General features: G+C 66.8%; 110 protein-coding genes and 2 tRNA genes (1 of these 112 cut by a window edge). 40 read left to right on the forward strand and 72 right to left on the reverse strand.

Annotated features, from left to right (window positions below; genetic code table 11):
* A partial coding sequence (locus tag CEK29_RS00005) for an IS3 family transposase (RefSeq protein WP_141218280.1) occupies positions 1-94 on the forward strand: 94 nt, incomplete at its 5' end.
* 136 nt (positions 95-230) lie between these two features.
* Here CEK29_RS00005 and leuA read toward each other — a convergent pair.
* Both leuA and CEK29_RS00015 read right to left on the reverse strand, forming a co-directional pair.
* Positions 231-1,940: a 2-isopropylmalate synthase gene (leuA, locus tag CEK29_RS00010; RefSeq protein ID WP_094798174.1), complete on the reverse strand. Its 1,710-nt coding sequence runs from the start codon at positions 1,938-1,940 to the stop codon at positions 231-233.
* A 497-nt stretch (positions 1,941-2,437) separates the two neighbouring features.
* On the reverse strand, positions 2,438-3,064 hold the full coding sequence (locus CEK29_RS00015; RefSeq protein WP_170948357.1) for a hypothetical protein: 627 nt from the start codon (positions 3,062-3,064) through the stop codon (positions 2,438-2,440).
* 16 nt (positions 3,065-3,080) lie between these two features.
* Here CEK29_RS00015 and rpoN point away from each other — a divergent pair, with 16 nt between their 5' ends.
* Positions 3,081-4,505, forward strand: coding sequence for an RNA polymerase factor sigma-54 (gene rpoN, locus CEK29_RS00020; RefSeq protein WP_440588294.1), 1,425 nt, complete (start codon positions 3,081-3,083; stop codon positions 4,503-4,505).
* A 219-nt stretch (positions 4,506-4,724) separates the two neighbouring features.
* Positions 4,725-5,048, forward strand: a complete 324-nt coding sequence (locus CEK29_RS00025; RefSeq protein WP_094798176.1) for a (2Fe-2S)-binding protein — start codon at positions 4,725-4,727, stop codon at positions 5,046-5,048.
* A 163-nt stretch (positions 5,049-5,211) separates the two neighbouring features.
* Here the strand turns inward: CEK29_RS00025 and CEK29_RS00030 are convergent, their stop codons facing one another.
* Positions 5,212-6,078: a LysR family transcriptional regulator gene (locus CEK29_RS00030; protein ID WP_094798177.1), complete on the reverse strand. Its 867-nt coding sequence runs from the start codon at positions 6,076-6,078 to the stop codon at positions 5,212-5,214.
* 140 nt (positions 6,079-6,218) lie between these two features.
* On the opposite strand from CEK29_RS00030, the gene CEK29_RS00035 reads away from it, so the two are divergent.
* Positions 6,219-7,127 carry a DMT family transporter gene (locus tag CEK29_RS00035; protein ID WP_094798178.1) on the forward strand — a complete coding sequence of 303 codons (909 nt, stop codon included), beginning with the start codon at positions 6,219-6,221 and terminating at the stop codon, positions 7,125-7,127.
* A 367-nt stretch (positions 7,128-7,494) separates the two neighbouring features.
* Positions 7,495-7,971 (forward strand): bacterioferritin, encoded by a 477-nt coding sequence (gene bfr / locus CEK29_RS00040; protein WP_094798179.1) that lies wholly within the window; start codon positions 7,495-7,497, stop codon positions 7,969-7,971.
* A gap of 233 nt (positions 7,972-8,204) precedes the next feature.
* Here the strand turns inward: bfr and CEK29_RS00045 are convergent, their stop codons facing one another.
* The 4 genes from CEK29_RS00045 to CEK29_RS00060 are packed head-to-tail and all read right to left on the reverse strand — an operon-like array spanning position 8,205 to position 12,758.
* On the reverse strand, positions 8,205-8,885 hold the full coding sequence (locus CEK29_RS00045; protein WP_094798180.1) for a hypothetical protein: 681 nt from the start codon (positions 8,883-8,885) through the stop codon (positions 8,205-8,207).
* 32 nt (positions 8,886-8,917) lie between these two features.
* Positions 8,918-10,525: a peptide chain release factor 3 gene (locus CEK29_RS00050; RefSeq protein ID WP_094798181.1), complete on the reverse strand. Its 1,608-nt coding sequence runs from the start codon at positions 10,523-10,525 to the stop codon at positions 8,918-8,920.
* Positions 10,526-10,577: 52 nt separating this feature from the next.
* Complete coding sequence (locus tag CEK29_RS00055) at positions 10,578-11,207, reverse strand: LysE family translocator (protein WP_094798182.1); 630 nt, start codon at positions 11,205-11,207, stop codon at positions 10,578-10,580.
* A 36-nt stretch (positions 11,208-11,243) separates the two neighbouring features.
* On the reverse strand, positions 11,244-12,758 hold the full coding sequence (locus CEK29_RS00060; RefSeq protein WP_141218281.1) for a DEAD/DEAH box helicase: 1,515 nt from the start codon (positions 12,756-12,758) through the stop codon (positions 11,244-11,246).
* Positions 12,759-13,151: 393 nt separating this feature from the next.
* Here CEK29_RS00060 and CEK29_RS00065 point away from each other — a divergent pair, with 393 nt between their 5' ends.
* Positions 13,152-13,808: an N-acetylmuramoyl-L-alanine amidase family protein gene (locus CEK29_RS00065; RefSeq protein ID WP_255176059.1), complete on the forward strand. Its 657-nt coding sequence runs from the start codon at positions 13,152-13,154 to the stop codon at positions 13,806-13,808.
* 9 nt (positions 13,809-13,817) lie between these two features.
* Here the strand turns inward: CEK29_RS00065 and CEK29_RS00070 are convergent, their stop codons facing one another.
* The 7 genes from CEK29_RS00070 to CEK29_RS00100 form a co-directional block, all read right to left on the reverse strand.
* Positions 13,818-15,545, reverse strand: coding sequence for a dipeptide ABC transporter ATP-binding protein (locus CEK29_RS00070; RefSeq protein WP_094798184.1), 1,728 nt, complete (start codon positions 15,543-15,545; stop codon positions 13,818-13,820).
* 19 nt (positions 15,546-15,564) lie between these two features.
* A complete protein-coding gene (locus tag CEK29_RS00075; protein ID WP_094798185.1) occupies positions 15,565-16,509 on the reverse strand; it encodes an ABC transporter permease in 945 nt (314 codons plus the stop codon).
* 9 nt (positions 16,510-16,518) lie between these two features.
* Positions 16,519-17,490, reverse strand: coding sequence for an ABC transporter permease (locus CEK29_RS00080; protein ID WP_094798186.1), 972 nt, complete (start codon positions 17,488-17,490; stop codon positions 16,519-16,521).
* 71 nt (positions 17,491-17,561) lie between these two features.
* Positions 17,562-19,169, reverse strand: a complete 1,608-nt coding sequence (locus CEK29_RS00085) for an ABC transporter substrate-binding protein (protein ID WP_094857019.1) — start codon at positions 19,167-19,169, stop codon at positions 17,562-17,564.
* 347 nt (positions 19,170-19,516) lie between these two features.
* Positions 19,517-21,016, reverse strand: a complete 1,500-nt coding sequence (locus CEK29_RS00090) for a GTPase/DUF3482 domain-containing protein (protein ID WP_094857020.1) — start codon at positions 21,014-21,016, stop codon at positions 19,517-19,519.
* Entirely contained in the window at positions 21,009-22,463 is a 1,455-nt protein-coding gene (locus tag CEK29_RS00095) for a DUF2868 domain-containing protein (protein ID WP_094857021.1), read from the reverse strand. Before CEK29_RS00095 ends, CEK29_RS00090 begins: the two co-directional genes overlap by 8 nt.
* The gene (locus CEK29_RS00100; RefSeq protein ID WP_094798190.1) at positions 22,453-22,821 is read right to left on the reverse strand and encodes a YkvA family protein; all 369 of its coding nucleotides are present in this window, start codon (positions 22,819-22,821) and stop codon (positions 22,453-22,455) included. Before CEK29_RS00100 ends, CEK29_RS00095 begins: the two co-directional genes overlap by 11 nt.
* A 233-nt stretch (positions 22,822-23,054) precedes the next feature.
* Between CEK29_RS00100 and CEK29_RS00105 the strand changes: the two genes are divergently transcribed.
* Entirely contained in the window at positions 23,055-24,005 is a 951-nt protein-coding gene (locus CEK29_RS00105) for a hypothetical protein (protein ID WP_094857022.1), read from the forward strand.
* A gap of 30 nt (positions 24,006-24,035) precedes the next feature.
* Here the strand turns inward: CEK29_RS00105 and CEK29_RS00110 are convergent, their stop codons facing one another.
* The gene (locus CEK29_RS00110) at positions 24,036-24,821 is read right to left on the reverse strand and encodes an AraC family transcriptional regulator (RefSeq protein ID WP_283162754.1); all 786 of its coding nucleotides are present in this window, start codon (positions 24,819-24,821) and stop codon (positions 24,036-24,038) included.
* A 266-nt stretch (positions 24,822-25,087) separates the two neighbouring features.
* Between CEK29_RS00110 and CEK29_RS00115 the strand changes: the two genes are divergently transcribed.
* Positions 25,088-25,981, forward strand: coding sequence for a DMT family transporter (locus CEK29_RS00115; protein ID WP_094798193.1), 894 nt, complete (start codon positions 25,088-25,090; stop codon positions 25,979-25,981).
* 161 nt (positions 25,982-26,142) lie between these two features.
* On the opposite strand, the gene CEK29_RS00120 is transcribed toward CEK29_RS00115, so the two are convergent.
* From CEK29_RS00120 to petA, 7 genes are all read right to left on the reverse strand, one after another.
* Positions 26,143-26,218 (reverse strand) — tRNA-Asn (locus tag CEK29_RS00120).
* Positions 26,219-26,418: 200 nt separating this feature from the next.
* Positions 26,419-26,494, reverse strand: a tRNA-Thr gene (locus CEK29_RS00125).
* Positions 26,495-26,575: 81 nt separating this feature from the next.
* A complete protein-coding gene (locus CEK29_RS00130; protein ID WP_094798194.1) occupies positions 26,576-27,019 on the reverse strand; it encodes a ClpXP protease specificity-enhancing factor in 444 nt (147 codons plus the stop codon).
* Between the two features lie 9 nt (positions 27,020-27,028).
* On the reverse strand, positions 27,029-27,640 hold the full coding sequence (locus CEK29_RS00135; RefSeq protein WP_094798195.1) for a glutathione S-transferase N-terminal domain-containing protein: 612 nt from the start codon (positions 27,638-27,640) through the stop codon (positions 27,029-27,031).
* 162 nt (positions 27,641-27,802) lie between these two features.
* The gene (locus CEK29_RS00140; RefSeq protein ID WP_094798196.1) at positions 27,803-28,651 is read right to left on the reverse strand and encodes a cytochrome c1; all 849 of its coding nucleotides are present in this window, start codon (positions 28,649-28,651) and stop codon (positions 27,803-27,805) included.
* A 25-nt stretch (positions 28,652-28,676) separates the two neighbouring features.
* Positions 28,677-30,065, reverse strand: a complete 1,389-nt coding sequence (locus CEK29_RS00145) for a cytochrome b (RefSeq protein WP_094798197.1) — start codon at positions 30,063-30,065, stop codon at positions 28,677-28,679.
* An 86-nt stretch (positions 30,066-30,151) separates the two neighbouring features.
* Positions 30,152-30,793, reverse strand: coding sequence for a ubiquinol-cytochrome c reductase iron-sulfur subunit (gene petA, locus CEK29_RS00150; RefSeq protein ID WP_094798198.1), 642 nt, complete (start codon positions 30,791-30,793; stop codon positions 30,152-30,154).
* Between the two features lie 139 nt (positions 30,794-30,932).
* Between petA and mscL the strand changes: the two genes are divergently transcribed.
* Complete coding sequence (gene mscL, locus CEK29_RS00155; protein WP_094798199.1) at positions 30,933-31,442, forward strand: large conductance mechanosensitive channel protein MscL; 510 nt, start codon at positions 30,933-30,935, stop codon at positions 31,440-31,442.
* Positions 31,443-31,570: 128 nt separating this feature from the next.
* On the opposite strand, the gene CEK29_RS00160 is transcribed toward mscL, so the two are convergent.
* Positions 31,571-32,347 (reverse strand): Nif3-like dinuclear metal center hexameric protein, encoded by a 777-nt coding sequence (locus CEK29_RS00160; protein ID WP_094857023.1) that lies wholly within the window; start codon positions 32,345-32,347, stop codon positions 31,571-31,573.
* Positions 32,348-32,367: 20 nt separating this feature from the next.
* Between CEK29_RS00160 and CEK29_RS00165 the strand changes: the two genes are divergently transcribed.
* Positions 32,368-33,516 carry a trypsin-like peptidase domain-containing protein gene (locus tag CEK29_RS00165; RefSeq protein ID WP_094857024.1) on the forward strand — a complete coding sequence of 383 codons (1,149 nt, stop codon included), beginning with the start codon at positions 32,368-32,370 and terminating at the stop codon, positions 33,514-33,516.
* Here CEK29_RS00165 and CEK29_RS00170 read toward each other — a convergent pair.
* The 28 genes from CEK29_RS00170 to CEK29_RS00305 all read right to left on the reverse strand — a co-directional run bounded on the left by CEK29_RS00170 (position 33,513) and on the right by CEK29_RS00305 (position 60,133).
* Positions 33,513-33,908: a helix-turn-helix domain-containing protein gene (locus tag CEK29_RS00170; RefSeq protein WP_094798202.1), complete on the reverse strand. Its 396-nt coding sequence runs from the start codon at positions 33,906-33,908 to the stop codon at positions 33,513-33,515. The two genes, CEK29_RS00165 and CEK29_RS00170, sit on opposite strands and share 4 nt — an antisense overlap.
* Positions 33,909-34,159: 251 nt before the next feature.
* Positions 34,160-34,954, reverse strand: a complete 795-nt coding sequence (gene tatC / locus CEK29_RS00175) for a twin-arginine translocase subunit TatC (protein ID WP_094798203.1) — start codon at positions 34,952-34,954, stop codon at positions 34,160-34,162.
* Positions 34,951-35,553: a Sec-independent protein translocase protein TatB gene (gene tatB, locus CEK29_RS00180; protein ID WP_094857025.1), complete on the reverse strand. Its 603-nt coding sequence runs from the start codon at positions 35,551-35,553 to the stop codon at positions 34,951-34,953. Before tatB ends, tatC begins: the two co-directional genes overlap by 4 nt.
* Positions 35,554-35,646: 93 nt before the next feature.
* The gene (gene tatA, locus CEK29_RS00185) at positions 35,647-35,880 is read right to left on the reverse strand and encodes a Sec-independent protein translocase subunit TatA (protein ID WP_094798205.1); all 234 of its coding nucleotides are present in this window, start codon (positions 35,878-35,880) and stop codon (positions 35,647-35,649) included.
* A gap of 15 nt (positions 35,881-35,895) precedes the next feature.
* Entirely contained in the window at positions 35,896-36,264 is a 369-nt protein-coding gene (locus CEK29_RS00190) for a histidine triad nucleotide-binding protein (RefSeq protein ID WP_094798709.1), read from the reverse strand.
* Positions 36,265-36,278: 14 nt separating this feature from the next.
* A complete protein-coding gene (locus CEK29_RS00195) occupies positions 36,279-36,629 on the reverse strand; it encodes a phosphoribosyl-ATP diphosphatase (protein WP_094798206.1) in 351 nt (116 codons plus the stop codon).
* Entirely contained in the window at positions 36,626-37,030 is a 405-nt protein-coding gene (gene hisI / locus CEK29_RS00200) for a phosphoribosyl-AMP cyclohydrolase (protein WP_094857026.1), read from the reverse strand. The genes CEK29_RS00195 and hisI overlap by 4 nt, the downstream gene beginning before the upstream one ends.
* A gap of 7 nt (positions 37,031-37,037) precedes the next feature.
* Positions 37,038-37,841: an imidazole glycerol phosphate synthase subunit HisF gene (hisF, locus tag CEK29_RS00205; RefSeq protein WP_094798208.1), complete on the reverse strand. Its 804-nt coding sequence runs from the start codon at positions 37,839-37,841 to the stop codon at positions 37,038-37,040.
* Positions 37,838-38,578 carry a 1-(5-phosphoribosyl)-5-[(5-phosphoribosylamino)methylideneamino]imidazole-4-carboxamide isomerase gene (hisA, locus tag CEK29_RS00210; RefSeq protein WP_094798209.1) on the reverse strand — a complete coding sequence of 247 codons (741 nt, stop codon included), beginning with the start codon at positions 38,576-38,578 and terminating at the stop codon, positions 37,838-37,840. Before hisA ends, hisF begins: the two co-directional genes overlap by 4 nt.
* Positions 38,579-38,769: 191 nt before the next feature.
* Positions 38,770-39,456 carry an imidazole glycerol phosphate synthase subunit HisH gene (hisH, locus tag CEK29_RS00215; RefSeq protein ID WP_094857027.1) on the reverse strand — a complete coding sequence of 229 codons (687 nt, stop codon included), beginning with the start codon at positions 39,454-39,456 and terminating at the stop codon, positions 38,770-38,772.
* Between the two features lie 88 nt (positions 39,457-39,544).
* A complete protein-coding gene (gene hisB, locus CEK29_RS00220) occupies positions 39,545-40,132 on the reverse strand; it encodes an imidazoleglycerol-phosphate dehydratase HisB (protein WP_094798211.1) in 588 nt (195 codons plus the stop codon).
* Between the two features lies 1 nt (position 40,133).
* A complete protein-coding gene (hisC, locus tag CEK29_RS00225) occupies positions 40,134-41,237 on the reverse strand; it encodes a histidinol-phosphate transaminase (protein ID WP_094857028.1) in 1,104 nt (367 codons plus the stop codon).
* A 66-nt stretch (positions 41,238-41,303) separates the two neighbouring features.
* Entirely contained in the window at positions 41,304-42,608 is a 1,305-nt protein-coding gene (gene hisD, locus CEK29_RS00230) for a histidinol dehydrogenase (protein WP_094857029.1), read from the reverse strand.
* A 51-nt stretch (positions 42,609-42,659) separates the two neighbouring features.
* Positions 42,660-43,334, reverse strand: a complete 675-nt coding sequence (gene hisG, locus CEK29_RS00235) for an ATP phosphoribosyltransferase (protein ID WP_094798214.1) — start codon at positions 43,332-43,334, stop codon at positions 42,660-42,662.
* Entirely contained in the window at positions 43,331-44,599 is a 1,269-nt protein-coding gene (murA, locus tag CEK29_RS00240; RefSeq protein WP_094798215.1) for a UDP-N-acetylglucosamine 1-carboxyvinyltransferase, read from the reverse strand. The genes hisG and murA overlap by 4 nt, the downstream gene beginning before the upstream one ends.
* Positions 44,599-44,844: a BolA family protein gene (locus CEK29_RS00245; protein ID WP_094798216.1), complete on the reverse strand. Its 246-nt coding sequence runs from the start codon at positions 44,842-44,844 to the stop codon at positions 44,599-44,601. The genes murA and CEK29_RS00245 overlap by 1 nt, the downstream gene beginning before the upstream one ends.
* Positions 44,845-44,847: 3 nt before the next feature.
* Positions 44,848-45,651, reverse strand: coding sequence for an ABC transporter permease (locus tag CEK29_RS00250; RefSeq protein ID WP_094798217.1), 804 nt, complete (start codon positions 45,649-45,651; stop codon positions 44,848-44,850).
* Entirely contained in the window at positions 45,648-46,460 is an 813-nt protein-coding gene (locus tag CEK29_RS00255; protein ID WP_094857030.1) for an ABC transporter ATP-binding protein, read from the reverse strand. Before CEK29_RS00255 ends, CEK29_RS00250 begins: the two co-directional genes overlap by 4 nt.
* 199 nt (positions 46,461-46,659) lie before the next feature.
* Entirely contained in the window at positions 46,660-47,289 is a 630-nt protein-coding gene (locus CEK29_RS00260; protein WP_094798219.1) for an MlaC/ttg2D family ABC transporter substrate-binding protein, read from the reverse strand.
* Positions 47,290-47,316: 27 nt separating this feature from the next.
* Positions 47,317-48,105, reverse strand: a complete 789-nt coding sequence (locus tag CEK29_RS00265; RefSeq protein ID WP_094798220.1) for an MlaA family lipoprotein — start codon at positions 48,103-48,105, stop codon at positions 47,317-47,319.
* 86 nt (positions 48,106-48,191) lie between these two features.
* Positions 48,192-48,737: an outer membrane lipid asymmetry maintenance protein MlaD gene (gene mlaD, locus CEK29_RS00270; protein ID WP_094798221.1), complete on the reverse strand. Its 546-nt coding sequence runs from the start codon at positions 48,735-48,737 to the stop codon at positions 48,192-48,194.
* 12 nt (positions 48,738-48,749) lie between these two features.
* Positions 48,750-49,538, reverse strand: coding sequence for a lipid asymmetry maintenance ABC transporter permease subunit MlaE (gene mlaE / locus CEK29_RS00275; RefSeq protein ID WP_094798222.1), 789 nt, complete (start codon positions 49,536-49,538; stop codon positions 48,750-48,752).
* Positions 49,535-50,371 (reverse strand): ABC transporter ATP-binding protein, encoded by an 837-nt coding sequence (locus CEK29_RS00280; protein WP_094798223.1) that lies wholly within the window; start codon positions 50,369-50,371, stop codon positions 49,535-49,537. Before CEK29_RS00280 ends, mlaE begins: the two co-directional genes overlap by 4 nt.
* A gap of 409 nt (positions 50,372-50,780) precedes the next feature.
* The gene (locus CEK29_RS00285; RefSeq protein WP_094857031.1) at positions 50,781-51,764 is read right to left on the reverse strand and encodes a Bug family tripartite tricarboxylate transporter substrate binding protein; all 984 of its coding nucleotides are present in this window, start codon (positions 51,762-51,764) and stop codon (positions 50,781-50,783) included.
* Between the two features lie 92 nt (positions 51,765-51,856).
* On the reverse strand, positions 51,857-52,501 hold the full coding sequence (locus CEK29_RS00290) for an OmpW/AlkL family protein (RefSeq protein WP_094857032.1): 645 nt from the start codon (positions 52,499-52,501) through the stop codon (positions 51,857-51,859).
* Between the two features lie 242 nt (positions 52,502-52,743).
* Positions 52,744-54,210 carry a glutamate synthase subunit beta gene (locus CEK29_RS00295; RefSeq protein WP_094798226.1) on the reverse strand — a complete coding sequence of 489 codons (1,467 nt, stop codon included), beginning with the start codon at positions 54,208-54,210 and terminating at the stop codon, positions 52,744-52,746.
* A 9-nt stretch (positions 54,211-54,219) separates the two neighbouring features.
* Positions 54,220-58,959 (reverse strand): glutamate synthase-related protein, encoded by a 4,740-nt coding sequence (locus tag CEK29_RS00300; protein WP_094798227.1) that lies wholly within the window; start codon positions 58,957-58,959, stop codon positions 54,220-54,222.
* A 346-nt stretch (positions 58,960-59,305) separates the two neighbouring features.
* Positions 59,306-60,133 carry a hypothetical protein gene (locus tag CEK29_RS00305; protein ID WP_255176028.1) on the reverse strand — a complete coding sequence of 276 codons (828 nt, stop codon included), beginning with the start codon at positions 60,131-60,133 and terminating at the stop codon, positions 59,306-59,308.
* Between the two features lie 177 nt (positions 60,134-60,310).
* Here CEK29_RS00305 and fghA point away from each other — a divergent pair, with 177 nt between their 5' ends.
* Entirely contained in the window at positions 60,311-61,165 is an 855-nt protein-coding gene (gene fghA / locus CEK29_RS00310) for an S-formylglutathione hydrolase (protein ID WP_094857033.1), read from the forward strand.
* Between the two features lie 85 nt (positions 61,166-61,250).
* Here the strand turns inward: fghA and CEK29_RS00315 are convergent, their stop codons facing one another.
* Together CEK29_RS00315 and CEK29_RS00320 are read right to left on the reverse strand one after the other, a co-directional pair.
* Positions 61,251-61,859 (reverse strand): FMN-dependent NADH-azoreductase, encoded by a 609-nt coding sequence (locus tag CEK29_RS00315; RefSeq protein WP_094798229.1) that lies wholly within the window; start codon positions 61,857-61,859, stop codon positions 61,251-61,253.
* Between the two features lie 14 nt (positions 61,860-61,873).
* Positions 61,874-62,308: a GNAT family N-acetyltransferase gene (locus CEK29_RS00320; RefSeq protein WP_094857034.1), complete on the reverse strand. Its 435-nt coding sequence runs from the start codon at positions 62,306-62,308 to the stop codon at positions 61,874-61,876.
* Positions 62,309-62,464: 156 nt separating this feature from the next.
* Between CEK29_RS00320 and pdxR (CEK29_RS00325) the strand changes: the two genes are divergently transcribed.
* The gene (gene pdxR / locus CEK29_RS00325; RefSeq protein ID WP_176456811.1) at positions 62,465-63,955 is read left to right on the forward strand and encodes a MocR-like pyridoxine biosynthesis transcription factor PdxR; all 1,491 of its coding nucleotides are present in this window, start codon (positions 62,465-62,467) and stop codon (positions 63,953-63,955) included.
* 30 nt (positions 63,956-63,985) lie between these two features.
* On the opposite strand, the gene CEK29_RS00330 is transcribed toward pdxR (CEK29_RS00325), so the two are convergent.
* A complete protein-coding gene (locus tag CEK29_RS00330) occupies positions 63,986-64,465 on the reverse strand; it encodes a carboxymuconolactone decarboxylase family protein (protein ID WP_094798232.1) in 480 nt (159 codons plus the stop codon).
* A gap of 249 nt (positions 64,466-64,714) precedes the next feature.
* On the opposite strand from CEK29_RS00330, the gene CEK29_RS00335 reads away from it, so the two are divergent.
* Both CEK29_RS00335 and rpoH read left to right on the forward strand, forming a co-directional pair.
* Entirely contained in the window at positions 64,715-65,404 is a 690-nt protein-coding gene (locus tag CEK29_RS00335) for a hypothetical protein (RefSeq protein ID WP_094857036.1), read from the forward strand.
* A gap of 234 nt (positions 65,405-65,638) precedes the next feature.
* Positions 65,639-66,523: an RNA polymerase sigma factor RpoH gene (gene rpoH, locus CEK29_RS00340; protein WP_094857037.1), complete on the forward strand. Its 885-nt coding sequence runs from the start codon at positions 65,639-65,641 to the stop codon at positions 66,521-66,523.
* A gap of 420 nt (positions 66,524-66,943) precedes the next feature.
* Here the strand turns inward: rpoH and CEK29_RS00345 are convergent, their stop codons facing one another.
* Positions 66,944-67,795 carry a phosphodiesterase gene (locus CEK29_RS00345; protein ID WP_249278909.1) on the reverse strand — a complete coding sequence of 284 codons (852 nt, stop codon included), beginning with the start codon at positions 67,793-67,795 and terminating at the stop codon, positions 66,944-66,946.
* A gap of 174 nt (positions 67,796-67,969) precedes the next feature.
* On the opposite strand from CEK29_RS00345, the gene CEK29_RS00350 reads away from it, so the two are divergent.
* The gene (locus tag CEK29_RS00350; protein ID WP_094857038.1) at positions 67,970-70,654 is read left to right on the forward strand and encodes a cation:proton antiporter; all 2,685 of its coding nucleotides are present in this window, start codon (positions 67,970-67,972) and stop codon (positions 70,652-70,654) included.
* Positions 70,655-70,668: 14 nt separating this feature from the next.
* Here the strand turns inward: CEK29_RS00350 and CEK29_RS00355 are convergent, their stop codons facing one another.
* Positions 70,669-71,697: a substrate-binding domain-containing protein gene (locus CEK29_RS00355; protein ID WP_094798237.1), complete on the reverse strand. Its 1,029-nt coding sequence runs from the start codon at positions 71,695-71,697 to the stop codon at positions 70,669-70,671.
* Positions 71,698-71,840: 143 nt separating this feature from the next.
* On the opposite strand from CEK29_RS00355, the gene CEK29_RS00360 reads away from it, so the two are divergent.
* From CEK29_RS00360 to CEK29_RS00375, 4 genes are all read left to right on the forward strand, one after another.
* Positions 71,841-72,392, forward strand: coding sequence for a TRAP transporter small permease (locus CEK29_RS00360; protein ID WP_249278910.1), 552 nt, complete (start codon positions 71,841-71,843; stop codon positions 72,390-72,392).
* A 31-nt stretch (positions 72,393-72,423) separates the two neighbouring features.
* Positions 72,424-73,701, forward strand: a complete 1,278-nt coding sequence (locus CEK29_RS00365; protein ID WP_094857039.1) for a TRAP transporter large permease — start codon at positions 72,424-72,426, stop codon at positions 73,699-73,701.
* Positions 73,702-73,747: 46 nt separating this feature from the next.
* Entirely contained in the window at positions 73,748-74,764 is a 1,017-nt protein-coding gene (locus CEK29_RS00370; protein ID WP_094857040.1) for a TRAP transporter substrate-binding protein, read from the forward strand.
* Between the two features lie 66 nt (positions 74,765-74,830).
* A complete protein-coding gene (locus tag CEK29_RS00375) occupies positions 74,831-76,618 on the forward strand; it encodes an IlvD/Edd family dehydratase (RefSeq protein ID WP_094857041.1) in 1,788 nt (595 codons plus the stop codon).
* A gap of 6 nt (positions 76,619-76,624) precedes the next feature.
* On the opposite strand, the gene CEK29_RS00380 is transcribed toward CEK29_RS00375, so the two are convergent.
* Positions 76,625-77,455 carry an NUDIX hydrolase gene (locus CEK29_RS00380; RefSeq protein WP_094857042.1) on the reverse strand — a complete coding sequence of 277 codons (831 nt, stop codon included), beginning with the start codon at positions 77,453-77,455 and terminating at the stop codon, positions 76,625-76,627.
* A 279-nt stretch (positions 77,456-77,734) separates the two neighbouring features.
* On the opposite strand from CEK29_RS00380, the gene coxB reads away from it, so the two are divergent.
* The 5 genes from coxB (at position 77,735) to CEK29_RS00400 (ending at position 81,891) form a co-directional block, all read left to right on the forward strand.
* Positions 77,735-78,892: a cytochrome c oxidase subunit II gene (gene coxB, locus CEK29_RS00385; protein ID WP_094798242.1), complete on the forward strand. Its 1,158-nt coding sequence runs from the start codon at positions 77,735-77,737 to the stop codon at positions 78,890-78,892.
* 95 nt (positions 78,893-78,987) lie between these two features.
* Complete coding sequence (gene ctaD / locus CEK29_RS00390; protein WP_094798243.1) at positions 78,988-80,595, forward strand: cytochrome c oxidase subunit I; 1,608 nt, start codon at positions 78,988-78,990, stop codon at positions 80,593-80,595.
* 17 nt (positions 80,596-80,612) lie between these two features.
* The gene (locus CEK29_RS23765; protein WP_212590865.1) at positions 80,613-80,738 is read left to right on the forward strand and encodes a cytochrome oxidase small assembly protein; all 126 of its coding nucleotides are present in this window, start codon (positions 80,613-80,615) and stop codon (positions 80,736-80,738) included.
* A 1-nt stretch (position 80,739) separates the two neighbouring features.
* The gene (locus CEK29_RS00395) at positions 80,740-80,964 is read left to right on the forward strand and encodes a DUF2970 domain-containing protein (RefSeq protein WP_094798244.1); all 225 of its coding nucleotides are present in this window, start codon (positions 80,740-80,742) and stop codon (positions 80,962-80,964) included.
* A gap of 51 nt (positions 80,965-81,015) precedes the next feature.
* Positions 81,016-81,891 carry a cytochrome c oxidase subunit 3 gene (locus tag CEK29_RS00400; protein ID WP_094798245.1) on the forward strand — a complete coding sequence of 292 codons (876 nt, stop codon included), beginning with the start codon at positions 81,016-81,018 and terminating at the stop codon, positions 81,889-81,891.
* Between the two features lie 36 nt (positions 81,892-81,927).
* Here the strand turns inward: CEK29_RS00400 and CEK29_RS00405 are convergent, their stop codons facing one another.
* Positions 81,928-82,128: a twin transmembrane helix small protein gene (locus CEK29_RS00405; RefSeq protein WP_094798246.1), complete on the reverse strand. Its 201-nt coding sequence runs from the start codon at positions 82,126-82,128 to the stop codon at positions 81,928-81,930.
* Positions 82,129-82,162: 34 nt separating this feature from the next.
* Between CEK29_RS00405 and CEK29_RS00410 the strand changes: the two genes are divergently transcribed.
* The 5 genes from CEK29_RS00410 (at position 82,163) to CEK29_RS00430 (ending at position 86,260) form a co-directional block, all read left to right on the forward strand.
* A complete protein-coding gene (locus tag CEK29_RS00410) occupies positions 82,163-82,948 on the forward strand; it encodes an SURF1 family protein (protein WP_094798247.1) in 786 nt (261 codons plus the stop codon).
* Positions 82,949-83,038: 90 nt separating this feature from the next.
* Positions 83,039-83,668 carry an SCO family protein gene (locus CEK29_RS00415; RefSeq protein WP_094857043.1) on the forward strand — a complete coding sequence of 210 codons (630 nt, stop codon included), beginning with the start codon at positions 83,039-83,041 and terminating at the stop codon, positions 83,666-83,668.
* 3 nt (positions 83,669-83,671) lie between these two features.
* A complete protein-coding gene (locus CEK29_RS00420; protein ID WP_094798249.1) occupies positions 83,672-84,700 on the forward strand; it encodes a COX15/CtaA family protein in 1,029 nt (342 codons plus the stop codon).
* Between the two features lie 25 nt (positions 84,701-84,725).
* Positions 84,726-85,622, forward strand: a complete 897-nt coding sequence (cyoE, locus tag CEK29_RS00425; RefSeq protein WP_094798250.1) for a heme o synthase — start codon at positions 84,726-84,728, stop codon at positions 85,620-85,622.
* A gap of 26 nt (positions 85,623-85,648) precedes the next feature.
* Positions 85,649-86,260, forward strand: a complete 612-nt coding sequence (locus CEK29_RS00430) for an SCO family protein (RefSeq protein ID WP_094857044.1) — start codon at positions 85,649-85,651, stop codon at positions 86,258-86,260.
* 49 nt (positions 86,261-86,309) lie between these two features.
* Here the strand turns inward: CEK29_RS00430 and CEK29_RS00435 are convergent, their stop codons facing one another.
* Positions 86,310-86,552, reverse strand: coding sequence for a DUF3717 domain-containing protein (locus CEK29_RS00435; protein ID WP_094798252.1), 243 nt, complete (start codon positions 86,550-86,552; stop codon positions 86,310-86,312).
* Positions 86,553-86,719: 167 nt separating this feature from the next.
* Between CEK29_RS00435 and CEK29_RS00440 the strand changes: the two genes are divergently transcribed.
* The 6 genes from CEK29_RS00440 (at position 86,720) to CEK29_RS00465 (ending at position 93,733) form a co-directional block, all read left to right on the forward strand.
* On the forward strand, positions 86,720-87,412 hold the full coding sequence (locus tag CEK29_RS00440) for a glycine zipper 2TM domain-containing protein (RefSeq protein WP_094798253.1): 693 nt from the start codon (positions 86,720-86,722) through the stop codon (positions 87,410-87,412).
* A 30-nt stretch (positions 87,413-87,442) separates the two neighbouring features.
* A complete protein-coding gene (locus tag CEK29_RS00445; RefSeq protein ID WP_176456812.1) occupies positions 87,443-88,345 on the forward strand; it encodes a PhaM family polyhydroxyalkanoate granule multifunctional regulatory protein in 903 nt (300 codons plus the stop codon).
* Positions 88,346-88,415: 70 nt separating this feature from the next.
* Positions 88,416-89,789 (forward strand): bifunctional UDP-N-acetylglucosamine diphosphorylase/glucosamine-1-phosphate N-acetyltransferase GlmU, encoded by a 1,374-nt coding sequence (glmU, locus tag CEK29_RS00450; protein WP_094857045.1) that lies wholly within the window; start codon positions 88,416-88,418, stop codon positions 89,787-89,789.
* Positions 89,786-91,165 carry an MFS transporter gene (locus CEK29_RS00455; RefSeq protein WP_249278912.1) on the forward strand — a complete coding sequence of 460 codons (1,380 nt, stop codon included), beginning with the start codon at positions 89,786-89,788 and terminating at the stop codon, positions 91,163-91,165. The genes glmU and CEK29_RS00455 overlap by 4 nt, the downstream gene beginning before the upstream one ends.
* Positions 91,166-91,343: 178 nt before the next feature.
* Positions 91,344-92,663 (forward strand): UDP-glucose dehydrogenase family protein, encoded by a 1,320-nt coding sequence (locus tag CEK29_RS00460; protein WP_094857046.1) that lies wholly within the window; start codon positions 91,344-91,346, stop codon positions 92,661-92,663.
* Positions 92,663-93,733, forward strand: coding sequence for a glycosyltransferase family 4 protein (locus CEK29_RS00465; RefSeq protein WP_094857047.1), 1,071 nt, complete (start codon positions 92,663-92,665; stop codon positions 93,731-93,733). The genes CEK29_RS00460 and CEK29_RS00465 overlap by 1 nt, the downstream gene beginning before the upstream one ends.
* 21 nt (positions 93,734-93,754) lie before the next feature.
* On the opposite strand, the gene CEK29_RS00470 is transcribed toward CEK29_RS00465, so the two are convergent.
* Positions 93,755-94,264, reverse strand: coding sequence for an Lrp/AsnC family transcriptional regulator (locus tag CEK29_RS00470; protein ID WP_094857048.1), 510 nt, complete (start codon positions 94,262-94,264; stop codon positions 93,755-93,757).
* Positions 94,265-94,416: 152 nt separating this feature from the next.
* Between CEK29_RS00470 and glmS the strand changes: the two genes are divergently transcribed.
* The gene (gene glmS, locus CEK29_RS00475; protein ID WP_094798258.1) at positions 94,417-96,249 is read left to right on the forward strand and encodes a glutamine--fructose-6-phosphate transaminase (isomerizing); all 1,833 of its coding nucleotides are present in this window, start codon (positions 94,417-94,419) and stop codon (positions 96,247-96,249) included.
* Between the two features lie 949 nt (positions 96,250-97,198).
* Here the strand turns inward: glmS and CEK29_RS00485 are convergent.
* The 6 genes from CEK29_RS00485 to CEK29_RS00515 form a co-directional block, all read right to left on the reverse strand.
* Positions 97,199-97,858 carry a GntR family transcriptional regulator gene (locus CEK29_RS00485; protein WP_094798265.1) on the reverse strand — a complete coding sequence of 220 codons (660 nt, stop codon included), beginning with the start codon at positions 97,856-97,858 and terminating at the stop codon, positions 97,199-97,201.
* A gap of 35 nt (positions 97,859-97,893) precedes the next feature.
* Positions 97,894-98,964, reverse strand: a complete 1,071-nt coding sequence (locus CEK29_RS00490; protein WP_094857049.1) for a hydroxyacid dehydrogenase — start codon at positions 98,962-98,964, stop codon at positions 97,894-97,896.
* A 2-nt stretch (positions 98,965-98,966) separates the two neighbouring features.
* The gene (locus CEK29_RS00495) at positions 98,967-99,638 is read right to left on the reverse strand and encodes an RraA family protein (RefSeq protein WP_094798267.1); all 672 of its coding nucleotides are present in this window, start codon (positions 99,636-99,638) and stop codon (positions 98,967-98,969) included.
* Between the two features lie 36 nt (positions 99,639-99,674).
* Positions 99,675-100,640: a Bug family tripartite tricarboxylate transporter substrate binding protein gene (locus CEK29_RS00500; protein WP_094857050.1), complete on the reverse strand. Its 966-nt coding sequence runs from the start codon at positions 100,638-100,640 to the stop codon at positions 99,675-99,677.
* Positions 100,641-100,699: 59 nt separating this feature from the next.
* Positions 100,700-101,575, reverse strand: coding sequence for an NAD(P)-dependent oxidoreductase (locus tag CEK29_RS00505; protein ID WP_094857051.1), 876 nt, complete (start codon positions 101,573-101,575; stop codon positions 100,700-100,702).
* Between the two features lie 553 nt (positions 101,576-102,128).
* On the reverse strand, positions 102,129-102,596 hold the full coding sequence (locus CEK29_RS00515; protein ID WP_094798271.1) for a nuclear transport factor 2 family protein: 468 nt from the start codon (positions 102,594-102,596) through the stop codon (positions 102,129-102,131).
* Between the two features lie 120 nt (positions 102,597-102,716).
* On the opposite strand from CEK29_RS00515, the gene CEK29_RS00520 reads away from it, so the two are divergent.
* Complete coding sequence (locus CEK29_RS00520; protein WP_141217875.1) at positions 102,717-103,286, forward strand: TetR/AcrR family transcriptional regulator; 570 nt, start codon at positions 102,717-102,719, stop codon at positions 103,284-103,286.
* 17 nt (positions 103,287-103,303) lie between these two features.
* Here the strand turns inward: CEK29_RS00520 and CEK29_RS00525 are convergent, their stop codons facing one another.
* A complete protein-coding gene (locus CEK29_RS00525; protein ID WP_094857053.1) occupies positions 103,304-104,551 on the reverse strand; it encodes a benzoate/H(+) symporter BenE family transporter in 1,248 nt (415 codons plus the stop codon).
* Positions 104,552-104,865: 314 nt separating this feature from the next.
* Here CEK29_RS00525 and pdxR (CEK29_RS00530) point away from each other — a divergent pair, with 314 nt between their 5' ends.
* Complete coding sequence (gene pdxR / locus CEK29_RS00530) at positions 104,866-106,353, forward strand: MocR-like pyridoxine biosynthesis transcription factor PdxR (protein ID WP_094857054.1); 1,488 nt, start codon at positions 104,866-104,868, stop codon at positions 106,351-106,353.
* A gap of 23 nt (positions 106,354-106,376) precedes the next feature.
* On the opposite strand, the gene CEK29_RS00535 is transcribed toward pdxR (CEK29_RS00530), so the two are convergent.
* Entirely contained in the window at positions 106,377-106,715 is a 339-nt protein-coding gene (locus CEK29_RS00535; protein WP_141218283.1) for a hypothetical protein, read from the reverse strand.
* Between the two features lie 13 nt (positions 106,716-106,728).
* Positions 106,729-107,196, reverse strand: a complete 468-nt coding sequence (locus CEK29_RS00540) for a hypothetical protein (protein ID WP_094857056.1) — start codon at positions 107,194-107,196, stop codon at positions 106,729-106,731.
* A 264-nt stretch (positions 107,197-107,460) separates the two neighbouring features.
* Between CEK29_RS00540 and CEK29_RS00545 the strand changes: the two genes are divergently transcribed.
* Entirely contained in the window at positions 107,461-108,669 is a 1,209-nt protein-coding gene (locus CEK29_RS00545; protein WP_094857057.1) for an MFS transporter, read from the forward strand.
* Positions 108,670-108,708: 39 nt separating this feature from the next.
* Here the strand turns inward: CEK29_RS00545 and CEK29_RS00550 are convergent, their stop codons facing one another.
* Positions 108,709-109,605, reverse strand: a complete 897-nt coding sequence (locus CEK29_RS00550) for an oxidoreductase (RefSeq protein ID WP_094857058.1) — start codon at positions 109,603-109,605, stop codon at positions 108,709-108,711.
* A 172-nt stretch (positions 109,606-109,777) separates the two neighbouring features.
* Between CEK29_RS00550 and CEK29_RS00555 the strand changes: the two genes are divergently transcribed.
* Positions 109,778-110,755, forward strand: a complete 978-nt coding sequence (locus CEK29_RS00555; RefSeq protein ID WP_094857059.1) for a hypothetical protein — start codon at positions 109,778-109,780, stop codon at positions 110,753-110,755.
* Positions 110,756-110,794: 39 nt separating this feature from the next.
* Here the strand turns inward: CEK29_RS00555 and CEK29_RS00560 are convergent, their stop codons facing one another.
* Positions 110,795-111,217: a hypothetical protein gene (locus CEK29_RS00560; RefSeq protein WP_094857060.1), complete on the reverse strand. Its 423-nt coding sequence runs from the start codon at positions 111,215-111,217 to the stop codon at positions 110,795-110,797.
* A gap of 52 nt (positions 111,218-111,269) precedes the next feature.
* Positions 111,270-112,177 carry the 3' portion of a LysR family transcriptional regulator gene (locus CEK29_RS00565; protein ID WP_094857061.1) on the reverse strand. Its footprint extends 16 nt past the window's final position, so 908 of the gene's 924 nt are visible here — the last part of the coding sequence; its start codon lies off the right edge, out of view — the gene reads right to left on this strand; it ends in the stop codon at positions 111,270-111,272.

A 112,177-nucleotide genomic window follows, 5' to 3' on the forward strand; every position in this document is an offset into this window, starting at 1 on the left:
GCAGTACATCCGTTACTACAATCACGACCGCATCAAGCTCAAGCTAAAAGGCCTGAGCCCGGTGCAATACCGAGCTCAGGCCTTCGGGCTTTAGCTTCTGACCATCCAACTTCTGGGGGTCAGTTCATCCGCCGGGTTTGTCTCTTGGGTGCTGCACCACCGGCCTTGTGGGACGGGGCTTGCCGCTGCCGCGCGCGCGATACGCCGCGCGCGGCCCTCGTGCCAGGTACTCAGGCGGCCTCGGCCTCCTGCGCCACGGGCATTTCGCCCTGGCTGGTGATGTGGCGGTTCACGGCGCTCAGGACAGCCTGGAACGACGCCGTCACGATGTCGCGATCGATGCCCACGCCGAAGCCGGTGGACGAGTCGCCTACGCGCAGCTCCACATAGCTCGCCGCGCGCGTATCCGTGCCGGTGCCGATGGCATGCTCGTGGTAATCCATGATGCGTACCGGTGCGCCCAGCGCGGCCACGAAAGCCGAGATGGCGCCGTCGCCGGTACCCGTGACGATGCGACGCTCGCCGTTGTATTCGAGTTCGGCCTGGATGCTGAAGTGCTTGCCTTCGCCCGCGCTGGGATCGCCGTCGATGCGATGGCGAATCAGCTTCCAGGGCGTGCGCTGGTCCAGGTACTCGGACTTGAAGATCGTGTAGACGTCGGCGCTGTTGACCTCGCGGCCGGTTTCGTCGGTGACGCGCTGGATGGCGCGGCTGAATTCGATCTGCAGACGGCGCGGCAACACCAGGCCGTGCTCTTGTTCGAGCAGGTACGACACGCCGCCCTTGCCCGACTGGCTGTTCACGCGAATCACCGCGTCGTAGCTGCGGCCCAGGTCGGCGGGGTCGATCGGGAGGTACGGCACTTCCCAGACCGCATCGGCCTTCTGCAGCGCGAAGCCCTTCTTGATGGCGTCCTGGTGCGAACCGGAGAACGCCGTGAAGACCAGGTCGCCGGCATAGGGGTGACGCGGGTGCACGGGCAACTGATTGCAGTATTCGGCGCAACGGCGAACTTCGTCGATGTCGGAGAAGTCCAGGCCGGGATGCACGCCCTGCGTGTAGAGGTTGAGCGCGAGCGTGACCAGGTCGACGTTGCCGGTGCGCTCGCCGCTACCGAACAGGCATCCTTCGATGCGGTCGGCGCCCGCCATCACGGCGAACTCGGCGGCGGCCACGGCCGTGCCGCGGTCGTTGTGCGGGTGCACGCTCAGGATGATGCTGTCGCGGCGCTCGAGATTGTTGTGCATCCACTCGATCTGGTCCGCGTACATGTTGGGCGTGGTCGCCTCGATGGTGGCGGGCAGGTTGAGCGTGAGCTTGCGGGTGGGCGTGGCGTCCCATTCGCGGGCCACGGCGTTGGCCACTTCGAGTGCGAACTCGGGTTCGGTGGTCGAGAACACCTCGGGCGAGTACTCGTAGCTCCATTGGGTCTGGGGATGACGCGTCATGTGCTGCTTGATCAGCCGCGTGCCGGTCACGGCGATGTTCTTGATCTCGTCTTTCGACATCGCGAACACCACCTTGCGGAACGCGGGCGCCACGGCGTTGTACAGGTGGATCATGGCCTGCTTGGCGCCGGCTGCCGCGTCGGCGGTGCGCGAGATCAGGTCTTCGCGGGCCTGCGTCAGCACGATGATTTTCACGTCATCGGGAATGCGGTTTTCTTCGATGAGCTTGCGCACGAAGTCGAAGTCGGTCTGCGAGGCGGAGGGGAAACCCACCTCGATCTCCTTGAAGCCGATCTTCACGAGCTGCTCGAAGAAGCGCAGCTTGCGCTCCACGCTCATCGGCTCGATCAAAGCCTGGTTGCCGTCGCGCAGGTCGGTGCTCATCCAGATCGGCGGCTGCTCGATGCGGCGGCTGGGCCAGGTGCGCTCGGAAAAATCACGGGCGAACGGCTTGAACGGTACGTACTTGGTGGCGGGGTTGGCGAGCATCATCGGTACACCTCGGTCGGTATCTTGTGAATCCCGGGAACTTCCCTGCGCGACAGACCAGGATGGCGGTCCGTGTGCGGTGGCCAGGATGGCGGCCGGATTCGGTTTTAACGCGGATTCAAGTGGGTCGGCGTTGCGCTTTTGGGCGCGGCGCGGTCGGAATGCTTGTGTGTGGCGAACACGAGACGAACGTAGAAGGACGAACGTCGGGTTGCCGAGCTACCACTGGGGCACTAGGCCCGGCAACCGATCGGTAGGCGTAGCGATAGCGATAGCGCGCCGGCAGCGGGCACGAAGGCGGCGCGGGCGAGCTGTGCGAGAGGGGCGTGAGCAGGACGCAGGCCGCCGACCGAAGCACGGAAGGCTCCGGTGGTGTGCGCGAAAGAGGTGCGTTGAGCGGCCATAGACGCTAGTCAAACATATTTTTTCGGCCCGTGCAATCCTGTCGTGCCGGATCGGGATACCGGCCTCTGCACTGGGATTGCGGATCGCGGCGACGCTCAGCGATCGGGATCGTCGTTCAGGCGCGGCTCGACATAGCGGCCCGAGGGGCGGACCCGGTCGGCCTCGGGGCGGCCGCGGCTGGCGTCGGCCACGGCGGGGGTATCGAGAATGACGGACTGCTCGGCCACGGCGGCGAGCTTGCCGATGCGGTTATGACGCAGCTCGGTACGGGCGCGCTGCAGGTCGCCGACCGTGAAGGGTTCGTCGCGATCGCCCCAGGTCCAGCGCAGCACGGCGACGGTCTCGTCGCTGAGCTGCGGGCGCAATTGCGCCAGCACGCCGGTGGGCAGCATGCGGGCGCGGGCGGCGGCCATATCGGCCATGAGCCAGGCACGCACCGCGAAGAACACGATCAGCGTCCAGATGCCGACCACGATCCACCAGAAGATCGGGTTGTAGCGGGTCAGCATGTCGACGGCCTGCTGGCCCATCGAATGCAGGCCCTCGAACGACAGATTGCGGCCGAAGGCCAGCAACCAGGAGGCGGCGAGCAGCCAGATCACGACCGCCACGGCGATGACGATCGCCCGGACGGTGAGGCGGGGGGCCGCTAATTTCAGCAAGGTTTGGCCGATCAACCGGCTGTCCTGGCGAATGCGTTCGGGCGAAGTGGGATTCATCATGCAAAATATTGTACCTATGACTCGTCCCGCACTAGAACTGCGTCCTGGTCAGCATCTGACGCTGACCCCCCAACTGCAACAGTCCATCCGGCTGCTGCAGTTGTCGTCGCTCGAGCTCGAGGCGGAGATCTCCCAGGTCCTCGCCGACAATCCGTTGCTTGAACGCGACGAAGACACGAGCGCTCAGGCCGAAAACGCCGATCCGCAACGCGAAGCCAGCGTCGAAAGCGACGATGCGCCCGACACCGAGCTGCGGATCGACGAGATGCCCGGCTCGGGCGGGGTGTATCCCGACGACGACAGCGAGACGCCGCAGCAGGCGCGCGACGACACGCTGCGCGAGCATCTGATCGCACAGCTCGCCCTCACCCGCGCCGCGCCGCGCGACCTGGCGCTGGTGTCGCTGCTGATCGACGAGCTCGATGACAACGGCTATCTGGGCTCGCCGCTCGACGAAATCCTGAGCTGGCTGCCCGCCGAGCTCGAGGTCGACGAAGACGAACTGCGCGCGGCGCTGACACTGCTGCAATCGTTCGACCCCCCCGGTATCGGCGCCCGAGACATGGCCGAATGTCTGCTGTTGCAATTGCGCCACCCCGACCCGGTGCGCCTGCCCGAGGCGGTCAACCCCGCCGTGCTGGCCTGTGCTCGCGAGATCTGCGCGCGCCACCTGGCCCTGCTCGCCACCGGCAACCCCGCCCGGCTGCGGGAGGCGCTCTCGACCGATGACGCGACCCTGCGTGGCGCCCACGCGCTCATCCTGCGGCTCGAGCCGCGTCCCGGCCGCGCCTGGACGGTGCCCGCCGCCGACTACGCCATTCCCGACGTGATCGTGCGCAAGGGGCGTCATGGCTGGCAGGCGGTGCTCAACAGTGCCGTGGTGCCCCGGCTGCAGATCAACGGGCTGTATGCGCAGATGCTGGGCAACCAGCGCGAATCCAGCCATGCGGGCCTGCAGTCGCAGCTGCAGCAGGCGCGCTGGATGATCCGCAACGTGGAGCAGCGCTTCGACACCATCCTGCGCGTGTCGCAGGCCATCGTGGTGCACCAGGACGCGTTCTTCAGCCAGGGGCCGTCGGCCATGCGTCCGCTCATCCTCAAGGACATCGCGAGCGAGCTCGGCCTGCACGAGTCCACCATCTCGCGCGCCACGACCCAGAAGTACATGCTGACGCCGTTCGGCACGCTGGAGCTCAAACGCTTCTTCGGCACGGGGCTGGCCACCGAGAGCGGTGATTCCGCCTCCGCCACCGCCGTGCAGGCCCACATCCGCCAGATGGTCGCCGAAGAAAACCGCGCCAAGCCTCTGTCGGACAGCCAGATCATGGAGCGCCTGGCCGACCGCGGCATCGTGATCGCGCGCCGCACCGTGGCCAAGTACCGCGAAGCGCTGCGCATCGCGCCCGCGGCCGTTCGCAAGGCCCAGGCCTCGGCGCGCTGAGCGGGCCGGGCGGGGCGCGGTTTGGCCCGGATCCCGGGCCAAAAAGTGACGGATTAGACGCCTGCAATGCTGCGCTGCGGGGTAAGCCTGGGGATCGCCGTCCGGGCACGCGCCCCGCACTTTTGTCCCTTATTTCAAAGACATAGCCTCGAAACGCGTTGCAAATATTTCCTGCGGAAAGGCTTGCGTCCGACTGATTTATTTTCGATAATCATTCGCATGTACGTTTGTATCTGCAATGCGGTCACCGAACGCCAGATCCGCGCCTGCGTGGATTCCGGGGCCGCTACTCTGGGCGACTTGCAATTCGAGCTGGGTGTCGCATCCTGCTGCGGACGTTGCGCCTCCACGGCTACGGAATACCTGCCCGGTGGACGCAGCTCCAGCGTGTGCGATGTCCGTTCGCTCGCGGTGCCGGTCAATGCGCCGCCCGCGATGCTCGAGGCCGACGCGCTGGCCGCCAACGCCGGCGTCGATACCGAAGCCGCCGCGGCCAATTCGCCGTTGCGCGCGTTCCCGATCCCGCTGGTCGCCGCCGCCTGATTCCGCGCGCTCGCGGCGGGCCCCGGGCACTCAGGCCCCTCGCTCGCCGACCCCCGAATCCCTGGCCCTCGCCGTCATGCATGCCGCCTGACGCCCGAGGGCCTTTTGCTGCCCGTTCGCCTGTGAGTGGGGTGCGTCGCCAGGCGCCTTGGCCGCGCCGCGCTCAGGCCACCTGACGCAGCGGCGCCCTGCCGGCTCCCTGATTGCAGAATGCCTGGATGCGCGCCGCCAGCCCGTGCGCGGCAGGCCCGGCATCGGGCGCCACGCGCAAGGCCAGCTCGCTCGGGGCGGGCGCCGGCAGGCGCTCGTCGTGGCGCAGTCCGGCGGCCTGACAGCGGGCCTCCAGCAGCGCCACCCCCAGCCCGCCCGCCAGCGCGGCCTGCAGGCCGTGCAGATTGGGGCTTTCGTAGCTGATGCGCCAGCGCAGGCCGGCGGATTCGAGCGCATGGATCGCGCGGTTGCGGTACAGGCAGCCTTGCGGAAACACGACCAGCGGCACGGGGTCGGGTAGAGGCAGCAGCACGCTGGCGTCGCTGCCCAGCCACAGCAGTTGTTCGGGCCAGGCGGCGATGCACGAGCCGCCTTCGGGTTCGCGCTTGTGGAGCACCACATCCAGCTCGCCACGGCTCATCGCGCGGACCAGCGCCACGCTCAGATCGCAGCGGACGGCGAGCCGCGCCTGCGGTTGCGTGCGGGCATAGTCGGCCACGAGCTCGGTGAGCGGCGCCACCGCAAAATCATCCGGAATGCCCAGCCGCACCACCTCCACCCGCTCCTGTCCGCCCACGGCCACCCGCAGCTCGGTCGAGAGCGCCAGCATGCGCCGCGCATAGCCGAGCAGGCGTTCGCCGTCTTCGGTGAGGCGCACCTGCCTGCCTTCGCGCACGAAAAGCGCGCAGCCCAGGTCGGCCTCGAGCTTGCGAATCTGCTGGCTGACGGTGGATTGCGTGCGATGCACGCGTTCGCCGGCACGGGTGAAGCCGCCCGCGTCGACGACGGAGACGAAACTGTGGAGCAGGTCGAGGTCCATGGTGGGGGGGATCACCCATCGATTTTTCAAATACTTTTGATCGGAATAAAGCGTTTGTCAATGGATTAGGGCAGGCACAGAATGCGCCTGACGCCTTGCCCGCCGGGCTGGCCCCCGCGGCAGGTTGCCCGCTTCCCGTCATGAACTCGACCCCGATCTCCGCTCCGACCGCCTCCCCCGACGAGGGCCGCACGGCCTGGGGCATGATCGCGCTGTTCTGTGTGCTGTGGAGCTCGGCGTTCGCGGCGGCCAAGATCGCGCTGCGCGACTGTCCGCCGCTCACGCTGCTGAGCATCCGCTTCGCCATCGCCGGCGTGCTCATGCTGGGCGTGGCCATGCTGACGCGGGCGTGGCGCCTGCCGGGCGCGCGCGACCTGGCGGTGCTGGCCGGTCTCGGTGCGCTCAACAACGGCATTTATCTCGGGTTGAGCTGGAGCGGCATGGCAACGGTGTCGTCGGCCTTCGCGGCCGTGCTGATCAGCACCAATCCCCTTCTCATCGGCATTCTCGCCGGCCCGATGCTGGGAGAGCGCCTGACGATGCGCAAGCTGGCGGGCCTGTGCCTCGGCCTGGTCGGCGTGATGATCGTGCTGCGCTCACGCCTGCAAGGCGGGCACGAAGCGTTGGAAGGCACCCTGATGGTCTGCGGCGGACTGCTGGCGCTGGTGCTGGGCACGCTCTGCTACAAGCGCGCCCGTCCCAGCGCGGATCTCTGGACCGCGACGGGCGTGCAGTCGCTCGCCGGCTGCCTGGTGGTGCTGCCCTTTGCGCTCGCCACGGAGTCGATCGGCGACGCCCATCTCACGCTGTCGCTGGTGCTGAGCATGCTCTATACCATCGTCGCCGTGTCGATGGGCAGCTATTACCTCTGGTTCCGCATTCTGAGCCGCACCAGCGCCACCTCGGCCAGCGCGCTGCATTTTCTGATGCCGCCGTTGGGCTTGTTGTTTGGCTGGGCGATATTGCGCGAGCCGGTATCGTGGATCGATCTGCTGGGCATCGTGCCGATCGCGCTGGGTATCTGGCTTGCCACGCGTGCGCGCACCTGACGTGCAATTGCCTTATTTGTTGGCCTGAGCCAACGCCGCGCGTTTGCCAAAAAAGGGCGCACATATTTGCACTGCGCGGCGTGAGTCTGGAAGCGCTTGCGGCATTATCGGCGCGCGTTTTTCATCAAGCTCATGCCGTAGACCACCACATGGCGTGATTAGGTGTCCAACGCATCCAGCATGCAGACTCATTCTCATTTTCTTATCGCTTTCTTGTTGCGCTCGTAAAACGGTTTACCAAATGCAGAGCAAGGCTAGGCGCGGCCTGCCGGGCAGTGTTAGTCTGCCGGGGTTGCGCATGTCGCAAGCCGCATGCGTAGTGGTACCGCGCGGCCTAGCGCGCGCCAGACCGCATAAGGAGTCCATCATGAAAGGCGATAAAACCGTCATCCAGTATCTCAACAAGCAACTCACCAACGAGTTGACGGCCATCAACCAATACTTCCTGCATGCGCGCATGCTGAATCATTGGGGCCTGAAGAAACTGGGCAAGAAAGAATACGAAGAGTCGATCGGCGAAATGAAGCACGCCGACCGCCTGATCGAGCGCATTTTCATGCTCGATGGTCTGCCCAACCTGCAAGACCTGCACAAGCTGATGATCGGCGAAGACGTGCCCGAGCTGCTCGCCTGTGACCTGAAGCTGGAGCAAGGCGCCCAGCAAACGGTCAAGGACGGCATCGCTCACTGTGAGTCCGTGCGTGACTACGTCTCGCGCGATCTGCTGCAGGACATCCTCGACGACACCGAAGAGCACATCGACTATCTCGAGACCCAGATCGGCCTGATCGATCAGGTCGGCCTGCAAAACTACCTGCAGAGCCAGATGGAAGTCGAAGGCTGATCGCCGCGGGTGCGGCTTCGTTTCGCACCCCGCACCTGTCTTGCCCAAACCCCCGGTCCTCGCGCGAGGCCGGGGGTTTGTGTTTGGCCCACGCCGCACGGCGCGGCGTCATGGTCGCCAAGCTGATCGAAGGTGCCGCCGCGGGGCGACCGCGACCGGCGACTCGCGACCGGTGACCGGCGCGGGCAATAAAAAACCCCGCCGAGGCGGGGTTTGGCGCGATGCCGACGTGCTCAGGGGCGCGACGGGCATTCGGCGATGGTGCCCCAGGCGCGGTTGGGCGCGCAGTATTTATTGCGGGCGTTCCAGGAGCAGCTCGGGCGATCGAAGAAGCCCTGCTTCGCGCACTCGGCCAGTTCCTGGCGCAGCGCGCCCTGCCAGCCGGCTGCGGGAGCCGCGCCGCGGTTGGACACCGACCCCGGCACATTCTGGAGGGCGACCGGCGGATTCTGCTGGACCTGATTGCCGTTGCTGGGAATCTGCGGCACCGGGATGCCGAGCTGATTCTGCGATTGCACATCCAGCGTGGTGACGTCGGACGCACCGGACGGCAGCGGCACATCGGAATTGGCCGCGATCTCGCGCGCGCGATCCATCGAAATGGTGTCGCGCGAAATCTGCACGTTGGGATCGCTGTTCGAGTCGAACAGCGACACCGTGTTGACCTGCCATTCACGCGGCGGACCCTGTTCGGGCACGCCGAGCGTGCCGTCGACACGCGGCTGCGGTGGTTGCGCGGTATAGGGCCTGCCGTTGGCATCGAGGACAGGCTGCTGCGAGCCATCGCCGTCCTGGCCAGGGGCCGGGGCGGCCACAGGGGCGTGCGCCACCAGCCAGTCACCAAGTTGCAGGCCGCCCCAGGCGGCTGCGCCCAGAGCGATCAAAAGCGTTGCGATCAATAAACGCCAGGACATTGCTACCCTCTTCACTTCACGGTACGACCGGGTCAGGCCTTGTCTCCGAATACCTTACCGCCATGCTCGCGCATGGCGTGGAACTTCACATCCGGATACAGCTCTTCAGCGACCCGCAATTGCGCGGGCGACCCGATCAGGAATGCCGCGGCATCGACCACATCATAGGCGATATGGGCAGCATTGGCATCCATGAACTTACGCAGCGCGCGGGGATCTTCGGAGGTGATCCAGCGCGCCATGGTGTAGCGCGAAGGCATCATGCGCGCCTCCACGCCGTATTCGGTTTTGAGGCGATGCGCGACCACTTCGAACTGCAGTTGGCCCACCGCGCCGAGCAGCAGCGAACCGCCGGCGGCCTCGGGTCGGAAGACCTGAATCGCGCCTTCTTCGCCCAGCTGGGTCAGGCCGATGCGCAGCTGTTTGGTGCGCAGCGGATCCTTCACTTCGACGGCCTGGAACAGCTCGGGCGCGAAGAACGGCAGACCCGTGAAATGCAGGCTCTCGCCTTCCGTCAGCACGTCGCCCAGTTGCAGGACGCCGTGGTTGGGAATGCCGATCACGTCGCCGGCATAGGCCTCGTCGAGCAGCTCGCGCCGCTGCGACAGGAACGACACCACGTTGTTGGGACGGGTTTCTTTGTTGGTGCGCACGACCTTCAGGCGCATGCCGCGTTCGAAGCGGCCCGAACTCACGCGCACGAACGCCACGCGGTCGCGGTGCGCCGGGTCCATATTGGCCTGCACCTTGAAGACCAGGCCCGTGAACTTGGGCTCTTCGGGCTTGACCTCGCGCTCCATGGCCATGCGCGCGCCGGGCGGCGGCGCCAGCTCGACCAGCGCGTCCAGGACTTCCTGGACGCCGAAGTTGTTGATGGCCGAGCCGAAGAAAACCGGCGTCTGCCTGCCCGCGAGGAAGGCCTCGTGGTCGAAGGCCGGCGCGGCTTCGTTGATCAGCTCGATCTCGCCCGAGGCTTGTTCGAACGACGAGCCGAAGCGCTCGGCGATCGCCGGATTGCTCAGCCCTTCGATGAATTCGTCGTCGTCGTTGCGGCGCTCCTGACCGGCGCGGAACAGGCGCATGCGGTCGCGGCGGATGTCGAACACGCCGCCAAACGCCTTGCCCATGCCCACCGGCCACGAGAACGGCACCGCGTCCATGCCCAGATGCGCTTCGATCTCGGAGAGCAGTTCGAGCGGCTCGCGCACTTCACGGTCCATCTTGTTGATGAACGTGATGATGGGCGTGTTACGCGCCCGACAGACCTGCAGCAGGCGAATGGTCTGCGGCTCGACGCCGTTCGCGGCGTCGATCACCATCAGCGCCGCGTCGACGGCCGTGAGCACGCGATAGGTGTCTTCGGAGAAGTCCTGGTGACCCGGCGTGTCGAGCAGGTTGATGACGCAGTCGCGATATTCCATCTGCATCACCGACGAGGCCACCGAAATGCCGCGCTGCTTTTCGATCTCCATCCAGTCGGACGAGGCGTGGCGCGACGCCTTGCGCGCCTTGACGCTGCCGGCGATCTGGATCGCGCCTGCGAACAGCAGGAGCTTTTCGGTCAGCGTGGTCTTGCCCGCGTCCGGGTGGGAGATGATGGCGAAGGTACGTCGCCGCGCGACTTCGTTGGGTATGGTCATGGTCGAAGGATTGTACAGAGGCGCACACCGCGCCCCGGCGTGCGATGCAGGCTCAGGAATGGCGCCGGAACGTCGCGAGGAACACGCCGGCCAGGATGAACAGCGAGCCGAACACGCGATTCATCCAGCGGATGTGGCGCGCCTCGCGCAGCATGCGCAGCACCTTGGCCGCGAGCAGCGTGTACACGCCCATCGCGACCAGATCGGTGAACGCCAGGGTGCCGGCGAGCGTCACGTATTGCATGCTCAGCGGTTGCGCCGGATCCACGAACTGCGGCACCACGGCCAGCAGAAACACCGTGCCCTTGGGGTTCATGGTGTTGATCAGGAAACCGCGCATGACGAGCTCGCGGATCGACGCGCGCTGCGGATCGCCCGCATCGACGGCCACCGGGGCGGCGTCGGTGCGGATCTGGCGCCAGCCCAGATAGATCAGGTACGCCACGCCAAGATACTTGACGAGCGTGAAGGCCAGCTCGGAGGTGGCGAGCACGGCACCGAGGCCGACCGCCACGATCAGGAACTGGAACAGGATGCCCAGAATGAGGCCGGCCGTGTTCCAGTAACCGCGCGCAAAACCGTACTTCAATCCGGACGACATGGCCGAGATGGCCCCGGCCCCGGGCGAAAACGAGATCGCCCAGGAGGCGACGAAAAAGGTCAGCCAGGTGGATAGCGTCATGATGATCTCTGGTCTTGCGCGGTCGCGGTCGGGTCCTTACTTGCCGAGCAGCACGCCGCCGCGGCCGTTGCCGCTGGGCGCACGGCCACCGCGGGGCGCGGCCGGACGGCTGCGCGCGGCGTCGTTGCCACCGGCAGCGTGGCGCGGCGCCGAGGCGCGGCCACCGTCGCCGCGCGGCGCGGCACCCGAGGCGTCGTTGCGGCGTTCGCCGCCCTGACCGGCCGGACGGCCCGCGGGCTTGGCGCCCTGGCGCGGTTGCGCCGGGCGGCCTTCGCCACGTGCGGGGGCGCTGCTGCGCTGCCCCCGGCCGCCGTCGCGGCCACCGCGGCCACCAGGGCGGCCACGGCCGAAGCCGCGCTCTTCGTCTTCCTCGTCGCGCTCGCGCTCGGCCGAGACGCCCACGGGCGGGACCCAGCCTTCGACGGTCTTGCGCTCGATGGTCTTCTTGATCAGGCGTTCGATGGCCTTGAGCAGTTTGACTTCGCTCTCATCGACCAGCGAGACCGCCGCGCCGGTGGCGCCGGCACGGCCGGTACGGCCGATACGGTGCACGTAATCTTCGGGCACGTTGGGCAGTTCGAAGTTGACGACTTGCGGCAGTTGATCGATGTCCAGGCCCCGCGCGGCGATGTCGGTGGCGACCAGCACGGTGACGGTGCTGTCCTTGAAGCCGGCCAGCGCGCGCGTGCGGGCCGATTGGCTCTTGTTGCCGTGGATCGCGGCGGCGGTCAGGCCGTCCTTGACGAGCTTTTCGGCCAGGCGATTGGCGCCGTGCTTGGTACGCGTGAACACCAGTACCTGGTGCCAGCCGCTTTCGCGGATCAGGTGGCTGACCAGGTCGCGCTTGTGATGCTGGGCGACCATGTGCACGGTCTGCGTCACGAGTTCGGTCGCGGTGTTGCGCGGGGTGACCGAGACTTCGCCCGGGTTCTTGAGCACGCCGTGCGCCAGCGCACGGATCTCGTCGGAGAACGTGGCCGAGAACAGCAGGTTCTGGCGCGTCTTGGGCAGCAGCGCGAGGACCTTGCGGATATCGCGGATGAAGCCCATGTCGAGCATGCGGTCGGCTTCGTCGAGCACGAGGATCTCGACGCCCGACAGATCGACCGTCTTCTGGCCCGCGTGATCGAGCAGGCGGCCGGGGGTGGCGACCAGGATGTCGAGCGGCTTGCGCAGCGCGGAGATCTGGGGATTGATGTTCACACCGCCGAACATGACCATCGAGGTCAGGTTGGTGTGCTTGCCGTACACCTGGACCGACTCGGCCACCTGGGCGGTCAGTTCGCGGGTGGGCGTGAGAATGAGGCAGCGCGGGCGTCCCGGCTTGCGCAGCTCGGGCTTGCTTGTGGACAGCAGATGCAGGATCGGCAGCGTGAAGCCAGCCGTTTTGCCGGTGCCGGTCTGGGCGGCGGCCAACAGGTCGCCTCCCTGCAGCACCAGCGGAATCGCCTGAGCCTGGATCGGGGTGGGTGCGGTATAGCCCGTGTCGGCGATTGCGCGCAAAAGCGAATCAGCCAGCCCGAGGTCGGCGAAAGTGGAAGAGGTAGTCAAAAAACAACTCCAGCGGCAGCCTGTCGCTCAAGTTGAGTGACTCCAATCCAGGCAACGTGTGAGGAGATAAAGGGATGAGCCGGCGGTTGTGCCGGACGGGGCGGCGTGCGCCCCGAATGACGTGTGCCGATTGGCACTGCACACGGGCTGGAATTGTAGCTGAAGGCCAGCCGCCTGCTGCACTGCAGCGGCCATAGTTGTAACCATGCAAGACAGCCCGCCCGCTCGGGCGGCCAAACGCGCGATTCCGGCATTTGCCGCGGGCCTCCCCGTGGGCGAGAATCCCGCGCAGCCGGCGTGGTCGCGCGCCGCCCCTTTTCGCCTTCCGAGGATGCTCCGTTGTTTCCTTCGTTGAACCGTACGTCGGCACGCCGTGCAGCCTGCGCGGCCTGGCTGGTCCTTCTGAGTGCATTCGTCCAGCCCGCGCTGGCGGCTCACATCGTGGTCGACACGGGGCACACCCCGAAGCGGCCCGGCGCGACCGGCGCCAGTGGCCGGGTCGAGTATCTCTACAACCTCGACCTGAGCGATGCCGTGGCGCGCGACTTGAAGGCGCTGGGCGCCACCGTGACGCGTGTGGCGGCCGACGGCAAGGAGATCGCGCTCACCCAACGCGCGACCCGCACGCCCGGCGCGGATTTCTTCGTGTCGATCCATCACGACTCGATGCAGCAGCACTATATCGACGCGGGGCGGCAGCGCGAGTTCGCCGGCTTCGCGCTGTTCGTGTCGGAGAAGAATCCGCGCTATGAGCAAAGCCTGGCCTGCGCCCGCGCGATCGGCGAACAGCTGCTGGCCGCCGGCGAGAAGCCGTCGGAGTATCACGCCGAGCCGATCGAGGGAGAGAATCGGCCGTTCGTCGACCGGCGCCTGGGGATCCACCGCTACGATGGGCTCGCGGTGCTGCGCACGGCGCCGATGGCGGCCGTGCTCGTGGAGGCCGGCGTGATCGTCAATCCCGACGAAGAGGTGCGGTTGGCGCGGCCCGACACGATCGCGCAGCTGGCGCAGGCCATCGCGCAGGGAACGCAGGCCTGCCAGAAGCCGTGAAGAACGCGCTCAAGCCTCGACTTCGAGCCCGGCCTGCGACATCGCCTGCAGTTTAGGCATCAGGCCCAGCAGGTGCTGGCTGTAGGGGTGCCGGGGGGACTCGAACAGCGTCTCGGTGTCGGCCACCTCGAGCAGCTCGCCATGCCGCATCACGCCGACGCGATCGCACATCTGGCGGATCACGGGCAGGTCATGGCTGATGAACAGCATGGTGAGGCTCAGCTGCTCCTGCAGGTCTTTCAGCAGATTCAGGATCTGCGCCTGGATCGAGACATCGAGCGCCGAGGTCGGCTCGTCGCAGATCAGAAAGCGGGGGCGCGTGGCGAGTGCGCGTGCGATGCAGATGCGCTGGCGCTGCCCGCCCGAGAATTCATGCGGATAACGCAGCGCCGCCTGCGCGCCCAGGCCCACGACGTCGAGCAGATCGGCCACGATGCGGCGCGCCTCGTCTTCGCTGGCGGCCAGGCGGTGAAAGCGGATCGGCTCCGCCACGATGTCGAGCACGCGCATGCGCGGATTCAATGACGAATACGGATCCTGGAACACCATCTGGATCTGGCGCCGGAACGCGTTGAGCTTGCGCTCGTCTTTCAGGCCGGTGAGCTCGGTGCCGGCGAAGCGCACCACGCCCGAGGTGGGCGTGTAGAGGCCACTGATGAGGCGCGCGACCGTGGACTTGCCCGAGCCCGATTCGCCTACGAGGCCGAAGACTTCGCCTTCGCCGATATCGAGGTCGAGCTGTTTGACGGCGTCGAGCGTGCGCCGGTTGCGCGGCAGCAGCGCGGGCCTGAGCACGAAGCGCATGCCGAGCTGCCGCACTTGTACCAGCGGCCCGTCGTGCTGCTGACCGAAGTCGCGGCGCTGTCCGAGCCAGTGGGTCGCGAGATCGAGCTCGACGCGCGCATGGCGCACGTCTTCGATGTAGGTCACCAGCGGAAAGCGCCGCAGTTTCACGTCGGGCCGGGGCACGGCCGAGATCAGGCTGCGGGTGTAGGGATGGTCGGGGTCGCCCAGGATCTTGCGTGTGGGCCCCTGCTCGACCAGCTTGCCGCGATACAGCACCGCCACGCGATCGGTGATGTCCGCAATCACCCCCATATCGTGCGTGATGATGATCATGCCGACCTGCTTCTCTTTGCAGAGCTTGCGCAGCAGCGCCAGGATCTGCGCCTGAATCGACACGTCGAGCGCCGTGGTGGGCTCGTCGGCGATGATCACCTCCGGCTCGCAGCACAAGGCCAGCGCGATCACCACGCGCTGGCGCATGCCTCCCGAAAACTGGTGCGGATACTGCTTCACGCGCAGCTCGGGCTGATCGATACCCACCTGGATCAGCAGCTCGACGGCGCGGGCGCGCGCCTGCTCCACGGTGAGGTCCAGATGCACCCGCATGGTTTCGACGAGCTGGCTCTCCACCGTCTGCAGGGGGTCGAGCGAGGTCAGCGGGTCCTGGAAGATCATGCCGATCCGCCGGCCCCGCACCTTGCGTTGCTCGGCGGGCTTGAGCGTGTCGATGCGCTGGCCGTCGAGGTTGACCTCGCCGCCCGTCACGCGGCCGGGCGCTTCGAGCAGGCCGATCACGGCATTGCCGATGGTGGATTTGCCGGCACCCGATTCGCCCACGATGCCGAGGATCTCGCCCTTTTCGAGCGAGAGCGAGACGTCGTCGATCGCCACCAGCGTGCCGCGGCGGCTCGGGAACTCGATGCGGATATGGTCGATGTCGAGCAAGGCCATGTGTTGTTCCTGAGGCGCCCTAGCGCAGCTTGGGGTTGAGCGCGTCGCGCAGCCAGTCGCCCAGCAGATTGACCGACAGCACCAGCATCACGAGCGCGATGCCGGGGAAGATCGAGATCCACCACATGCCGGAGAAGAGATAGCTGTTGCCGATGCGGATCAGCGTACCGAGCGACGGCGCCGTCGGCGGAACCCCCACGCCCAGGAACGAGAGCGTGGCCTCGGTGATGATGGCGACAGCGAGATGGATGGTGGCGATCACCAGCACCGGTCCCATGACGTTGGGCAGGATGTGCCGGCGCAGGATGGTGAACGGGCGGATGCCGATCAGGCGGGCGGCCTGGACATATTCTTTGTTGCGCTCGACCAGCGTCGAGCCGCGCACCGTGCGTGCGTACTGCACCCAACCCGAAATGCCGATGGCGAACACCAGCACGTAAATGGCGAGATCGTTGTGCATGTCGCGCGGCAGCAGACCGCGGGCCACGCCGTCGATCAGCAGCGCGACCAGGATGGCCGGGAACGACAGCTGCACGTCGGCCACGCGCATGATGAAACTATCGACGCGCCCGCCCGCGTAGCCGCTGATGAGGCCGAGCGTGACGCCCAGCACCATCGAGAACAGCACCGAGGCGAAACCCACCAGCAGCGACACGCGCGAGCCGTAGAGGATGGCCGACAGCACGTCGCGCCCCTGGTCGTCGGTGCCGAGCAGGAAGCTCGCGCTGCCCTCTTCGGCCCAGGCGGGCGGTGTGTTGGCGTCCATGATGTTGAGCGACGCGAGATCGAACGGATTGTGCGGCGCCACGAGCGGCGCGCACACGGCGCCCAGCACGATCAACAGGGTGATGGCCGCCGAGATGATCGCGCTGGGTGATTGCTTGAAGCTGTGCCAGACGTCGCTGTCGGCGGCACGGGTCAGCCAGGCGCTCAGCCGCGACGGAGCGGCGATGGGTGTGGTCATGGCCTGTCCTTATTTGCTTTGCACGCGCAGGCGCGGATCGACGACGAAATACAGCAGATCGACGATGAGATTGATCACCACGAAGAAGAAGGCGATCAACACCAGATAGGCCGCCATGACGGGGATGTCGACCATGCTGATGGCCTGAATGAAGAGCAGGCCCATGCCCGGCCACTGGAACACCGTTTCGGTGATGATCGCGAACGCGATGATGGAGCCCAGCTGCAAGCCGGTGATGGTGATCACCGGCACCATGGTGTTCTTCAGCGCGTGGCGCACGTTGATGAGGCGTTCGGGCAGGCCGCGCGCGCGGGCGAACTTGATGAAGTCGGTGCGCAGCACCTCCAGCATCTCGGCCCGCACGAGCCGCATGATGAGCGTCATCTGGAACAGGGCGAGCGTGATGGCGGGCAGGATCAGCGCGGCGAGCCCGGAGGTCGTGAGCAGGCCGGTCGTCCAGCCACCGATCGATAGCACGTCGCCGCGGCCGAAGCTCGGCAGCCAGCGCAGTTGGACGCTGAACACAAGGATCAACAGAATGCCGATCAGGAAGGTCGGCAGCGAAATGCCGGCCAGCGACAGGGCCATGAAGGCCTTGGACAGCACGCCGTGGCGTCGCAGCGCGGTGTAGATGCCCATCGGAATGCCGAAGGCGAGCGCCATGACGGCCGACACGAAGGAGAGCTCGAGCGTCGCGGGCAGCCGCTCTTCGATCAGATCCGATACCGGCCGTCGATGGCGATACGAGATGCCGAAGTCGCCCTGCGCGGCATTGGCGACGAAGCGCGCGTATTGCACGACGAACGGATCGTTCAGGCCGAGTTGCTCGCGCAGCTCGGCGCGCTGCGCATCGGTGGTGTCCTGGCCCACCATACTGGCGACCGGATCCCCGACATAGCGGAACATCGAAAAGGCGATCAACGCGACCGCCAGCATGACCAACAGCGACTGGAACAGGCGCCGCGCAATGAAACCTAGCATCTATGGGGCCCTGAAAGTTGGAACGACCACCGCCGTGGCCGGCGCGCAGGCGCGCCAGCCACGGAACGGCGTCAAGGCATCACCACGCTGCGCAGATCCAGCACGTCGTCGGGCCGCTGGATCAGCTGGATGCCGTCCTTGACGCCCCACGACATCGGCTGCTGGTGCAGCGGCAGGTAGCCCCAGTCCTTGCGGACGAGTTCGAAGGCTTCCTTGATCATGGCATTGCGCTTGGCCTGGTCGGTTTCGGTGCCGACCTTGGTCGTGAGCTCGTCGACCTGCTTGTTGCAGTAGCCGCCGAGGTTGAACTGCCCCGCCGCGGTCTTGGAATCGCGGCAGGCGGCCAGGTTGAGCAGCGCGTTGTGCGCGTCGATCGAGCTCGGTGTCCAGCCCAGCATGTACATGCTGGTCTGATTGCCGGCCTGCAGCAGGATCTTGCCGAAGTACTTGGACTTGGTCTGCGCCAACAGGTTGATCTTGATCCCCACGCGCGCCAGCATGCCGGCCACGGCCTGGCACACCTTTTCGTCGTTCACGTAGCGATCGTTCGGGCAATCGAGCGTCACGGTGAAGCCCTTGGGATAGCCGGCATCGGCAAGCAGCTTCTTGGCGCGTTCGACGTCGGGCTTGAACGGGGTGCCGTAGGAGTCGTCGTAGCCGTTGATGGCGGTGGCCACCAGCGAGCCCAGCGGCTTGGCCGCGCCGCGCATGATCTTGTCGTTGATCGCCTTGGTGTCCACGGCCAGCACGACGGCCTCGCGCACGCGCACATCCTTGAACGGGTTCTTGCCCTTCACGTCGGAGAAGAGCAGTTCGTCGCGGGATTGGTCCATGCCGATGAAGATGGCACGGGCCTCGGGCGCGGTCAGCGGCTTCACGCCGGGCGCGTCATCGAGGCGCTTCCAGTCCTGCACCGGCACCGGCTGCACGATGTCCATCTCGCCGGAGATCAGCGCGGCCACGCGGGTGGCTTCCTGCGTGATCGGCTGGAACACGACCTCGGTGACATTGCTCTTGATGTTCTTGTTCCAGTACCCGTCGTAGCGCTTGAGCACGGTCTTCACGTCGGGCTGGCGCTCGGTCAGCATGAACGGGCCGGTGCCGTTGGCGTGCAGGTTGGCGTAGTTGCCCTGGTTGTCGCCCTTGACGTTGGTGGCTTCGGTGGTCTTGTTCTTCTCGGCCCAGGCCTTGCTCATGATGTAGAGGAAGGTCCACTCGCGCGGCAGGATCGGATTGGGCGTGGGCGTGATCACCTCGATCGTGTGGTCGTCGACCTTGCGGATCTCGGAGGCCTTGGCGCCGTAGCCCTTCATGTCGGAGCCCGGCGTGAGGCTGCGCTTCCAGGAGAAGATCACATCGTCGGCGGTGAAGGGCGAGCCGTCGTGGAACGTGACGCCCTTGCGCAGCTTGAACACCCACTTGGTGGGCTCCGGATTTTCCCAGCTCTCGGCCAGCAGCGGCACCAGCTTGAGGTTGCCGTCGTAGCCCGCCAGCGTTTCGTAGATGTTGCCCTGGAAGCCGAGCGTGAACGTCTCGTTCAGCGCCATCGGATCCATCGAGGTGGCATCGCCCTGGTATGACCAGCGCAGCGTCTTGGCCTCGGCCGTGAATGCCACGCCCGCGCAGGCGCACATGGCCACGGCGAGCGCCGTCTGCTTCAGATTGAGTTTGATACGCATAGCCCTTGAACTCCATGGCGCCGCGGTCTGCGGCTGAATTGAAAGACAGGCCCCGGCGGCGCGACGGCGCGGCCGGGCAAGGCGTACAGCTAGGGAGCAGGAAAGAAAAGGCGGGGGACGGGCAGCCAGGCGCCGGGCACGCCGCGGCAGGCGTCGCACGGGAAGACGCTCGCGGCGAGGCGAGCGGCGCGCCGCGTAAGGGCGTGCATGAATGATGCGCTGGACTTCGACAACACGATAGACCAACCCCTTGAGACGCGAAGGATCCGTTGTCCTTCGGTATGTAGGCGCATCTTATCGATGCGCTCGTTTAAGCGTCAATCGTTTTGGATTGGGGTTATCACGGGTTAGCGGGACGACGTGCCGCGTGCTTCATCCTGCATGAGCAGGCCGGCCAGCGCGGCGACGCATTGCTTGCGCCGTTCGTCATCGTCATGCCCCTGCGCCAACGCCGACCACTCGGGGCGGCTGCGCGCTTCTTTGAGCGGCGCGGGCAAGGGTGCGCGGCGCCAGTCGTCGTCGGTGGTGGCCTCGCCCGCCGTGTGGGCCTGCAATTGCAGCGGCGCACGCGCCGCGTGGCCACGGCGTTCGAGCGCCGCGATGAGCTGGCGCGCGCGCAGCGCGAGCAGACGCAGCACGGGATCGTCGACGCTGAGTTCGCGGTAGCCGCGCACCTTGCCTGCCAGGCGCCGGCCATAGCGTTCGACGCCTTGCCACAGGCCGCCCGCGGCGGCGCCGATCAGGGTGCCGGTGCCCAGGCTCAGGCCGGCCGACAGCAGATCGACCGCTGCACCCGCCATGGCGCCGGCGGCCGCGCCCATGCTGACCTGCACGCCCATGCTTTTGAGCGCTTGCGGGTGAAAGAGATCCAGCCCGAAGCGTTCGCCGCTGAGCGGGAGTTCGTCGGCGTGGTAATCGTCGGCGCGGAAGTTGTAGAGCGCGAGCAGTGCCGTCACGCAGGCCTGCTCGCGTTCGCGCACGCGGTCGCGCAGTTGCGCGGCGGTGGCGGCCAGGGTGGCGTCGTCGTTGGCGCTCGTGAGGTGCAGCGCGGCCACGTCCACCAGCAGTTCAGCGGCAAGCCGATACGCCGTGTCGCGCCGTGCCTGGCGGCCTTGCGCGAGTTGTTCGGCCAGGCGTTGCAGCATCGGCCCGTGCCGATCCAGCAGGACCGCGAGCCGCGCGTAGAGCTGCTGCTCGCCGTCGAGCGCGGGTGCCACGGTATCGAACTCGAGCACCGCATGCAGGCCCAGCCGCGCCATCGCATCGCGCCAGGCCTGTGCCCGATGTGCCGGCGCGTTGACGAAGTTCAGCACCGGCAGCAGCGGGCGGCCACAGGCGGCCAGCAGTGCGAGTTCGTCGCGATGCTTGGCGAGCACCGGGTCGCGCGCATCGATCACGTACAGCGCGGCGTCGCAGTCGAGCAGCTTGGCCAACACCCGGGCCTCTTGTTCGAAGCGGCGATGCGCTTCGGGCGAAGCCAGAAAGCGCCGGATCCGCGCCGGGCCATCGAGCCGCTCGCGGGTGGCCTGCTCGGACGCCGTCGACGGATCCTGCGTGGCGTGAGCCGCGCCGTCGTCCTGCGCTGTCGGGCGCGTCGATCCGGGTGCGGGCGCGGCAAGCTGCTCCACATACTCGAGCAACGCGATGCTGTCTTCCATGCCGGGCGTGTCGAACCACTCGAGCGCGCCACCTCCGGTCACGCTGAGGCGCGCGCCCTCGACATGCCGGGTCGTGCCGGGCTGATCGGCGACCTCGCCGAATCGGGGGTCGCGCGTGAGCGTACGCAGCAGGGAGGTCTTGCCGGTGTTGGTGTGGCCGACCACGGCGATACGCAGGGTGTCAGTCATGGCCCGTCTCCAGCCAGCGGATCGCGGCCTCGGTGTGCTGATGCAATGCCTGTTCCGGCAGCCCGGCCGCGTCGAGGCGCTCCTGCCATTGCCGGCGCCGCGTCTGCAACAGCTCCCGCGCTTCGTCGGTGGCGGGCGAGACCAGCAGGACGCGGGTCTGGCCGGCGTGCGCGGAGAGCGCGGCGATCAGCGCAAGCGTGCCTCGGTCGGGCGTCTGCCGGACATCGCAGGCCAGCAGCAGCCGCGGCGCGGGCGTCGTGGCCAGCGCGTCGAGGAGCGCATTGCGCTGTTCACGGTCATCGAGCATGCCGGCGTCGTAATGCGCGGCCTCGTTGGCGCTTGCGAGCGCGGGAGGCCAGGCGATGTCGTCCGGCAGCTCGAGCGCCGCGAGCACCGGGCGCTGGCCCAGGTCGGGCAGGCTTTGCCGCACGGTGACGCGAGGCGAATGCAGGGGATCCGCCGGGCGATCGATGCCGGTGTGCTGCGCCGGCGGCTCCAGCCGGTCGCGCAGGGCCGCGTAGCCGGGCAGATCCGGGTCGATGCGCAGCCGCGCCGCGCGGCGCAGGCACATGCCCAGGCAGAGCGCGGCGGCGAGCAGGCGCGGCAGCACGCCATAGCAGACCACCATGCCGATCAGCCAGATGGACCATTGCGTCTGCGCGATCGCGGGCAAGGCGGTGGTGCCGTCGCTCGCGGCCACGAACGCCGGGTCGGGCAAGGCGAAGCCCAGGGCCGCCGGAAACCAGCCGAGCAGCGCCGTGAGCTGCACGAAGGCCTGCGGATCGAGCAAGGTGGTGGCCCAGACGAAGCGATAGCTCTGCGTCGACAGGATCGTGAGCAGCGTGGCGAGCGCGGCCAGCATGGCGGCCAGCCACAGCAGATGGCTCACGGCGCCGAACAGCCACCGCAGCACGCCCGCGCGGCCGAGCAGGTTGAGCAGCGCTTGGGGAATCAAGGCGGCATCCGGACCGCGCGCGACGCGGCGCGTGGCCCACATCCAGATCCGGCCCAGGCCGGTCGCGCCCTTGGGCAAGGGCAGCAGCATGCCGACCAGCCACAGCAGGAACATGATGCCGTGCAGGCCCAGCAGGGCGCCCAGCGCCCACAGCACGTTGACCGGGCGGCTGCCGTCGCCGAGCGCGCCGGCAGCGGTGGCCGCGCCTGCGCCCAGCACGAGCAATGTCAGCACCAGAAATGCGAGCGACGCCGATTGGCGCCAGCGGGCCAGCAGCGTGTCCAGCCCTTCCCGGCGGCCCAGCAGCGCGGCGCGCGTCAGGATCCGGTCGGACAGCGTGGGCGCCTTGCGCGCCACCCGCACGGCGCTGGCGTCTTCGAGCGGGCCCCAGTGTTCTTCGCGCAGCCGGATGGCTTCGGCCAGCCAATAGTGGCCGAGGGTCGGGCGCGTGGTGCGATCGGAGGCGGCGGGCGCCGCGGCGTCAGCCGGCACGATGGTCGGATTCCGCCGGACCGAACCATGCCGCGAGGCGCTCGCGGGCCTGTTGCTTGACGCTGTCGTCGATGGTGAAGGCCACGGTGGCGAGCGCCGCCGTCATCACGCTCAGATCGTCGGTGTAACCAATGAGCGGCGCGAGATCGGGAATCGCGTCCAGCGGCAGAATGAAGTAGCCGAGCGCGCCATAGATCACGCGGCGTGCCCACTTGGGCGTGGCGGGGTTCTGCAGCGCGTAGTAGAGCCACAGGGATTTTTCGAGTGCCTGCCGGCCCGCCTTGGTGGCGTGACCGCCAAGCTTGCGCCAGAAGCGCTGCTCGGAATAGGCGTTTTCGTAGCTTGCGTCCAGTGCCATGTCGTCTCCCGGTGAGATAAGAGGTCGCGTCCACGCGGCGCGCCGGGGGATATTCCATTGTAGGGCAAGGCCCGGTCCCGAACGGCACGGGTACGCGTCGGCGCGGCGGGCGATCGCGGCGTGCCGACGGCGCGCGTCCGGTGGCGTCCGTATAAGATTCCGGGTCTTCCGACCTGGCCCGGGCCCTTCCGGCCGGACCGCTTTCTCACCCCATACGAGACTCGCCCATCACAATGACCGTTACCGTCGACCGCGGTTCCCAGGATCTGCCTCGCGCGCTCGCGTTTGCCTGCGCGCTGGCGAGCGTGTTGTTCATCGGGCTGAACAACACGGTGTACCTGCGTCATGCGCTGCCGCCCGTCGACACGGTGCGTGCGCTGGCCTCCGCGCCGGGGTCGATCGTGCTGTCGGCGATCATCGTGTGGTGGACGGCGCATCGCTGGCTGGCCGCGCGCGGCTATCCCCCCATCGCCGCGGCCGTGGCGCTGCCCGTGTTCCTGGTCTTTCAGGTGCTCGCGATCATTCTGATGGCGTTGGCGGCGACGTTCGTGTTTTACACGGTCGATGCGGTGACGGCGATGTTGCGCGTGGTAGCGCTGCAGGGCGCGCTATCCCAGGTCGGTTGGTTCATCGTGATCTCCAAGCTGCAGGACTTGCTGCTGACGTGTGGGCTCGGCTGGCTGGCCACGCGTGCCACCCTCTTCCTGAGCGTGCGGCGCGCCGCGGTGCGCGCCCCGCTGCCCTGGAGACTGGATCGCGGCACGATCATCGCCGTGGCCGTGGGCACGCTGTACTTCTGGGAGACCTTCCTGGACGCGATGAACTTCGCCAACCTCGGCCTGCTCGATCAGACGCTGGCCGCCGCGATCCTCGACATGGTCGTGCAGCCGCTCATCTCCGCAGGCGTTGCCGCGCTCATCCTGCGCAAGCTGGTGCCGTTTGCCACGCGCGGCCTGACGGTGGGCAGCGCCTTCGGTCTGGGCAGTGCGATCGCGTGGCTGCTGTCAGGCAGCCTGGTGCTGCTGTTGGCGGCCGCGCTCTGGCTGTTGCCGGTCGGAGGTTCGCTGCAGGTGATCGGGCTGGTCCTGGCCAATCCGTGGCCGATGACGATCGTCTATGCGGCGTTGATGGGGCTGGCGACGCTGGGGCTGGGCATTCTGTTTCTCAAGCCCCGGCGGGTCTGACGCGGGCCGCCCGGCGTCGCGCCGGGCCGTTCAGCCGGTGGTTTTCAGACGCCGATACTGGCCGGGCGTGACGCCCAGGCTCAGCCGAAACGCGCGGCTCAAGTGGCTGGCGTTGCCGAATCCGGCCGACTGAGCCACGCTTTCGAGGTCGCCCGCGCGGCCGGTTTCGAGCAGCTCGCGCGCCCGCGCGAGCCGGCGCTGATGAACCCAGGCATGAGGCGTGGTGCCGAACGACACCGCGAACATGCGAGCAAAGTGATAGGTCGAGAGCGCGGCGATGCCGGCCAGTTGATCGAGCGTGAGCGGCTCGGCCAGGTGTGCTTCGATGTGATCGCGTACCCGACGCCGCACGGCGGGCGCGAGGCCGCCTCGCAACGGGGCCGCGGCGCGGGCGGTATGGGGCAGCAACTGATGCAGCACGTCTTCGGCGGCGCTGCTTGCGGCGAGCCGATCGGCCGGCGCATCCCAATGGCGGGTCAGCAAGGTGGCGCAGGCCTGCGCCAGCTCCGGCGCATCGATGTAGGTGCGGTCACGCAGCTCGAGCGTGCGGGGATCGCGATCCAGCCGCAGCACGGCCTCGCTCGCGAGCCGCTCCGGCGCGATGTACAGATGCAGAAAGTGCACCTGGTCGTTCATGTTCCACAAGGAATAGTGCTCGGAGGGCAGCACGCAGAACTTGCCCGCGCCGCCGAAGCCGGGGCCGCCCACCCGAAACGACTTGTCGCCGCCTTGCAGATAGAGCGACACGGTGTGGTGCCCCGGCGCGTCGTAGGCGATGACCTCATGGCCGTCGCGGCCCCAGATCGCCGCGGCCAGTCCCGCGCCCAGGTCGGTGGCACGGACGAGCCGGGCTCCCGTGCGCTGGGCCAGGGTGCCGAAAACCTTGAAATGGGACAGGCTCTGAGCCGGACTGCCGTTCATGATGGCCCTATGCTAGCCCGGCCGACCGCGCTGCGCGCGTGGACGCCGCCAGTCTGGCCGAAAAAGCGCAAGATTCGGCAATTCCGGGCCGGTGCTCAGGCGCAGACTCCCGTCTTCCGCGGCCGATGCCGTGACCCCGCCCGCGCCCCGCGCTCCTCGCCATGAACGCCTCGCTCTATCTCCTCACCGTCCTCATCTGGGGCACGACCTGGATCGCCATCAAGCTGCAGCTGGGGGAGGTCGCGATCCCCGTCTCGGTGTTCTATCGCTTTGCGCTCGCCGGCCTGTTGCTGTGGGGCGCCCTGGTCGTGATGGGCAAGCTGCAGCGGCTCGACCGCCGCGGCCATCTGCTGTGTCTCGGCCAGGGGCTGTGCCTCTTCTGCCTGAACTTCCTGTGTTTCTACACCGCGACCCAATGGATCCCGAGCGGACTGATCTCCGTGGTGTTTTCGGCGGCGACGATCTGGAACGCGATCAATGCGCGGATCTGGTTCGGTACGCCGATCTCGTCGCGCGTGGTGCTGGGCGGCGTCTTCGGTCTGGCGGGCCTGCTGCTGCTCTTCTGGCCCGAGCTCGCCACCCGCGAGGCCAGCCACGAAACCTGGCTGGGCCTGGGCCTCGCGCTGCTCGGCACGCTGTGTTTCTCGACCGGCAATATGTTGTCGAGCGCGCAACAGCGCATCGGCATCCGGCCGCTGACCGGCAACGCCTACGGCATGCTCTACGGATCGGCGCTGTTGCTGGCGGGCTGCGTGGCGAGCGGCCAGTCGTTCGCCTTCGACACCTCGCTGACCTACGTGGGCGCCCTGCTGTATCTCGCCGTCATCGGTTCGGTGGTGGGCTTTACGGCGTATCTCACGCTGGTGGGCCGCATGGGGCCGGCGCGCGCGGCCTACTGCACCGTGCTGTTCCCGGTGGTGGCACTGACCATCTCGAGCTTCGTCGAAGGCTATCAATGGACCGCCACCAGCCTGTGCGGCCTCGCCCTGGTCATGGGCGGCAACGTGCTCGTGTTCGCCCGCCTGCCGCGCCGGCGCGCGGCGCAGGCGGCCTGACATCGCGCTGCACACCGACACGCCGGATGCATGGCGACGCCAAGTGCGGATCTGATGCATGACGCTGTGTCTGAGCGCGCGCCACGGACACCGCCAGGCGTGCGTCCGCGCGCCAAAGCAAAAAGCCCGGACGCTTGCGCGACCGGGCTTTTCTTGAATCTTGGCTCCCCGAGCTGGGCTCGAACCAGCGACCTGCGGATTAACAGTCCGTCGCTCTACCGACTGAGCTATCGGGGAACAGGTAGAGGGCCGCAATTATGCACGATTTTTTGACTTTGTGCAGAAGAGCCCCCTAGCCGGCTTCGCCGACCGCAAAATCGCCTGGGCGCTGCGCCACGGCCGCGGGATTTCAGGCGTAGTCGTGGCGCGCATTCGAATCGGGATGGTTTGGGAGTGAGGTGCACCGCGGAGGGCGGGCTGGCCGGGCGGCTGGAGAGTGGTGCCGGTGAAAGGAATCGAACCCTCGACCTTCTCATTACAAGTGAGCTGCTCTACCAACTGAGCTACACCGGCACGCGCGCTGCCGCCGGGAGGGGCGGCGCGAAGGGACTGTATTGTACGTAAAGATGCGCGAGCCTTGCGGCTCGCGCGGTCTTATTTGACGATGGTGAGGTGCGGGCGCTTGCCTTCGCCGCCCTCGTCGCCGTCGGCGGCGGGGGGCGCGACCGCGGGGGCCGCGGGTTCGGCGTCGGGCGTCTCGCCCTCTTCGCGCACCGGCGGCTCGTAGGGCTGCACTTCGAAGCCCATGCCGGCGCCGGTTTCGCGCGCGTAGATCGCGCTCACCGATGCCACCGGGACCAGCACGTTTTCGGTCACGCCGCTGAAGCGGGCCTGGAATTCGATGAATTCATTGCCCAGCAGCAGCTTGTTGGTCGCCAGCGTGCCGACATTGAGCGTGATCTGACCGTCGTGCACGTGGGCCATCGGCACCAGCGTGTGTTCGTCGACCTGCACGGTGATGTACGGCGTGTAGCCGTTGTCGGTGCACCACTCGTGCAGGGCGCGGATCAGATACGGTTTGGTCGAGGTCTCGCCCATGTCCCAGCCTTAGCGACGCATGACTTTTTCGGAAGGCGTGAGCGCCTCGATGTAGGCCGGGCGCGAGAAGATGCGCTCGGCGTACTTCTGCAGCGGTGCCGCGTTCTTCGGCAGTTCGATGCCGTAGTGATCCAGGCGCCACAGCAGCGGAGCCACGGCCACGTCGAGCATCGAAAACTCTTCGCCGAGCATGTACTTGTTCTTCAGCAGCAGCGGCGCGAGCTGAGCGAGACGGTCGCGGATGGCCTGGCGGGCCAGCACCATCTTCTTGTCGTCGGGCTTGGCGCTGCGGTCTTCGAGGGTCGAGACGTGAATGAACAGCTCTTTCTCGAAGTTGTACAGGAACAGGCGGGTGCGCGCGCGCATGACGGGGTCGGCCGGCATCAGTTGCGGGTGCGGGAAGCGCTCGTCGATGTACTCGTTGATGATGTTCGACTCATACAGGATGAGATCGCGCTCGACCAGGATGGGCACCTGGCCGTAGGGGTTCATCACCGCGATATCTTCCGGCTTGTTGTACAGGTCGATGTCGCGAATCTCGAAATCCATCCCTTTTTCGAACAGCACGAAGCGGCAGCGTTGCGAAAACGGGCAAGTGGTTCCGGAATAGAGCACCATCATGGCGGTAAGTCCTTCGTATTTAAAAGCGAAAGGCCAGCGCTACCTTGAGGCGGGCGCTGGCCCCGGTTGCCAGGCGACGACAGGGGTGTAGCTTGCCGGTTTCGTCCGTCGCGCCAGGTTAATGGGGACGGACGATACGTGCCGGGCGTTACGGTTTACAGGTTAGCGTACATGTTTCCAGTAGGAGGCATTCAGGCGCCAGGCGACGACCAGGAACAGCCCCAGGAAGATCAGAACGCCGACGCCGAGCTGGACCCGGAAGCGCTGAACCGGTTCGGACATCCACGTCATGAACGCGGTGAGGTCCGCGACGTCACGGTCGTAGGCAGCGGCTTGCGCGGGATTCAGGGCCTTGAATCGGGCTTCCGGGTGAGCGGCATGCCCGTGGCCGGCGACGGTTTCGACCTTGGAAGTGGAAAAACCTTGAGCATCATACAACGTCGTGACCTTTTCCCAGCTTTTCTTGCCGTCCGAGCCCTCGACGGACCGGGTGACGACTCGGGTCAGTTCGCGGGGGCCCTGGCGGTCCCAGAGGGCGTGCGGCATGCCCACGTTGGGGAAAACCAGATTGTTCCAGCCGGTGGCCGTGCTGGTGTCGCGATAGAACGTGCGCAGGTAGGTATAGATATAGTCGGACCCGCTCGGCCCGGCATTGATGGACTTCGCGCGCGCGATCACGGACAGGTCGGGCGGCATGGTGCCGAACCACTTCTTGGCATCCGCCGGCGTCATGGCGACCTTCATCAGGTCGCCCACCTTGGTGCCTGTGAATAACAGGTTGTCCTGGATCTGCTTGTCGGTGAGCCCGATTTCCTGGAGCTTGTTGTAGCGCATCGATTGCGCGCTATGACAGTTCAGGCAGTAGTTGACGAACAGCTTCGCGCCGTTTTGCAGCGAGGCGAGGTCGTTGACCTTGTTGGGCGCGCGGTCGAGGGGAGCGCCGAGCTCGGCGGCCTGCAGGGCGGTGCACGTGAGCATCAGGGCCACGGCGCCGATCAGTTTTTTGATCATGGTCGTTCCGTTTGCGTGTTGGGGCTCAATGGGCATGGAAGGTCACGCGATCCGGGACCGGCTTGAACGTGCCGAGCCGGCTCCAGATGGGCATCAGGAAGAAGAAGCCCAGGTAGATCAGCGTGCCGATCTGCGAAGTGAGGTTGAACGCATCACTGGGCGGCTGCGTGCCCAGGTAGCCCAACACCAGGAAGTTGACGATGAAGATGCCGTAGAGCCACTTGTGCCAGCCCGGCCGGTAGCGGATCGACTTGACGGGCGAGTGATCGAGCCACGGCAGGAAGAACAGGATCACGACGGCGCCGCCCATCGCGACCACGCCCCAGAACTTGGCGTCGATCTGCGTGAGCAGGACCGCGACCACGATCAGGATGACCGGCGGCACGAGGCGCATGATGCCGGTGGCCTTGCTCTTCCAGAGCAGCGCGATGGCACCGAGCAGGGCCAGGCCCGCCAGGACCCAGGTGAACTCCGCGGTGGTCGCGCGCAGCATCGAATAGAACGGCGTGAAATACCAGACCGGTGCGATGTGCGGCGGCGTCTTGAGCGGATCGGCCGGCAGGAAGTTGTTGTACTCGAGGAAGTAGCCGCCCATCTCGGGCGCGAAGAACACGATCGCGAAGAACACGATCAGGAAGCCCGCCACGCCGACGATGTCGTGCACCGTGTAGAACGGATGGAACGGGATGCCATCCTTGGGCCGGCCGTATTTGTCTTTGGGGCCTTGCTTGATCTCGATGCCATCGGGATTGTTGGAGCCGACTTCGTGCAGCGCCACCAGGTGCGCGGCCACGAGGCCGATCAGCACCAGCGGAATCGCGATCACATGGAAGGCGAAGAAGCGGTTGAGCGTGGCGTCGGACACGACGTAATCGCCGCGGATCCAGATCGACAGATCAGGACCGATGAACGGGATTGCGGAGAACAGGTTCACGATCACCTGCGCGCCCCAATACGACATCTGGCCCCACGGCAGCAGATAGCCGAAGAAGGCCTCGGCCATCAGACAGAGGAAGATCGCGACACCGAAGATCCACACCAGCTCGCGCGGCTTGCGGTACGAACCGTAGAAGAGGCCGCGCAACATGTGCAGGTAGACGACGACGAAGAACATCGAGGCGCCGGTGGAGTGCATGTAGCGCACCAGCCAGCCCCAGGGCACTTCGCGCATGATGTATTCGACCGACTGGAAGGCGCGTTCGGCGTCGGGCTTGTAGTGCATCACCAGGAAGATGCCGGTGACGATCTGGATCACCAGCACCAGCAGCGCGAGCGAACCGAAGAAGTACCAGAAGTTGAAATTCTTGGGCGCGTAGTACTCGGACAGGTGCGCTTTCCAGGTGGAGGTCACCGGGAAGCGTCGGTCCAGCCAGCCCAGCAGGCCTGTCGTCTCGACGATTTTGTCGCCAGCCATAACGGCTCCTTCTCTATTCTCTTGTATTGGCGTATTTGCTGCGATTACGAAGGCCTGAGTGTCCGCGGGAATGAATATTGCGGAGCTCAGGCCTTATTGTCTTCGTCGACGCCCACGATGATTCGGGTGTCGCTCAAATACTGATACGGAGGAACTTCGAGATTGTCTGGCGCAGGTTTGTTTTTGTAGACGCGGCCAGCGAGGTCGAACGTGGAGCCGTGGCAGGGGCACAGAAAGCCGCCTTGCCAGTTTGCGGGCATACCCGCGCCAGCACCGGATTCGAAATGAGGGGTGGGAGAACACCCGAGATGGGTACAGATGCCGACACAGACGAAGAGCTCGGGCTTGCGCGAGCGGTATTCGTTTTTGGCGTAGGCGGGAGTGTAGTCGGGGCGATCCGAGTTGGGATCGGCGACAAGGGCGTTTTGAGTCTGGATGCCCTTCAGCTGATCTTCGGAGCGGCGCATGATCCAGACCGGTTTGCCGCGCCATTCGACGGTGCGCAACTGGCCGGGAGCCAGATCGCCGACATCGACTTCGACGGGAGCGCCGGCGGCGCGAGCTTTTTCTGAAGGGGCGAATGTGCTGACGAATGGGACGGCTGCTGCGGCTCCTGCCACACCGCCCACCGCACAGGCGGTGGTTACCCAGAAACGTCGGGAAGGATCAGGCGGCAAATTGGGATCAACTGCACCGTCCTCGTCATGCAACAGCGTATCCTGACTCATTTCCTATCCTTGTTGGCACAGCATGGCCTGGACTAGCATCAGGACAGCTGCATCCGTTATGCGGGGAATATGTACAGCATAGCAACCGCGTATTATAGCCTTAGCCCAAGCACGGGCGTGTTGTTATTAGGGGGTATGCATGAGCAAAGCCAAAGGTTTTCTGCAGGAATTTCGTGATTTCGCCGTCAAGGGCAACGCAATCGACCTCGCGGTCGGTGTCATCATTGGCGCGGCGTTCGGCAAGATCGTCGACTCCATCGTCAAAGACATCATCATGCCCGTGGCCAACTGGATACTCGGTGGCCAGGTCGACTTCACGAACAAGTTCTGGATATTGCGGATGCCCGAAGGCTATACGGGCCCGATGAATTACGCCGACCTCACGAAGGCCGGCGCCGTCGTGCTCGCGTGGGGTAACTTCCTCACCATCTTCATCAACTTCATCCTGCTGGCCTTCGTGATTTTCTGGATGGTGAAGGCCATCAATTCGGCGCGCCACAAGCCCGAACCCGCGCCCGCGAAGCCCGCCGCTCCGCCCGAGGACGTGGTCGTGCTGCGCGAGATCCGCGACCTGCTGCTCAAGCAGAATGCCGCAGTGCCGCATACGCCCGCCAGCCCGGATCCGCTGCGCCGACCCGACACGCTCTAACGTCGTAGTGACGCACCTCGCCCGCCCTGGCTGGCGAGGTGCGGCTGGCGAGGTGCGGCTGGCGAGGTGCGGCCGGCTAGGTGCGGCCGGCTAGGTGCGGCCGGCAAGGTGCGCCGTCGAGGCGCGTGTCAGACCGGATTGTCGATGTCGATGAATTCGACGCGGATGCCGAAGGCCTTTGCCACCGCCTCGCCCAGTGCCTGCACGCCATAGCGTTCGGTGGCGTGATGTCCGGCGCCGATGAAACCGGTTGCGGTTTCGCGCGCCAGATGCGTGGTGGGCTCGGACGCTTCACCCGTGATGTAGATCGTTGCGCCCGCATCCACGGCGTCGGCCATCATGCCTTGCGCGCCGCCGGTACACCACGCGACGCGGCCTACGGGTTGACCGGCATCGCCCACGACCAGCGGCTCGCGGCCCAGCCGTGATTGCACCTGCGCGGCCAGCTCGCCCAATGTCGCCACGCCGGGCGCGCTGCCCAGCCACACGAGATTGTCGGGGCCACAGGTGAGCGGCGCACCGTCGTCGCGGCGTGCGGGCTCGAGACCCAGCACGCGCGCCAGCTGGGCGTTGTTGCCCAGCGTGGGATGCGCATCGAGCGGCAGGTGGTAGCCGAACACGTTGAGGTCGTGCGCGAGGGTGAGCGCCAGCCGCGTGCGTTTCGGACCGCGCACCCGCGCGTCTTCGTTTTTCCAGAACCAGCCGTGGTGCACCAGCACGGCATCGGCGCCGCGTTCGATCGCGGCGCGCAGAAGTGCCTCGCTGGCCGTCACGCCGGTGATAATGTGGCCTATTTTGCTCTTGCCCTCGACCTGCAGCCCGTTCGGGCAGTAGTCGCGAAAGCGGCTGGCTTGCAGAGTGTCGTCCAGCCAGGCGGCCAGTGCGCGGGTCTCGATCGTATTCATTGCTTGCCCTGTGGAAATTTATGCGTCGCCTTTGGCTGATATTCGCTCAGGCCGTCACGGTCAGTCTGGCCATTTTATTCGTCGTCACCACCTTGCGCCCCGATTGGCTGCAGCTGCAGGGCACGCGTAGCCCGGCGCCGGCACCGCGGCCCAACGGCGCGGCGGGTCCGGCCGTGTCGAGCTACGCCGACGCCGTGTCGCGCGGCGCGCCTTCGGTGGTGAATATCTACACCACCAAACACGTCGACGTGCCGCTCGTGCCGCTCCCCGACGACCCGGCCTTGCGTCAGCTTTTCGGTCAGGTGCCCGGACTGTCGCGGCGCGAGTCCAGCACCAGCCTGGGCTCGGGCGTGATCGTGAGCCCGCAGGGTTATGTGCTCACCAACTTCCATGTGGTCGATGCGGCCGACGCGATCGAAGTGGCGCTGGCGGATGGCCGCGAGGTGCGCGCCAAGGTGGTGGGCGCCGATACCGAGACCGATCTGGCCGTCATCAAGCTCGAGGGCAAGCTCGATCCCCTGCCCGTCGCGGCCTTCTCGAACGCCAAGCTGCGCGTGGGCGATGTGGTGCTCGCGATCGGCAATCCGTTCGGCGTGGGCCAGACCACGACTCAGGGCATCGTGTCGGCGCTCGGCCGCAATGGTCTGGGCATCAACACCTACGAAAACTTCATTCAGACCGATGCCGCGATCAATCCGGGCAACTCGGGCGGCGCGCTGATCGATGCGTCGGGCAATCTGGTGGGCATCAACACCGCCATCTATTCGGAAACGGGCGGATCGCTCGGCATAGGATTCGCGATTCCCGCCGAGACCGCCCAGCGCGTGCTCGACGACATCGTCAAGACCGGCAAGGTCAAGCGCGGTTGGCTGGGCGTGGAGCCGCAGGACATGACGCCCGAACTGGCGCGGGCCTTCAATCTGCCGGCCACCACGCAAGGCGTCGTGATCGCCGGCGTGATGCGCGATGGTCCGGGCGGACGCGCGGGCCTGCGCGTGGGCGACATCGTGCAGGCGGTCGAGGGCCAAGCTGTGCGCGATACACGTGGCATGTTGGGCCAGATCGCGAGTCTCACACCCGGCCACAAAGCCGTACTCAAGGTGTTGCGGGCCGGCAAGCCGCTGGATCTGACCGTGACCGTCGGTACGCGGCCGTCGCGGCCCCGCTAAGGACCGCGCCGGCCTCGGGATGGAGGCCGCAGGCCCTTGACCAGCAGGCGCACCACTCCCACCACCTGGCGCCGCGCGGCGGCGTCCAGCGGCGCGGTCAGGGCGAGCAGCTCGCGCTGATAGCCGTCGGCCAGCGCCTGTTCGGCCGCGTCGGGTTCAGGGGGAACATGCTGGGGCGGCAGGTTGGTCACCAGCCCTTCGTCGAGCCAGGCGACGGTGGTGTCGAGCGCCTGCGCGAGGCGGCGGAGCGTGTCGAGCCGAGGCGTGTAGTGCTCGCGCAGAAGGATGCGATGGATCGATGCCTGCGGCACGCCGGAGATCCGTGCCAGTTGGCTCTGGCTCTGGATCCCGCGCCAGCGCATCTGCTTGCGAAGTCGGTCGGATAGGCTCATGCCGCCGACTCTAACCACGCGAATGCGCCGCAGAACTCTCAGAATCCCGCAGCAGCGCGTTTGAAGGGCGGGGTGCCCGGCTAGCTAGGGCGCCCGGTGAGGGGCGCCCGGCCAGGGGCGCCCGGCCAGGGAGGCCCGGTCAGGGACGCCCGGTCAGGGACGCCCGGTCAGGGACGCCCGGTCAGGGACGCCCGGTCAGGGGCACGCGGCGAGGGGTGCCGGGCCAGGAACGCCCGCTCAGGAACGCCCGCTCAGGGGCGCTCGGTGAGCGAGCCGCTTTCGGCGTCGGCCCCGCCCCGGGGGTTTGGCTTGATCATGCTGGCCACGATCACCCCGAGCTCGTAGAGCAGGCACAACGGCACGGCCAGCATGAACTGGCTCACGACGTCGGGCGGCGTGACGATCGCCGCGATCACGAACGCGCCCACGATCACATAGCCGCGCGCGGCGCGCAGCTTGGCCACGTTGACCAGGCCGGTCTTGACCAGCAGCACCACGGCGACCGGCACCTCGAAGGTGATGCCGAAAGCGAGGAACATGGTCATGACGAAGCTGAGATACGCCTCGATGTCCGGCGCGGGCGTGATCGATTGCGGCGCGAAGGTCGCAATGAAGTGGAACACCGTGCGGAACACGAAGAAGTAGCAGAACGCCATGCCCAGGATGAACAGCAGCGTGCTGGACACGATGAGCGGCATGGCGAGCCGCTTTTCGTGGCGATAGAGGCCGGGTGCGACGAACGCCCAGGCCTGATACAGCACCACGGGCAGCGCCACCACGAAGGCGGCCATCATCGTGACCTTGACCGGCACCATGAACGGCGTGATGACGCCGGTGGCGATCATGCGCGTGCCCTCGGGCAGCGACGACAGCATGGGCTGCGCCAGCACGTCGTAGATGGCCGAGGCGCCGGGATAGATGAACAGCACGATGAAGACGGCCAGCACCGTGCCGGCGGCCTTCAGCAACCGGGTGCGCAGTTCCACCAGGTGCGAGATGAAGCTGTCCTGCTGCATCTCTTCTTCGTTGTGGACTTGCTGGTTCACGTTGGCGTACCGGTGGACGGGTTCTTGGGCGCGGGCTCGGGGCTGTGCTCGGGGGTGGGCGAGACAGGCGCGGGTGCGGGGGCGGCCGGGGCCGGGACAACCTGGGCCGCGGGGGCCGACGGGACGGGGCTCGGCACGCTATTGCCCGCCGAAGGCGGCGCGATGGTCGGGTCGGGGGCGGCGGGCGATCCCGCGGCCGGCGATCCGGCGGCGGGCGACCCCGCGGCGGGCGAACCGGCGGCGGGCGATCCCGCGGCGGGCGATCCCGCGGCGGGCGAGGCACCGCTCTGCGCCACGGCACGCGCCGTGTCGTCGAGTTCGGCCCGCAGGGCATCGCCGCTCGTGCGCAGCGAATCGGAGGCCTGGCGTACCGAGGTGTGGACTTCGCTGGCGGCGTCGTCCATGTCGCGCTTGAACTTGCGCAGCTCGTCGAGCTCGATCTCGCGCTGGATGTCGGATTTGACGTCGTTGACGTAGCGCTGGGCACGGCCGAGCAGGTGGCCCACGGTGCGGGCCACTTTGGGCAGCCGCTCGGGGCCGATGACGATGAGCGCCACGACGCCGACTACGAGCAGTTCTGTGAAGCTGACATCAAACATGCAGTTGCCGCCAGTGTAGGGAGATGCAAGCGGAACGACGCGCGGCGCGCGCGACCCGAAGGCGGCGCGCGGCCGTGCGTGCTCCGGCAAGGATCAAGGGTTTTGCTTTTCCTTGGCTTGCACGTCGATCGTGTCGTCGGCGCGCTGCTGGGTGTTGTTGGTGACCTGCTCGTTGGGCTTGTCGCCGTTGGCGTCTTTCATGCCTTCCTTGAAGCCCTTCACGGCGCCGCCCAGATCGGAGCCGATGTTGCGCAGTTTCTTGGTGCCGAAAATCAGGGCAACGATGACCAGGACGATCAACCAATGCCAAATGCTGAAGCTACCCATGAGGGATCTCCGTGGTTATGCGTTGGGGGCCGTGCGTCCCTGCCAGGGACGGGCGCCGCCGATGAGGTGGAAATGCAGGTGAGGTACTTCCTGGCCGCCTTCGACGCCCGCGTTCGCCAGGATCCGGAAGCCGCCCTCGGGCCCGGGATTGCAGCCGTTCTCGGCCGCCAGACGAGGAACCAACGTCATCATTCTACCCAACCAGTCGGCGTCCTGCGGCGTGACGTCCTGCATGGACACGACGTGCCGGCGGGGAATCAACAGCAGGTGGACGGGCGCGGCCGGATTGATGTCCTTGAAGACGACGAATTCATCGTCTTCGTAGACCTTGGTGGCCGGAATATCGCCGCGGGCGATCTTGCAGAAAAGACAGTTCTCGCTCATCTCGGGTTCCGTGATCAACCGGCGGGACGCCGGGCTTTCTCTTCAAGGCCCGACAGACCTTCGCGCCGGGCCAGCTCGGCCAGCACATCTTCGGGACGCAGATTGTAATGAGTCAAAGCCACCAGGCAATGGAACCACAGATCAGCGGTTTCACTAATAATGCGCTCGGGCTGATTGTCCTTGGCGGCCATCACCAGCTCGGTGGCCTCTTCGCCGATCTTCTTGAGAAACGAATCGGGGCCCTTGGCCAGCAGCTTGGCCACGTAAGAGGACTGAGGATCGCCACCGCGGTCGGGGCGGCGGCTCTCGAGGGTGTCGGCCACGCGGGCCAGCACGTCGCCGGTGGTGAGGGGAGATGCGCTCATTTGTAGATCAGCTCGGGGTCTTTGAGCACCGGGTCGACGGTGGTCCAGGTGGCGCTGTCGGCGGTGCCGTCGAGGCGGCGGTAGAAGCAGCTGGCGCGGCCGGTGTGGCACGCGATGCCGCCGGCCTGGCGCACTTTCAGCAGGATGACGTCGCCGTCGCAGTCGAGGCGCAGTTCGTCGACCTGCTGCTGGTGGCCGGACTCTTCGCCCTTGCGCCACAGGCGCTTGCGCGAGCGCGACCAATACACGGCGCGGCCGGTGGCGGCGGTCTCGGAAAGAGCGTCGGCATTCATCCAGGCCACCATCAGGATCTGGCCGTTGTCGGCGTCCTGGGCAATGGCGGGGATGAGTCCGTTGTCGTCGAACACGACGTCCGACAACCAGTTGGGGGTGCTAGTCATAAGGATCTCAACAGTCGAGCCGGACTTCGATGCCGCGGGCGGACATGAACTCCTTGCATTCGCGCACGGTGTGCTGGCCGAAGTGGAAAATGCTGGCCGCCAGCACCGCGCTGGCGCGACCGGTGGTCACGCCTTCGGCGAGGTGATCGAGGTTGCCCACGCCGCCGGAGGCGATCACGGGCACGGGCACGGCGTCGGACACCGCGCGGGTGAGTTCGAGGTCGAAGCCCGACTTGGTGCCGTCGCGGTCCATGCTGGTGAGCAGGATCTCGCCGGCGCCATAGGCCGCCATGCGGCGTGCCCACGCCACGGCGTCCAGGCCGGTGGCCTTGCGGCCGCCATGGGTGAAGACTTCCCAGCGCGCCGGCTCGCCCTCGCCGCTCACGCGGCGGGCGTCGATCGCGACGACGATGCATTGCGAACCGTGATAGTCGGCCGCGGCGCGCACCAGCTCGGGGTTGGTCACCGCCGCGCTGTTGATGCTGATCTTGTCGGCGCCTGCGTTGAGCAGCCGCTGCACGTCGGACACCTGCCGCACGCCACCCCCCACCGTCAGCGGAATGAAGACCTGCGATGCCACCTGCTCGATGATGGGCAGGATCAGATCGCGGCCGTCGCTGGTGGCGGTGATGTCGAGGAACGTGAGTTCGTCGGCGCCCTGCTCGTTGTAGCGGCGCGCGATCTCGACGGGGTCGCCCGCGTCGGTGAGATTGACGAAGTTCACGCCCTTGACGACGCGGCCGGCGGTGACGTCCAGGCAGGGAATGATGCGGCGGGTCAGCGCCGTGGCGCTGCTGGCGGAAGCGTTCATTGGGTCAGTTCGTCGGCGCGGGCCTGCGCGGCCTGGAAGTCGAGCGTGCCTTCGTAGATGCTGCGGCCCAGGATCGCGCCTTCGACACCTTCGGACTCGACGGCGCAGAGCGCCTCGATGTCGGCGATGCCGGCGATGCCGCCCGAGGCGTAGACCGGAATGCGCACGTGCTGGGCGAGCCGCACGGTGGCTTCGACGTTCACGCCCGACAGCATGCCGTCACGGCCGATGTCGGTGTAGATGATGGCTTCGCAGCCGTAGTCTTCGAACTTCTTGGCGAGGTCGAGGACGTCGTGGCGCGTGAGCTTGCTCCAGCCATCGGTGGCGATCTTGCCGTCGCGGGCGTCGAGGCCGACGATGATGTTGCCGGGGAACGCGCCGCACGCGTCGTGCAGGAAGCCGGGGTTCTTCACGGCCGCCGTGCCGATGATCACGTACGAGATACCGGCATCGAGGTAACGCTCGATGGTGTCGAGATCACGAATGCCGCCGCCGATCTGCACCGGAATGTCGTCGCCCACGGCGTCGAGGATGGCCTTGATCGGCGCCTCGTTGAGGGGCTTGCCCGCGACGGCGCCGTTGAGATCGACCAGATGCAGGCGCCGCGCGCCCTGTTCGAGCCAGCGGGTGGCCATGGCGGCGGGGTCTTCGGAGAACACCGTTGCATCGTCCAGGTCGCCCTGGCGCAGGCGCACACAGCGCCCGTCTTTGAGGTCGATGGCGGGGATCAGGAGCATGATGGGTAGTGAAGGTAAAAAATCGGTTGGAAAAAAGACGGCGGCGCGAGAGTGTTGGCCCCCACGCTGCGCCTTTGGCTTGCTGCCCCCCGAGGGGGCTTTTTTCCTTGGGGCGGCCCGGCGGAAAAATTGCCCCCCACGCTGCGCCTTCGGCTTGCTGCCCCTTCGGCTGCGTGCGGGACGTCCGAGGCTTACGGCTGCCAGTCTACAAAATTGCGATACAGGCGCAAACCGTGCGCGGCGCTCTTTTCGGGGTGGAACTGCACCGCGAAAATGTTACCGGCGGCCACCGCGCAGGTAAAGGCGAGTCCATAATCGCTTTCCCCCACGGTCAGGGCGGCATCCTGGGGCACCGCGTAGTAACTGTGGACGAAATAGAAATGGGTGTCGTCGGGAATGCCGTCCCACAAAGGGTGAGAGCGGGTTTGACGGACTTTGTTCCAGCCCATGTGCGGCACTTTGAGGCGCTCGGGGCTGCCCGGCGCCGGCGCGGGGCCGGTCTGGCCCTGCGCGTCGGCATGCACCACATCGGCGAACTGCGGGCCGGCGAATCGATGCACGGCGCCCGGAAACACCGACAGGCAGGGCGTGTCGCCCTCCTGGCTGGATTCGAACAGCATCTGCTCGCCCACGCACACGCCCAGCAGCGGCTTGCTGCGGGCCGCGTCGAGCACGGCTTCGCGCAGGCCGGATTCGTTGAGGGTGCGCATGCAGTCGGGCATGGCGCCCTGCCCCGGGAACACCACGCGGTCGGCGGCGGCGATCTGGTCGGGGCGATTGCAGATGCGGATGTCGGCGTCGGGCGCGGCGTATTGCAGCGCGCGTGCCACGGAATGGAAGTTGCCCATGCCGTAGTCGACGATGGCGATAGTGCTCACTGAGGTCTGCCTGGTGAGAGGTGAACGGCGAGGAAGGCGGGCGCGCGCGGCGCCAGACGGGACGCCGCCAGCGGCGCCCCTGCCCCGATTACAGCACGCCCTTGGTCGAGGGGATCACGTCGCCCATGCGCGGGTCGACTTCCATGGCCATGCGCAGCGCGCGGCCGAAGGCCTTGAACACGGTTTCGCATTGGTGATGCGCGTTGAAGCCGCGCAGGTTGTCGATGTGCAGCGTCATGAGGGCGTGATTGACCAGGCCCTGAAAAAACTCGCGCGTGAGGTCGACATCGAAATCGCCGATGCGCGCACGCGTGAAATCGATGTGGTACTCGAGGCCGGGGCGGCCCGAGAAGTCGATCACGACGCGCGACAGGGCTTCGTCGAGCGGCACATAGGCGTGGCCATAGCGGCGCAGGCCGGCCTTGTTGCCGATGGCCTTGGCGATCGCCATGCCCAGCGTGATGCCGACGTCTTCGACCGTGTGGTGCGCATCGATGTGCGTGTCGCCGTCGGCCTTGATGTCGAGGTCGACGAGGCCGTGGCGCGCGATCTGGTCGAGCATGTGATCGAGGAAGGGCACGCCCGTGTCGATGGTCTGCTTGCCGGTGCCGTCGAGATTGACGGCCACACGGATGCGCGTTTCGTTGGTATTGCGGATGATTTCGGCGGTACGCATGTCAGGACTCGGAGCTCAGGATGTCTTGCAGAGCGGCCAGCAGGGCCGCGTTCTCGTCTGGCGTGCCGACCGAGATGCGCAGGCATCCGGCCAGAAGCGGATGCGCCGCCGAGAAGTTTCTAACCAGTATTTTGCGCGTTTTCAGGGCGAGATGCACGGCGTTGCCATCGGGCTGGCCGCTGAAGCGCGCAAGGATGAAGTTGCCCCCGCTCGGATACACCTGCACGCCCGGCAAAGCGGCGAGCGCCCGGGCCAGCGGCGCGCGGTCGGCCCGCAGCCGCGCGGCCTGGGCGTCGAGCACGTCTTTATGGCGCAGCACGGTACGCAGCACCGCCTGGCTCAGGACGTCGAGGTTGTACGGGGGGCGGACCTTGTCGATCTCGGCGATCCAGGCCGGATGTCCGGCCAGGTAGCCGAAACGCAGACCGGCCAGGCCGATCTTGGATACCGTGCGCATGACCACCAGATTGGGCTGGGCCAGCAGTTCGGGCATCCAGGTGCCGTCGGCAAACGGTTGGTAGGCCTCGTCGATCACCACCAGACCGGGCGCCGCCGCGAGGATCGCGCGGATCTGCGGTTCGGTCCAGGTGCCGCCCGTGGGGTTGTTCGGCACGGCCAGGAACACCACCTTGGGCTGGGTGCGCTCGATCGCGGCCAGCATGGCGGGCAGGTCGAGCTCGAGGTCGCTCGTCAGCGGGACGGCCTCGAAACGCGCATGGTCGAAGCGCGCGGCCATGTCGAAATAGACGAACGAGGGCCAGGGCGACAGCACGGTGTCGCCCGGCTCGCAACAGGCCTGGATCAACAGGTGGATCAGCTCGTCGGAGCCGTTGCCGAACAGCAGGCCGGCGCCGGCCGGCACGCCGAAGGCGGCGGCGACCTCGGCTTTGAGCGCCTGCTGGTCGGAGGCCGGGTAGCGATTGAGCTCGACCTCGCGCGCCGTGGCGGCGATGGCGTCGCGCACCGTATCGGGCAGCGGGTACGGGCATTCCATGGCGTCGAGCTTGATGCAGCCCGCCGCCTGGGCGACCGGGTAGGCCGTGAGCGCGCGGATATCGGCCCGCACGGTGCGGGCGATACGCGCGGCGACCGCGCTATCGTTCATGCGAGGACTCCCCTGTCCGTGACGAGAGGCCGCGGGCCGGCTCGGCGGCCGGCCCGATGCGGCCGGTCATTCCTTGTCGAGCCGGTACTGCGCGCTGGCGGCGTGCGCCTGCAGGCCTTCGCCCAGCGCCAGTTCGGCGGCGATGCGCCCGAGCGTCTGGGCGCCGGCGTGCGACACCTGGATCAGGCTGGAGCGCTTCTGGAAGTCGTACACGCCCAGCGGCGACGAGAAGCGCGCCGTGCGCGAGGTCGGCAGGACGTGGTTGGGGCCCGCGCAGTAGTCGCCCAGCGACTCGGAGCTGTAGCGGCCCATGAAGATCGCGCCGGCGTGGCGGATCTTCGCGGTCCAGATCTCGGGCTGCTCGGTGGAAATTTCCAGGTGTTCGGGCGCGATGTCGTTGGCGATGGCGCAGGCTTCTTCGAGGTCGCGCACCAGAATCAGCGCACCGCGGTTGGCCAGGCTGGTGCGCAGGATCTCGGCGCGCGGCATTTGCGGCAGCAGGCGCGCGATGGCGGCCTCGACGTCGGCGATGAAGTCGGCGTCCGGGCACAGCAGAATGGATTGCGCGAGTTCGTCGTGCTCGGCCTGAGAGAACAGATCCATGGCGATCCAGTCGGCCGGCGTCTTGCCGTCGCAGATGACCAGGATTTCGCTCGGGCCGGCGATCATGTCGATGCCCACGGTGCCATAGACGCGGCGCTTGGCGGCGGCCACGTAGGCATTGCCCGGACCGACGATCTTGTCGACGGCCGGCACCGTGGCGGTGCCGTAGGCCAGCGCGCCGACGGCCTGCGCGCCGCCGATGGCGAAGGCGCGATCGACGCCGGCAATGGCGGCGGCGGCCAGCACGATGGGATTGCGCACGCCGTCAGGCGTGGGCGTGACCATGATGAGCTCGGGCACGCCGGCCACCTTGGCCGGGATGGCGTTCATCAATACCGACGAGGGATAGGCGGCCTTGCCGCCCGGCACGTACAGGCCCACGCGGTCGAGCGGCGTGACCTGCTGGCCCAGCGTGTTGCCTTCGGCGTCGGTGTAGGTCCAGGTCTCGATGCGCTGGTGCTCGTGATAGGCGCGCACGCGGTCGGCGGCCGCCTCGAGGGCATTGCGTTGCGCGGTGGGCAGCGCCGCCAGCGCCGACTGCCATTCGGACTTGGGAATCTCCAGCGCGGTCACGTCGGTGGCCGGCACGCGATCGAAGCGCTGCGTGTACTCGAGCAGCGCGGCGTCGCCGCGGCCGCGCACGTCGGCCAGGATGCCGGCCGTCGCGCGGTCGATGGATTCGTCCTGCGAAGCCTCGAAGGCCAGCAGCGTGGTCAGGGCGGGTTTGAAACCCGGGTCGCGGGAGTCGAGACGTTTGATCAGAGCCATGATGTCATCGTACGGGCAAGGTCGCGGCGCGCCGGCGGGCGCGCCCGGGGGTCAGGCGTTGCGGGCGGCGGCGCGTTCGAAGGCGTCCAGCAGCGGTTGCAACCGTTCGCCGCGCGTCTTGAGCGAGGCCTGGTTGACGATCAGCCGCGAAGAGATCTGCATGATGTCTTCGACAGCCACGAGACCGTTGGCGCGCAGCGTGCCGCCGGTGGACACGAGGTCGACGATCGCGTCGGCCAGGCCTACCAGCGGCGCGAGCTCCATCGAGCCGTACAGCTTGATGATGTCGACGTACACGCCTTTGCTGGCGAAGTGTTCGCGGGCCGACTGCACATACTTGGTGGCCACGCGCAGGCGGGCGCCCTGGTGCACGGCAGCCGCGTAGTCGAAATCGTGGCGCACGGCGACCGACAGGCGGCAGCGCGCGATGTTGAGATCGATCGGCTGGTACAGGCGGCCGGGCTGCTGCGCGGCGTGCTCGATCAGCACATCCTTGCCCGCGATGCCGAAATCGGCCGCGCCGTACTGCACGTACGTGGGCACATCGGAGGCGCGCACGATGATCAGCTGCAGACCGGGGTCGCTGGTGGGGAGGATCAGCTTGCGCGAACTTTCGGGGTTCTCGCTGACCTCGATGCCGGCCTCGGCCAGCAGAGGCATGGTTTCTTCGAAGATGCGACCCTTGGACAGCGCCAGGGTCAACGGGCGGACAGTCGCTTGGCTCATGCCGATTCCTTGCCGGTGATACGTTGAATCCGGGCACCCAGGCCCTGCAGCTTGACCTCCATGCGGTCGTAGCCACGATCCAGGTGATAAATGCGATCGACCAGGGTGTCGCCTTCGGCGGCCAGGCCCGCGATCACGAGGCTGGCGGATGCGCGCAGGTCGGTGGCCATGACGGTGGCGCCCGACAGACGGGGCACGCCGCGCACCACGGCGGTATGGCCGTCGATGTCGATCTCGGCGCCCAGGCGGCAGAGCTCCTGCACGTGCATGTAGCGGTTTTCGAAGATGTTCTCGACGATGACCGCGGTGCCCTCGGCGATGGTGTTGAGCGCCATCAGCTGGGCCTGCATGTCGGTGGCGAAGCCCGGGTATTCGTGCGTGCGCAGACCGACCGCCTTGGGGCGGCCCTGCATGCGGGCGCGGATCCAGTCGGGGCCGGTTTCGATCTGCAAGCCGGCCTCGGCCAGCTTATCGAGCGTGGCGCCCATGGCCGCGGGGGCGGCGTCGCGCAGCAGGATGTCGCCACCCACGGCGCCGACGGCGCACAGAAACGTGCCGGCCTCGATCCGATCGGACATCACGCGGTGGTCCGCGCCATGCAGGCGCTCCACGCCGTCGATCACGATACGGTCGGTGCCATGGCCGCTGATGCGGGCGCCCATTTTGATGAGCAGTTCGGCCAGGTCCACGATCTCGGGTTCGCGCGCGGCGTTTTCGAGGATGGTCTGGCCTTCGGCCAGCACGGCCGCCATCAACAGGTTTTCGGTACCGGTGACGGTGACCATGTCGGTGCGGATCGAGGCGCCCTTCAGGCGCTTGGCTCGCGCCACGACGAAACCATGTTCGATGCTGATCTCGGCGCCCAGCGCGGCGAGACCCTTGATGTGCTGGTCGACCGGACGCTGCCCGATCGAGCAGCCGCCGGGCAGACTGACGCGCGCTTCGCCGAAGCGGGCCACCAGCGGACCCAGCACCAGGATCGAGGCGCGCATAGTCTTGACGAGCTCGTACGGGGCCTCGAGCTTGTCGACGCGATCGGCCTGCAGGATCACGGCGTCGGTGCCCGTCTGCTCGCTGCGCACGCCCATGGTGCCCAGCAGGCGCAGCATGGTCGTGGTGTCGTTGAGCTGCGGAACATTGGCCAGCGTGAGCGGCTCGGCCGAGAGCAGGCTGGCGCACAGGATCGGCAGCGCGGCGTTTTTCGCGCCCGACACCGTGACTTCGCCCGCGAGCGGGGCGCCGCCGGTGATGCGAAGCTTGTCCATCAGGTGCCTGCCTTGGCGTACTCGGCGGGGGTCAGGGTGCGCATCGACAGTGCGTGGATTTCGGCCTTCATGCGGTCGCCCAGCGCGGCATAGACCAGCTGATGGCGTGCGATCAGGCGCTTGCCTTCGAAGGCCGGGCTGACGATGACCGCGTCGAAGTGCGAGCCATCGCCCTGCACGTCCAGATGATCACAGGGCAGCCCATCCGCGATGTACTGACGGACCTGTTCGGGAGTGGGGAGCATGGGTCAATTCCTGAGTTTGTAGCCGCGCGAGAGCAGGCGCAGCGCGTAGAGCGACAGCACGACGAACACGCCCGCCACCACGGCGAAACTGCGCCAGGGCGAGACGTCCGACACGGAGAAGAAGCCGTAGCGGAAGCCGTCGATCGTGTAGAAGATCGGGTTGTAGTGCGACACCGCCTGCCAGAACGGCGGCAGCGTGTGAATCGAGTAGAACACGCCCGAGAGGAACGTGGCCGGCATGATGAGGAAGTTCTGGAAGGCCGCCAGTTGGTCGAATTTCTCGGACCACAGGCCCGCGATCACGCCCAGCACGCCCATGATGCCGCAGGCCATCACGCCGAAAACCAGCACCCAGCCGGGGTGGCGCGGCACCAGCGCGCCGAAATACAGCGCGACCAGCCACACACAGACGCCCACGGCGAGGCCACGCACGACCGCGGCCAGCACGTAGGCGCCGAAGATATCGCGGTGCGACAGCGGCGGCAGCAGCATGAACACCAGATTGCCCGTGATCCGGCTCTGGATGAGCGACGAGGACGGGTTGGCGAAGGCGTTCTGCAGCATGCTCATCATCATGAGCCCGGGAATCAGAAACGCCGTATAGGGCACGGTGTCGTACACCATCACCCGCCCTTCCAGCACGTGCGCAAACACCAGCAGGTAGAGCAGCGCGGTGATCACCGGCGCGGCGATGGTCTGAAAGCTCACTTTCCAGAAGCGCAGCAGCTCCTTGCGCAGCAGCGTCGGAAAGCCCGAGCCGGCGTCGAGACGGGGCTGAACGCGTTGTTCGGTGGCGGGCGTGGTCACGAGCGGGCCTCCTCGGGCGTCAGGTCGGCCGTCTGCGGGTCGTCCTGGTGCATGATGCGGACGAAGGCGTCTTCGAGGTCGACGCCGCCGACCCGCGCCAGCAGCGCCTGGGTGGTGTCGAGCGCGACCACGCGGCCGCCCTTAAGCATGGCGATGCGATGACAGAGCGCTTCGGCTTCTTCGAGGTAATGCGTGGTCAGCATGATGGTGTGACCCGCGCGGTTCAGGCGCGAGATGAATTCCCACAGCGTGCGGCGCAGATCGACGTCGACGCCGGCGGTCGGTTCGTCGAGCACGATCACCGGCGGACGGTGCACCAGCGCCTGCGCCACCAGCACGCGGCGTTTCATGCCGCCCGACAGGGCGCGCATGTTGTTGTCGGCTTTATCGGCCAGGCCCAGGTTGAACAGGATCTCGTCGATCCAGTCATCGTTGCGGCGCAGGCCGAAATAGCCCGACTGGATGCGCAGCGTCTCGCGCACCGTGAAAAAGGGGTCGTAGACGAGCTCCTGCGGCACCACGCCCAGCGAGCGGCGCGCTTCTTTGTAGTGCGTGACGACGTCGTAGCCGCAGACGCTCGCCTGGCCCGCGCTGGCACGCGCCAGACCGGCCAGAATCGAAATCAGCGTGGTCTTGCCTGCGCCGTTGGGGCCCAGCAGGCCGAAGAACTCGCCGTGGCCGATGTCGAGGCTGACATCATTGAGCGCCTGGAAGCCGGGCGTACCCGTCTTGCCTAGGGCTTTGCGCCAGCCGGCACTGCGCGGCGGGTAGGTCTTGGAGATGTGCTGGAGACTGACGGCGGCTGACATAGATGGGCGCAAGCGGCGCGGCGCCCGCAGGCGCCGAATCGGCCATTATATAAGGCGTGGCGCGCTTGCCCCGCCAATGCCCCGCCCGCCCGCAGGGCCGGCGCCCCGGTCAGGCGCCGAAGAACGGCGATTTGCGGGCTTGTGACGCTTGGAACAGCCTGGGGAAGCTGGCCGTCCGGTGGACGGCCAGCGAGAGGGATCAGCGGTTACGCTGGTTCAGTGCGGCGATCAGGCCGTCGATGCCGTTCTGGTTGATCTGCTGCGCGAACTGGTTGCGGTAGTTCTCGATGAGCCAGATGCCTTCGACGTTCATGTCGTAGATGCGCCAGCCTTCGGGGGTCTTTTCGAGGCGGTAGTCCACCTGCACCGGTTGGGTGTTGCCCTGGCTGAACAGGCTGCGCACGACCACGTCGTTGGCGTTGGGGTCGCCGCGCTGGGGCAGCAGGGTCACCTTGGTGCTGCCGTCGACCTTGGCCAGCGCGCCGCTGTAGGTGCGGATCAGGGTGCCGCGGAAGGCGTCGGCGAGCGCCGTCTTCTGCGCGTCGGTGGCCTGGCGCCAGAAGCGGCCGGCCGCGAGGCGGGTGGTCTTGGTGAAGTTGACGTACGGCAGGATGTGCTGGTCGACGACCTCATTGATACGGGTGAGGTTGCCGGCGCGCACCGCGCCGTCGGACTTGATGACTTCGAGGGCTTCGTTGGCAGCCTGCTGCACGAACTCGCCCGGGGGGCCCTTGGGGTCGGGCTTGGCCAGGGCGGCGCTGCTGGCGCCTGCCAGCAGCGAGCAGGCCAGCACGACGCGGCCCATCAGAGGGAAAACAGAAAACCGCATGGATACTCCTTCTTGCGCCCGCGTGGCTTACTTCGCGGGCGGGTTCGCCGGGGTGGCGGCCGGAGCGGTCGTGTCGGCTTCGTCGTCCTCGTAGTTCGGCAGGGAACCCTCGGCGTCGACGCGGTCGCCACGGACCATGGCCGCTCGTCGTTGCAGATAGGCATCGCGCACGAAACTGTACGGGTCGAGCGCCACGCGATCGACGGTGTCAGTGACTTCGAGCAGGCTGGCACGCGTATCGACGACCTGCAGACCCCAGAGGGAGTTGCGCAGGCGGACGTTGTCGATGGCGGAGACCGAGACGAATTGTCCGGCCTGCCAGTCGCCTGCCAGGCCAGCGCCGTCGCGGACGGTGCTCGAACCGTAAATCGGCAGTACCAGATACGGTCCCGAGCCGATGCCCCACACACCCAGCGTAACACCGAAGTCGTTAGGAATCTTTCGCGCTCCGTTAGCAGAAGCTACGTCGAAACAGCCGCCCACACCCATGGTGGTGTTGAACAAAAAGCGGCCCAGGGTGTTGATGAAATCGTGACCGCGGCCCTGCAGCATGCTGTTGGTGCCGGCCCAGAGATCGTTCACGTTGCTGAACATGTTGTGGACGCAGTCGCGGGCGGGCGACGGCACCACGTAGGTGTAGGCCTGGGCCACCGGCTTGAAGAGCGCGCGGTCGACCGTGTCGTTGAATTTGTACACGCCGCGGTTGAAGCCTTCCCAGGGATCGCGCGGGTCCGGATTCTGGGACGTGGCGCAGCCGGCCAGGAGCGCGCCGGCGAACGTGACGCTGGCGATACGGGACAGGGCTTGCATGGTCATGGTGTCAGGCCTTCAACGGATGCTGATATTTTTGTGAATATGAACGATGTGCGAGCAGACCCCGCCTGCGCGCGCCATCGCCCAATTTATTGCGCGGGTGCCGGTGCGGGCGCGGGTGCGGCCGGCGTGGCCGCCGGAGCGGCGGATGCGCCACCGGCATTGCCAGCGCTGCTGCCCTGCTTCTCGGCCGAGCCATACAGGAACTGGCTGATCAATTGCTCCAGCACCACGGCGCTTTGTGTATAGCGGATTTTGGCACCGTCAGCAAAATTTTCTTCCTCGGCGCCCGCGGTGAGGCCGAGGTATTGCTCGCCGAGCAGACCCGACGTGAGGATCGAGGCGGACGAGTCGGTGGGGAACTTGTAGGCCGTGTCCATGTGCAGCGTGACCACGGCCTGGAAGGTCTGGTCATCGAAGGAGATGTTGGACACGCGGCCCACGACCACGCCGGCGCTCTTGACCGCGGCGCGCGGCTTCAGGCCACCGATGTTGTCGAAGTTGGCCGTGAGGGTATAGGTGGGGGCAAACGAGAACGTGCTCAGGTTGCCGGCGCGCAGCGCCAGAAACACCAGGGCGAGCGCGCCCAGCAACACGAAGAGGCCTACCCAGAAATCGGTTTTTTCACGAGACATGATGAATCCGTATCAATTGCCAAACATCAGGGCGGTGAGCAGGAAGTCGAGGCCGAGCACGGCGAGCGAGCCCACCACCACCGTGCGAGTCGTGGCCCGCGCCACGCCTTCGGGCGTGGGACGGGCCTGCCAGCCTTCGTAGAGCGCGACGAGGGTGACGGTCACGCCGAACACCACGCTCTTGATAACGCCGTTGGCGACGTCTTTCCAGACGTCGACGCCGCTTTGCATCTGCGACCAGAACGCGCCGGCGTCCACGCCGATCATCAGCACGCCCACGACCCAGCCACCCAGGATCCCCACCATGGAGAATACCGAGGCCAGGATAGGCATGGCGATCACGCCGCCCCAGAAGCGCGGCACCAGGACCCGGCGCACCGGATCCACGGCCATCACCTCCATGGCGGAGAGTTGTTCGCCGGCTTTCATGAGGCCGATTTCGGCGGTGAGCGAGGTGCCCGCGCGGCCGGCGAACAGCAGCGCGGTCACGACCGGGCCGAGCTCGCGCACCAGCGACAGCGCCACCAGCAGGCCGAGCGCTTCTTCTGAACCGTAGCGGTTCAGCGTGTAGTAGCCCTGCAGGCCCAGCACGAAGCCCACGAACATGCCGGAGACGGCGATGATGAGCAGCGAATAGTTGCCAATGAAGTGAATCTGTTGCGATACCAGACGCGGGCGTTGCAGCGCCACGCCGCTGCGCGCCAGCAGGCCGCCGAAGAATCGGCTGAAGTAGCCGATTTCGGCGATCAGGCCACGCACCCAGCCGCCGGCCTTGCTAATCGGATTGCCGGTCGAGCTCATCGCTTGCGTCCTTCGTGTTTGGCCAGCCAGGCGCGGAACGCCGGCGTTTCGGGGTACTGGAAGGCCACCGGGCCATCGGGCGCGCCGTCGAGGAACTGGCGCACGTAGGGGTCTTGCGAGGCAGACAGCTCCGCCGGCGTACCGGCGGCCGCCAGCTGGCCGCGGCCGACGAGATAGACCTCATCGGCGATCGCGAAGGACTCCTGGACATCGTGCGTGATCAGCACCGAGGCGCAGTGCAGCCGGTCGGACAGGTGCCGGATCAGGCGCGCAGTGATGCCGAGCGAGATCGGGTCGAGGCCGGCGAACGGCTCGTCGTACAGAATCAGCTCGGGCTCGAGGACGACCGCGCGGGCCAGCGCCACCCGGCGCGCCATGCCGCCGGAGATCTCGGCCACCCTCAGGTGGGCCGCGGCGCGCAGGCCGACGGCGTCGAGCTTGTCGAGCACGCGGGCGGTGATGGTGGCTTCGTCGTCGCGGGTGTGTTCGCGCAGCGGGAACGCCACGTTCTCGAAGACGTTGAGGTCGGTGAACAGCGCGCCCTGCTGGAACAGCACGCCCATGCGCTTGCGCACGGCCTGCAGACCCTCGCGGTCGAGACCGCCCAGCTCCTGGCCGAAGACGCGGACCACGCCCTCCTTGGCGGCGAGCTGGCCGGTGGCGGCGCGCAGCAGGGTGGTCTTGCCGGAGCCCGAGCCGCCCATGACGGCGACGACCTGGCCGGGCTTGACCTGCATGGAAATGCCACGCAGCACCGTAAAGTCGCCGTACCCCAGGGATACGTTCTCCAGGGATAGGGCAAGTTCCGAGCTGTTGCGGGTAGATGCGGGCATAGGCAGCGGGAATGGGTGCGCGCGCCCACTATATATAGGGACGCTGTTACGGCGAGGGGCCATTGTAGCCCGGCCGACGCGTCGCGCCAGCGCCGCGACCAGGAGTGGGACAGAGTAGTCGTGCGTGCCGACAGATCGAAGGCCGGCGTTTCAGCCCGGGTCCGGCCGTGGGGGTCGGCCCTCGACACGCCCGTACCGCGGGGCGCAGCGGCCCGTTAGGCATCTGAAAGCGGGCTGAAACCGGTTGGGCTATCCCGGCCCTGCCCCGGGCAGTGGCAGACACCCGGCAATGTGCGGCGGATCGCCGCCCACGGCGATGATGCGCGCGCACAACGGATTCGGCCGGGGATGCGACCCCAGGGAGCGGGGTCCGCCCCGCCCCTGCGTCGGGCGGGGCGGACGAGCCCAGTTATTGCAGCGTGATCTTGCCGGTCTTGATCACTTCGGCCCACTTGGCCGTCTCGCTCTTGATGAAGGCGCCGAACTCCTCGGGCGTGCCGCCGCCGGCCTGGCTGCCGGTGTCGGCGATCGCCTTGACCACCTCGGGATCCTTCAGGATCTTGTTGAACTCGGCGTTCAGGCGCGCGATCACCGGGGCGGGCGTCGCGGCCGGCGCCACGATGCCTTGCCAGTTGTACGACTCGAAGCCCGGCAGTCCCGATTCCGCCATGGTGGGCACGTCGGGCAGCACGGCCAGACGTTGCTTGGAGGTGACGGCGATCGGGTGGATTTTCTTGCCCTGGATGGCTGGCAGCGCCGAATAGCCCATTTCGAACATCATCGAGATGTGGCCGCCCATCAGATCGGTGGCGGCCAGGCTGCCGCCCTTGTAGGGCACGTGCACCACATCGACATGGGCCTGTTCGCGGAACATTTCGCCCGACAGATGGTGCGCGCCGCCCACGCCGGACGACCCGAAGGTGAGCTTGCCGGGTTCTTTCTTGGCCAGGGCGATCAGGTCCTGCAGCGTTTTGACCGGCAGGGTGTTGTTCACGCTGAGCACGAGCGGGCTGTTTTCGATCAGCACCACGGGCGCGAGGTCCTTGATCGGGTCGTACGGCATGTCGGGCATGAGGGTGGGGTTCACCGACATCGGGGCCAGGTTGCCGGTGCCGATGGTGTAGCCATCGGGGGCGGCCTTGGCGACCAGATTGGTGCCGATCACGCCACCCGCGCCCGCCTTGTTCTCGACCACCACGGTCTGCTTGAGGTTGTCGCTCAGCTTGCGGGCGAGCAAGCGCACCCGGGTATCGGCAAAGCCGCCCGGTGCATAGGGCACGATCAGGGTGATGGGTTTGGTGGGCCAGTTATCGGCGCTCTGGGCGCGGGCCGGGCCAGTGAGCAGGCAGGCGGCGGCAAGCGCGCCCGCCAACAGGGGGAACAGGGGTTTCATGCGCGGACTCCTCTATACATATTGTGTGTTGCGCGGCAGGAAAATCATTATGCCCTGCCGCCACACAACGCCCGCGCATGTGGCCTGATAGCTTAGAAGCGATACCCCACGCCGACGGTCGCGACCCACGGATCGATCCGGGCGGTGCCGATGCGCTGGCCGTCAAGCTTCACCTTGGAAGAGATGTCGATGTAGCGCAGGTCGGCGTTCATGAACCAGCGCTCGCTGAGCTTGACGTCGACGCCCACCTGGCCTGCGATGCCCCACGAGTCGGACAGCTCGAGCTTCGAGCCCGACAGGGCGCCGTGGGTCTTGGTGTCGAAGAAGGTGGTGTAGTTCAGGCCGATGCCGACGTACGGCTGCACCGTGCTGTCGGGCAGGAAGTGCCATTGCAGGCTGAGCGTGGGCGGCAGCTGCTTGGTGCTGCCGATCTTGCCCAGGCCGCCGCTACCGCGGATGTCGTGTTCGAAGGGCCAGGCACCCAGCAGCTCGATACCGACATTGCGCGTGGCCATGTAGGTGACCGTGAACGACGGACGCACGTTGTTGTTCACGTCGAGGCCGACGGCGCCGTTGAGCACGCTGCCGTTGTTGGACTTGGGGCGCACCTGCGTGGCCCCGACCGTCAGCAGCCAGTCGCCTTCTTCGTGAGCGACGGCGGGGGCGGTGGCCAGCAGGGTGCCCCCACAGAGTGCGGCCAGGATCAGGGCGCGGGTGCGCCGATACATCGGGAACATTTCCTCTCTCCGGTTTGCGTGACGATAGGCTGTCAGGTTCGCAGAGGGCGGAAAATGGGGTCTTGATGTGCATCAAGCCCCCGATGGCAGTGTGGTCTTGCCGCCACGCGTCTCGGACGAACGCGAGGTTCGCATCGAGGATCACGCGGCCTCGTGCGCGTGTTGCGCCGCCGCGCGCGCAGAAAAACAAAACGGCCGGCTCCTTGCGGAGGCCGGCCGTTGCCTTGCCGTGATCGCGGGGATCAGCGCGGCAGGTCGGAGCTGCCCATCAGGAACTCGTCGACGGCGCGCGCGCACTGGCGGCCTTCGCGGATGGCCCAGACGACCAGCGACTGGCCACGACGCATGTCGCCGGCCGCAAACACCTTGTCGACGTTGGTGCGGTAGTCGTCGGTGTTGGCGCGCGCATTGCCACGCCCGTCGCGGTCCACGCCGAAGGCGTCGAGCACGGTTTGCACGGGCGACACGAAGCCCATCGCCAGCAACACGAGGTCGGCCTTGAGCTCGAACTCGGAGCCTTCGACTTCGCGCATCTTCATCTGGCCGGTGGCTTCGTCCTTGAACCACTCGACGCGTGCGCCGATGAGCTTCTCGACCTTGCCGTTGGCGCCCTTGAAGGCCTTGGTGGTCACGGACCAATCGCGCTGGCAGCCTTCGTCGTGCGACGACGAGGTGCGCATCTTGAGCGGCCAGTACGGCCACACCATGGGCTTGTTTTCGCTTTCGGGCGGCTGCGGCAGCAGTTCGAACTGCGTGATCGAGGCCGCGCCGTGACGGTTGCTGGTGCCGACGCAGTCGGAGCCGGTGTCGCCGCCGCCGATCACGATGACGTGCTTGCCCTTGGCCAGCGTCTGGTCGGTCAGGCGGTCGCCCGCCACGGCCTTGTTCTGCTGGCGCAGGAAGTCCATGGCGTAATACACGCCGGAGAGTTCGCGGCCCGGCACCGGCAGGTCGCGCGGGGTCTCGGAGCCGCCGCTCATGACGATGGCGTCGAACTCTGCCTGCAGCGATTCGGGGGTGCGCACCGTCAGGCCATCGGCCGCGGCGTCGCCCTGCTTGCCGATGTAGGTCGACGGCTGGAATTCCACGCCCTCGGCTTCCATCTGCGCCACGCGGCGGTCGATCTGGGCCTTCTCGAGCTTGAAGTCGGGGATGCCGTAGCGCAGCAGGCCACCGATGCGATCGCTCTTCTCGAACAGCGTGACGGCGTGGCCGGCGCGGGCGAGCTGCTGCGCGGCCGCCATGCCGGCCGGGCCGGAGCCCACCACCGCGACCTTCTTGCCGGTCTTGCGCGCCGGCAGTTGCGGCACGACCCAGCCTTCGGCCCAGCCCTTGTCGATGATCGCGTGTTCGATCGACTTGATGCCGACCGCGTCGCTGTTGATGTTCAAGGTACAGGCGGCTTCACACGGCGCCGGGCAGATGCGACCGGTGAACTCGGGGAAGTTGTTGGTGGAATGCAGCACGTCGAGTGCGGCACGCCAGTCCTGGCGATACACCAGGTCGTTCCAGTCGGGGATGATGTTGTTGACCGGGCAGCCGTTGTTGCAGAACGGGATGCCGCAGTCCATGCAGCGCGCCGCCTGTTGCTTGGCCTGATCGTCGCTCAAATGGAGGACGAACTCACGCCAGTGCTTCAGGCGCTTGGCCGGGGCTTCATACGCCTCCTGGAGGCGCTGAAATTCCATAAATCCAGTGATCTTTCCCATTGTCTTTCCTCACGCAGCCATCTGTTGCGGGTTGGCTGCACGCCACATTTCACCCAATGCGCGGCGGTATTCCGTCGGCATGACCTTCACGAACTTGCCGCGCGACGCTTCCCAGTCGCCCAGGATTTCGCGGGCGCGGAAGCTGCCGGTGTAGCGGAAGTGTTCTTCCACCAGACGGCGCAGGATCGCTTCGTCGGTATCGCGCTCGCCGCCGCGTTGCGCGCTGTGCCAGATCTCGATGTTGTTCTGCGACTGCTGCTCGGCGTGCGGCAGGATCGCTTCGAGTTCGACCATCGACAGGTTGCAGCGGTGCTTGAACGTACGGTCCGGATCCCAGACGTAGGCCACGCCGCCGGACATGCCCGCGGCGAAGTTGCGGCCGGTGCTGCCGAGCACGACGACGGTGCCGCCGGTCATGTATTCGCAGCCGTGGTCGCCCGTGCCTTCCACCACCGTGGCGGCGCCCGAGTTGCGCACCGCGAAGCGTTCACCGGCCACGCCGTTGAAGAAGGCTTCACCGGAAAGCGCGCCGTAGAGCACGGTGTTGCCGGCGATGATGTGATCGGGGCCGAAGCCGCGGAAGTCGTTGGGCGAGCGCACGATGATGCGGCCGCCCGACAGGCCCTTGCCGACGTAGTCGTTGCCTTCGCCCACGAGATCCATCGTGATGCCGTGTGCGAGGAAGGCGCCGAAGCTCTGGCCGGCGGTGCCGTTGCACTGGATGTGGATCGTGTCGTCGGGCAGACCGGCATGACCGTAGCGCGACGCCACGGCACCCGACAGCATCGCGCCGATGGTGCGGTTGCGGTTGCGCACCGGCGTGATGAACGAGACCTTCTCGCCGCGCTCGAGCGCGGGCTTGCTGCGCTCGATCAGCTGGTGATCCAGCGCGCCGGCGAGGCCGTGGTCCTGCTCTTCGGTGTGACGCACGGGCTCTTCGGAGACGGCGCGGTGGAACACGCGCTGGAAGTCCAGGCCTTGCGCCTTCCAGTGTTCGATGCCGTTGCGCATGTCGAGCAGATCGGTGCGGCCGATCAGGTCGTCGAACTTGCGCAGACCCAGCTGAGCCATGATCTCGCGCACTTCTTCAGCGATGAAGAAGAAGAAGTTCACGACGTGCTCGGGCTTGCCCTGGAATTTCTTGCGCAGTTCGGGATCTTGCGTGGCCACGCCCACCGGGCAGGTGTTGAGGTGGCACTTGCGCATCATGATGCAGCCTTCGACGACCAGCGGCGCGGTGGCGAAGCCGAATTCGTCCGCGCCCAGCAGCGCGCCGATGACGACGTCGCGGCCGGTCTTCATCTGGCCATCGGCCTGCACGCGGATGCGGTTGCGCAGGCGGTTGAGCACGAGGGTCTGCTGCGTTTCGGCCAGGCCCAGTTCCCAGGGCGTGCCGGCATGCTTGATCGAGGACACGGGCGATGCGCCGGTGCCGCCGTCATGGCCTGCGATCACGACGTGATCGGCCTTGGCTTTCGCCACGCCGGCCGCGACCGTGCCCACGCCCAGCTCGGACACGAGCTTGACCGAGATCGACGACTTCGAGTTGACGTTTTTCAGGTCGTGGATGAGCTGAGCCAGGTCTTCGATCGAGTAGATGTCGTGGTGCGGCGGGGGCGAGATCAGGCCCACACCCGGCACCGAGTAGCGCAGCTTGGCGATGTACTCGGAGACCTTGTGACCGGGCAGCTGGCCGCCTTCGCCGGGCTTGGCGCCCTGCGCCATCTTGATCTGGATCTGGTCGGCGCTGGCGAGGTATTCGGCGGTGACGCCGAAACGACCCGACGCGACCTGCTTGATGCGCGAGCGCAGCGAATCGCCCTTCTTGAGCGGCACATCGGCTTCGATGCGGTCGGCGCCGAGCACCGAGGCCAGCGTGTCGCCTTCTTTGATGCCGCTCTTGCCGGTGCGCATTTCGTTGCGGTAGCGCAGCTCGTCTTCGCCGCCTTCGCCGGTGTTCGACTTGCCGCCGATGCGGTTCATGGCCACGGCCAGCACCGAGTGCGCCTCGGTGGAGATCGAGCCCAGCGACATGGCGCCGGTGGCGAAGCGCTTGACGATCTCTTTGGCGGGCTCGACGTCGTCGAGCGGAATCGCACGGGCCGGATCGACGCGGAACTCGAACAGACCGCGCAGCGTCATGTGGCGCTTGCTCTGGTCGTTGATGATCTGCGCGTATTCCTTGTAGGTGCGGTAGTTGTTGGCGCGCGAAGCGTGTTGCAGCTTGGCGATGGAGTCCGGCGTCCACATGTGCTCTTCGCCGCGCACGCGGTAGGCGTATTCGCCACCGGCGTCGAGCGCGTTGGCCAGCACGGGATCGTTGCTGAAGGCGGCGCGGTGCAGGCGCAGCGCTTCTTCGGCGACCTGGAAGATGCCGATGCCTTCGATGTTGGAGGCGGTGCCGGTGAAGTACTTGTCGACCAGCTCGCGCTGCAGACCCACGGCTTCGAAGATCTGCGCGCCGCAGTACGACATGTAGGTCGAGATGCCCATTTTGGACATGACCTTGTTCAGGCCCTTGCCGCACGCCTTGATGTAGTTCTTCACGGCCTTGTCGGGATCGGCCATGCGGCCCAGCGACTCGAGCGCGAGATACGGGTGGATGGCTTCGGCGCCATAGCCGCCCAGCAGCGCGACGTGGTGCACTTCGCGCACCGAACCGGTTTCGACCACCAGGCCGGCGTTGGTACGCAGACCGGCGCGGATCAGGTGCTGGTGCACGGCCGAGGTGGCCAGCAGCGCGGGGATGGCCACGCGCTCGCTGTCGACCAGGCGATCGGACACGATGAGGATGTTGTAGCCGCTTTGCACCGCATCGACGGCGCGGGCGCACAGCGCGGCCACGCGGGCTTCGATGCCCTCGGAGCCCCAGGCGGCCGGGTACGTGATGTCGAGCTCGTAGCTGCGGAATTTCTTGCCGGTGACCTGATCGATGTCACGGATCTGCGCCATGGCGGCGAAATCCAGCACCGGCTGCGAGACTTCGAGGCGCAGCGGCGGGTTGACGTTGTTGATGTCGAGCAGGTTGGGCTTCGGGCCGATGAACGACACCAGCGACATCACCAGCTGCTCGCGGATCGGATCGATCGGCGGATTGGTGACCTGGGCGAACAGTTGGCGGAAGTAGTTGTAGAAGGGCTTGGGGCGGTTCGACAGCACGGCCAGCGGCGCGTCGTTGCCCATAGAGCCGATCACCTCTTCGCCGGTGGTGGCCATCGGCTCGAGGATGAACTTGTAGTCTTCCTGGGTCCAGCCGAACGCCTGCTGCCGGTCGAGCAGCGAGACCGAGGTCTGCGTGGCCGGCGAGCCGTTCTTCGGTGCGGGCAGCGACTCGAGCTTGATCTGCAGACGCTCGATCCACTGACGGTACGGACGGCTGTTGGCGAGCTGCAGCTTGATCTCGGCGTCGTCGATGATGCGGCCTTGTTCGAGGTCGATCAGGAACATCTTGCCGGGCTGCAGGCGCCACTTCTTGACCACGCGGTTCTCGGGGATCGACAGCGTGCCGGCCTCGGAGGCCAGGATCACCATGTCGTCATCGGTGACGAGGTAGCGCGCGGGACGCAGGCCGTTGCGGTCGAGGGTGGCGCCGATCTGGCGGCCGTCGGTGAAGGCCACGGCGGCCGGACCGTCCCAGGGCTCCATCATCGCGGCGTGGTATTCGTAGAACGCGCGGCGGCTCTCGTCCATCTGCGTGTGCTGTTCCCAGGCTTCCGGGATCATCATCATCATCGCGTGGGCGAGCGAGTAGCCGGAGTTCACCAGCAGCTCGAGGCAGTTGTCGAACGTGGCGGTGTCGGACTGGCCTTCGTAGACGATCGGGTAGAGCTTCTTGAGATCGTCGCCCAGCACGGCCGACTGCATCATGCCTTCGCGGGCGCGCAGCCAGTTGAAGTTGCCCTTGACCGTGTTGATTTCGCCGTTGTGCGCAATCATGCGGTACGGGTGAGCCAGCGGCCAGGCCGGGAACGTGTTGGTCGAGAAGCGCTGGTGCACCAGGGCCACGGCCGACACGGTGCGCGGATCGGCCAGGTCGCGATAGTAGGCGCCGACCTGATCGGCCAGCAGCAGGCCCTTGTACACCACGGTACGGACCGAGGCCGACGGCACGAAGTATTCCTTGCCGTGCGCCAGACGCATGTTCTGGATGGCGTGGCTGGCGGTCTTGCGGATCACGTAGAGCTTGCGTTCAAGCGCGTCGGGCACCATGACGTCGGCGCCGCGGCCAATGAACAGCTGGCGGATCACGGGCTCGCAGTCACGCACGGCGGGCGACATCGGCATGTCGCGGTCGACCGGCACGTCGCGCCAGCCCAGCACGATCTGGCCTTCGGCGCGCACGGAGCGCTCGAGTTCCTGTTCACAGGCCAGGCGCGAGGCGGTTTCCTTGGGCAGGAACACCATGGCGACGCCGTATTCGCCCGGAGGCGGCAGCGCCACGCCTTGCTGCGCCATCTCGTCGCGGTAGAGCGTGTCGGGGATCTGGATCAGGATGCCGGCGCCGTCGCCCATGAGCTTGTCCGCACCGACCGCGCCGCGGTGGTCCAGGTTCTCGAGGATCTTCAGGCCCTGCAGGATGATGGAGTGGCTTTTGCGGCCCTTGATATGGGCGACGAAACCCACGCCACAGGCGTCGTGTTCGTTGGCGGGGTCGTAGAGACCCTGCGCGGCAGGCAGTCCGATGCGACGGGCATCGATGGGGGCAGCCGCGACGGTGCGACAGGATTGGTCTTTCGAAGTATTGGACATAACGCGCTCCGCAGTGGCCTGCGTCGTGAATGTTGCAGTGCAGGGTGCGACATTACTGCGGTGCGAGTTGACGCGCAACAGAATTTTTGGGGGTATGTCCCTTTTAAATCAAATGAGAAGAATTCTTGAATAATAATAGGGACACGTTAAATAGAGATATAAATCAAGTAGTTAAAAAAGACGCCTTCATGACGTTTTTCGGTTTTGCACGAACATTGTGCAAAAATGCCGTTATGCGTCCCCGTTTGATGGGACGTTTTTAGCCCGCGAAAATTGTAAAAAGCAACAGTACCAAAGCAAAGACCCGGCGCGAGGCCGGGTCTGCAAGCACAACGGGGGCCAAAGCTCAGCGGGACGCGCCGCCGCTGCCGTGAGGGCCGGCGCCACCATCGGTGGGCGCCACGGGCGGCTCGGTGCCGGGGCGATCGAGACCGCGCGCGGCGGCGGGCTCGGGGGACATATCAGGCTGCTCGTGGCCGGTGGCCGGCTTTTTGCGCGGGCGGCCACGCTGGCCTGGCGCGACACGGCGGCTGGCGGTATGGGCCAGGCTCGCGATGAAATCAGTGCCACCCAGGGCCCATTGGCCCGACACCGCCTGTTCGATGCGCTGCGACTGATCCCGCGAAAGGCCGTCTTGAAGCCGCTTGCGGTAATTGGCCTGGCGATCGAACGGGGTGTTGCCGCAGGCCCAGTAATCGGCGTGATCGGACTGCCATTGCGTGGGCGGGACCGAGGTGTTGCCGGTGTGGCTGGCGGCCGATGACCACGGCCAGGAATCGGGATCGACCGACGCCCCGCTGCGCACCGGGTAGGTTTCGAGCCAGACCAGCGCCGGCAGGACCCACACGCCCGGCTCCAGCAGGGCCGAGCGGTAGCGGCCCGCGAAGACGCGCCCGCCGCGCAGCCGCGCCGCGAGATTGCGGCCCAGCGTTTGCATCAGCCGGGGCAGGCCTTCTTCGTCGGCCGGGGTGGCGAGCAGCAGAATGCGGTCGTTGGCGAGTACCCAGCCATGAACCGCGACCTTGTGGCGCTGTGCCGACTCGCCGAGCCAGCCTGCCAGTTGGTTCAGGATGTCGCCGGGCGCTGGCTGCGATGGCGCGGCCAGCGACTGTACGAAATTGGCCTGCACCAGTTGGGGCAGCCCAGGGGCATACAAGCGGGGCAGTCGGGCCATAGTCGGGACTTGCGGGTAGCAAGCTCAGTAGATTGCACACACACTATAAATAGTGCCGGCGTGGTCGGCGGTCAAGCCCGGTTGACCCGAATCGGGGGTCGAATGAGTAACCGTCATCGCAGGTTAACATCGGGAACCGTTTTTCAGTACCCCGCAGATACACCTAGGAGGAATGCCATGACCGCCGCGACCGAACGACTTTCGCACCACCGTGCCTTTGGCGGCTGGCAGGGCTATTACCGGCACGATTCGGCCGAAATCGGACTGCCCATGCGCTTCTCCGTATTCGTGCCGCCGCAGGCCGAGCACGGCCCCGTGCCGGTGCTGTTTTTCCTGGCCGGCCTGACCTGCACCGAAGAGACCTTCATGATCAAGGCGGGCGCGCAGCGCCTCGCGGCCGAGCTGGGCCTGATGCTCGTGACGCCGGATACGAGTCCGCGCGGCGCCGGTGTGCCCGGCGAAGACCAGGACTGGGACTTCGGCACCGGTGCCGGCTTCTATCTCGATGCCACGCAAGCACCCTGGTCGACGCACTACCGCATGGAAAGCTATGTGGCGCGTGAGTTGTTCGACCTGATCGGCCGGGAGTTTCCCGCCGATCTGAGCCGTGCCGGTCTGTTCGGTCACTCGATGGGCGGACACGGCGCGCTGGTGCTGGCGCAGCGTCATCCGGGCCGTTGGCGCAGCGTGTCGGCCTGTGCGCCGATCGCCGCACCCACGCGCTGCCCCTGGGGCCACAAGGCGTTTGCCGGCTATCTGGGTGAAGACCGCGCCGCGTGGGCCGAGCACGACGCCAGCGAACTCATGCGCAAGCAAAGCGCGGCGCCCTATCCGCAAGGCATCCTGATCGATCAGGGGCTGGCCGACAATTTCCTGGCCGAGCAGCTCAATCCCGATGTGTTCGAGGAAGCCTGCCGCGCCGCGGGCCAGCCGCTCACGCTGCGCCGCCACGAGGGCTATGACCACGGCTATTACTTCATCTCGACCTTCATGGCCGACCATCTGGCGTTCCACGCCGAACGACTGAAGTAAGACGCGGCCAACACGCGAAGAAAAGACGGCGCGTCCCAATGCGGGGCGCGCCGTCTTGCTTTGTGCCGTGCTTAAACCCTGCGGTTCAGGCGCACGCGAAGTGCGCGCGCACCTGGTCGTGACCATGCATGCGCGCCGCGGCGAGCGGCTCGGGGCCGCGCGCCGTGCCTTCGACACTGAACAGGTGCACGTCGTGCAGGCCCATCGTGGCCAGCGCATGGCGCAGATACGGCGTGAGAAAGTCCGGCTGGCGCGCGAGCGGGCCGGAAAACAGACCGCCCGACGATATGGCGATATAGACAGGCCGATCGCGCAGCGCGCCGACCTTGCCATGCGGCTCGATCGTAAAGGTATGGCGCACGCGCAGCACATGATCGATCCAGGCCTTGAGCGCGGAAGGCACCGTGAAGTTGTGCATCGGCGTGGCGATCACCAGGACGTCCGCCGCGCGCAGCGCCGCGATCAATTGATCCGACACGGCGAGCGCGCCGGTCGGCGTGTCCGGATCGTTGAGCGATGCCAGCGCCCGCGCATAGCCGCCATCCACATGCAGCAGGCTGTTGGTGTCGAAGTCGGTGATCGACAGCGGCGTGCCGGCGTGGCGGCGCGTGAGGTGCTCGAGAATCTGATCGGAGAGCGAGCGGCTTTCGGAGTCGGCACCGCGGGCGCTGCACAGGAGTCGAAGAATATTCATGGTGGCGGAGTTCGTTAGAGGTCTTGGCCGAAGCGGATGGCGCTGGTGAGCAGGCCCTGACGGAAGTAAAAACGTTGTGCGAGGCTGTTGGCCAGGCCGGTGTCGAGCACCAGCCGGGCGCAGGCGTATTCGCGGGCGATGCGGGCGACCTCGGTGAGCAGCGTGGCGCCCCACCCCGTGCCCCGTTGCGGCGCGCTCACGACGAGATCGTCGACATAGACGAAGGGCCCGTAGATCATGTTTTCCTGGAAACGGTAACCCGCCAGCGCGACCGGCGTGTCATCTTCCCAGGCGGCGAGGAGATGCCAGTCCTGCGCCTGCTGGCGGCGGCAGCGCGTCACGAAATCGTCGGGACGGTCGAGGTGAGGACGCAGTTCGCGCATCAGGCCGAAGCAGGCCTGCAATTCCGCGTCGGTGGTGGCGTGCAGCAAGCGGGGTGAGGTGGACATGGTGCGTAAGAAAAGAGTGAGTCGGCCAGCCGTATCGCAGGGCTCGGGCATGTCGTTATCCTACGGAGGGCATGACATAATCCGAAGTGCCATATTCGGTGTTTTTGACTGGGACATGTTTTGCCGTTCGCCCGGTCTTTTTGCGGATCCGCTGCCGTGACGATCGATTCCTCCCCCACCGACCCCGCGACCACCGCCGGGGATCCGCCGATCTACCGCCAGATCTATTGGCAGGTGCGCAATGGCATCGAGTCGGGCACGCTCAAGCCCGGCGACCGGGTGCCGTCGGTTCGCGCCCTGGCCAAGGAACTCGGCATCGCGCGTGGCACGGTCGAGACCGCCTATGCCGTGCTCAATGGCGAAGGCTGGATTCAATCGCGCGGACAGGCCGGCACCGTGGTGACGCCCGGGTTGGCGACGCGGCGGCAGGCCGGGCCGCGGCCGGCCGGGCCGCGTGAGGCCGAGCCTGCGCCGGGATGCCCCGCGCCCGGCAGCGACGCGGCGCTCGAATCCGATCTGCCCATGTGGCCGCGGCCCAAGACGCCCATGCCGCTGCAGATGGGCCTGCCCGCGCTCGATGCCGTGCCGCGCAAACTGTGGGCCCGGCTCGGGGCGCGGTGTCTGCGCGGCATGCGCCTCCACGATCTGTCGTATCCCGCCACGGCCGGTCTGGACGCCTTGCGCGAGACCACGGCGGCCTATCTGCAAGTATCACGCGGCCTGCATTGCACGCCGTCGCAGGTGTTCATCACCTCGGGCTATCACCAGAGCATGCAGGTGGCGACGAGTGCGGTCCTGAGCCCGCAGGATGCCGTGTGGGTCGAGGATCCGGGTTATCCGCCCACCCGCGCGTTGCTCGCGCAATTCGGCATGGACTGGCGCGCGGTGCCGGTGGATGAGCAAGGGCTCGACGTGGCCGCCGGCCAGGTCCTCGCGCCGCAAGCGCGCGCGGCCGTGGTGACGCCTGCGCATCAAAGCCCGCTATCCCTCACCTTGTCGCCCGCGCGCCGGCAGGCGCTGCTGGCCTGGGCGGCCGAGGGCGAACGCTGGATCGTCGAAGACGATTACGACGGCGAGTATCGCTACGTGAGCCGGCCCCTGCCCGCGCTCGCCAGCCGCGATACGGCCGGCAGAGTGCTGTACGCGGGCACGTTCTCGAAGGTGTTGTTCCCTGGCCTGCGGCTTTCGTACCTCGTCGTGCCGCCCGCGCTGGTGCCGCGCGTGGAACGCGTGCATGCGCTGCTGGGCGCCGGCGCGCCGTGGCTGACGCAGGCCACGCTGGCGCTGTTCATGAGCGAGGGGCACTTCGCGCGACACATTCAACGCATGCGGCGGCTATATACACAGCGCCGCAGCGACATGGCCGCGGCGCTGGACGCCGCGCTCGGCCCGGGGTTGGGCTTGCGGGTGGAGCCGCAGCCTGGCGGCATGCACATGGTGCTGCGCCTGCCGGCGGGCTACGACGACCGCGCGCTGGCTCTGCGACTGCGCGAGGCCGGGCTGTATGCGCAGCCCTTATCGAGCTGGTCGAGCCTGCCCGGCGCGCCGTTGGGCCTCTTGATGAGCTTTACCAACGTCGCTGATCGCGAGCAGGCCGATGCCCTGGCGGCGCGCATGCGGCTGCTGCTCCGCCCCGAGGTGGTGTAGGGGTGCGGGCGGCCGGCCAGGTGCGGCCGGTCAGACCAGCCCCGCCTTGTCCAGGCCGTACTCGGCATCGAGCGAGCCCGGCACCGGCAGGAACGCCACGCTCAGACGGTTCCAGCCATTGATCGCCACGACCAGAAAGCTCAGCGCGCTCAGTTCTTCTTCGGAGAAGTGTTCGCGGGCGGCCGTGAAGTCCGCGTCTGACACGCCATGGGCGGGCAGCTTCGTCAGCACTTCGGTCCAGGCCAGCGCTGCGCGTTCGCGCGGCGAGAACAGAGTCGACTCGCGCCAGATCGCGACATGGTGCAGGCGCAGTTCGCGTTCGCCATGCAGCTTGCCTTCTTTCACGTGCATGTCCACGCAGAACGCGCAGCCGTTGATCTGGGACGCGCGCAAGGTCACGAGCACGCCGAGCTCGCGTGCGATCGGGTTCTTGTTCAGCGTCATCTGAAACGCGGTGTATTGCTTGGCGAGATCGGGCGCGAGCTTGTAATAGTTCAAACGTTGCGACATGACGGGGTTCCTGGTTGGGTGTCGGAGGTCCGGCGGCGATGCGCCGGGCATGGAAGTCATGATGCGGGAATGTGTCCTACCCAAACAGCGCCAAGAATGGCAATTGCAGCTGGGACATAAGGCGTACCCTCACGCGCGTGCAGCCGGGTGGCACACATCCGGTTTCAGCTGGAACACAGGACTTGCGGTCGCGGCGCGGAGGCGCTTCTATACTGCGGCTGACCGTCGAGCCTGGAAGGAGCCTCGTCTTTGATGGATGCGTTTGCCCCGTTTGTTTGGATCGCCCTCGGGGCGGTCGTGGTGTTGCTGATCGGATTGCCGCTCTTGCTCGGGCGCGGCGGGCCGCGCGACGAAATGGGCCGCCGGGTATTTCGTCTGCGCCCGGTGCGCCGCCTGTTCGGTCTGGTGCTGATCGCGCTGGGCTGCGTCTCCGGCCTGTTGGCCTTGTCCCTGGTGCAGTTTTTCCGGCTCACCGATGACGTTCCGGTGGCGACCGTTCAGGTGCGCAAGCTCGCCGAGGGCCAGTACGACGTCGTCGCGCAGTCGCCCGGCCTGACCGGCAAGACCTACACGCTCTTCGGCGATCAATGGCAGATCGATGCCAAGGTGGTGCGCTGGCGCCTGCCGGCCCTGCTGGCCGGCGCGCCGCCGCTCTACCGTCTCGAGCGTCTGTCCGGCCGCTACGAAGATGCCGCCCGCGAGCAGACCGCGACGCGCTCGGTGCACGTGCTGGACGACTGGCCCGCGCCCGACATCGGCGCGGTCAAGCGTCTGATTCCGAACTGGTTGCCGTTCGTCGACGTGCAGTTCGGCAGCGCCGCCTACATGCCGCTGCTCGATGGCGCGCGCTACGAGGTGATGTTCGACCCGCGCGGTGCGCTGTTCATTCGCCCGTCCGACGACGCCACCCGGCAGGCCCTGAAGCAGGCCGGTTGGTAACGCACCCAGGGCACCCCGTGCGCGCCGCGGAGCGGGTGCCTCGGGGCGGATGCATTCCAGGGTCGACTGCCCTCTGGAAATCATATGGGGACGCATCTATACCTAGGTATATCCGCGCCTCCAGGGCGACGCCGGCGGGAACTCCGCTGCGTTGCGGCAGTCGAATTAGCACTCTCGTTATGGGAGTGCTAACATGAACCTATGTCTGTTCCCCGTACCCTGGAGGTCGCCAACATGATGCAAGCCAGTTCGTCTGCCCTTTCCGGCAATGCGTTGGCCTTGGCTGTGGCCAACCCCGGTGCGCTGGGCACCATCGACGCCTATATTTCGACGGTCAACCGTCTGCCGGTGCTGAGCGCCGAGCAGGAATCCGCGTTGGCCCGCCGTCTGCGCGACACCGACGATCTCGAAGCCGCGCGGGAATTGGTGCTTTCGCACCTGCGCCTGGTGGTTTCCGTGGCGCGCCAATACCTGGGCTATGGTCTGCCGCACGCGGACCTGATCCAGGAAGGCAACGTCGGCCTGATGAAGGCCGTGAAGCGTTTCGATCCCGAGCGCGGTGTGCGCCTGGTGTCGTTCGCCGTCCATTGGATCAAAGCCGAGATTCACGAATACGTGATCCGCAACTGGCGCATGGTCAAGGTCGCCACGACCAAGGCCCAGCGCAAGCTGTTCTTCAATCTGCGCAGCATGCGCCCGGATGGCCACACGCTCGATCCCGATCAGGTGGACCACATCGCCGAGCAGCTCAACGTGCGCCGCGAAGACGTCAGCGAGATGGAAGTGCGCCTGTCGGGCCGCGATATGTCGCTCGAAAACCAGGACGACGACGATGACGCCTACGCGCCCATCGCCTATCTGTCCGACGAAGGCCGCGACGAGCCCACGCGCGTCATGGCGCGCAAGGCGCACGACAACCTGCAGGGCGAAGGCCTTGCCGGCGCGCTCGAGGCGCTCGATCCGCGTTCGCGTCGCATCGTCGAGGCGCGCTGGCTGCAGGACGACGGCGGTTCCACGCTGCATGAGCTGGCGCAGGAATTCGGCGTGTCGGCCGAGCGTATTCGCCAGATCGAGGCCGCCGCGCTCAAGAAGATGCGTGGCTCGCTGGTCCCGGCCTGACACACCGCTGCTAGTGCCCATAAAACGCGCCGCTCATGCGGCGCGTTTGTTTTGGCGTCCGGGCCGCGGCGCGGTGTCATGAATTAATACAACTTTGTGCGGACCGGAGCCCGAATTCGCGAAACTTCGCGCCACCGCGCCTGACTAACTTACGTAGGCCGCAACTTTGGTGCATTCCAGGTCGCTGTCTTGACGTCCGTCTCGGCTTCTCCTCTTTCCCCTCCCCTATGAGACGGACGCTTACGGGGCACCTCCGCATATCGGTGCCCCGTTTTTTATTCTCACGCGTTGCGCCGCGCGCAACGTGTCCACCGCGACGCGGGGCCTTCGGGCCCCGCGCGTCGATTGGGCGCTCGCAATAAGGGTGGTTCGGGATCTGTGGGGTAGCGGCCCGGAAAGGCCGCGCCCGCTTGCGCGCAATCAGGCAGCGCGGGCGTCGGTCTCGGGCTGGCGCACGGTTTGCCAGGCGGCTGCGTCGAGGCGCCGCACGCCCGTGGCGAAGGAGCCGTCGCCGTACAGCTTGATCCAGCGGTAGCCGGCGGGCTGAGGATCGATCGCGTGACGGCCGTCGCGGATCGTGAACTGGAAGCAGGTGGACGGCGTGGCGAGCAGGCGCAGGTTGTGGCGCCGGCAGTCGAACTCCTGGTGCACATGCCCCCACATCACCACCCGCACGTGCGGCGAGCGCTCCACCAGGCGGAACAGATCCAGCGGATTGTCGACCATCATCGGGTCATGCCAGTTGGCATCGACCTGGGCCAGGTTGTGATGCAGCGCGATCAGCACATGGCGGCCGGTGGCCTCTGCGTCGTCGACGGCCTGGCTCACGCGCGCGAGCTGCGCGGCGTCGAGATGGCCGCCGTCCGAGCCCGGCACGGTCGAATCGAGCGTCACGATGCGCCAGTTGGCAATGTCGGTGATCGGCGCGCTCCAGTCCGGAAGGGCCTGGCGCAGGACGTCGGGGGCATCGTGATTGCCGGGTAGGCAGCGCACCGGCCAACCGGTGGCCGAGAGGTGCCCGCGCAGGCGTTCGTATGACGCGAGGCTGCCGTCCTGCGACAGGTCGCCGGTGGCCAGCAGCAGGTCGGGGGCGTCTCCGTCGGCGGCGATCTGCGCCAGCACGGCGCGCAGGCTGGCGTCGGTGTTCACGCCCAGCATCAGGGCATCGGGATCGTCGAACAGGTGCGCATCGGTGAGCTGGACGAGCAGCACCGGCGCGTCGGCGGCGCGCGGCGAGCGCAAAGGGAGCTCGGTACTCGGCAGGACGGACAAGGGTTGCTCCTCGATTTGGGGGTGCTGACGCCACGGTAGCGAACAATGATGGCACATGGTGTGCCGCGAGCGCAGCCATGCGTAACGAAACGTGCGACGCTTTCAGGCGGATGGCGGGGAAAAGACGCTATTCTCTTTGCCTCTTTGTTGCCCGCGCACGCGTTTCGCAGTCCCATGGATATTGGTCTGATCGTCTTTGGCCTTGCCGGCCTGCTCACGCTGGTCTGCTTCATGCCGCCCCTGGCCGGCCGCCTGAAGCTGCCCTACTCCGTGCTGCTGGCCATCGTGGGCTGCCTGATCGGCATCGCCATCCACCTGCATGGCTGGGCGCCGCCGGTGCTCGGAGACCTGCTCGACACCATCGAGCGTTTCGAGATTTCTTCCGAAACCTTCCTGATGGTGTTCCTGCCCGTGCTGCTGTTCGAGACGGCGCTGTCCATGAACGTGCGCCGGCTGATGAACGACGTGGGCCCCATCCTCATGATGGCCATCGTCGCCGTCGTCGTGTGCACGGCGGTGGTCGGGTTCACGGTGAACGCGGTGTCGGATTACGGTCTGATCGTGTGTCTGCTGTTGGGCGCCATCGTGGCGACGACCGACCCGGCGGCGGTCATCGGCATCTTTCGCGACGTGGGGGCGCCCAAGCGCCTGACCACGCTGGTCGAGGGCGAGAGCCTGTTCAACGACGCCGCCTCGATCGCGCTGTATTCGGTGCTGCTGGCCGCGCTCGCGGGCAGTGGCGAGCTGTCGTTCTCGGCCGTGTTCAACGATTTTGTCGTGCACTTCATCGGGGGCGGCATTGCCGGCTGGCTGATGGGCCGGCTGGCGTGCTCGCTCTTCATGTGGCTGCGGGGCTTTCCGGCCGCGGAAATCACGCTGACCCTGACCCTGGCCTACCTCTCCTTCTTCATCTCCGAGCACTATCTCAACGTGTCGGGCGTGGTCGCGACGGTGGTGGCCGGGCTGGTGGTGGGATCCACCGGCCGCACGCGCATGTCGCCCACCACGTTCGAATACCTGGCCAGTTCGTGGGGGCAGTTCGGCTTCTGGGCCAACTCGCTGATCTTCGTGTTCGCGGCCATGCTGATCCCCAAGCTCATGGCGGCGGCCGACTGGCAGGAGCTGCTGCTGGTGGTCGTCGTGTTCTTCGCCACGCTGTTCGCGCGTGCGCTGGTGGTGTTCGGCCTGCTGCCGATCCTGCGCGTCTTCAAGATCGGCGCGGAGGTGAGCAACCCCTACAAGACCGTGATGCTGTGGGGCGGCCTGCGCGGCGCCGTGTCGCTCGCGCTGGCGCTCGCCGTCACCGAGCAGGCGTCGGTGCCCGAAGAGGCGCGCCAGTTCATCGCGGTGGCCACCACGGGCTTCGTGCTCGCCACGCTCTTCATCAATGGCATCACGCTGCGGCCGCTGATCCGTGTGCTGGGCCTTAACGAACTCTCGCCGGTCGAGCGCACGATCCGCAACCAGGCGCTTGCCGTGGCGCTCGAAAGCCTGCAGGGCAAGACCGACGAGATCGCCGCCGAAGACCGCGTCAGCACCGAGGCGCGCGATCGTATCCACGCCGTGTTCGACGCCAGCATGGCGAGCGTGCACGACAGTCAGGTGGGCCGCATGAGCGTCGAGCAGCGCACCGCGGTGGGCCTGGCGATCGTGGCGCGGCGCGAAGAAGAAGTGTTCTTCGACATTCTCAAGGCGCAGATCGTCGATTGGCGCATGGCCGAAGCCTTGCTGGCGCGTGCCGAACGCCTCGAAGACGCGATCCGCCAGGGCGGCATCGAAGGGTTCGAGCGCGGCATTGTGGCCGACGTGCGCTATTCGCGCGCGTTCCGGCTCGCCCTGCGCGTGCACTATATGTTCGGATTCCAGGGCTGGCTGGCGCGCGAGCTGTCGCAGCGGTTTGCCAACCTGCAGACCAAGCGCTCGGTGGCGCAGCGGCTCATGCAATTCGCGCGCGAGCAGATCGGCCCGCTGCTGGGCGATGACGCGGCCGCGCGCATCGTGGCGGCGCACCAGCGCCGCCTGGATCTGATCGACAGCTCGCTGCAGGCGCTCAATCTCCAGTATCCGTCGTACGCCCTCTGGTTGCAGGAGAGCTATCTCGGCCGCGTGGCGCGCGAACTCGAGCGCAATCGCTACCGCGACATGCTCGACCAGTCGCTGATCAGCGGCGAGGTCTATGCCGATCTGCTCGAGCAGCTCAAGGGCCGCTGGGCGCACATCGACCGCCATCCGCCGCTGGACATCGAGCTGGGCGCGGCCGAGCTCATCAAGCGCGTGCCGCTTTTTGAAGGCCTGAGCGCGGAGTCGTTGCGCGCCATCTGCAAACTGCTCAAGCCTCGCCTGGCGCTGCCCGAGCAGCCGGTGCTCGGCTACGGGCGTCAGGGCGAGGAGATGTGTTTCGTCGCGTCGGGCGCGGTAACGGTGCACCTGCCCGACAACACCACCATCGAGCTGGGCAGTGGCGAATTCTTTGGGGAGCTGGCCCTGCTGGGCAAAGAAGCGCTGACGCCCAACGTGACCTCGCTGGGCTACAGCAAACTCCTGATGCTGTCGTCGCGCGATTTTCATGCGCTCCTGGCACACGACGCCGACCTGCGCGAGCGCATCGAGGTCGTGGCGCGTCAGCGTCTGCGGGCCATCGAGGTCTGGAAGCAGTTTTCGGAAACCGGCGAGGTCTATCCCCCGCGCAACGGCCCCGCTTCGCCGCTGCCGCCGGCGCCCGGCGCCGGAACGCCGGCCGCCGGAACACCGGCCGCGGGCACGCCCGGCGCATCGACGCCCGGCACCTCGACGTCCGGCACCTCCACGCCAGGCACCTCGACCCCCGGCACCGTCCCGACCACCGACATGGGCATCTGAGCGCGGGCCACTGCTCAGGTGGTCTGGCGTCGCACGAGCGTGAAGCCGAGGTCGATGTGCGGAGCGTCGATCGGCTCGCCCGCCAGATGACGGGTGAGCAGCGTGGCGGCGGTATCGCCGATGTCGAAGCGCGGCGTGGCAATCGTCGACAGCGGCGGCGTGGTCCAGGCGCTGCCCGCCAGATCATGGAACCCCACCAGCCCGAGCTTGCCCGGCACCGCGACGCCCAGCCGTGCGCTCTGGAATACCGCGCCCTGCGCCAGGTCGTCGTTGCAGAAGAAGATCGCATCGCAGTCGGGATGATGCGTGAGCTGCTGCGCGAGCAGGTCGGCGCCCAGCGCGATCGATGACTTCTGCGGCGTCATGATCTCGAGCGCGGGATCGTAAAGATCCGCGTCGCGCAGGGCCTGCCGCCCGCCCTCGCAGCGCCGCAGCGACCGCGGATCCAGCTGCGCGCCGATGATGCCGATGCGGCGATAGCCGCGCTCGATCAGGTGGCGGGTGGCGGCATGGCCCGACTCGTATTGCGAGAAGCCCACGCTCATGCCCGGTTCGCCGGCGGGTAGCGTCTCGATCGTGTGGACGGCCGGAATGCCGCGGCTTTGCAGCAGGTCCCAGACCCCGGGGTTGTGGTCGATGCCCGTCAGGATGATGCCGTCGGGCGCGTGGCGCAGATAGGTGCGTAGCAGCGCCTCTTCGGCGTCCTGCGAGTAGCCGGTCACGCCCACCAGCAGGTGGTAGCCATTGGCGTCGAGGTGCTCTTTGATGCCGGCCACGATATCGACGAACACGACGTTCGAGAGCGACGGAATCAAGGCGACGATGATGCGCGAGCGCGCCGAGGCCAGCGCGCTGGCCGCGTGGTGCACGACATAGCCCATCTCATTGCACAGCGCCTCGATGCGCTCGCGCAGGGCCGGCGCGACCTTGTCGGGGTCGCGCAGGGCACGGGAAACGGTGATGGCGGACACGCCCGCGCGGCGGGCCACGTCCTGCATCGTGACGCGGCCACTGTGGGCGCCTCGGGATTTGCGTAACGACATGGAAGTGGGGAAGACGGGCAAACCGCGAGTCTGCAACAAATTCGCGGCACGGGCACGTCTTAGGGCCTTTACTAGGTTTACAAGCCAAAAATGTTAGCGCTAACATTGGCACAAGCTTAAAAAAAGATCAATCGGAGACACTCATGCGGCCTGATCAGCCTCCATCCCGCGCGGGCTCCCTGCGCGAGGGCCTCGCGCGTGCCGCGCACTGGAGTTTCACCCTGCAGACCTGGCTGATGGTGGCCTGTCTGATCGTCATGATGGTGCTGCTCTTCGGCAACGTGACGCTGCGCTACGTCTTCAACTCCGGCATCAACGTCTCCGACGAGCTGTCTCGCCTGGCATTCGTGTGGCTGATCTTCCTGGGCGCGGTGCTGGCGCTGCGTGAGCGCGCCCATCTGGGCGTGAACATGCTGGTCAAGCGTTTCGGACCGATGGCCCGTCGCGTCACGCATCTGTTCTGTCAGGGGCTGGTGCTGTGGGCGCTGTGGCTCATGATCGACGGCGGCTGGCAGCAGACCGTGATCGGCATGAGCACCGACCTGCCGGTCACCGGCCTGCCCATCGCGGTGTTCAACGCCGCCGTGCTCTACGCCGCCGTGTTCATGATGGTGCTCACCATCCTGGACGTCCTGAGCGTGCTGGCGGGCGGCCCCGTGCCCGTCGATGCCGAGCAGGACGATCCGCTGGCCTGAGCCGGCTTCGCGCAACCCCGCCGCCTACACCATGACACTCACAATCTTTTTGGTAGTCATGCTCGGACTCATCGTCCTGGGCATGCCGATCGCCTTCGCCCTGCTGCTATCGGCGATGGCGCTGATGATTCAGCTGAATTTCTTCGACGCGCAGATCCTGGCGCAGAACATGCTCAGCGGCGCCAACAGCTTCACGCTGATGGCCGTTCCGCTCTTCATGCTGGCCGGCGAGATCATGAACGCGGGCGGCATTTCGCGCCGCATCGTGAATCTGGCCACGATGTTCGTGGGTCATATTCGCGGCGGGCTGGGGTATGTCGCGATCTTCGCCAGCGTGCTGCTCGCGTCGCTATCGGGCTCGGCCGTGGCGGATGCCGCGGCGCTGAGCGCGCTGTTGATCCCGATGCTGCGTCGCAAGGGCTACAGCGCCGCGCAGTCGTCGGGCCTCATCGCGGCAGGCGGCATCATCGCGCCCATCATTCCGCCGTCGATCGCCTTCATCATCTTCGGCGTGGCGACCAACGTCTCGATCACGAAGCTGTTTTTCGCGGGGATCGCGCCCGGGATCATGATGGGGCTGACCCTCATGACCGTGTGGGCCTGGACGGCGCGCAGCGGGCCGTCGGATGCCGAGCCGCGCCAACCCTGGAGCGCGCGTCTGAGCGCCCTGCGCGAATCGTTCTGGGCGCTGATGCTGCCCGTCATCATCATCGGTGGCCTGCGGGGCGGCATCTTCACCCCGACGGAAGCCGCGGTGGTGGCAGCGGTGTATGCCATGGTGATCAGTCTGTTCGTGTATCGCGAGATCAAGGTGCGCGATCTGTACCCGCTCTTCGTGAGCGCGGCGCGCACGACGGCGGTCGTGATGTTCCTGGTGGCCGCGGCCATGGTTTCGTCGTACATGATCACGCTGGCCGACGTGCCGCAGGATCTGATCGCGCTGCTCGATCCGGTGATGGATTCGCCCAAGCTGCTGATGTTCGCGCTGCTCATCCTGCTCACGCTGGTGGGTACCGTGATGGACCTGACGCCCACGATCCTGATCCTGGGCCCCGTGCTGATGCCGGTGGTCATCAAGGCCGGTATCGATCCCGTGTACTTCGGCGTGATCTTCGTGATGGTGGGCAGCGTGGGCCTGCTCACGCCGCCCGTGGGCACGGTGCTCAACGTGGTGTGCGGCGTCGCGCGCATCAATATGGAAACGATATGCCGCGGGGTGTGGCGCTACGTGGTGGCGTACACCCTGTTGCTGGTGTTGCTGGTGCTCTTCCCGGAACTCATCACGGTTCCAGCGCGCTGGCTGCACTGAGGCTGCACATAACGACACCACGCATCATCATCCCGAGGAGACAGACATGTTCAAGCACTTCAAGGCCGGCGTGATCGCCGTGGCCGCACTCACCGCCTGCACCGTGGTCGGATCGGCCTGGGCGCAGGACATCAAGCCGCGCCTGATCCGGTTCGGCTATGGCCTGAACGACGACAGCGTACAGGGCCGCGCGGCCCGCCATCTGGCCCAGGAGCTCGAGAAGCTGTCGGGCGGCAAGATGAAAATGAAGACCTTCGGCTCGGCCAGTCTGGGCCCCGACGAGCAGATGCAGAGCGCGCTCGTGGGCGGCGCGCAGGAAATGATGGTGGGCTCGACCGCGCCGCTGGCCGGCATGGTCAAGGACTTCGGCATCTTCGATCTGCCGTTCCTGTTCGAAAGCGAGAAAGAGGCCGATGCCGTGCTCGACGGCCCGCTCGGCACGCGCCTGCTCGGCAAGCTCGAGGAGAAAGGCCTGGTGGGTCTGGTCTACTGGGAAAACGGCTTCCGCAACATGACCAACTCCAAGCGTCCGATCGTGCGCGCCGAGGACATGCAGGGCATCAAGCTGCGCGTGATGCAGAACCAGATCGCGCTGGGCGTGTTCAATCAGCTGGGTGCCAACGCGGTGCCGATGCCGTTCTCGGAGCTTTTCACCGCGCTCGAAACACGCACGGTCGATGGCCAGGAAAACCCGGTCACGACGATCCAGAGCAGCAAGTTCTACGAGGTGCAGCCGTACCTCACGCTCACGCGCCACGTCTACACGCCCTGGGTCGTGCTGGCCTCCAAGAAATGGTGGGACACGCTCAATCCCGCGGAGCAAAAGCTGATCCGTCAGGCGGCCGCCAACTCGCGTGACTTCGAACGCAAGGACAGCCGCGCCGATTCCACCAAGGCCATGGGTGTGCTCGAGAAGTCGGGCATGAAGATCAACACCCCCAGCCCCGAAGAAGTGGCGCGCATGCGCGAGAAGGTTCAGCCGGTGGTCGACAAATACACCCAGGAACTCGGCCCCGAGCTCGTGCGCGAGCTCAACGAAGAAATCAAGAAGGCCCGCGGCTGATCGCCGCACCGGGCGGGCGCGCCGCTTGCTGCGCCCGCCTGTTCAACTGCCGTACCGGAACGCATCATGTCAGACACGCCTACCCCCAAGCGCCTGCGCAGCCAGAAATGGTTCGACGATCCTTCGCACGCCGACATGACGGCGATCTATGTGGAGCGATTGCTCAATTACGGTCTTACCCGGGCCGAGCTGCAATCCGGCCGGCCCATCATCGGCATCGCCCAGACGGGCAGCGATTTGGCGCCGTGTAATCGGCACCACCTGGAGCTGGCGCGCCGGGTGCGCGAAGGCATTCGGGATGCCGGCGGCATTCCGATGGAATTCCCCGTGCATCCGCTGGCCGAGCAGGGTCGCCGCCCTACGGCGGCACTGGATCGCAACCTGGCCTATCTCGGCCTGGTCGAGATCCTGCATGGCTATCCGCTCGATGGCGTGGTGCTGACGACCGGCTGCGACAAGACCACGCCCGCCTGCCTGATGGCGGCCGCGACGGTCGACCTGCCCGCCATCGTGCTGTCCGGCGGACCCATGCTCGACGGCTGGCACGAGGGCCAGCGGGTAGGCTCGGGCACCGTGATCTGGCATGCGCGCAACCTGATGGCGGCGGGCAAGCTCGACTACGACGGCTTCATGGAGCTGGCAACGGCCTCGTCGCCGTCGGTGGGCCACTGCAACACCATGGGGACCGCGCTCTCGATGAACTCGCTGGCGGAGGCGCTGGGCATGTCGTTGCCCACCTGCGCCAGCATTCCCGCGCCCTATCGCGAGCGCGCGCAGATGGCGTATGCCACCGGCAAGCGCGCGTGCGAACTGGTGCGCCAGGACATCCGCCCCTCGCACATCATGACGCGCGAGGCATTCGAGAACGCCATCGTGGTGGCCTCGGCGCTGGGCGCGTCGAGCAACTGCCCGCCCCATCTGATCGCCATCGCGCGCCACATGGGCATCGACCTCGGTCTGGACGATTGGCAGCGGCTGGGCGAAGACGTGCCGCTGCTGGTGAATTGCATTCCGGCGGGCGAGTACCTGGGCGAAGGCTTTCACCGCGCGGGCGGCGTGCCCGCGGTGTTGCACGAGCTGCATCGCGTGGGGCGCCTGCACGGCGCGGCCCGCACGGTCGGCGACAAGACCATCGGCGAGATCGCGGAGGCGTCGCCCACGCACGATGCCAAGGTCATCAAGCCGGTCAGCGCGCCGCTGAAAGACCGCGCCGGCTTCATCGTGCTCTCGGGCAACTTCTTTGACAGCGCGGTGATGAAGATGTCGGTGGTGGGCGAAGATTTCCGCCGGGCGTATCTGTCCACGCCGGGCGACGAGAATGCCTTCGAGGCGCGCGCGATCGTGTTCGACGGCCCGGAGGACTATCACGCACGCATCGAGGACCCCGCCCTCGATATCGACGAAAACTGCATCCTGGTGATCCGCGGCGCCGGCACCGTCGGCTATCCCGGCAGCGCCGAAGTCGTGAACATGGCGCCGCCGGGGCACCTGATCAAGCGCGGCATCGATTCGCTGCCCTGCATGGGCGATGGCCGCCAGAGCGGCACGTCGGCCAGTCCGTCCATCCTGAATATGTCGCCGGAGGCCGCGGTGGGCGGCGGGCTGGCCCTGCTGCGCACGGGCGACCGGATCCGGGTCGACCTCAACCAGCGCAGCGTGACCGTGCAGCTCGACGCCGAGGAGCTCGCGCGCCGCCGCGAACACATGCATATCGACATTCCGCCCGCTCAGACGCCCTGGCAGGAGCTCTACCGGCAGAACGTCGGGCAGCTTTCGACGGGCGGCTGCCTGGAGCCCGCCACGCTGTATCTCAAGGTGATCGAGACGCGCGGCGACCCGCGCCACTCGCACTGACGGGCGTCAGGCCAGTCCGTGCGCGCGGCGGTGCAGAATGTCTTCGACGATCACGAGCGCGGCTTCGAGCGTGATCTCGCTGCTTTCGATGAGCTGCACCGCGCGCGCCTCGGACACGGCCGCGATCTCCATCACCTCGCCGTCGCGGTTGGCGGGTTCGGTGCCGGCGTTGAGCACGCAGCTGCTCGTGAGCAGGTCTTCGACCTGATAGCCCTCGGGCAGGCGGCGGTGCATGCGCAGCACCGTGCGCAGCGGACCGCGCCGCGTGAGCTGATGCGGATCCAGTCCGGCTTCTTCGCCGCACTCGCGCACCAGCGCGGTATCGAGCGGCTCTCCGCTTCCGACCAATCCGCCGACCAGCGTGTCCCACATGCCCGGGTCGGTGGATTTGCTGAGCGACCGGCGCGCGATCCAGAGCCGGCCGTCCGGCGTCCAGGCATTCAGATGCACGGCGCGCGTGACCAGCCCGAGCGGGCGCATGGCGGCGCGTTCGATCACGCCCAGATGATGTTCGCCGGCGGTGACGTCGAGCAGCTCGTCGCGCCAGCCACGCAGGCAGCGGGCTTCGCGCAACACCTGAGCCACCTGGGCCAGCACGGCGTTGAGTTCGGGACCGGCGCGCAGGCCGGGGCCGATGCGCAGCGCATCGGCATCGAGCTGGGCCAGGCCGGTGGGCCGCAATGCATCGCAGGCGGCGAGCGTGGCCCAACCGCAGCAGTGGCCATCGATATAGAGCGGGCGGGCCAGCTCCGGCGGTTGTTGCTGGGCGAGGTCCTGCAGACGGGTATACAGTGCCTGCAGACGTGCCAGAGTGACGGGTTGGTTGGCTTCGGACATGGTGCGGATTTTAGTGCAGTGCCGCACGGCACTGCGGCAAAAAAACAGAATATGCAGGGGAGATAATGAGACTTAGACGTCAATCATCATAAAGACCATTAGGATTTGTCTCCGTTATAATTCCGCGGTTTACGTTGTGAAATCTTGTGTGGGAGCGACAGGGTCGTCTTTCCCCTGTTTCGTGACTACCGTCTAATAATTGCGCGTTCCCCTGCCTTCCGGCGGCCCGTACGGCGTGCGCTGGGTATTGGGCCATCCGCGCCATGTTTCGAGGTAAGCATGAAGAAGTGGAGAGGGTTGCTGGGAGCTTGTGCATTACTGATGGGCAGCGCAGCGGTCGCTCAGGTGAAGGACATGCCTGGGGGGCCGCGGGTCAATCAACTCAATTTGCATGAAGGCGTCACGCAGATCGCGCGCGATGTCGTCTGGCTGCATTGGATGATGCTCACGATCTGTATCGTGATCTTCATCGGTGTGTTCGGGGTGATGTTCTACTCCATCTGGGCACACAGAAAGTCGCGCGGGGCCAAGCCCGCCACGTTCCACGAACATCTCGGCGTCGAAGTCGCCTGGACCGTGGTGCCGTTTCTCATCGTCATCGCCATGGCCCTGCCCGCCACCAAGACCGTGGTGGCCATGAAAGACACGTCCAGTCCCGATCTCACCATCAAGGTGACGGGCTACCAATGGAAGTGGGGCTACGAATACCTCGACGGCGATGCCGCCGGGCTCAAGTTCCTGTCCAATCTCTCCACCCCGCGCGCGCAGATCGAAAATCGCGAGCCCAAGGGCGAGTTCTACCTGATGGAAGTCGACAATCCCCTCGTGGTGCCGGTCGACAAGAAGGTACGCATCGTCCTGACGGCCGGCGACGTGATCCACTCCTGGATGGTGCCCGACCTGGGCGTCAAGCAGGACGCGATCCCGGGCTTCCTGCGCGACACCTGGTTCAACGCACAAAAGGTCGGCATGTACCGCGGCCAATGCGCCGAGCTCTGTGGCAAGGATCACGCGTTCATGCCCATCGTGGTCGACGTGCGCAGCCAGGAAGACTTCGACAAATGGGCGGGCGAGCAGAAGAAGCTGATGTCCGCTCAGGCCGACGATCCCAACAAGGAATGGACCGGTCCCGAGCTGATCGCGCGTGGTGAGAAAGTCTTCGCGGGCAACTGCGTGGCCTGTCACCAGGCCAACGGCAAAGGCCTGCCGGGAACCTTCCCGCCGCTCGACGGCGACAAGGTCGTGCTCGGGCCCAAGGCCGAGCAGATCAACGTGGTGCTCAAGGGCAAGCCCGGGACGGCCATGGCCGCGTTCGGCGGGCAGCTCAATGATGTCGAGATCGCCGCTGTCATCACCTACACCCGCAATGCCTGGAGCAATGAGGGCAAGGGTCAGGACCCCATCGTCCAGCCCAAGGATGTCGCGGCCGCGCGCTAGGCGCGCGCTGTTCCAGAAGCTGTTTCCGTACCAAAAGATACGCCGCCGGCCACGGGGAGCTCCCGGCCGACGGCTTCAGCAGGAAGGAGTCGATCATGAGCAGCGTCACTGTAGACCACGTGTCGCCGGGCCACGGCCACGGTCACGATGACCATCACCACGACATGCCTACGGGCTGGCGTCGCTGGCTGTTTGCCACCAATCACAAAGACATCGGGACGATGTATCTCATCTTCTCGTTCGTCATGCTGCTCGAGGGCGGCACGCTCGCCCTCTTGCTGCGCACCGAGCTGTTCCAGCCCGGCCTGCAGTTTTTCCGCCCCGAGCTGTTCAATCAGTTCACCACGATGCACGGCCTGATCATGGTGTTCGGCGCGATCATGCCGGCCTTCGTGGGCTTCGCCAACTGGATGATCCCGCTGCAGATCGGCGCATCCGACATGGCGTTCGCGCGCATGAACAACTTCAGCTTCTGGCTGCTGCCGGTGGCGGGTCTCATGCTGACCGCCTCGTTCTTCGTGCCGGGCGGCGCCACCGCCGCGGGCTGGACGCTGTACGCGCCGCTGTCGGCGCAGATGGGCCCGGGGATGGACCTCGCGATCTTCGCGATGCACATCATGGGCGCCTCGTCGATCATGGGCGCGATCAACGTCATCGTGACCATCCTCAACATGCGCGCGCCCGGCCTCACGCTCATGAAGATGTCGCTGTTCTGCTGGACCTGGCTCATCACGGCCTTCCTGCTGATCGCGGTGATGCCCGTGCTGGCCGCGGCCATCACGATGGTGCTGACCGACCGCCACTTCGGTACCGGCTTCTTCAATGCGGCCGCCGGCGGTGACCCGGTGCTGTACCAGCACGTGTTCTGGTTCTTCGGCCATCCCGAGGTCTACATCATGATCCTGCCGGCGTTCGGGATCGTGTCCGCCATCGTGCCGGCATTCGCGCGCAAGCGCCTGTTCGGCTACGCCTCGATGGTCTACGCGACCGCCTCGATCGCCGTGCTGTCGTTCATCGTGTGGGCCCACCACATGTTCACGACCGGCATGCCCGTGACGGGCCAGCTGTACTTCATGTACGCCACGATGCTGATCTCGATCCCGACCGGCGTGAAGGTGTTCAACTGGGTCGCCACGATGTGGCGCGGCTCCATGACCTTCGAAACGCCGATGCTGTTTTCGATCGGCTTCATCTTCGTGTTCACGATGGGCGGCTTCACCGGCCTGATCCTGTCGGTGGCGCCGATCGACATCCAGGTGCACGACACCTACTACGTGGTGGCGCACTTCCACTACGTGCTGGTGGCCGGCTCGCTGTTCGCGCTGTTCGCGGGCACCTACTACTGGCTGCCCAAATGGACCGGCCGCATGTACAGCGAGCGCCTGGGCAAGCTGCACTTCTGGTCGTCGATGCTGTCGTTCAACCTGACGTTCTTCCCGATGCACTTCATGGGGCTGGCCGGCATGCCGCGCCGCTACGTGGATTACGCGGCGCAGTTCACGACCTTCCACCAGATCGCCACCATCGGCGCGTTCTGGTTCGGCCTGTCGCAGCTGATCTTCCTGTACGCCGTGCTGCGCTGCTATCGCGGCAAGGGCGAACCGGCGCCTGCCAAACCCTGGGAAGGCGCCGAAGGGCTCGAATGGACCGTGCCGTCGCCGGCGCCGTTCCATACCTTCGAGACGCCGCCCGAGGTCAAGTAACGATGGACAAGACGGTCATGACACCCGAGCAACGCCGCCGTAATCGCATCGCGGGCCTGATCCTGCTGCTGTTCGTGCTGGCGGTGTTCGGCTGGACCTTCCTGCGTGGCGCGTCATTGCTCACCAACATGATGGGCAACTGACATGAGCGACGACCTGCACCAGCTGTCTCGGCGCAAGCTGAGTTTTCTGCAGACGGTGCGGGCCGTGCTCTGGGCTTTTTTTGGCGTGCGCAAGGGCAAGGGTTACCAGGAAGACATCGCGCGGCTCAACCCGGTGCACCTGATCATCGCCGGCCTGCTGGGCGCCGCGATGTTCGTGATCGTGCTGGTGCTCATCGTGCGCTTTGCCGTGGCCAGCCTGTCCTGATCAAACGTATTCCCCAACGATCCTCCAATCATCGGCATCAGGGAGAACATCATGAGTGCAAGTCACTCGGCAACACACAAAGAGGCACCGTACTACTACGTCCCGGCGATGTCCGGCCATCCGGTGCGCATGGCGCTGGCGCTGCTGGCCACCGGCGTGGGCGCGGCCGGCTGGGTCAACGGCGTGCCCTACGCCAAGTGGCTGGTGCTGGCGGGCCTGCTGGCGGGCGTGGTGGTGCTGTATTACTGGTTCGGCGACGCGATCGCCGAATCCGAGAGCGGCCTCAACAGCAAACGCATCGACGCGTCGTACCGCTGGGGCATGAGCTGGTTCATCTTCTCGGAGGTGATGTTCTTTGCCGGCTTCTTCGGCGCTCTCTGGTATGTGCGCACCATCACCACGCCGTGGCTGGGCGACATCGATCACCGGCTGATGCTCTGGCCCGACTTCCAGGCGCAGTGGCCCAATTTCGGGCCCGCCGGCGTGGTCGAGGCCTTCCAGACGGTGGGGCCGTTCTGGTTGCCCACCATCAACACGGCGCTGCTGCTGACCTCGGGCGTCACGCTCACGATTTCGCACCATGCGCTGCGCGAAGACCATCGCGGCAAAGCCATTTTCTGGCTCGCCGCCACGGTGATCCTGGGCTTTCTGTTCGTGGGCTGTCAGGCGTATGAATACATTCACGCCTATCGCGACCTGAACCTGAAGTTCAACTCGGGCGCCTACGGCTCGCTGTTCTACATGCTCACGGGCTTTCACGGCTTCCATGTGATCATGGGGGCCACGATGCTGACGGTGATTCTGGTGCGGCTGCTGCGCGGGCATTTCCGCCCCGACCATCACTTCGGGTTCGAGGGTGCCGCCTGGTACTGGCACTTTGTCGACGTGGTGTGGCTGGGCCTGTACCTGTTTATTTACTGGTTCTAGCAAGGCCGGCGCCGGCCTGCCGGCCCGCCTGGCGGGTCAGCGCAGGCCGGTGCTTTCGATCCAGCCCAGGTGATGGGCCAGCAGCACGAACAGAAACAGCGCCACCGACAGGCCGATGCGTACGGTCAGTGCGTTGACCGTACGATTGGTCGAACCCTTGTCGCGCATGAGGTAGATCAACGCCGAGCCCAGGCTGACGAGGATCCCGATGAAAGCGACCACCACGATGATGCGCATACCGGCCTCCGGTTAAAACGAAATTATTGCAGACATGGCTTTTCCGCACTCGCGACGCAAGACGATTTTGGCGTTGTTGTTGCTTGCCGTCGTCATCGCCGTCACGGTGTCGATGGGCCGCTGGCAACTGCGCCGCGCCGACGAGCGCCGGGCGGTGGCCGCCGCGATCGAAGCGGGCCGGCAACAGGCGCCGCTGAGGCTGTCCGCCGGCCAGGGTGCGGCCGCCTATATGCCGTGGCGGGCGGCCGAAGCGCGCGGCGCCTGGCGGCCCGAGCTCAGCGTCTGGCTCGAGAATCGCAATCATCAGGGCCGGCCGGGATATTGGCTGGCCACCCCGCTCGTGTTCGACGATGGCCGCAACGCCGTGCTGGTGCTGCGCGGCTGGGTCGCGCGCCAGCCCGGCTCGCAGCAGGCGCCGGCCGTGCCCGCCGAGGCCGGGCCGGTCACGGTGCAGGGCGAGCTGGCCGAGCGCGTGCCGCGCCTCTTCGAATTGTGGTCGTTCGGCGGCGCGGGCGCCGCGCGCCTGCCGGCACGCCTGGGCGACGGCCCGGCGCCGGTGCTGCAGAACCTCGATCTGAAGGCCTATGCGCAGTCGACCGGGCTGGCGCTCTTGCCCACCGTGCTGATGCAGACGGCCGCGAGCACTTCGCCCGCCGATGGCCTCGTGCGCGACTGGCCCGGGCCGTCTGTCGACTACAGCCAGAATCAGGGCTACGCGCTGCAGTGGTTCAGCTTCGCCGCCATCGCCGCGCTGGCGTGGCTGGTGGTGGCGGGCCGGGCCTGGAAGCGGGCGCGGCAGCGCGCCAATGCGCAGCCGTAGACGTGGGCGCCCAGCGGGCGCCCGTTGCTGTTTCATCGATCAGGGCGCCCCGCGCCGCCACGCCAGCCCCTCAACGACAGATCGCCTTCCATGACTGCTTCCACCATGCCGACTGCCCAACCCAAACGCTCGCTCACGCCGCTGGTCCTGGTGTTTCTGTGCGCGCTGGCGCCGATCGTGGCTGCCTTCGTCGTGTACTTCAATCCGCAGTGGTGGCCGCAGGACCAGAAGAACTACGGCACCCTGGTGACGCCGCAGCGGCCGGTGCCCGAGGCCAGCGCGCTCGGACTCACCACGCTCGACGGCAAGCCCTTCGATCTGCGCAGCCTCGACGGCAAGTGGATACTGCTCTCGGTCGACCAGGGCGCGTGCCCGGAATCGTGTGCGCGTAAACTCTTCATCGCGCGCAATTCCCACGCGGCCCAAGGCAAGAACGTCGACCGGCTGGCGCGGGTGTGGATCATCACCGACGACGCGCCGGTACCCGAAAAGGTGCTGAACGCCTACCAAGGCACGGTGATGGTGCGGGCTCGTCCCGACGCGCTGCGGTCCTTCTTGCTGGGCCCGCAGGCCGCGACCGACGACGCGTCCGCGCTGCTGGGCCCGATCTGGGTGGTTGACCCGCTGGGCAACCTGATGCTGCAGTTCCCGGACAACGCCGATGGCGTGTCGGTGCGCAAGGACATCAGCCGGCTTTTGTATAACTCGCGTATTGGCTGATTCATGGATCGCATCAAAGAGCGCTATCGCAAGCTCGTCTTCTTCACCTGGTTTCTCACGCTGGACCTCATCATGTTCGGCGCCTTCGTGCGCCTGACCGACTCGGGCCTGGGCTGTCCCGACTGGCCCGGCTGCTATGGCAGCGTGACGCCGCTGGGCGCGCGCGCCGACATCCACGAAGCGGCCCAGGCCATGCCGTTCGGGCCGGTGACCCTGTCGAAGGCCTGGATCGAGATGATCCACCGCTATGTCGGCGCCTTCCTGGGCATGCTGATCATCGCGATCGTTTACATGGCGTGGCGCCACCGCCGCGTGCTCGGCCGCACGCCCACGCTGGCGACGGTGTCGCTGGTGGCCGTGTGCATCCAGGGCGCCTTCGGTGCCTGGACCGTCACGCACAAGCTGATGCCCGCGGTGGTGACCGCCCACCTGGTGCTGGGGCTGTCGCTGCTGGCCTTGCTGACCTGGCTCGCCGCGCGCGAGCGCCCGCACATCGCCCTGCCGGCCCAGGCGGCGCGCTTCATGGTGCCGCTCGCCTTCGGCCTGGGCTTGTTGGCCGTCCAGGTGACGCTGGGCGGATGGGTGAGCACCAATTACGCCGCGCTGGCCTGCATGGATTTCCCGACCTGCCACGGCGCCTGGGTGCCCGAGATGGACTTCCACGGCGGGTTCTCGGTGATCCGGGGCCTGGGCGAGCTGCCCTCCGGCGAAATGATCTCGCAGCATGCGCTCACGGCGATCCACTGGGTCCACCGCAATTTCGCCTTTGTCGTGCTGGCGTATCTGGGCGTGCTGGCCTGGAAAATGCAGCGTCTGGCGGGCGTGCGGGGTCCGGCGCGGCTGATCCTGGTCCTGCTGGCTGCGCAATTATTGACCGGCCTGACGACGATTTTCTTCCAGTGGCCGCTGCTGATCGCGGTGTTGCACAATGGGGGGGCTGCCGGCCTGACGCTGGCCTGCGTGGTGGCCCTGGTGCGGCTGGCAACGGCCGGCGGGCCGCCGGTGCGACAATTTGCCCCGGCAAGTCCTTGACTTGGTTGGTAAAATACTGAGCATCATGTCTTCAATCGCTGCTCCCCAACAGGGTTTGCTGCGTCAATACCTCGTGCTGACCAAGCCGCGGGTGACGCAGCTCGCCGTCTTCTGTGCCGTCATCGGCATGTTCCTCGCGGTTCCCGGTGTCCCCCCGCTCGACAAGGTCGTGTTCGGCACGCTCGGCATCTGGCTCCTGGCCGCCGCCGCGTTCGCCATCAACTGCCTGATCGAGCAGGAGGTCGACGCGCGCATGGCCCGCACGGCCCGCCGCGCCACGGCCCAGGGCACCATTTCGCCCGCGCACGTGCTGGCGCTGTCGGGTCTGCTCGGCGGCGCGGGCATGCTGGTGCTGTATCACCTGGTCAATCCGCTCACGATGTGGCTCACCTTCGCCACGTTCGTCGGTTATGCGGTGATCTATACCGTGATTCTCAAGCCGCGCACGCCGCAGAACATCGTGATCGGCGGCCTGTCGGGCGCGATGCCGCCCGCGCTGGGCTGGGCCGCCGTGGCCAACGCCACGCCCGCCGAGGCCTGGGCGCTGGTGCTGATCATCTTCATCTGGACCCCGCCGCACTTCTGGGCGCTGGCGCTCTACCGCTGCAAAGACTACGAGCAGTCGGGTCTGCCGATGCTGCCCGTCACGCACGGCAGCAAGTACACGCGTCTGCAGATTCTGCTGTACAGCTGTGTCCTGCTGGCGGTCACGATCCTGCCTTACGTGATCCGCATGAGCGGCCTGTTCTATCTGGCCGTGGCCGTCGTGCTGGGCACGATCTTCCTGGCGCATGCCTGGGGCCTTTACCGTCATTACACCGACGAGCGTTCGCGCCGTCTGTTCCGCTTCTCGATCCTGTACCTCGCGCTGCTGTTCGGCGCGCTGCTGGTGGATCACTGGGCCTTGGCGCTGCTGCGCTGAACGCCACTTACCGGAGACCTCGCCTGATGTCCTTGCTTTCCCCTGTCCGTCGCCGGGTGCTGTGCGCCGCGGCCGCCGCCACCGTCGCCTTCACCCTGGCCGCCTGCGGCGAGACCAAGCCGGCGTTCAAGGGTAGCGACATCACGGGCACGCAGCTGGGCAAAGGCCTGGATCTGGTCGACCACAACGGCACGCCGCGCAAGCTGTCCGACTTCTCGGGCAAGGCGCTGGTGGTGTTCTTCGGCTTCACGCAGTGTCCCGACGTGTGCCCGACGGCGCTCGCCGAATTGGCTCAGGTCATGGAAAAGCTCGGCCCCGACGCCGACCGCGTCCAGGTCATGCTGGTGTCGGTCGATCCCGAGCGCGATACGGCGGATATCCTGAAGCAGTATGTAACGACGTTCGATTCGCGCTTTCTGGGCCTGACCGGCACGCCGGAACAGGTGCGCAAGACGGCCGGCTCGTTCAAGGCCTATTACGCCAAGGTGCCGAGCAAGGATGGCAGCACCTACACGATGGACCACTCGGCGGGCTTTTACCTGTTCGATACCAAGGGCGATTCGCGCGTGCTGGCCAACAGCACCATCGGCGTGGACGCCGTGGCCCACGACCTCAAGCTGCTGCTCGACGCCAAATAATCGAGCGGGGCGCCGCCGGGGCAATCCCGGCGGGCTCCCCTTGCGGAGCTCAGCGTGCCGCGCCCTGGTGGGCGCTTTCCCAGGATTGGAATGCCGTGCGCGCTGCCTCGGACAGCTCGGCGCGCGCGAACTCGCGTGCATGCGCCATGATCATGGCGGCATAAGGCACCGCCAGCGCGGCGGCCTCGGCGCACAACCGCGCCTCTTCGCCCTGCGAGGGCAGACGGTTGCGCCAGTAGTTGATGGCCTGCTCGAGGGCGGCCAGCGTGATGGGCGTTTCAGCGGAAGTCATAAGACCATTGTCCCAGAATCGGCAGGGCTGTCCAGCCGCGAGGAAGGGGCCCGCGAAAGGCGGCGTGACCGGTTTTGCAAAGGGTCACGAACGCAATACGCCGAAACCGCGACACGCCTGCCGGGGTGCTATACAACGGGCCGTTACCGTTACGCATGGAGCACGCCATGAACACTCCGTCTGCCGGGTCGTCGGGCCCGGGTCCGCGCCGCGGATTGCACCCGCTTTTCGCCGCTGCCGCGGTTGCCGTAATCGTGTTGTGCACGGTGGCGGTCGCCGCCATTCTGGGCTGGCTGCCCACCCCCGGGGCGCAGCAGCGGCCTGGCGACGCGCCGATGAGCGCGGAGCAAGCCGCCAATTCCGGCCCCGAAGCCGCCAATCTCGCGCCGGCCGATCCCGGCGCCGTCCCGGCCGCCCGCGCCCAGAACGGCCTGCCGTCGCACGTCGCCCAGGGGCAAGCCCAGCCCGCGCCGGCGCAGCCGGCCCCGCAGGCACGCCAGCCCGCGTCCTGCCCGAGCTGCGGCACCGTGGCATCGATCCGCACCGTGCAGGTGCCGGTGCGCGACAACAGCAATCACATCGTCGGCACGGTCGCGGGCGGCGTGGTGGGCGGCGTGGTCGGCAACCAGTTCGGCGGCGGACACGGCAAGGACGCGCTGACGGTGCTGGGCGCCGTGGGCGGCGCTTTGGCAGGCCGCGAAGTCGAGCGTAATATTAGGCAGCAACAGACGGTGACGCATTACGAAGCCGTGGTGCGCATGGACGACGGCAGCCAGCGTACTTTCCGTAGTGCGCAGCCGTTCGCCTTCGCCACCGGCGCGCCGGTGCGTGTCGAAAACGATCAATTGCTGCCGCGCTGAGCGCCGCCCCGACGCACCACAGGAGACCGAATGAGCGATTCGAACACCAACCCGTTCGTGATGCCCGGCATGGGGCAGGATTCCGATTTGTCGGGCAATCCGCTGCTCGCCAGCATGGAAATGATGCGTCAGGCCTGGGCCGGCCTCGCCGGGCCCGGCGGGCTGGCGCAATCGCTGCCCATGACGCCGCCGCTCAATGTCGAGGAGCTCGAGCGCCGCATCACCGAGCTGCGCGCGGTCGAAGGCTGGCTGCGCCTGAATCTGCAGATGCTGTCGTCCACGATCCAGGGCATGGAGGTGCAGCGCGCCACCATCGCCACGCTGCGTTCGTTCGTGGGTAGCGTGTCCAGCATGGACACCGGCTCGCCGCGTTCGTCGAGCGACCCCTCGCCGCTGGAAGTGGCGCTGGGCCTGAAGCCCGCGCCGGGCCAGCCGGCGGGCGCTTCGCCGTTCGGTCAGTCGCCCTTCGGCCAGACGCCGCCGCCGGACGCGACGGCCGAACCGCCCGCCGATGCGGATGCGGCCACCGGCGCGTCGGCCGCGGATGCCGGCGCGGAAGCGCTCAACCTCGCTGCCGCGCAGGCCACTCAGGCGTCACAGGCCTGGTGGGGCCTGCTGCAACAGCAGTTCAACCAGATCGCCGCGGCCACCGCCGCCACGCTGCCGCAGATGATGGGCGAGACCGGTGTCGATACGCCGGGGGCGGCCTCCGCCAAGCCCTCCGCGGGCACGGCGCCGGCCGGCAAGCCCGCCGGCAAGTCCGCCGCCAAAACGGGCGCAAAACGCGCCTCCAAGACCGCGGCCAAAACCCCGGCCAAGAAAGCCGCGAAGTCGGCCACCAAGACCACCGAGGCGGCCAAGAAGCCTGATGCCAAGCCCGCCGCGCGCGGCGTGGCCAAGACCTCGATCAAGCCGGCACGCCGCTCCACGTAGGGGCTGCGCCGATTCTTCCGAATCCAGGCGGACACGCCGTGTCCGCCCTTTTAACTTACGTGTTGGTTCTATGCTCAATGTAGTCATCCTCGCCGCTGGACTCGGCAAACGCATGCAGTCCGATCTCCCCAAGGTATTGCACACGCTGGCTGGCCAGCCGATGCTGAGCCACGTGCTCGGCAGCGCACGCCAGCTCGATCCCGCCCGCGTGATCGTGGTGGTGGGCCATGGCGCCGACCGCGTCAAGGCGGCGTACGAAGGCAAGGAAGACCTGGCCTTTGCGCTGCAGCAGCCGCAACACGGCACCGGCCACGCCGTGCAGCAGGCCGTGCCGCAATTGCTCGAGGGCGATGGCGCCGACGACGTCACGCTGGTGCTCTACGGCGACGTGCCGCTGGTGCAGCCCGAGACGCTGCGCAAGCTGCTCGAGGCGCGCGGCCAGGGCGTGGCGGTGCTGACCGAGGTGCTCGAAGACTCCACCGGCTACGGCCGAATCGTGCGCAGCGAGGCCGGCCAGGTGGTCGCCATCGTCGAGCACAAAGACGCCAGCGAGGCGCAGCGCGCCATCAAGGAAGTGAACACCGGCATCCTGTGCGCGCCCACCGCGAAGCTCAAGGACTGGCTCACGCGCATCGACAACAACAACGCCCAGGGCGAGTACTACCTGACCGACATCATCGGTCTGGCCGTCGCCGACCACGTGCCGGTCAACGCGGCGCAGCCCGGCGCCAGCTGGGAAACGCTGGGCGTGAACAGCCGCCTGCAACAGGCCGAACTCGAGCGCCGCTGGCAGCACGAACAGGCGCGTCGCCAGCTCGAGGCCGGTGTCACGCTGGCCGATCCGCACCGTTTCGACGTGCGGGGCAGCCTGACCTGCGGCCGTGACGTGTTCATCGACGTGGGCTGCGTATTCGAAGGCAAGGTGGTGCTCGGCAACGGCGTGCGCGTCGGCCCGCATTGCGTGCTGCGCGACGTCACCATCGACGCCGGCGCCCAGATCGAGGCGTTCAGCCACCTGCAGCAGGCCAAGGTCGGCGCCGATGCGCGCATCGGCCCGTACGCGCGCCTGCGCCCGGGCGCCGATCTGGGCCCGCGCACGCACGTGGGCAACTTCGTCGAAGTGAAGAACAGCGTGATCGCCGAAGACAGCAAGGCCAATCATCTGGCCTATATCGGCGACAGCGACATCGGCGCGCGCGTGAACGTCGGCGCGGGCACCATCACGTGCAACTACGACGGCGTGAACAAGCATCGCACCGTCATCGAAGACGACGCTTTCATCGGGTCGGACACCCAGCTGGTCGCGCCGGTGCGCGTCGGCCGGGGGGCCACGCTGGCCGCGGGCACCACGCTCACGCGTGACGCGCCGGCCGAGAAACTCACGCTTTCGCGCGCTCGACAGACCACGGTCGACGGCTGGAAACGCCCGGCCAAGAAGTCGTGAGCACGACGGGCGCGCCAGGCGGCGCGCCTGACGGCCTGCCCACGCCGCGGCGCTACTACGCCGCGGCCACCGTGCTGGTCGGCATGAGCCTCTCGGTGCTCGATGCCACCATCGCGAACGTCGCACTGCCCACCATCGCCGCCGACCTCGACGCCCTGCCGTCGCAGGCCGTGTGGGTCATCAACGCCTACAACCTGGCCGTCGTGATGATGCTGCTGCCGATGTCGGCGCTCGCCGAGCGCATCGGCTTTCGCCGCATGTTCACGTTCGGCCTGGTGCTGTTCACCTCGGCGTCGCTGGCCTGCGCGCTGTCGCAGTCGCTCTGGCAGCTCAGCATGGCGCGGGTGTTCCAGGGGGTGGGTGCGGCCACGCTGATGTGCATGTTCGGCGGCCTGGTGCGCAACATCTATCCGCTGCGCCTGTTGGGCCGCGGCATCAGCATCAACGCCACCACGGTGGCCGTGATGTCGGTGCTCGGTCCCACCATCGGCTCCTTCATCCTCACCGTGGCGCCGTGGCGCTGGATCTTTGCGGTCAATCTGCCGTTTTGTATTGCCGCGATGTTCGGGCTGCGGTTCCTGCCCGATGTGCCGCGCAGCAGCTCCCGGCTGGATTGGGTCGCCGCGGTGCTCAGCATGATCACGCTCGGCGTGTTCATCTCCGGCGTGGACATGCTGGGTCAGGATCCCCTGCGCGGGATCGGCCTGATCGCGATCGCCGCGGTGGCCGGCTTCGTACTGGTGCGGCGCGTGCGCGGCCAGCCCGCGCCGCTGGTGCCGGTGGATCTGCTGCGCATCCGGCCGGTGGCCTATGCGGTGGCGGCGTCGGCCTGCACCTTCGCCGCGCAGATGGCCTCGTATGTGGCGCTGCCCTTTTATTTTCAGCAAGTGCTGGGGCGTCCGCATCTGGAGGTGGGGCTGCTCATGGCCGCCTGGCCCGTGGGCACCGCCCTGGTCGCGCCGTTCGCCGGCCGCATGTCCGATCGCTACTCGGCCGCGGTGCTGAGCGGCGCGGGGGCGGCGGCCATGGTGATCGGGATGCTGTGGGTGACGGTGTTGCCGACCTCGGCGGGCAATGCCTGGATCATGGTGGGCATGTTCATCGCGGGTTGCGGCTTCGGCTTCTTCCAGACGCCGAACAACCGCGCCATGTTGTCGTCCGCGCCGCGCGAACGCAGCGGCGCCTCGGGTGGCCTGCAGGCCACTACCCGGGTGTTCGGCCAGAGCTTCGGCACCGCGCTGGTCGCCATCGCGTTCAGCCTGTCGGCCTCGCACGGGCCGACCGTGGCCCTGGTGCTCGGCACGGTCTGCGCCGTGCTGGCCGTGGCGGTCAACATGGTCAGAATCGCCCGAAAGGTCGGGTCGTCGGCGGCTTGAATCCGCGCCGGTGGCCCCCGCCGGCGCCCGCGCGGCCCTGGTTTTGCACGGCGAATCGGGGCCATGGTTGCCTGCCAAAGGGCCGTTTTTCGGGAATACGGCCTGCTGTCATGAACTGACTTTTATAATCCGCAGCGGTGGCGTATTGCCATCGTTTTGGCTAGGGATCAGGCAACACATGAAAATTACAGTCATCGGCACCGGCTATGTCGGCCTTGTTTCGGGCGCGTGCATGGCCGATATGGGCAACGACGTCATGTGTCTGGACATCGACGCGGCCAAGGTGGCCGGGCTGCGTGCCGGCCAGATTCCCATTTACGAGCCCGGCCTCGAAGACCTCGTGAGCCGCAACGTGGCCGGTGGCCGCCTGCATTTCACCGACGATATCGCCGAGAGCGTGGCGTTCGGCGACATCCAGTTCATCGCCGTCGGCACGCCGCCGGGCGAAGACGGCACGGCCGATCTGCAGTACGTGCTCGCCGCCGCGCGCAATATCGCGCGCCACATGGACGATCGCAAGGTCGTCGTGAACAAGTCGACCGTGCCCGTGGGCACGGCGGATCGCGTGCGCGAGGCCATTGCCGAAGAGCTCGCCGCGCGCGGCCTGGACCTGCCGTTCACCGTCGCCTCGAACCCCGAGTTCCTGAAAGAAGGCGCGGCCATCAACGATTTCATGAGCCCCGACCGCATCGTCGTGGGCGCCGACGACCCGTACACGGTGGACGTGATGCGACGGCTGTACGCGCCGTTTCAGCGGACCCACGAGCGTCTGATGGTGATGGACGTGCGCTCCGCCGAGCTCACCAAGTACGCCGCCAACAGCATGCTCGCCACGCGCATCTCGTTCATGAACGAGATGGCCAATCTGGCCGAGAAGCTCGGCGCCGATATCGAACAGGTGCGCCGCGGCATCGGCGCCGATCCGCGCATCGGCTATCAATTCCTGTATCCGGGCGTGGGCTATGGCGGCTCGTGTTTCCCGAAAGACGTGCAGGCGCTGCTGCGTACCGGCGCCGAGCAAGGCGTGCCGATGCGCGTGATCGAAGCCGTGGAGGCCGCCAACGACGCACAGAAGCTGCGCCTGGCCGAGAAGGTGATCGCGCGCTTCGGTGAAGACCTGAGCCAGCGCAGCTTCGCCGTGTGGGGCCTCGCCTTCAAGCCGAATACCGACGACATGCGCGAGGCGCCCAGCCTCTCGTTGATCGCCGAGCTCACGCGCCGTGGCGCTCAGATCCGCGCCTATGATCCCGTGGCCATGCCGCAGGCGATCCGCGTGCTGGCCGATAACCCGAACGTGACCATGGCGCCGGACATGTACGCCGCTCTCGACGGCGCGGACGCCCTGTTGATCGTGACGGAGTGGAAGGTGTTCCGCGCGCCCGACATGTCGCGCGTGCAGAAGCTGCTCACGCGTCCGCTCATCATCGACGGCCGCAATCTGTGGACGCCGGCGGAAGTGCGGGCCCAGGGTTTCGAGTACGAGGCGATCGGCCGCTGATGAAAATCCTACAGCTCAATTTTGAGAAAGGCTGGCGCGGCGGCGAGCGCCAGACGCTGTACTGCATGCGTGCCTTCCGCAAGGCCGGTCATGAGGTCGAGATTCTGTGCCGTGCCGGTGGCCCGCTCGCGCAGCGCGCCGCCGACGAAGGCTTCAAGGTGCACGCGGTGCGCAACGTGCCGGGCCAGCTCGCGTTTCTGGCGCGTCATGGCGCGGGCTACGACATCGTGCACAGCCAGACCGCCAACACCAATACCTGGGCCGTGCTCACCCGGCTGTTCCATCGCCGCCCGGTCGTGTTTTCGCGCCGCACCTCGTTCGTGGTCGAACCCAAGGACGAATGGAAGACCGGCTACAAATGGCGCCATGTCGATCTGTTCGTGGCGATCAGCGAGATGGCGGCCAGCGAGCCGCGACGTCTCGGCATCGAGCCGGTGATCATCCGCAGTGCGGTCGAGCCGCACGAGATCGATCAGGCCAACGTGGCCGCGCTGGTGCAGGAGTTTGCCCTCACCGGCCGCCGCATGCTTGCCACCTCGGCCGCGCTGCTGCACGACAAAGACCCCGTCACGCTGGTGCGCGCCATCGGCGAACTCGCGCGCACGCGTTCCGACTTCGTGTTCCTGCATTTCGGCGCGGGCGGCAATCGCGAGGCCGAGGCGCGGGCCGAAGTGCAGCGCCTGGGCCTGCAGGACGTGTACCGGTTCGCCGGCTTTCGCAAGGGCGTGGAAGACTTCTACAGCGTGATGGACGTCTTCGTCATGGCCTCGCTGGAAGAGGCGCTCGGGAGCAGCGTCCTGGACGCGTTCCTGCAACGGGTGCCGGTGGTGTCCACCGATGCGGGCGGCCTGAAAGAAAGCCTCGCCGACGGCCGTGGTGTGCTGTGCGCGGTGGGCGATTATCAGGCGATGGCGGCCGGCATGGCGCGCTGCCTGGACGACGCGGCCTTCCGCGCCGACGTGACCGAGCGCGCCTACGCCTACGTGAAGACCGAGCACGACGTGACCGAGATGGGCCGCCGTTATCTGGCCCAGTTCGACCGCCTGCTCGCGGCCAAGCCGCGGCGCTGAGCGTGATGCTGCCGCCCGCGATCACGCCGGCGGCAGCTCGATCCGCGTCTCGAACTTGGCGCGATGCACCGAGAAGAAGGTGCGCACGTTGCGCACATTGGCATGCGCCGTGAAGGCCCGGTGCGCGAGTGCGTGATAAGCGGGCATGTCGCGCACCTGCACGATCACCACGAAATCCGGGCCGGGCGACACGCGGTAGCACTGCAGTACCGCCGGCTCGGCGAGCAGGCTCGCCTCGAATTCGTCGAGCCGCTCGGCCGCCTGCACGTCCAGCGTGATCTCCACGATGGCGGTCAGCGTGCTGCCCAGCGCGGCGGGCGACAGAATCGCCACCTGCTTTTCGATCACCCCCGATTCGATCAGACGGCGCACCCGGCGCAGACAGGTGGGCGGCGAGGCATGCACGCGCTCGGCCAGATCCTGGTTGGTGAGCGAGCTATCCTGTTGCAGTTGTTCCAGAATGCGGCGATCGAGGTCGTCCAGCGGGGCACTGGCGGGCGGGGATTCGGGCGAAATCAGTTCGTTTTGCATGATTCGTTCATAAATCAGGCTGTAGAGAAATTATATTTAATCACGTTCCTGTAAGAAATTAATCTTTCAGATTGCACTAAATATAGAAATCTAATTTCGTGAAGGGGGATGCACAATGCGTCCACTTTCTCTATTTCTCAGGAGCACAGCATATGTGCGGCATCGTAGGCGCCGTCGCCCAGCGCGACATCACCCCGATCTTGGTCGAAGGCCTGAAGCGGCTGGAATACCGCGGCTATGACTCCTGCGGCGTGGCGCTGCACACGGACGGCCATCTGCGCCGCACCCGCAGCACGCAACGCGTGGCCGAGCTGGCCGACCAGGTGGCTGAAGAGTCGCTGTCGGGCTTCACCGGCATTGCCCACACCCGCTGGGCCACGCACGGCGCGCCGGCCACCTACAACGCGCACCCGCACTTCTCCTCGATCGGCAAGGACGAGCCGCGCATCGCGCTCGTCCACAACGGCATCATCGAAAACTACGCCGAACTGCGCACCGAGCTGCAGCAGGCGGGCTTCGTGTTCGAAAGCCAGACCGACACCGAAGTGATCGCGCACCTGGTCAACCACCTGTACAACGGCGATCTCTTCGACGCCGTGCAACAGGCCGTGCGCCGCCTGCATGGCGCCTATGCCATCGCCGTGTTCTGCCGCGACGAGCCGCACCGCGTGGTCGGTGCGCGCCAGGGTTCGCCGCTGGTCGTGGGCCTGGGCAAGAACGAGAACTTCCTCGCCTCCGACGCGCTGGCCCTGGCCGGCACGACCGACCAGATCGTTTATCTGGAAGACGGCGACGTGGTCGACCTGCAACTGCAGCGCGTCTGGATCGTCGACGCCGAAGGCAAGCCGGTCGACCGCAAGACCAACACCGTGCACGTGCATACCGGCGCGGCCGAACTCGGCCCCTATCGCCACTTCATGCAGAAAGAGATCTTCGAGCAGCCGCGCGCCGTCGGCGACACGCTGCAGGACATCGACGCCATCACGCCCGAGCTGTTCGGCGACGAAGCGTTCAAGATCTTCAAGGACATCGACCGCATCCTGATCCTGGCCTGCGGCACCAGCTACTACGCCGGCATGACCGCGAAGTACTGGATCGAATCGATGGCGCAGATCCCGGTGGCCGTCGAAATCGCCAGCGAGTATCGCTACCGCGACAGCGTGCCGAACCCCAAGACCCTGGTCATCACCATCTCGCAATCGGGCGAGACCGCCGACACGCTCGCCGCGCTGAAGCACGCGCGTTCGCTCGGCATGAACCACACGCTGACCATCTGCAACGTGGCCACCAGCGCCATGGTGCGCGAGTGCGTGCTGTCGTACATCACCCGTGCAGGCGTCGAGATCGGCGTGGCATCGACCAAGGCATTCACGACGCAGCTCACCGCGCTGTATCTGCTGACGCTGACGCTGGCCCAGACGCGCGGCCTGCTCAGCAACGAGCAGGAAGCCGAGTGCATGAAGGCGCTGCGCCACCTGCCGGCCGCCATCGGCTCCGTGCTCGCGCTCGAGCCGCAGATCATGGCCTGGGCCGATCGCTTCGCCACCAAGGAAAACGCGCTGTTCCTGGGCCGCGGCATGCACTACCCGATCGCCCTCGAAGGCGCGCTCAAGCTCAAGGAAATCAGCTACATCCACGCCGAGGCCTACCCCGCCGGCGAACTCAAGCACGGGCCGCTGGCCCTGGTCACCGACCAGATGCCCGTGGTCACCATCGCGCCCAAGGACGCCCTGCTCGAGAAGCTGAAGTCCAACATGCAGGAAGTGCGTGCGCGCGGCGGCGAGCTGTACGTGTTTGCCGATTCCGACAGCAAGATCAACAACGAAGAAGGCATGCACGTGATCCGCATGCCCGAACACTACGGCATGCTGTCGCCGATCCTGCACACCGTGCCGCTGCAACTGCTGGCGTACCACACGGCATGCGTGCGCGGCACCGACGTCGACAAACCGCGCAACCTCGCCAAGAGCGTGACGGTGGAGTGACGTGAGGTGATGCGGCGGGAGGTCTCTGCCGCTTGATTCATGCGACAAGGGGGCTGCGATGGCAGCCCCCTTGTCGTTTTGGGGCGTAGATGCGATCAGCGCTTGGCGGGGGCACTGCGTGCAGCGTAAATGTGTTGGTGAGCGTGGGAGCTTTCTCAGTGAAATTAGAGTCTGACACCATACATTGCGCGCTGCGCAGCATGTCTTCGGGGGTGTAGCAATAGAACGAGCCGATGATGATCGGCATGTCGAGCAGGTTGTCGACCAGGGACCGCACGCGCGCGGACTGCGCGGCTTCGAGCAGGGTGTGGTGAAACAGGTTGTTGTAGTGCTGCGGGTTTTAAGGTGTCAGACTGCAATTTCGTAGCGGGATCACTGCGTGCAGCGCGCGAGCGCTGGTGAGCGTTGGAGCACGCACAGCTACGAAATCAGGAAATCAGAGTCTGACACCTTAGATAAGAGTCTGACACCTTAGATTGAGGCACTTTACGGAGAAAGTATTGAAAATTGGCGTCCTTCTTGCGGTCAGTCTGTTTCTCGAAATGATGCTGTTGTCTGAGGCGGGTGCCGCAGAGAACGCAGCAAAGGCGGCATGGCGCGATAAACGCGACGCGTTCGAGCTTTGCCAGGCGCAGAACCGGGTTGCGGCTGAGTATTTCGCGGACGCGAAGGCGAGAGATAGACAAGTTCGCCCTCCCGTTCCTACGCCTCCGTGTGTCGACCCCGGCGCATTCAACCAGGAGGGTGCGCCGAATCCGTTGGAGGGGGGAGGGGCGCATTCCCCTCCAGAAACCGCTGATACTCCGCCCAATAACGCCTCGCCCCAAGCAGAGCCTCAGAGGGAGCAGCAGCCTGAGGCCAAGAGCTGAAGAGGTAGCAGGGCCTTAAGGTGTCAGACTGCAATTTCGCTTTGCTTTGGCGTCAGCCGAGCCCCGCAGCCACGGAAGAACTACTCCCCCGTCTTTCCATCCTTTCGATGCGAGCGAAACAGCAGGTGGGTCGCTGCCAGGTGGAAGCGCACTGCGATCTCCGCGCATGCGGGATCGCGCGCGCGTATCGCGGCGATGATCTGGCGGTGGTGTTCCACGCTGCGCAGCATGTCTTCGGGGGTGTAGAAATAGAACGAGCCGATGATGATCGGCATGTCGAGCAGGTTGTCGACCAGGGACCGCACGCGCGCGGACTGCGCGGCTTCGAGCAGGGTGTGGTGGAACAGGTTGTTGTAGTGCTGGACCTGCGCGACATGGTCAGGTGCGCCGGAGTTCACGGCGTCGAGCATGCATTGGTTGATGCGCTCGAGCTCGTCGATCTGTTCGGGCGTGGCGCGCGTGGCGGCGGCCTTGGCGGCGTATGGCTCAAGCAGCATGCGCAGCTCGAAGGCCTCGTCGATGTCGCGGTCCTGCCAGCCCAGCACGACCGCGCCGCGGCGGCCTTCGCGGGTGACCAGGCCGTCGGCGATCAGGCGTTCGATCGCGTTGCGCACGGGCGTTCGGCTGACCGAGAGTTGCGTGGCGATGTGTTCCTCGCGCAGCGGCTCGCCGGGCAGGAACGATCCGGCCATCAGGCGGCGGCGCAATTCGCCGTAGACGTAATCACTGGCGCTCGACATGAGGAGGCTGGCTCTTCCCGGTTTCAAAGCTGCGACTATAACAACGGCGGGCGCGGCACCTTGATCCCGTGTTCGGCCAGGCGCGCCAGAAAGCGCGGCCAGACCTCGGGGTTGAGCAGGCGGTCGGGCCTGCGTCCGGCCAGCATGTCGATGATCTGCGTGGCCGAGCCCTGCGCGACCTTGCGCCGGCCCTCGTGCGTCACGCCGCCCGTATGAAAGGCGACGGCCACGTTACTGCGTTGCAGCAGGCCATTGTGCGGCGGCGGCGGCTCGACCTGCCAGACGTCCAGGCCCGCGCCGGCGAGGTGGCCGGACTCGAGCGCGGCAAGCAGCGCGTCCTCGTCATGGATGCCGCCGCGCGCGGTGGAAATGAATAGCGCGCCGGGCTTCATCCGGCGCAGCGCGGCCGTGCCGAACATCCCTCGCGTCCCGGCGTTCAGCGGGCAGTGCAGGCTCACGATGTCGGCCTGCTCCAACAGCGCGGCAAAGGTGACGGGCGCGGCGCCCCGGTCGGTGATCTGCGCGTCGGTCAGCAGCGGATCGTAGGCGATAACCTTCAAACCGAACCCGGCCGCGATGCGCGCGACGCGGCGCCCGATCTCGCCGATCCCGACGAGGCCGATGACGCGGCCTTCGATCTCTCGGCCCATCAACGCCTCGCGGCTGACGGCCGTGCCCGCCCGGAGCGCGGCTTCCGATTCGCCCAGCCGCTTCACGAGCGACAACAGCAGGGCGAAGGTCATTTCGGCCACCGACGCTGCGTTGGCGCCGGCCTGATTCACCACCGCCACGCCCGCACGGGTGCAGGCGGCCACATCGACGGTGTCGTAACCGGCGCCGCCCGACGACACGCACAGCAGCTCGGGGCACAGGGCCAGGAGGTTGGCGGACACCTGCCAGCGCGCGGGGACTTCGTCCTTGGCCGCGCTGACATGGTAGGCGTGGGCGCCGGCCAGGCCGGCCGCGGTCACCGCGTCGCCCTGGGCCGGGAGCACCCGCAGGTCCAGCCTGCTGTCCTGCGCGATCGCCGCGTCGAACGCGGGATCGATCCACAGATCCAGCCGCACGACGCGCAGATCGGGCCGGCCGACTGATGCACCGCCCATGGCTAGACTCCCGTGCAGCCCTGCGCACGCAGGCGGTCGTCGATCCACGAGGTGTCGAGCGTGCCGGCGGCGATGTCGGCCAGCATTTTGGTCTCCACGTCGTGCTTTGCCGCCGCCGCCTGATAGATGGCTTCGGCCTGTTCGTACGGCACGGCGAGCAGGCCGTCGTCGTCGCCCAGGATCAGGTCGCCCGGCGCGATGGTCATGCCGTCCAGCGCAACCACGCAGTTGATCTCGCCGGGGCCGTCCTTGTAGGGGCCGCGGTGCGTGACGCCGGCCGCATAGACGGGGAACGCGCTGCGGCGGATGGTGCCGCAGTCGCGGATGGCGCCGTTGATGATGATGCCCGCGATGCCGCGCGATTCGGCATAGGTGGTCATGATCTCGCCGATGATGGCGTTGGTCAGGTCGCCGCCGGCGTCGACCACGATCACGTCGCCGGGCTGTGCCAGGCTCAGCGCCTTGTGCACCAGCAGGTTGTCGCCGGGGCGCGTGCGCACCGTGAGCGCCGGGCCGGCCAGCGGATGACCATTGTGCATCGGCCGCAGGCGCGCGCCGCCTGCCGTCATGCGCGACATGCAGTCGCTCACGTTGGCCACCGGCACCTCACGGAATTTGTCGACGAGTTCCTTGCTGACCGCGCGCTGGCGGGCGTGGATTTCAAAACCTGGCATCACTGCTCCTGATCGCTGAATGGATACGTGTCGGGCTTACTGTTTCGGAATACCGGCTTCTTCCACGACCTTGCCGAAGGCGTCGTGGTCGGCACGGTGGCGGCGGCCCAGGTCTTCGGGCGAACCCGTCAGGACGCTGTAGCCGGCCTCTTCGAGCTTCTTGATCAATTCCGGATTCGATTGCACCTTGCGCAGTTCGGCGTTCAGCGTGGCGATGACGTCGTCCGGCGTTTTGCCCGGCACCATCAGGCCCCACCAGATCGACTGGTTGATGGTCGGAAAGCCGCTTTCCGGAAAGGTGGGCACGTCGGGCAGCGCGGGCGAGCGCTCGGTGGCGACGACGCCCAGCGCACGCACCTTGCCGCCACGGATCTGCGGCAGCAGCGACGCCACCGATCCGACATACATGTCGATCCGGCCGCTGGCCAGGTCGGGGAAGGCCTGGCTCCAGCCGCGATAGGGCACGTGCATGAGCTCCATCTTGGCCGCCTTGCGCCACAGATAGCCGGTCAGATCGCCGGTGCCGCCGATGCCGGGAATGCCGAGCGAGACCAGGTTGGGTCGCGCCTGGGCGGCCTTCACGACATCGTTGAGGGTTTTGTAGGGCGAGTCGGGCAGCACGACGAAAACGCTGGGCGAGCTGGCCACCGGGCCCACCGGCTTGAAGTCCTTGAAGGTGTCGTAGCTGAGCTTGGTGTAGAGCCAGGGGTTCAGCACGATGTTGTCGGTCTGTGCCATGACGAGCGTATGGCCGTCCGGACGCGCGCGCGACGTGGCGTCCAGCGCCAGGTTGCCGCCGGCGCCGGGCTTGTTTTCGACCACGATGTTCCAGCCGGCATCCTGGCTGATCGCGTTGCCGATCATGCGGGTCAGCGTGTCGGTGCCGCCGCCGGGCGGAAAGGGCGAGATCAGGGTGATCGGCGACGAGCCCAGGTCGGCGGCGTGCGCCGCGGCGCAGCCCAGCACCAGGGTGGCGGCCAGCATTTTCTTGAACAGTTTCATTGTCTTCCTCACGCAGTGTTTTTCGGATTGGGGTCCGCGCTCTGGGGCGCGGTGGGGGATCAGGACTGGCGGGCCAGTGTGGTGAGCCAGGCAAGGCGGGCTTCGACCGTGTCGGCGGCAGGGGCCTCGCCCTGGGCGCGCGCGGCTTCGATGCCGCGGGTGGATCGCGCGAAGAGCGCCTCGACGCCGTTGAGCGCCAGCGGTTCCAGGCCCGCTTCATGCAGTTGGTCGCGCGCTTCGCGCACCTCGGCCAGGCGGCGCGGCGCATGCAGCACATGCGAGCGCACGAACGAGTCCATGAACGCCGTGAGCGGCGTGCGGTCGATGTCGGCGAGCACTTCGTACAGAGAATCGCGCAGGCCCATGCGTTCGGCCGCGACCAGGCATTCGACGGAGAGGCTCTCCATCCCCTTGGTCATGATGCTGCGCAGGAGCTTCAGGCGCACCGCGTCGCCGGGCTGGCCTTCGATGATCCGGACCGTCGCGCCCGCGCTTTCGCCCAGCTCGGTCACGACCGCCGCGCCTTCCCCGGCGCACAGCAACGGCGTCTTCTCGGCCAGCAGGGCGATGGCGCCCATGATGGCGACGTCCATGAAAGGAATGCCGCGCGCGGCGGCCGCGGCGGCGGCCTTCTGCATGTCGGGGGCGCTGGCCGTGGTGAAGTCCGCGTAGACCGCATCGGCGCGCAGGTGGCCGAGCGCCTGCGCGGCGACCTCGGCGGCGTTGTAGCCGTAAACGGCCGAGACCACGACGTCCGCCTCGGCCAGCCAGGGGCCGAGTTCCGCATGCAAGGGCGCGCCGGCCTCGCTGGCACGCGCCGCCATTTCCTCGTCCGTTCGCCATTCGCAGATGCCGACGATGCGGTGGCCCGCAGCGGTCCAGGCGCGGGCATAGCAGTGCCCGACTTCGCCGCATCCGATCAGTGCAATTTTCATTTTAAAAAAAACAATAAAAAAACAATGTGTGTTTATAGATCGGGAGTTCTCCGCGTAATAGAGGGTGTTTACCCGTAGAGTTGGGCGGGTGCTGGTACATTAAAAAAACATTAGGACGGGTTTGCTCTCCCCACGGGGGGCAGCGCGCGGGCCACCCCGGGGGGCCCGCCGCGCGGGTTGAAAGCGATAGACCAGGGCCGGGGGCGACCCCACCGCCCCGGACTCGAACCCGCACCCGCAGCCGGACCCGTATCCGCACCCGCAGCCGGACCCGTACCTGCACCCGCAGCCGGACCCGTACCCGCACCCGCACCCGCACCCGCACCCGCACCCGCACCCGCACCCGCACCCGCACCCGCACCCGCACCCGCACCCGCACCCGCACCCGCACCCGCGTATCGCCTTGCCTCGGCAATGTGGCAGGCAAGAAAAAAGGCCACTTGCGTGGCCTTCTGGTCTTGGGGTGTGGCGCCGTCGAAGGGACGAACGATGCGACAACCGGGCTGGGTGCCTCCTCCGCGGGCAGCGTTGCGGAGCGTGCCGGCGCGATCGTTCAGAGCCCCAGTTCGGACAGCCCCGGATGATCGTCGGGGCGGCGGCCCAGAGGCCAGTGGAATTTGCGCTCGGACTCCTTGATCGGCATGTCGTTGATGCAGGCGTAGCGGCGGTGCATCAGTCCGTCGGGCATGAATTCCCAGTTTTCGTTGCCGTACGAGCGGAACCAGTTGCCCGCGTCGTCGTGCCACTCGTAGGCGTAGCGCACGGCAATCCGGTTGCCGTCGTGTACCCAGAGCTCCTTGATGAGGCGGTAGTCGAGTTCCTTCTTCCACTTCCTGTCGAGGAATGCCTGGGCTTCGGCGCGGTTGTTGGCGAACTCGGCGCGATTGCGCCACTTGGTGTCGAGCGTGTAGGCGAGCGCCACTTTGGCGGCGTCGCGCGTGTTCCAGCCATCTTCGGCGAGTCGGACTTTCTGGATGGCGGTTTCTTTGGTGAACGGCGGCAGCGGAGGGCGGGTTTCCATGGTGGCTCCTGGGAGAAGGAAAGAAGTAGAACGATCTGTCTACCTGCGCAGATTAGCGCAGGTGGAACGACCTGTCTACTTCTGATTGCAGGAGGTGGACCGGTCTGTCTACAATGCGTCATGGCCCGCCACATTTCCCCCCCCGACGATCTCCCGCCGCGCGAGCGCATCCTGCATGCGGCCCATGCGCTGTTCTATGGGCAGGGCATCCGCGCCACCGGGATCGACAAGATCATCGAAGCCGCTTCCGTCACCAAGGTGACGTTCTATCGGCACTATCCCAGCAAGGAGCTGTTGGTGACGGCGTATCTCGAGTTTCGCCACGAGCGGTGGATCCGCTGGTTTCGCGAGAGCCTCGAGCTGAATCTGGCCGCCGGCACCTCGAAGATCGATGCGCTGGCCTTCACGCTGCGCGACTGGTTCGAGCGCGAGGAATTTCGGGGTTGCGCTTTTCTGAACGCGGCGGCCGAGTTCGGCTCGACCCATCCCGACATTCTGCAGGTGGTGCGCGACCACAAGAACGACGTCGCTACATGCCTGAACGAGGTCTTCGAGAGCCGCGACGCAGGTCTGGGGCGCTGCCTGACGGTCGCCATCGACGGCGCCATCGTGCACGCGCAGATGGGCGAATCGGCCGACCGCGCCATCGACGCGCTGCGCGGGCTCGCGCGCTGCGTGCTGGACGACTGAGCGCGGCGGCGACGGCCTCAGCCCGCGGCTTTTTTCTGGTGTGCGGGGGGCGAGGCCGTCGGCGCGGTTCCGGGTGCGGGCGCGAGGCGGCCGTTGAGGATGCCGTAGGCGAGCAGGCCGATCAGCAGGCCCCAGAATGCGCCGCCGATGCCGAGCATCTTGATGTTGGCGGCCGCGGCCAGAAAGGTGATCAACGACGCCTCGCGCGTTCTGGCATCGTTCAGGGCGAGGGCCAGGCTCGTGCCGATGGTGCCGAGTAGCGCGAGCCCGGCGAGCGTCGCGATGAAGGTGGCCGGGAACGCCATGAAGACGGCAGCCAGCGTGACGCCGAACACACCGACGAGGATATAGAAAATACCCGCGGCGATGCCCGCGACCCAGCGCTTGGACGGGTCTTCGTGCGCCTCTTTGCCGGTGCAGATCGCCGCCGTGATGGCGGCGACATTGAAGGCATGCGATCCGAACGACGCCATGACCAGCGAGCCGAGCCCGGTGACCGCCACGATGGGGTTGGCGCTGGTTCGAAAGCCGTCGTTGCGCAACACCAGCATGCCCGGCATGTACTGGCCCGTCAGCGTGATCAGGAACAAGGGCAGCGCGACGCTCAGCAGCGCGTTCAACGAGAACGCCGGCATGGTGAATACGGGCTGCGCCAGCTGCAGTTGCAGGCCGGCCAGATCCACGCGGTCTTGCAAGAGGAGGTAGGCCAGGCCGAGAACCAGGATGCCGACAATCGCGTAGCGCGCGGTGAAGCGCTTCAACACCACGTACGCGAGAATGAGCAGCCCCGCGAGCACCGGGTCGAGGCTCATGCTGCCGAATGCGCCGATGCCGAATTGCAGCAGGATGCCCGCCAGCAGGCCCGCCGCGATGCCGGGCGGGATGAGTCGGATGACGCGCTCGAAGCATCCGGACAGGCCGAGGACGACGAATGCCGCCGCCGAGATAAGATACGCGCCGATGGCTTCGGCGTAGGACGTGGTCGCCAGGGCCGTCACCAGAAACGCGGCCGCGGGTGTGGACCACGCCGTGATGATCGGCTCGCGGGTCACCCAGCTGAGAAATATCCCCGTGACGCCCACGCCGATCGAGATCGACCAGACCCACGAGGCGGTGAGCTCGGGGCTGAGGCCCGCCACCTTGGCCGCCTGAAAGACGAGCACGAAAGTGCCGCCGTAGTTGACGATGACGGAGATCAGCCCCGCGACGATGGGATGGGTAAGGTCGCTTGCGCGAAGCGAAACGTGGGGGGCGGTGGATGCCATGGCGACGCGAAACTCCTGGGAACGGGCGGACTGCCTTCGGCGATTTTTTAACGCTAGAATGGTCCGAATAAGCCGACCAATATTCGGAAGTCGAGCAGACCATTGGCGCTTGCCTGCTTGCTCGCTCGCTCGCAGCGGCCGCCGCGGCAGGCGTGGCCCGCGTGGGGCTTCCGGCGTGCGACGCCCGGCGTGGCGACGCCCGGCGTGGCGACGCCCGGCATGCGACCGCCCGGAATGAGACCGCCCCGTGCGCCCCGACGCAAGGCGCGAGCCGCCAGGCAATGTCAGGGCAAAGGGTTCAGGGGCCAACACATATGTTCAAACACGCACAGCTCGAGACCGTGAAGGCATGGATCGAGAATCCCGCCCACCTGTCCATGCCCCTGCATCTGCGGATCCAGCGCGCCGTGCGTGAACTGATCCTCAACGGCACCCTGGGCGTCGGCAGGCCGCTGCCCGCGTCGCGGGGGCTGGCCACGTCGCTCGGCGTGTCGCGCGATACGGTCGAGGCGGCCTATACACAACTGCAGCTGGAAGGCTTCATCGAGCGTCATGTGGGCGTGGGCAGCTTTGTCTCGCAACGCGCGAAGCGCTCGACCCGAAGGCTCGCGCCGCGCAAGTCCACCGGCGCCGAGGCTATCCGCCTGAGTCAGCGCGGCACGGCGATTTTCGAGAGCGGCGGTCTGCGGGAGTTTTCGTTTCCGCGTCCGTTCGCGCCCGGCGTGCCCGAGACCCGCAGCTTCCCGCTCCCGACATGGGAGCGGCTGCAACGCCAGATCCTGAAGGAGTACGACAGTCAGGCCCTGGCCCATAGCCCGCCACAGGGTACGGAAAGACTGCGGCGCGCGATCGCCGACTACGTCAGCCTGGAGCGCGGGGCGCGGGCCACGGCCGAGCGTGTGCTCGTGCTGACCAGTTCGCAACAGGCGTTGACGCTGTGCGCGACCGTGCTGTTGGATGCGGGCGATGGGATCTGCGTGGAGGATCCCGGATACCCGGGCGCGCGCAAAGCCTTCGAGGCCGCGGGGCTGCGATGCGCGCCGGTGCCGCTGGACGATCAGGGGATGCTCGTCGACCGCCTCGACGTGATCGGGAAGGACGCCAAGGCCGTGTCCCTGACGCCCTCGCATCAATTTCCGACAGGCAGCACGCTTTCGCTGGAACGCCGTCTGGCGGCCATCGAGTGGGCCCATCGCAAGCGCGCCTGGATTCTGGAAGACGACTACGACAGCGAGTTTCACTATGCCGGCAAGCCCACGGCGTGCGTGCAGGGGCTCGATGCGCAGGAGCGCACCATCTACATCGGCACGTTCACCAAGTCCATGTTTCCCGGCCTGCGCATTGCCTACATGGTGCTGCCCGCGCCCCTGGTCGAGCCCATGACGGTGGCGCGCACGCTGCTCGACGGCCACAGTGCCACGCTTGCGCAACTGACCTTGGCGCGCTTTATGGAAGGCGGGCACTTTGGCGCGCATGTGCGGGCCATGCGCAACGTCTATGTCGAGCGCCGGGACACGCTGGTCCGTCTGGTGCGCAAGTACCTGGGCGATTACGTCGAACCCTGCGTGCCGGTCGGCGGGCTGCAAATGCAGTGCGTGCTGACATGCGACATTCGAGAGGAGCTGGCGGTGGCCGCGGCGGCGAAGGCGGGTGTGGACCTGCTGGGGCTCACGCCCCTGCACGCCTCACGCCGCGATCGCGCCGGCTTCTTGATGGGGTTCGCAGCCTACTCGCCGCGGGAGATGGAAATCGCCGTCAGGAAGCTGAGGGACGTGCTGCGCGCGCTGGCGCAACGCACGTGAATCGCGGCGGCATGGCGGAGAGCTCAGCGCTTGCCGATCGCGATGCCGGTCACGACATGTTCCACGCCACCGGGCGGCGGTGCGGCGATCTGCCACGCGAGACTCAATTCGTTCGAGCCTTTGGTGGGTTTGATGAAAATCTGCACGTTGGCCGGAATTCCGTTTTCCAGATCCTTGATCAGCGTGAGCCCGCGCGGGCTTGCGCTGGATACGCTCAGCGATTGAAGCGAGACCTGAGCGTAGCGCTCCGCGCTCGCGGGCACGGGCGCGAGACTTTCCGTCTGTGCGGGCGCGGCAGGTGACGCTTGCGCAGGGGCGTCGAGTCGCGAGAGGGAGTTGAGGTTGTTGGAATTGATCTGCATGGTCATTCCTATCTCAAACCCGCAAGCCGGGGCCGCCCATCCCGGGCAGTCTGTTCGCCCGTGATGCCGCACCGACCAGGTGCTGGTAGTGCCTGCGCGCTTCCGCCGCCAACAGGCCAAAATTGGTAAGCGTGTTCTGAAAGCGAGCGAAATCCATGCCGGTGAGGTCGCCGACGAATCGGTAGATGGCCGACTTGTCACTCGGATCCAGCGCGAAAGCGCCTGACGACAGCGCCGGCTCGGCGTTGAGCTCCAGCATGGCCGACAAGACGGACGGCGATACCTGCACCTGGGCCTCGCCGAGCGGCGCCACCAGAATGAACGTCTCGCCCGGGCCAGGCGGGTGAACCAGATAGAACGGCTCGGACTGACCGGGCAGGCTGAGGGGCGCGATGGCCTGCTCGCCGTGCCAGGGAGGAGATGCGTCGCCCGACATGCGTCCAAGCCAATCGGTGAGCAACTGCCGGAAATCGTGCGCCATGCCCCACTCCTTCGAATAAGCGGCCGGCGTAAGCCACGGCCTTGACAGGGTTTCCCGGGGTTGGTGACGCGACGGCGGAATAGGTTCCATCGGACGCCATCGTGATGGCAACGGGACGTCGAAGCCGCCCGTGTCCAGCGTGGAGGAAGAGGCTCGCCACGGGTCGTCCGGATATGGCCGATAGGCGGAGTTTTTCGGTCGAACCCGCTTGCGAGGCCACCCCGAGTGGCATGATGCCGGGATCCGGAGAAAGCGGGGGGCAGGATGAGCCATAAGGATTTCGCGTCGGCCGACGGCGTCACGCCGAGGCAACGCTGGGGCGCGATGCTGGCGATCGTCGGAGCGGGGATCGTCGCGGCCCTGCAGGTAGGCAAGGTCATCATCGCCGCGCCGCTGCTGCGCAAGGACCTGGGCCTGGACCTCGCCGCCATCGGCACACTGACGGCCGTGTTCTCGATCCTGGGCACGGTGGGGGGCATCGCGGCCGGCGGCGTGATCGCGCGTTTCGGCGCCCGGCGCATGCTGATGCTGGGCCTCCTCACCACCGCGGTAGGCACCATGATCGGCGTGCTGGCATCGGGGTATGGCGTGTTGCTGGCCTCGCGGGTGGTCGAGGGCCTCGGCTTCGTGATGATCACGGTGGCCGGGCCCGCCGCGCTGCAGCGCATCGTGACGGGCAACCGGCGCGATCTGGCCTTTGCGCTGTGGAGTTGCTACATGCCCGCCGGCATGGCGATCGCGATGCTTGCCTCCCAAGCCTTCGCCGACTGGCATGCCTATTGGTGGTGCGCGGGGGGAGCGGCAGCGTCTGCGCTGATTGCCGTGCTGCTGCTGGCGCCGGCCACGCCCCGCGGTGCCGATCTGTCCTGGCGCGGCCTGCGCCAGGATACGGTGGACACCCTCGGCGCCGCGGGCCCCGTCCTGCTCGCGCTCTCGTTCACGCTGTACAGCCTGATGTTCTTTGCGCTGTTCGCGTTCCTGCCGGTGCTGCTCATGGAGCGGCTGGGGCTGACGCTCGCGCAGGCGGGGCTGTACAGCGCCATCGCCACCGCGGCAAACATGATCGGCAACCTGGGCGCCGGCGTATTGCTGGCGCGGGGATGGCGGCGTTCGACGCTGATCGCGTGCGCCAGCGCGGTGATGGTGTGCGTGGCGCTTGTGATCTTCGGCGCCGCGCTGCCGGCCATGTCCACCTTCTTGTTGTGCGTGCTGTTCTCGGCGGTGGGCGGTCTGATTCCGTCCACGCTGCTCGGCACAGCGCCGCTGGTGGCGCCACGCCCCGCGCTGGCGGCGGCATCCGTGGGCCTGGTCATGCAGGGCAGCGGCCTGGGCCAGGTCATCGGGCCGGTCTTGGTGGGTGGCGCGATCGACCGCCATGGCTGGACGGTCGGGTCCTTCATCGTGGCCTCGGCCGGGATCGCGGGCGTGGTGGTGGCGTGGCGCTTGCGGCGGGTCAGGACGGCGAGCTTATAGGCATGGGCGTAGAGAACCTGTCCGGGCCTGAGGCCCGCGTCAGCCCGGGCCGTCGCTCGCTGCGGCGAGGAGCGGTACGACGACGTCGCTGATGGGCGTGGGGATGCCGTGGATCATGCCGCGGCGCGCGATGACGCCGTTGCGCACATCCCATTCGAGCGGGCGACTTGCTTCGCGATCGGTCAGGATGGACGTGCTCATGTCCGCCGCGGAAGCCTGAAACTTGCGCAGGATCTCCTGCGGCACTTCGTCGCCGAGCTCGGCGCCTTCGGCGCGGGCGACGGCGAGACACTCGTGCAGGTAGACCAGTGTCAGCCGGGCGATGTCGGGCCGCGTGTACATGCCCGAGCGGCGGTGCGTCAGGGCCATGAGCCCGGCCACCGCGTTCTGCATCAGCTTGCGCCAGGCCTCGGCCTTGAAGTTCGCGGTGATCTCGACGGCGCAGCGCGTCTGGTCCAGTGCGTCGCGCACGACGTGAGCGGCCGGTGTGTCGGGCAGGCTCAGGCGCGCGTCGCCACGCAGTCGCACGGCACCATCGGGTTGCGCCTGCGCAGGAAACCACACGACGGCCGGAACGACGGTGGCGGGCGGAGCGTGCGGGGTGACTTGCTCCACCTGCTCGACACCGTTCTGAAGCACGCACACCACCGTCTGCGGCCCACACAGCGCGGCCAGCCACGGCGCGGTGGCTTCGATCTGGGTGGCTTTGATCGCAAGAAAGACCAGGTCGGCCGTGCCGGTGAGCCGGGCGGGATCGGTCATGACCGGTCCGGGAACGATGACGCGGCGATCCCCATCCAGCAGCGTGAGCGCTTCGCGCGACGAGCGGCCGCAGAGCAGCGGTGTACGGCCGGCCTCATGCAGCGCGGCGGCGATGGTGGTGCCGATGGCGCCGGGGCCAACGATGGCGATCGATGTGTCGGTGGCGGTAATCATGACCTCGCGCTCCTCTGTGCAGGCTCACTGTATCGCGACAGTAGCCCAACAGGCCGTCTGCCACCTGAATGCGTGTAGCGCCGATGAGCTGACGGGCTGCATGCGCCTGTTTTGTCATCGGCGGCGTTCTTCGGTATGGTGCCGGGTCCCCTGATTCTGTGCGCCCTTGCCGATGCTCTCGTTCCGATCGATTCTCGCCGCGTTTCGCATTCTGTCGCGGGTCGACGCGTGGCGCCCGCCGTTCGCGGCGCGCGGTGTGGCGCTGGTCTCGGCCGGGGCGCTGTGTGCCCTGCTGAGCGGTTGCGGGCTGACGTACATGGTCGGCAAGGCGGCGGTGACGGTGCCCGGCGATCTGGCGGCGAGGGGCAATCATGCGGCCGCGTCGAACGCGATGGACCGCGGCGATGTCGATGCCGCCATCGGCCTGTTGTCCGACACGCGTTTCAACATGGTGGATAAGGCACAGATCCGTGGCCGCCCGGGGTGGGGCGAGGTCTATTACAAGGCCGCCGCGCTGGTGGATCGCGCGCACAACGACGGGCGCGTGATCGACGATGAGGTGCTGCTCACGGCCTATCAGATCCTGGCCCGGGACTACGACTACACGGTGGCGGCCCGGTATCTCACGCTGGCGCGTCCGCTGGTGGTCAAGCGCCATGGTCCGCGCAGCATGGAGCTGCTGGAGCTCGTGCTGGATGATCGGCTGATTCTGACCTCCTATTTCAAGGCAGGCGGCGCCATCGATCTGTACGGCACGCTCAACGAGATCACCATGATGGACATGGTCGATGCGCGCTCGCGCCGGCCGGCGAGCAAGCTGTCCTACGATCCCGAGTTGCTGCTGGCGTTCCCGATGCGTTTGTCGCGCGAAGACCGCGAACTGTTTTTCGAGATGGGCCGCTTTGCCTTGCTGCCGCGCGCGCAGTGGCATGATCCGGCGGCGTTCAAGCGGGTGCTGGCGACCGACGAGTATCTGTGGTGGCTGGAAGAATGGCGCAGCTTCAACGTGTACTGGCGCCTGACGCGTGCGCTGAACGAGTTCAATGCACCGGCGTCGGTATGCTGGGCGCGCGCCGCGGGCTACAAGGTGATTCCGCACGCATCGGCCACGCCGGCCGAGGTCGACCCGCCGGGCTGCCTGCAGCGCTGAAACCGGAGGCTGGCGCTGGCCTCAATGTTGGCCACGTGATCAACGCGGCTTCCAGGTCACGCCGTCGGTGCTCCGAAATTCCGGCTGACCCGTGCAGCAACCGCCGGCCCCCATCGCCTGCCGCCCGATGAAGGCGGTGACGCCGCTTTTGTCTGCCGTGAGCGACTGCCGTACGCAAGCGGTGGGCAGCGGATAGAAGACCCCTTCCAGAACCTTGGTCCAGGCCACGTTGCCGGCCCCGGCGTCGTCGACCCGGTAGACCTTGCATTCGTGGACCAGCAGATGGATGGCCTGACCGGCGAGCACGCCCTTGAATTGCTGCCCGGGTGGCGTGTCGCGCGTGGCGATGGTCTCGGCGCTGAGTGCCGATCCGGCGGGCGGCGACGGCAGCGTGGGGTCGCACGCCGCGAGCGTGCCCGCGGCGCAGAGGGTCAGCAAGAGTCGATAAGGGGATGGTGTCATCGGGACGAGGTCCGGTCAGTGGGCACGGCGTGTCCGCGCGCGACGCCGCGAATCAGCGGCGCGGCGTGCCGGCGGCGGTGTTCGATTGCTTTACGTAGTCGACAAAGGCCTTGAGCGGCGCCGGCATGAACCGGCGGCCCGGGTAGTACAGGTAGGGGCCGGGAAAGCTGGGCCACCACTGTGGCAGTACCGGCGTGAGCGCGCCGCTCTCGAATTGCGGGCGCAACCATTCTTCGAAAAGATACACCACGCCGGTCCCGGCCACGGCGGCCGCGACGGCGAGGTCCACGGCACCGCCGAGCCGCACGACCAGCGGCCCGGCGGGCTCGAGCAGATGCCGCTCGCTGCCGCGCTCGAATTCCCATGCCGGCATGGCGCCGCTCGGAAACCGGCCCCGCAGGCAGGCGTGCTGCATGAGGTCGCGCGGGTGACGCGGTGTGCCGTGCCGCGCCAGATAGGCAGGCGCGGCGCCGGCCGCGAAGCGCTGCACGCGCGGGCCGATCGGAATGGCGATCATGTCCTGCTCCAGCCCTTCGCCATAGCGCACCCCCGCGTCGCAGCCTTCGGCCAGGATGTCGACGAAGCTCTCTTCGGCCACGATGTCGAGCCGGATGTCGGGGTAAGCCGCGAGAAAGCCCGGCACGAGGTCGGGCAAGACCAGCCGCGACACGCTCAGCGGTACGTTCAGGCGCAAGGTGCCGGCGGGACGGTCGCCGCCGCGGCTGAAGGTGTCGACGGCGGCGGCGACTTCGGTGAGCGCGGGGTCGAGGCGGGCGAGGAGGTTGCGGCCGGCCTCGGTCACGGCCACGCTGCGGGTCGTGCGGTGCAGCAGCCGCGTGCCCAGGCGCTCTTCCAAGCGCCGCACGGCGTCGCTCAGACGCGATGCGTTGGTGTTGCCCAATCGGGCCGCCTCGCGAAAGCCGCCCGCGCGCGCGACGGCGACAAAGGCGTTGAGGTCGT

It is taken from the genome of Bordetella genomosp. 5 (assembly GCF_002261475.1).
In the GTDB taxonomy this organism is placed as follows: domain Bacteria; phylum Pseudomonadota; class Gammaproteobacteria; order Burkholderiales; family Burkholderiaceae_B; genus Bordetella.

Coding starts and splice junctions, on each gene's coding strand:
- leuA (WP_094798174.1), bottom strand. CDS start 1,940: ATGATGCTCGCCAACCCCGCCACCAAGTACGTACCGTTCAAGCCGTTC.
- CEK29_RS00015 (WP_170948357.1), bottom strand. CDS start 3,064: ATGATGAATCCCACTTCGCCCGAACGCATTCGCCAGGACAGCCGGTTG.
- rpoN (WP_440588294.1), top strand. CDS start 3,081: ATGACTCGTCCCGCACTAGAACTGCGTCCTGGTCAGCATCTGACGCTG.
- CEK29_RS00025 (WP_094798176.1), top strand. CDS start 4,725: ATGTACGTTTGTATCTGCAATGCGGTCACCGAACGCCAGATCCGCGCC.
- CEK29_RS00030 (WP_094798177.1), bottom strand. CDS start 6,078: ATGGACCTCGACCTGCTCCACAGTTTCGTCTCCGTCGTCGACGCGGGC.
- CEK29_RS00035 (WP_094798178.1), top strand. CDS start 6,219: ATGAACTCGACCCCGATCTCCGCTCCGACCGCCTCCCCCGACGAGGGC.
- bfr (WP_094798179.1), top strand. CDS start 7,495: ATGAAAGGCGATAAAACCGTCATCCAGTATCTCAACAAGCAACTCACC.
- CEK29_RS00045 (WP_094798180.1), bottom strand. CDS start 8,885: ATGTCCTGGCGTTTATTGATCGCAACGCTTTTGATCGCTCTGGGCGCA.
- CEK29_RS00050 (WP_094798181.1), bottom strand. CDS start 10,525: ATGACCATACCCAACGAAGTCGCGCGGCGACGTACCTTCGCCATCATC.
- CEK29_RS00055 (WP_094798182.1), bottom strand. CDS start 11,207: ATGACGCTATCCACCTGGCTGACCTTTTTCGTCGCCTCCTGGGCGATC.
- CEK29_RS00070 (WP_094798184.1), bottom strand. CDS start 15,545: ATGGCCTTGCTCGACATCGACCATATCCGCATCGAGTTCCCGAGCCGC.
- CEK29_RS00075 (WP_094798185.1), bottom strand. CDS start 16,509: ATGACCACACCCATCGCCGCTCCGTCGCGGCTGAGCGCCTGGCTGACC.
- CEK29_RS00080 (WP_094798186.1), bottom strand. CDS start 17,490: ATGCTAGGTTTCATTGCGCGGCGCCTGTTCCAGTCGCTGTTGGTCATG.
- CEK29_RS00085 (WP_094857019.1), bottom strand. CDS start 19,169: ATGCGTATCAAACTCAATCTGAAGCAGACGGCGCTCGCCGTGGCCATG.
- CEK29_RS00090 (WP_094857020.1), bottom strand. CDS start 21,016: ATGACTGACACCCTGCGTATCGCCGTGGTCGGCCACACCAACACCGGC.
- CEK29_RS00100 (WP_094798190.1), bottom strand. CDS start 22,821: ATGGCACTGGACGCAAGCTACGAAAACGCCTATTCCGAGCAGCGCTTC.
- CEK29_RS00105 (WP_094857022.1), top strand. CDS start 23,055: ATGACCGTTACCGTCGACCGCGGTTCCCAGGATCTGCCTCGCGCGCTC.
- CEK29_RS00115 (WP_094798193.1), top strand. CDS start 25,088: ATGAACGCCTCGCTCTATCTCCTCACCGTCCTCATCTGGGGCACGACC.
- CEK29_RS00130 (WP_094798194.1), bottom strand. CDS start 27,019: ATGGGCGAGACCTCGACCAAACCGTATCTGATCCGCGCCCTGCACGAG.
- CEK29_RS00135 (WP_094798195.1), bottom strand. CDS start 27,640: ATGATGGTGCTCTATTCCGGAACCACTTGCCCGTTTTCGCAACGCTGC.
- CEK29_RS00140 (WP_094798196.1), bottom strand. CDS start 28,651: ATGATCAAAAAACTGATCGGCGCCGTGGCCCTGATGCTCACGTGCACC.
- CEK29_RS00145 (WP_094798197.1), bottom strand. CDS start 30,065: ATGGCTGGCGACAAAATCGTCGAGACGACAGGCCTGCTGGGCTGGCTG.
- petA (WP_094798198.1), bottom strand. CDS start 30,793: ATGAGTCAGGATACGCTGTTGCATGACGAGGACGGTGCAGTTGATCCC.
- mscL (WP_094798199.1), top strand. CDS start 30,933: ATGAGCAAAGCCAAAGGTTTTCTGCAGGAATTTCGTGATTTCGCCGTC.
- CEK29_RS00160 (WP_094857023.1), bottom strand. CDS start 32,347: ATGAATACGATCGAGACCCGCGCACTGGCCGCCTGGCTGGACGACACT.
- CEK29_RS00165 (WP_094857024.1), top strand. CDS start 32,368: ATGCGTCGCCTTTGGCTGATATTCGCTCAGGCCGTCACGGTCAGTCTG.
- CEK29_RS00170 (WP_094798202.1), bottom strand. CDS start 33,908: ATGAGCCTATCCGACCGACTTCGCAAGCAGATGCGCTGGCGCGGGATC.
- tatB (WP_094857025.1), bottom strand. CDS start 35,553: ATGTTTGATGTCAGCTTCACAGAACTGCTCGTAGTCGGCGTCGTGGCG.
- tatA (WP_094798205.1), bottom strand. CDS start 35,880: ATGGGTAGCTTCAGCATTTGGCATTGGTTGATCGTCCTGGTCATCGTT.
- CEK29_RS00190 (WP_094798709.1), bottom strand. CDS start 36,264: ATGAGCGAGAACTGTCTTTTCTGCAAGATCGCCCGCGGCGATATTCCG.
- CEK29_RS00195 (WP_094798206.1), bottom strand. CDS start 36,629: ATGAGCGCATCTCCCCTCACCACCGGCGACGTGCTGGCCCGCGTGGCC.
- hisI (WP_094857026.1), bottom strand. CDS start 37,030: ATGACTAGCACCCCCAACTGGTTGTCGGACGTCGTGTTCGACGACAAC.
- hisF (WP_094798208.1), bottom strand. CDS start 37,841: ATGAACGCTTCCGCCAGCAGCGCCACGGCGCTGACCCGCCGCATCATT.
- hisA (WP_094798209.1), bottom strand. CDS start 38,578: ATGCTCCTGATCCCCGCCATCGACCTCAAAGACGGGCGCTGTGTGCGC.
- hisB (WP_094798211.1), bottom strand. CDS start 40,132: ATGCGTACCGCCGAAATCATCCGCAATACCAACGAAACGCGCATCCGT.
- hisC (WP_094857028.1), bottom strand. CDS start 41,237: ATGAACGATAGCGCGGTCGCCGCGCGTATCGCCCGCACCGTGCGGGCC.
- hisD (WP_094857029.1), bottom strand. CDS start 42,608: ATGGCTCTGATCAAACGTCTCGACTCCCGCGACCCGGGTTTCAAACCC.
- hisG (WP_094798214.1), bottom strand. CDS start 43,334: ATGAGCCAAGCGACTGTCCGCCCGTTGACCCTGGCGCTGTCCAAGGGT.
- murA (WP_094798215.1), bottom strand. CDS start 44,599: ATGGACAAGCTTCGCATCACCGGCGGCGCCCCGCTCGCGGGCGAAGTC.
- CEK29_RS00245 (WP_094798216.1), bottom strand. CDS start 44,844: ATGCTCCCCACTCCCGAACAGGTCCGTCAGTACATCGCGGATGGGCTG.
- CEK29_RS00255 (WP_094857030.1), bottom strand. CDS start 46,460: ATGTCAGCCGCCGTCAGTCTCCAGCACATCTCCAAGACCTACCCGCCG.
- CEK29_RS00260 (WP_094798219.1), bottom strand. CDS start 47,289: ATGCGGTTTTCTGTTTTCCCTCTGATGGGCCGCGTCGTGCTGGCCTGC.
- CEK29_RS00265 (WP_094798220.1), bottom strand. CDS start 48,105: ATGACCATGCAAGCCCTGTCCCGTATCGCCAGCGTCACGTTCGCCGGC.
- mlaD (WP_094798221.1), bottom strand. CDS start 48,737: ATGTCTCGTGAAAAAACCGATTTCTGGGTAGGCCTCTTCGTGTTGCTG.
- mlaE (WP_094798222.1), bottom strand. CDS start 49,538: ATGAGCTCGACCGGCAATCCGATTAGCAAGGCCGGCGGCTGGGTGCGT.
- CEK29_RS00280 (WP_094798223.1), bottom strand. CDS start 50,371: ATGCCCGCATCTACCCGCAACAGCTCGGAACTTGCCCTATCCCTGGAG.
- CEK29_RS00285 (WP_094857031.1), bottom strand. CDS start 51,764: ATGAAACCCCTGTTCCCCCTGTTGGCGGGCGCGCTTGCCGCCGCCTGC.
- CEK29_RS00290 (WP_094857032.1), bottom strand. CDS start 52,501: ATGTTCCCGATGTATCGGCGCACCCGCGCCCTGATCCTGGCCGCACTC.
- CEK29_RS00295 (WP_094798226.1), bottom strand. CDS start 54,210: ATGGGAAAGATCACTGGATTTATGGAATTTCAGCGCCTCCAGGAGGCG.
- CEK29_RS00300 (WP_094798227.1), bottom strand. CDS start 58,959: ATGTCCAATACTTCGAAAGACCAATCCTGTCGCACCGTCGCGGCTGCC.
- CEK29_RS00305 (WP_255176028.1), bottom strand. CDS start 60,133: ATGGCCCGACTGCCCCGCTTGTATGCCCCTGGGCTGCCCCAACTGGTG.
- fghA (WP_094857033.1), top strand. CDS start 60,311: ATGACCGCCGCGACCGAACGACTTTCGCACCACCGTGCCTTTGGCGGC.
- CEK29_RS00315 (WP_094798229.1), bottom strand. CDS start 61,859: ATGAATATTCTTCGACTCCTGTGCAGCGCCCGCGGTGCCGACTCCGAA.
- CEK29_RS00320 (WP_094857034.1), bottom strand. CDS start 62,308: ATGTCCACCTCACCCCGCTTGCTGCACGCCACCACCGACGCGGAATTG.
- CEK29_RS00330 (WP_094798232.1), bottom strand. CDS start 64,465: ATGTCGCAACGTTTGAACTATTACAAGCTCGCGCCCGATCTCGCCAAG.
- rpoH (WP_094857037.1), top strand. CDS start 65,639: ATGATGCAAGCCAGTTCGTCTGCCCTTTCCGGCAATGCGTTGGCCTTG.
- CEK29_RS00350 (WP_094857038.1), top strand. CDS start 67,970: ATGGATATTGGTCTGATCGTCTTTGGCCTTGCCGGCCTGCTCACGCTG.
- CEK29_RS00355 (WP_094798237.1), bottom strand. CDS start 71,697: ATGTCGTTACGCAAATCCCGAGGCGCCCACAGTGGCCGCGTCACGATG.
- CEK29_RS00360 (WP_249278910.1), top strand. CDS start 71,841: ATGCGGCCTGATCAGCCTCCATCCCGCGCGGGCTCCCTGCGCGAGGGC.
- CEK29_RS00365 (WP_094857039.1), top strand. CDS start 72,424: ATGACACTCACAATCTTTTTGGTAGTCATGCTCGGACTCATCGTCCTG.
- CEK29_RS00370 (WP_094857040.1), top strand. CDS start 73,748: ATGTTCAAGCACTTCAAGGCCGGCGTGATCGCCGTGGCCGCACTCACC.
- CEK29_RS00375 (WP_094857041.1), top strand. CDS start 74,831: ATGTCAGACACGCCTACCCCCAAGCGCCTGCGCAGCCAGAAATGGTTC.
- CEK29_RS00380 (WP_094857042.1), bottom strand. CDS start 77,455: ATGTCCGAAGCCAACCAACCCGTCACTCTGGCACGTCTGCAGGCACTG.
- coxB (WP_094798242.1), top strand. CDS start 77,735: ATGAAGAAGTGGAGAGGGTTGCTGGGAGCTTGTGCATTACTGATGGGC.
- ctaD (WP_094798243.1), top strand. CDS start 78,988: ATGAGCAGCGTCACTGTAGACCACGTGTCGCCGGGCCACGGCCACGGT.
- CEK29_RS23765 (WP_212590865.1), top strand. CDS start 80,613: ATGACACCCGAGCAACGCCGCCGTAATCGCATCGCGGGCCTGATCCTG.
- CEK29_RS00395 (WP_094798244.1), top strand. CDS start 80,740: ATGAGCGACGACCTGCACCAGCTGTCTCGGCGCAAGCTGAGTTTTCTG.
- CEK29_RS00400 (WP_094798245.1), top strand. CDS start 81,016: ATGAGTGCAAGTCACTCGGCAACACACAAAGAGGCACCGTACTACTAC.
- CEK29_RS00405 (WP_094798246.1), bottom strand. CDS start 82,128: ATGCGCATCATCGTGGTGGTCGCTTTCATCGGGATCCTCGTCAGCCTG.
- CEK29_RS00410 (WP_094798247.1), top strand. CDS start 82,163: ATGGCTTTTCCGCACTCGCGACGCAAGACGATTTTGGCGTTGTTGTTG.
- CEK29_RS00415 (WP_094857043.1), top strand. CDS start 83,039: ATGACTGCTTCCACCATGCCGACTGCCCAACCCAAACGCTCGCTCACG.
- CEK29_RS00420 (WP_094798249.1), top strand. CDS start 83,672: ATGGATCGCATCAAAGAGCGCTATCGCAAGCTCGTCTTCTTCACCTGG.
- cyoE (WP_094798250.1), top strand. CDS start 84,726: ATGTCTTCAATCGCTGCTCCCCAACAGGGTTTGCTGCGTCAATACCTC.
- CEK29_RS00430 (WP_094857044.1), top strand. CDS start 85,649: ATGTCCTTGCTTTCCCCTGTCCGTCGCCGGGTGCTGTGCGCCGCGGCC.
- CEK29_RS00435 (WP_094798252.1), bottom strand. CDS start 86,552: ATGACTTCCGCTGAAACGCCCATCACGCTGGCCGCCCTCGAGCAGGCC.
- CEK29_RS00440 (WP_094798253.1), top strand. CDS start 86,720: ATGAACACTCCGTCTGCCGGGTCGTCGGGCCCGGGTCCGCGCCGCGGA.
- CEK29_RS00445 (WP_176456812.1), top strand. CDS start 87,443: ATGAGCGATTCGAACACCAACCCGTTCGTGATGCCCGGCATGGGGCAG.
- glmU (WP_094857045.1), top strand. CDS start 88,416: ATGCTCAATGTAGTCATCCTCGCCGCTGGACTCGGCAAACGCATGCAG.
- CEK29_RS00460 (WP_094857046.1), top strand. CDS start 91,344: ATGAAAATTACAGTCATCGGCACCGGCTATGTCGGCCTTGTTTCGGGC.
- CEK29_RS00465 (WP_094857047.1), top strand. CDS start 92,663: ATGAAAATCCTACAGCTCAATTTTGAGAAAGGCTGGCGCGGCGGCGAG.
- CEK29_RS00470 (WP_094857048.1), bottom strand. CDS start 94,264: ATGCAAAACGAACTGATTTCGCCCGAATCCCCGCCCGCCAGTGCCCCG.
- glmS (WP_094798258.1), top strand. CDS start 94,417: ATGTGCGGCATCGTAGGCGCCGTCGCCCAGCGCGACATCACCCCGATC.
- CEK29_RS00485 (WP_094798265.1), bottom strand. CDS start 97,858: ATGTCGAGCGCCAGTGATTACGTCTACGGCGAATTGCGCCGCCGCCTG.
- CEK29_RS00490 (WP_094857049.1), bottom strand. CDS start 98,964: ATGGGCGGTGCATCAGTCGGCCGGCCCGATCTGCGCGTCGTGCGGCTG.
- CEK29_RS00495 (WP_094798267.1), bottom strand. CDS start 99,638: ATGCCAGGTTTTGAAATCCACGCCCGCCAGCGCGCGGTCAGCAAGGAA.
- CEK29_RS00500 (WP_094857050.1), bottom strand. CDS start 100,640: ATGAAACTGTTCAAGAAAATGCTGGCCGCCACCCTGGTGCTGGGCTGC.
- CEK29_RS00505 (WP_094857051.1), bottom strand. CDS start 101,575: ATGAAAATTGCACTGATCGGATGCGGCGAAGTCGGGCACTGCTATGCC.
- CEK29_RS00515 (WP_094798271.1), bottom strand. CDS start 102,596: ATGGAAACCCGCCCTCCGCTGCCGCCGTTCACCAAAGAAACCGCCATC.
- CEK29_RS00520 (WP_141217875.1), top strand. CDS start 102,717: ATGGCCCGCCACATTTCCCCCCCCGACGATCTCCCGCCGCGCGAGCGC.
- CEK29_RS00525 (WP_094857053.1), bottom strand. CDS start 104,551: ATGGCATCCACCGCCCCCCACGTTTCGCTTCGCGCAAGCGACCTTACC.
- pdxR (WP_094857054.1), top strand. CDS start 104,866: ATGTTCAAACACGCACAGCTCGAGACCGTGAAGGCATGGATCGAGAAT.
- CEK29_RS00535 (WP_141218283.1), bottom strand. CDS start 106,715: ATGCAGATCAATTCCAACAACCTCAACTCCCTCTCGCGACTCGACGCC.
- CEK29_RS00540 (WP_094857056.1), bottom strand. CDS start 107,196: ATGGCGCACGATTTCCGGCAGTTGCTCACCGATTGGCTTGGACGCATG.
- CEK29_RS00545 (WP_094857057.1), top strand. CDS start 107,461: ATGAGCCATAAGGATTTCGCGTCGGCCGACGGCGTCACGCCGAGGCAA.
- CEK29_RS00550 (WP_094857058.1), bottom strand. CDS start 109,605: ATGATTACCGCCACCGACACATCGATCGCCATCGTTGGCCCCGGCGCC.
- CEK29_RS00555 (WP_094857059.1), top strand. CDS start 109,778: ATGCTCTCGTTCCGATCGATTCTCGCCGCGTTTCGCATTCTGTCGCGG.
- CEK29_RS00560 (WP_094857060.1), bottom strand. CDS start 111,217: ATGACACCATCCCCTTATCGACTCTTGCTGACCCTCTGCGCCGCGGGC.